The sequence below is a fragment of the Mesorhizobium sp. M00.F.Ca.ET.216.01.1.1 genome (assembly GCF_004010325.2).
Lineage (GTDB): Bacteria > Pseudomonadota > Alphaproteobacteria > Rhizobiales > Rhizobiaceae > Mesorhizobium.
Map to the genome: position 1 here is coordinate 162,149 of NZ_SADR02000002.1, position 115,343 is coordinate 277,491.

At 62.8% G+C, this 115,343-nt stretch carries 101 protein-coding genes and 2 tRNA genes (2 of these 103 running past the window's edge); 47 read left to right on the plus strand and 56 right to left on the minus strand.

The window, feature by feature from the left end; translation table 11 throughout:
• Positions 1-1,431: the 5' portion of a bifunctional (p)ppGpp synthetase/guanosine-3',5'-bis(diphosphate) 3'-pyrophosphohydrolase gene (locus tag EN859_RS03650; protein WP_127851570.1), read on the minus strand. It extends 798 nt beyond the left edge of the window; only the first 1,431 of its 2,229 coding nucleotides appear in the window; its start codon is at positions 1,429-1,431; the stop codon falls past the left edge of the window.
• Positions 1,432-1,542: 111 nt separating this feature from the next.
• Positions 1,543-1,944, minus strand: coding sequence for a DNA-directed RNA polymerase subunit omega (rpoZ, locus tag EN859_RS03655; RefSeq protein WP_127851571.1), 402 nt, complete (start codon positions 1,942-1,944; stop codon positions 1,543-1,545).
• Positions 1,945-2,265: 321 nt separating this feature from the next.
• Between rpoZ and EN859_RS03660 the strand changes: the two genes are divergently transcribed.
• Both EN859_RS03660 and EN859_RS03665 read left to right on the plus strand, forming a co-directional pair.
• The gene (locus EN859_RS03660; protein WP_127851572.1) at positions 2,266-2,847 is read left to right on the plus strand and encodes an NYN domain-containing protein; all 582 of its coding nucleotides are present in this window, start codon (positions 2,266-2,268) and stop codon (positions 2,845-2,847) included.
• Between the two features lie 11 nt (positions 2,848-2,858).
• Positions 2,859-3,521: a uracil-DNA glycosylase gene (locus EN859_RS03665; RefSeq protein ID WP_245525460.1), complete on the plus strand. Its 663-nt coding sequence runs from the start codon at positions 2,859-2,861 to the stop codon at positions 3,519-3,521.
• On the opposite strand, the gene EN859_RS03670 is transcribed toward EN859_RS03665, so the two are convergent.
• The 4 genes from EN859_RS03670 to dapA form a co-directional block, all read right to left on the minus strand.
• The gene (locus EN859_RS03670; protein ID WP_245525461.1) at positions 3,440-3,997 is read right to left on the minus strand and encodes a hypothetical protein; all 558 of its coding nucleotides are present in this window, start codon (positions 3,995-3,997) and stop codon (positions 3,440-3,442) included. The two genes, EN859_RS03665 and EN859_RS03670, sit on opposite strands and share 82 nt — an antisense overlap.
• Before the next feature lie 287 nt (positions 3,998-4,284).
• On the minus strand, positions 4,285-5,010 hold the full coding sequence (locus tag EN859_RS03675) for a GH25 family lysozyme (protein ID WP_127851573.1): 726 nt from the start codon (positions 5,008-5,010) through the stop codon (positions 4,285-4,287).
• 90 nt (positions 5,011-5,100) lie between these two features.
• Entirely contained in the window at positions 5,101-5,580 is a 480-nt protein-coding gene (smpB, locus tag EN859_RS03680; protein WP_127851574.1) for an SsrA-binding protein SmpB, read from the minus strand.
• 25 nt (positions 5,581-5,605) lie between these two features.
• On the minus strand, positions 5,606-6,487 hold the full coding sequence (gene dapA, locus EN859_RS03685) for a 4-hydroxy-tetrahydrodipicolinate synthase (protein WP_127851575.1): 882 nt from the start codon (positions 6,485-6,487) through the stop codon (positions 5,606-5,608).
• Positions 6,488-6,723: 236 nt separating this feature from the next.
• Between dapA and EN859_RS03690 the strand changes: the two genes are divergently transcribed.
• Both EN859_RS03690 and EN859_RS03695 read left to right on the plus strand, forming a co-directional pair.
• Positions 6,724-8,817: a lytic transglycosylase domain-containing protein gene (locus EN859_RS03690; RefSeq protein ID WP_127851576.1), complete on the plus strand. Its 2,094-nt coding sequence runs from the start codon at positions 6,724-6,726 to the stop codon at positions 8,815-8,817.
• A gap of 155 nt (positions 8,818-8,972) precedes the next feature.
• The gene (locus tag EN859_RS03695) at positions 8,973-9,866 is read left to right on the plus strand and encodes an alpha/beta hydrolase (RefSeq protein WP_127851577.1); all 894 of its coding nucleotides are present in this window, start codon (positions 8,973-8,975) and stop codon (positions 9,864-9,866) included.
• 197 nt (positions 9,867-10,063) lie between these two features.
• Here EN859_RS03695 and EN859_RS03700 read toward each other — a convergent pair whose 3' ends face one another.
• The 3 genes from EN859_RS03700 to EN859_RS03710 all read right to left on the minus strand — a co-directional run bounded on the left by EN859_RS03700 (position 10,064) and on the right by EN859_RS03710 (position 12,989).
• Positions 10,064-11,122, minus strand: a complete 1,059-nt coding sequence (locus EN859_RS03700; protein WP_127851578.1) for a site-specific integrase — start codon at positions 11,120-11,122, stop codon at positions 10,064-10,066.
• Between the two features lie 252 nt (positions 11,123-11,374).
• A complete protein-coding gene (locus EN859_RS03705; protein ID WP_127851579.1) occupies positions 11,375-12,508 on the minus strand; it encodes a porin in 1,134 nt (377 codons plus the stop codon).
• A gap of 390 nt (positions 12,509-12,898) precedes the next feature.
• Positions 12,899-12,989: transfer RNA gene (locus tag EN859_RS03710), tRNA-Ser, on the minus strand.
• 454 nt (positions 12,990-13,443) lie between these two features.
• Between EN859_RS03710 and EN859_RS03715 the strand changes: the two genes are divergently transcribed.
• Positions 13,444-14,613: a porin gene (locus EN859_RS03715; protein ID WP_127851580.1), complete on the plus strand. Its 1,170-nt coding sequence runs from the start codon at positions 13,444-13,446 to the stop codon at positions 14,611-14,613.
• A 229-nt stretch (positions 14,614-14,842) separates the two neighbouring features.
• On the opposite strand, the gene EN859_RS03720 is transcribed toward EN859_RS03715, so the two are convergent.
• Positions 14,843-16,516, minus strand: coding sequence for a sulfotransferase (locus EN859_RS03720; RefSeq protein ID WP_127851581.1), 1,674 nt, complete (start codon positions 16,514-16,516; stop codon positions 14,843-14,845).
• 119 nt (positions 16,517-16,635) lie between these two features.
• Here EN859_RS03720 and EN859_RS03725 point away from each other — a divergent pair, with 119 nt between their 5' ends.
• On the plus strand, positions 16,636-17,748 hold the full coding sequence (locus tag EN859_RS03725) for a pyridoxal phosphate-dependent aminotransferase (RefSeq protein WP_127851582.1): 1,113 nt from the start codon (positions 16,636-16,638) through the stop codon (positions 17,746-17,748).
• 290 nt (positions 17,749-18,038) lie between these two features.
• Here the strand turns inward: EN859_RS03725 and EN859_RS03730 are convergent, their stop codons facing one another.
• Positions 18,039-18,470 carry a MarR family winged helix-turn-helix transcriptional regulator gene (locus EN859_RS03730; RefSeq protein WP_245525462.1) on the minus strand — a complete coding sequence of 144 codons (432 nt, stop codon included), beginning with the start codon at positions 18,468-18,470 and terminating at the stop codon, positions 18,039-18,041.
• A 247-nt stretch (positions 18,471-18,717) separates the two neighbouring features.
• On the opposite strand from EN859_RS03730, the gene EN859_RS03735 reads away from it, so the two are divergent.
• The gene (locus tag EN859_RS03735; RefSeq protein ID WP_127851583.1) at positions 18,718-19,365 is read left to right on the plus strand and encodes a TetR/AcrR family transcriptional regulator; all 648 of its coding nucleotides are present in this window, start codon (positions 18,718-18,720) and stop codon (positions 19,363-19,365) included.
• 65 nt (positions 19,366-19,430) lie between these two features.
• Positions 19,431-20,594, plus strand: coding sequence for an isovaleryl-CoA dehydrogenase (locus EN859_RS03740; protein ID WP_127851584.1), 1,164 nt, complete (start codon positions 19,431-19,433; stop codon positions 20,592-20,594).
• A 17-nt stretch (positions 20,595-20,611) separates the two neighbouring features.
• Here the strand turns inward: EN859_RS03740 and EN859_RS03745 are convergent, their stop codons facing one another.
• Positions 20,612-21,031, minus strand: coding sequence for a hypothetical protein (locus EN859_RS03745; RefSeq protein ID WP_245525463.1), 420 nt, complete (start codon positions 21,029-21,031; stop codon positions 20,612-20,614).
• 231 nt (positions 21,032-21,262) lie between these two features.
• Here EN859_RS03745 and EN859_RS03750 point away from each other — a divergent pair, with 231 nt between their 5' ends.
• The 3 genes from EN859_RS03750 (at position 21,263) to EN859_RS03760 (ending at position 25,633) form a co-directional block, all read left to right on the plus strand.
• On the plus strand, positions 21,263-22,870 hold the full coding sequence (locus EN859_RS03750) for a carboxyl transferase domain-containing protein (protein ID WP_127851585.1): 1,608 nt from the start codon (positions 21,263-21,265) through the stop codon (positions 22,868-22,870).
• Between the two features lies 1 nt (position 22,871).
• A complete protein-coding gene (locus EN859_RS03755) occupies positions 22,872-23,402 on the plus strand; it encodes an O-acetyl-ADP-ribose deacetylase (protein WP_127851586.1) in 531 nt (176 codons plus the stop codon).
• Between the two features lie 89 nt (positions 23,403-23,491).
• The gene (locus tag EN859_RS03760) at positions 23,492-25,633 is read left to right on the plus strand and encodes an acetyl/propionyl/methylcrotonyl-CoA carboxylase subunit alpha (RefSeq protein WP_127851587.1); all 2,142 of its coding nucleotides are present in this window, start codon (positions 23,492-23,494) and stop codon (positions 25,631-25,633) included.
• Between the two features lie 115 nt (positions 25,634-25,748).
• Here EN859_RS03760 and EN859_RS03765 read toward each other — a convergent pair whose 3' ends face one another.
• Entirely contained in the window at positions 25,749-26,870 is a 1,122-nt protein-coding gene (locus EN859_RS03765; RefSeq protein WP_127851588.1) for a branched-chain amino acid ABC transporter substrate-binding protein, read from the minus strand.
• A 393-nt stretch (positions 26,871-27,263) separates the two neighbouring features.
• On the minus strand, positions 27,264-27,530 hold the full coding sequence (locus EN859_RS03770; RefSeq protein WP_006331108.1) for a sel1 repeat family protein: 267 nt from the start codon (positions 27,528-27,530) through the stop codon (positions 27,264-27,266).
• Positions 27,531-27,984: 454 nt separating this feature from the next.
• Here EN859_RS03770 and EN859_RS03775 point away from each other — a divergent pair, with 454 nt between their 5' ends.
• The 5 genes from EN859_RS03775 (at position 27,985) to EN859_RS03790 (ending at position 31,721) form a co-directional block, all read left to right on the plus strand.
• Positions 27,985-28,329 (plus strand): DUF2147 domain-containing protein, encoded by a 345-nt coding sequence (locus tag EN859_RS03775; protein ID WP_127851589.1) that lies wholly within the window; start codon positions 27,985-27,987, stop codon positions 28,327-28,329.
• Between the two features lie 246 nt (positions 28,330-28,575).
• Positions 28,576-28,728, plus strand: a complete 153-nt coding sequence (locus tag EN859_RS37980; RefSeq protein WP_189501672.1) for a hypothetical protein — start codon at positions 28,576-28,578, stop codon at positions 28,726-28,728.
• 34 nt (positions 28,729-28,762) lie between these two features.
• The gene (locus EN859_RS03780; RefSeq protein ID WP_127851590.1) at positions 28,763-28,957 is read left to right on the plus strand and encodes a hypothetical protein; all 195 of its coding nucleotides are present in this window, start codon (positions 28,763-28,765) and stop codon (positions 28,955-28,957) included.
• Between the two features lie 148 nt (positions 28,958-29,105).
• Positions 29,106-30,560, plus strand: coding sequence for an AMP nucleosidase (locus EN859_RS03785; protein ID WP_245525464.1), 1,455 nt, complete (start codon positions 29,106-29,108; stop codon positions 30,558-30,560).
• Between the two features lie 141 nt (positions 30,561-30,701).
• Positions 30,702-31,721, plus strand: a complete 1,020-nt coding sequence (locus EN859_RS03790; RefSeq protein WP_245525465.1) for an endonuclease/exonuclease/phosphatase family protein — start codon at positions 30,702-30,704, stop codon at positions 31,719-31,721.
• Here the strand turns inward: EN859_RS03790 and EN859_RS03795 are convergent.
• Complete coding sequence (locus EN859_RS03795; RefSeq protein ID WP_127851593.1) at positions 31,718-32,320, minus strand: DUF922 domain-containing protein; 603 nt, start codon at positions 32,318-32,320, stop codon at positions 31,718-31,720. The two genes, EN859_RS03790 and EN859_RS03795, sit on opposite strands and share 4 nt — an antisense overlap.
• A gap of 135 nt (positions 32,321-32,455) precedes the next feature.
• Positions 32,456-34,135 (minus strand): electron transfer flavoprotein-ubiquinone oxidoreductase, encoded by a 1,680-nt coding sequence (locus EN859_RS03800; protein ID WP_127851594.1) that lies wholly within the window; start codon positions 34,133-34,135, stop codon positions 32,456-32,458.
• 250 nt (positions 34,136-34,385) lie between these two features.
• Here EN859_RS03800 and EN859_RS03805 point away from each other — a divergent pair, with 250 nt between their 5' ends.
• From EN859_RS03805 to EN859_RS03815, 3 genes are all read left to right on the plus strand, one after another.
• A complete protein-coding gene (locus EN859_RS03805) occupies positions 34,386-35,030 on the plus strand; it encodes a hypothetical protein (RefSeq protein WP_127851595.1) in 645 nt (214 codons plus the stop codon).
• Positions 35,031-35,136: 106 nt separating this feature from the next.
• Entirely contained in the window at positions 35,137-36,012 is an 876-nt protein-coding gene (locus tag EN859_RS03810; protein WP_127851596.1) for a uracil-DNA glycosylase, read from the plus strand.
• Positions 36,013-36,107: 95 nt separating this feature from the next.
• Positions 36,108-36,932 carry a helix-turn-helix transcriptional regulator gene (locus tag EN859_RS03815; protein WP_127851597.1) on the plus strand — a complete coding sequence of 275 codons (825 nt, stop codon included), beginning with the start codon at positions 36,108-36,110 and terminating at the stop codon, positions 36,930-36,932.
• On the opposite strand, the gene EN859_RS03820 is transcribed toward EN859_RS03815, so the two are convergent.
• Positions 36,933-37,835, minus strand: a complete 903-nt coding sequence (locus EN859_RS03820) for a DMT family transporter (RefSeq protein WP_127851815.1) — start codon at positions 37,833-37,835, stop codon at positions 36,933-36,935.
• A gap of 71 nt (positions 37,836-37,906) precedes the next feature.
• Positions 37,907-40,213, minus strand: coding sequence for a xanthine dehydrogenase family protein molybdopterin-binding subunit (locus tag EN859_RS03825; protein ID WP_127851598.1), 2,307 nt, complete (start codon positions 40,211-40,213; stop codon positions 37,907-37,909).
• A 156-nt stretch (positions 40,214-40,369) separates the two neighbouring features.
• Between EN859_RS03825 and pepN the strand changes: the two genes are divergently transcribed.
• Complete coding sequence (gene pepN / locus EN859_RS03830; protein WP_127851599.1) at positions 40,370-43,015, plus strand: aminopeptidase N; 2,646 nt, start codon at positions 40,370-40,372, stop codon at positions 43,013-43,015.
• Between the two features lie 190 nt (positions 43,016-43,205).
• A complete protein-coding gene (locus EN859_RS03835; protein ID WP_127851600.1) occupies positions 43,206-45,527 on the plus strand; it encodes a PAS domain-containing sensor histidine kinase in 2,322 nt (773 codons plus the stop codon).
• 37 nt (positions 45,528-45,564) lie between these two features.
• On the opposite strand, the gene EN859_RS03840 is transcribed toward EN859_RS03835, so the two are convergent.
• The 18 genes from EN859_RS03840 to EN859_RS03925 form a co-directional block, all read right to left on the minus strand.
• Positions 45,565-45,951: an ester cyclase gene (locus tag EN859_RS03840; protein WP_127851601.1), complete on the minus strand. Its 387-nt coding sequence runs from the start codon at positions 45,949-45,951 to the stop codon at positions 45,565-45,567.
• A gap of 63 nt (positions 45,952-46,014) precedes the next feature.
• On the minus strand, positions 46,015-46,500 hold the full coding sequence (locus EN859_RS03845; protein WP_127851602.1) for a hypothetical protein: 486 nt from the start codon (positions 46,498-46,500) through the stop codon (positions 46,015-46,017).
• A 154-nt stretch (positions 46,501-46,654) separates the two neighbouring features.
• Entirely contained in the window at positions 46,655-49,615 is a 2,961-nt protein-coding gene (locus tag EN859_RS03850; RefSeq protein ID WP_189501710.1) for a bifunctional [glutamine synthetase] adenylyltransferase/[glutamine synthetase]-adenylyl-L-tyrosine phosphorylase, read from the minus strand.
• A 5-nt stretch (positions 49,616-49,620) separates the two neighbouring features.
• The gene (locus EN859_RS03855) at positions 49,621-51,096 is read right to left on the minus strand and encodes an ATP-binding protein (protein WP_127851604.1); all 1,476 of its coding nucleotides are present in this window, start codon (positions 51,094-51,096) and stop codon (positions 49,621-49,623) included.
• A gap of 6 nt (positions 51,097-51,102) precedes the next feature.
• Positions 51,103-51,777, minus strand: a complete 675-nt coding sequence (locus tag EN859_RS03860) for a response regulator transcription factor (protein ID WP_189501674.1) — start codon at positions 51,775-51,777, stop codon at positions 51,103-51,105.
• 261 nt (positions 51,778-52,038) lie between these two features.
• Complete coding sequence (locus EN859_RS03865) at positions 52,039-53,580, minus strand: Do family serine endopeptidase (protein ID WP_127851606.1); 1,542 nt, start codon at positions 53,578-53,580, stop codon at positions 52,039-52,041.
• Positions 53,581-53,714: 134 nt separating this feature from the next.
• Entirely contained in the window at positions 53,715-54,179 is a 465-nt protein-coding gene (locus EN859_RS03870; RefSeq protein WP_127851607.1) for a cytochrome c-type biogenesis protein, read from the minus strand.
• Positions 54,176-56,164 carry a heme lyase CcmF/NrfE family subunit gene (locus EN859_RS03875; RefSeq protein WP_127851608.1) on the minus strand — a complete coding sequence of 663 codons (1,989 nt, stop codon included), beginning with the start codon at positions 56,162-56,164 and terminating at the stop codon, positions 54,176-54,178. The genes EN859_RS03870 and EN859_RS03875 overlap by 4 nt, the downstream gene beginning before the upstream one ends.
• 62 nt (positions 56,165-56,226) lie before the next feature.
• Positions 56,227-56,670, minus strand: a complete 444-nt coding sequence (ccmE, locus tag EN859_RS03880) for a cytochrome c maturation protein CcmE (protein WP_127851816.1) — start codon at positions 56,668-56,670, stop codon at positions 56,227-56,229.
• 9 nt (positions 56,671-56,679) lie between these two features.
• Entirely contained in the window at positions 56,680-57,813 is a 1,134-nt protein-coding gene (gene ccmI / locus EN859_RS03885) for a c-type cytochrome biogenesis protein CcmI (protein WP_127851609.1), read from the minus strand.
• Positions 57,814-58,011: 198 nt separating this feature from the next.
• Positions 58,012-58,452: a hypothetical protein gene (locus EN859_RS03890; RefSeq protein WP_127851610.1), complete on the minus strand. Its 441-nt coding sequence runs from the start codon at positions 58,450-58,452 to the stop codon at positions 58,012-58,014.
• Positions 58,453-58,561: 109 nt separating this feature from the next.
• Complete coding sequence (locus EN859_RS03895; RefSeq protein ID WP_189501712.1) at positions 58,562-59,956, minus strand: ATP-binding protein; 1,395 nt, start codon at positions 59,954-59,956, stop codon at positions 58,562-58,564.
• A gap of 28 nt (positions 59,957-59,984) precedes the next feature.
• Complete coding sequence (locus tag EN859_RS03900) at positions 59,985-60,650, minus strand: response regulator transcription factor (RefSeq protein WP_023800820.1); 666 nt, start codon at positions 60,648-60,650, stop codon at positions 59,985-59,987.
• A gap of 116 nt (positions 60,651-60,766) precedes the next feature.
• Positions 60,767-61,066, minus strand: a complete 300-nt coding sequence (locus EN859_RS03905; RefSeq protein WP_127851612.1) for a hypothetical protein — start codon at positions 61,064-61,066, stop codon at positions 60,767-60,769.
• A 249-nt stretch (positions 61,067-61,315) separates the two neighbouring features.
• A complete protein-coding gene (locus EN859_RS03910) occupies positions 61,316-61,723 on the minus strand; it encodes a DUF3168 domain-containing protein (protein WP_127851613.1) in 408 nt (135 codons plus the stop codon).
• A 116-nt stretch (positions 61,724-61,839) separates the two neighbouring features.
• Positions 61,840-62,106 carry a DUF1488 domain-containing protein gene (locus EN859_RS03915; protein ID WP_127851614.1) on the minus strand — a complete coding sequence of 89 codons (267 nt, stop codon included), beginning with the start codon at positions 62,104-62,106 and terminating at the stop codon, positions 61,840-61,842.
• Complete coding sequence (locus EN859_RS03920) at positions 62,106-62,366, minus strand: hypothetical protein (protein ID WP_127851615.1); 261 nt, start codon at positions 62,364-62,366, stop codon at positions 62,106-62,108. The genes EN859_RS03915 and EN859_RS03920 overlap by 1 nt, the downstream gene beginning before the upstream one ends.
• A gap of 200 nt (positions 62,367-62,566) precedes the next feature.
• Entirely contained in the window at positions 62,567-63,463 is an 897-nt protein-coding gene (locus tag EN859_RS03925; RefSeq protein ID WP_189501676.1) for a LysR family transcriptional regulator, read from the minus strand.
• Positions 63,464-63,590: 127 nt separating this feature from the next.
• Here EN859_RS03925 and EN859_RS03935 point away from each other — a divergent pair, with 127 nt between their 5' ends.
• From EN859_RS03935 to EN859_RS03965, 6 genes are all read left to right on the plus strand, one after another.
• The gene (locus tag EN859_RS03935; protein ID WP_189501678.1) at positions 63,591-64,484 is read left to right on the plus strand and encodes a class I SAM-dependent methyltransferase; all 894 of its coding nucleotides are present in this window, start codon (positions 63,591-63,593) and stop codon (positions 64,482-64,484) included.
• A 26-nt stretch (positions 64,485-64,510) separates the two neighbouring features.
• Entirely contained in the window at positions 64,511-65,143 is a 633-nt protein-coding gene (locus tag EN859_RS03940; RefSeq protein WP_210237677.1) for an NAD(P)H-binding protein, read from the plus strand.
• A gap of 363 nt (positions 65,144-65,506) precedes the next feature.
• A complete protein-coding gene (locus EN859_RS03945) occupies positions 65,507-67,660 on the plus strand; it encodes a penicillin-binding protein 1A (protein ID WP_127851618.1) in 2,154 nt (717 codons plus the stop codon).
• A gap of 84 nt (positions 67,661-67,744) precedes the next feature.
• Positions 67,745-68,329, plus strand: a complete 585-nt coding sequence (locus EN859_RS03950; RefSeq protein WP_127851619.1) for a DUF1214 domain-containing protein — start codon at positions 67,745-67,747, stop codon at positions 68,327-68,329.
• Positions 68,322-68,870, plus strand: coding sequence for a DUF1254 domain-containing protein (locus EN859_RS03955; RefSeq protein WP_127851620.1), 549 nt, complete (start codon positions 68,322-68,324; stop codon positions 68,868-68,870). The genes EN859_RS03950 and EN859_RS03955 overlap by 8 nt, the downstream gene beginning before the upstream one ends.
• A gap of 484 nt (positions 68,871-69,354) precedes the next feature.
• Positions 69,355-70,377, plus strand: coding sequence for a hypothetical protein (locus EN859_RS03965; protein WP_127851622.1), 1,023 nt, complete (start codon positions 69,355-69,357; stop codon positions 70,375-70,377).
• Here EN859_RS03965 and EN859_RS03970 read toward each other — a convergent pair.
• The 3 genes from EN859_RS03970 to EN859_RS03980 all read right to left on the minus strand — a co-directional run bounded on the left by EN859_RS03970 (position 70,364) and on the right by EN859_RS03980 (position 73,278).
• Positions 70,364-70,711, minus strand: coding sequence for a DUF1491 family protein (locus tag EN859_RS03970; protein ID WP_127851623.1), 348 nt, complete (start codon positions 70,709-70,711; stop codon positions 70,364-70,366). The genes EN859_RS03965 and EN859_RS03970 overlap by 14 nt on opposite strands.
• Before the next feature lie 73 nt (positions 70,712-70,784).
• Positions 70,785-71,561, minus strand: a complete 777-nt coding sequence (locus tag EN859_RS03975; protein WP_127851624.1) for a peptidoglycan-binding protein — start codon at positions 71,559-71,561, stop codon at positions 70,785-70,787.
• Positions 71,536-73,278 carry a HAMP domain-containing sensor histidine kinase gene (locus EN859_RS03980; protein ID WP_127851625.1) on the minus strand — a complete coding sequence of 581 codons (1,743 nt, stop codon included), beginning with the start codon at positions 73,276-73,278 and terminating at the stop codon, positions 71,536-71,538. The genes EN859_RS03975 and EN859_RS03980 overlap by 26 nt, the downstream gene beginning before the upstream one ends.
• A gap of 529 nt (positions 73,279-73,807) precedes the next feature.
• Between EN859_RS03980 and EN859_RS03985 the strand changes: the two genes are divergently transcribed.
• Together EN859_RS03985 and EN859_RS03990 are read left to right on the plus strand one after the other, a co-directional pair.
• A complete protein-coding gene (locus EN859_RS03985) occupies positions 73,808-74,161 on the plus strand; it encodes a DUF5330 domain-containing protein (RefSeq protein WP_127851626.1) in 354 nt (117 codons plus the stop codon).
• Positions 74,162-74,288: 127 nt separating this feature from the next.
• On the plus strand, positions 74,289-74,717 hold the full coding sequence (locus EN859_RS03990; protein ID WP_127851818.1) for a SufE family protein: 429 nt from the start codon (positions 74,289-74,291) through the stop codon (positions 74,715-74,717).
• 81 nt (positions 74,718-74,798) lie between these two features.
• Here the strand turns inward: EN859_RS03990 and EN859_RS03995 are convergent, their stop codons facing one another.
• The gene (locus EN859_RS03995; RefSeq protein WP_127851627.1) at positions 74,799-75,224 is read right to left on the minus strand and encodes a MucR family transcriptional regulator; all 426 of its coding nucleotides are present in this window, start codon (positions 75,222-75,224) and stop codon (positions 74,799-74,801) included.
• A gap of 529 nt (positions 75,225-75,753) precedes the next feature.
• Between EN859_RS03995 and EN859_RS04000 the strand changes: the two genes are divergently transcribed.
• Positions 75,754-77,874, plus strand: a complete 2,121-nt coding sequence (locus EN859_RS04000; RefSeq protein ID WP_127851628.1) for a S9 family peptidase — start codon at positions 75,754-75,756, stop codon at positions 77,872-77,874.
• Positions 77,875-77,977: 103 nt separating this feature from the next.
• Complete coding sequence (locus tag EN859_RS04005; protein WP_127851629.1) at positions 77,978-78,361, plus strand: SET domain-containing protein-lysine N-methyltransferase; 384 nt, start codon at positions 77,978-77,980, stop codon at positions 78,359-78,361.
• 21 nt (positions 78,362-78,382) lie between these two features.
• Here EN859_RS04005 and EN859_RS04010 read toward each other — a convergent pair whose 3' ends face one another.
• The 4 genes from EN859_RS04010 to EN859_RS04025 all read right to left on the minus strand — a co-directional run bounded on the left by EN859_RS04010 (position 78,383) and on the right by EN859_RS04025 (position 81,638).
• On the minus strand, positions 78,383-79,333 hold the full coding sequence (locus EN859_RS04010; RefSeq protein ID WP_127851630.1) for a cytochrome c: 951 nt from the start codon (positions 79,331-79,333) through the stop codon (positions 78,383-78,385).
• A 9-nt stretch (positions 79,334-79,342) separates the two neighbouring features.
• Positions 79,343-79,780, minus strand: a complete 438-nt coding sequence (locus EN859_RS04015) for a cytochrome c (RefSeq protein WP_127851631.1) — start codon at positions 79,778-79,780, stop codon at positions 79,343-79,345.
• 175 nt (positions 79,781-79,955) lie between these two features.
• A complete protein-coding gene (locus EN859_RS04020) occupies positions 79,956-80,552 on the minus strand; it encodes a superoxide dismutase (protein WP_127851632.1) in 597 nt (198 codons plus the stop codon).
• Between the two features lie 207 nt (positions 80,553-80,759).
• Positions 80,760-81,638: a branched-chain amino acid aminotransferase gene (locus EN859_RS04025; protein WP_127851633.1), complete on the minus strand. Its 879-nt coding sequence runs from the start codon at positions 81,636-81,638 to the stop codon at positions 80,760-80,762.
• A gap of 150 nt (positions 81,639-81,788) precedes the next feature.
• Here EN859_RS04025 and EN859_RS04030 point away from each other — a divergent pair, with 150 nt between their 5' ends.
• The 3 genes from EN859_RS04030 to EN859_RS04040 all read left to right on the plus strand — a co-directional run bounded on the left by EN859_RS04030 (position 81,789) and on the right by EN859_RS04040 (position 84,701).
• Positions 81,789-82,451, plus strand: coding sequence for a haloacid dehalogenase type II (locus tag EN859_RS04030; protein WP_127851634.1), 663 nt, complete (start codon positions 81,789-81,791; stop codon positions 82,449-82,451).
• Between the two features lie 171 nt (positions 82,452-82,622).
• Positions 82,623-83,450, plus strand: coding sequence for a L,D-transpeptidase (locus tag EN859_RS04035; protein ID WP_127851635.1), 828 nt, complete (start codon positions 82,623-82,625; stop codon positions 83,448-83,450).
• Between the two features lie 246 nt (positions 83,451-83,696).
• On the plus strand, positions 83,697-84,701 hold the full coding sequence (locus EN859_RS04040; RefSeq protein ID WP_127851636.1) for a L,D-transpeptidase: 1,005 nt from the start codon (positions 83,697-83,699) through the stop codon (positions 84,699-84,701).
• 37 nt (positions 84,702-84,738) lie between these two features.
• Here the strand turns inward: EN859_RS04040 and EN859_RS04045 are convergent, their stop codons facing one another.
• The gene (locus EN859_RS04045; protein ID WP_127851637.1) at positions 84,739-86,280 is read right to left on the minus strand and encodes a helicase HerA-like C-terminal domain-containing protein; all 1,542 of its coding nucleotides are present in this window, start codon (positions 86,278-86,280) and stop codon (positions 84,739-84,741) included.
• Positions 86,281-86,579: 299 nt separating this feature from the next.
• Here EN859_RS04045 and EN859_RS04050 point away from each other — a divergent pair, with 299 nt between their 5' ends.
• The 4 genes from EN859_RS04050 (at position 86,580) to EN859_RS04065 (ending at position 90,827) form a co-directional block, all read left to right on the plus strand.
• Positions 86,580-88,022, plus strand: coding sequence for a methylmalonyl-CoA mutase subunit beta (locus EN859_RS04050; protein WP_127851638.1), 1,443 nt, complete (start codon positions 86,580-86,582; stop codon positions 88,020-88,022).
• Positions 88,019-90,142 (plus strand): methylmalonyl-CoA mutase, encoded by a 2,124-nt coding sequence (gene scpA / locus EN859_RS04055; RefSeq protein WP_127851639.1) that lies wholly within the window; start codon positions 88,019-88,021, stop codon positions 90,140-90,142. Before EN859_RS04050 ends, scpA begins: the two co-directional genes overlap by 4 nt.
• A 71-nt stretch (positions 90,143-90,213) precedes the next feature.
• Positions 90,214-90,444: an AbrB/MazE/SpoVT family DNA-binding domain-containing protein gene (locus EN859_RS04060; RefSeq protein WP_127851640.1), complete on the plus strand. Its 231-nt coding sequence runs from the start codon at positions 90,214-90,216 to the stop codon at positions 90,442-90,444.
• The gene (locus EN859_RS04065; RefSeq protein ID WP_127851641.1) at positions 90,441-90,827 is read left to right on the plus strand and encodes a type II toxin-antitoxin system death-on-curing family toxin; all 387 of its coding nucleotides are present in this window, start codon (positions 90,441-90,443) and stop codon (positions 90,825-90,827) included. The genes EN859_RS04060 and EN859_RS04065 overlap by 4 nt, the downstream gene beginning before the upstream one ends.
• Here the strand turns inward: EN859_RS04065 and greA are convergent.
• A complete protein-coding gene (gene greA / locus EN859_RS04070) occupies positions 90,824-91,297 on the minus strand; it encodes a transcription elongation factor GreA (RefSeq protein ID WP_127851642.1) in 474 nt (157 codons plus the stop codon). The two genes, EN859_RS04065 and greA, sit on opposite strands and share 4 nt — an antisense overlap.
• 142 nt (positions 91,298-91,439) lie before the next feature.
• Entirely contained in the window at positions 91,440-92,315 is an 876-nt protein-coding gene (locus EN859_RS04075) for a class I SAM-dependent methyltransferase (RefSeq protein ID WP_127851643.1), read from the minus strand.
• 65 nt (positions 92,316-92,380) lie between these two features.
• Between EN859_RS04075 and EN859_RS04080 the strand changes: the two genes are divergently transcribed.
• Together EN859_RS04080 and EN859_RS04085 are read left to right on the plus strand one after the other, a co-directional pair.
• Positions 92,381-93,061, plus strand: a complete 681-nt coding sequence (locus EN859_RS04080; protein WP_127851644.1) for a TetR/AcrR family transcriptional regulator — start codon at positions 92,381-92,383, stop codon at positions 93,059-93,061.
• A gap of 151 nt (positions 93,062-93,212) precedes the next feature.
• Positions 93,213-94,589, plus strand: a complete 1,377-nt coding sequence (locus tag EN859_RS04085) for a TIGR03808 family TAT-translocated repetitive protein (protein ID WP_127851645.1) — start codon at positions 93,213-93,215, stop codon at positions 94,587-94,589.
• On the opposite strand, the gene EN859_RS04090 is transcribed toward EN859_RS04085, so the two are convergent.
• Together EN859_RS04090 and EN859_RS04095 are read right to left on the minus strand one after the other, a co-directional pair.
• Positions 94,582-95,586, minus strand: a complete 1,005-nt coding sequence (locus EN859_RS04090) for an asparaginase (RefSeq protein WP_127851646.1) — start codon at positions 95,584-95,586, stop codon at positions 94,582-94,584. The two genes, EN859_RS04085 and EN859_RS04090, sit on opposite strands and share 8 nt — an antisense overlap.
• A 27-nt stretch (positions 95,587-95,613) precedes the next feature.
• Positions 95,614-96,780, minus strand: a complete 1,167-nt coding sequence (locus tag EN859_RS04095) for an acetyl-CoA acetyltransferase (RefSeq protein WP_127851647.1) — start codon at positions 96,778-96,780, stop codon at positions 95,614-95,616.
• A gap of 223 nt (positions 96,781-97,003) precedes the next feature.
• Between EN859_RS04095 and betI the strand changes: the two genes are divergently transcribed.
• Genes betI through betB form a run of 5 tightly spaced genes read left to right on the plus strand, consistent with a single transcriptional unit; the run spans position 97,004 to position 103,282 of the window.
• Positions 97,004-97,594 (plus strand): transcriptional regulator BetI, encoded by a 591-nt coding sequence (gene betI / locus EN859_RS04100; RefSeq protein ID WP_127851648.1) that lies wholly within the window; start codon positions 97,004-97,006, stop codon positions 97,592-97,594.
• A complete protein-coding gene (gene betC / locus EN859_RS04105; protein ID WP_127851649.1) occupies positions 97,591-99,120 on the plus strand; it encodes a choline-sulfatase in 1,530 nt (509 codons plus the stop codon). The genes betI and betC overlap by 4 nt, the downstream gene beginning before the upstream one ends.
• Positions 99,117-100,121 (plus strand): threonine/serine dehydratase, encoded by a 1,005-nt coding sequence (locus EN859_RS04110; RefSeq protein WP_189501682.1) that lies wholly within the window; start codon positions 99,117-99,119, stop codon positions 100,119-100,121. Before betC ends, EN859_RS04110 begins: the two co-directional genes overlap by 4 nt.
• Positions 100,114-101,766 carry a choline dehydrogenase gene (gene betA, locus EN859_RS04115; RefSeq protein ID WP_127851651.1) on the plus strand — a complete coding sequence of 551 codons (1,653 nt, stop codon included), beginning with the start codon at positions 100,114-100,116 and terminating at the stop codon, positions 101,764-101,766. Before EN859_RS04110 ends, betA begins: the two co-directional genes overlap by 8 nt.
• A 52-nt stretch (positions 101,767-101,818) precedes the next feature.
• On the plus strand, positions 101,819-103,282 hold the full coding sequence (gene betB, locus EN859_RS04120) for a betaine-aldehyde dehydrogenase (RefSeq protein ID WP_127851652.1): 1,464 nt from the start codon (positions 101,819-101,821) through the stop codon (positions 103,280-103,282).
• 92 nt (positions 103,283-103,374) lie between these two features.
• Here betB and EN859_RS04125 read toward each other — a convergent pair whose 3' ends face one another.
• From EN859_RS04125 to EN859_RS04145, 5 genes are all read right to left on the minus strand, one after another.
• Positions 103,375-105,615 carry a mannose-1-phosphate guanylyltransferase/mannose-6-phosphate isomerase gene (locus EN859_RS04125; protein ID WP_127851653.1) on the minus strand — a complete coding sequence of 747 codons (2,241 nt, stop codon included), beginning with the start codon at positions 105,613-105,615 and terminating at the stop codon, positions 103,375-103,377.
• 11 nt (positions 105,616-105,626) lie between these two features.
• On the minus strand, positions 105,627-107,147 hold the full coding sequence (locus tag EN859_RS04130) for a phosphomannomutase/phosphoglucomutase (RefSeq protein ID WP_127851654.1): 1,521 nt from the start codon (positions 107,145-107,147) through the stop codon (positions 105,627-105,629).
• A gap of 84 nt (positions 107,148-107,231) precedes the next feature.
• Complete coding sequence (locus EN859_RS04135; RefSeq protein WP_127851655.1) at positions 107,232-108,053, minus strand: galactosyl transferase; 822 nt, start codon at positions 108,051-108,053, stop codon at positions 107,232-107,234.
• Positions 108,054-108,096: 43 nt separating this feature from the next.
• Positions 108,097-109,101, minus strand: coding sequence for a polysaccharide pyruvyl transferase family protein (locus EN859_RS04140; RefSeq protein ID WP_127851656.1), 1,005 nt, complete (start codon positions 109,099-109,101; stop codon positions 108,097-108,099).
• A 53-nt stretch (positions 109,102-109,154) separates the two neighbouring features.
• Positions 109,155-110,639, minus strand: coding sequence for a lipopolysaccharide biosynthesis protein (locus EN859_RS04145; RefSeq protein WP_127851657.1), 1,485 nt, complete (start codon positions 110,637-110,639; stop codon positions 109,155-109,157).
• A 403-nt stretch (positions 110,640-111,042) separates the two neighbouring features.
• On the opposite strand from EN859_RS04145, the gene EN859_RS04150 reads away from it, so the two are divergent.
• A complete protein-coding gene (locus EN859_RS04150) occupies positions 111,043-111,876 on the plus strand; it encodes a polysaccharide pyruvyl transferase family protein (protein WP_189501684.1) in 834 nt (277 codons plus the stop codon).
• A 185-nt stretch (positions 111,877-112,061) separates the two neighbouring features.
• On the opposite strand, the gene EN859_RS04155 is transcribed toward EN859_RS04150, so the two are convergent.
• Positions 112,062-113,090: a glycosyltransferase gene (locus EN859_RS04155; RefSeq protein ID WP_127851659.1), complete on the minus strand. Its 1,029-nt coding sequence runs from the start codon at positions 113,088-113,090 to the stop codon at positions 112,062-112,064.
• 501 nt (positions 113,091-113,591) lie between these two features.
• On the opposite strand from EN859_RS04155, the gene EN859_RS04160 reads away from it, so the two are divergent.
• Positions 113,592-113,668: transfer RNA gene (locus EN859_RS04160), tRNA-Pro, on the plus strand.
• 215 nt (positions 113,669-113,883) lie between these two features.
• On the opposite strand, the gene EN859_RS04165 is transcribed toward EN859_RS04160, so the two are convergent.
• Positions 113,884-115,343: the 3' portion of an ABC transporter ATP-binding protein gene (locus EN859_RS04165; protein WP_127851660.1), read on the minus strand. Its footprint extends 160 nt past the window's final position; the window shows 1,460 of its 1,620 coding nt (coding positions 161-1,620); its start codon lies off the right edge, out of view — the gene reads right to left on this strand; its stop codon occupies positions 113,884-113,886.

Consider the following 115,343-nt stretch of genomic DNA (forward strand, 5'->3'; position numbering starts at 1 on the left):
GCGGATGGCCGAGCGCGCCTTGCCGGTGACGACGACCGATTCCCAGGCCGCCGGCGGCACCTGCGCCTTGGAGCGGATGATCTCGACCTCGTCGCCGTTTTTCAGTTCCGTCATCAGCGGCATGATGCGGCCGTTGACCTTGGCGCCGACGCAGGTGTCGCCGACATCGGTGTGCACCGCATAGGCGAAGTCGATCGGCGTGGCGCCGCGCGGCAGTGCGATCAGCATGCCCTTCGGCGTGAAGCAGAACACCTGATCCTGGAACAGTTCCAGCTTGGTGTTCTCGAGGAAATCCTCGGGATTGTCGCCTTCGGCCAACTGCTCGATGGTGCGCCGCAGCCAGGCATAGGCATTGGTCTCCTTCGAGATCGCGTGGGCAGTGCCGTTCACCTTGCCGCCGCTATCCTTGTAGATCGAATGCGCGGCAACGCCGTATTCGGCGATCTTGTTCATCTGGCGGGTGCGGATCTGCAATTCGACGCGCTGGCGCGACGGCCCGACTATGGTGGTGTGGATCGACCGGTAGTCGTTCTGTTTCGGCGTCGAGATGTAGTCCTTGAAGCGGCCGGGCACCATCGACCAGGTGGTGTGGATTGCGCCGAGCGCGCGGTAGCAGTCCTCGACCGTCTCGACCACGACGCGGAAGCCGAAAATGTCGGACAGCTGCTCGAAGGACAGCGCCTTGGCTTCCATCTTGCGGAACACCGACCACGGCTTCTTCTGGCGGCTCTTGACCTCGGCCTTGATGGCATATTTGTCGAACAGCGTGGACAGCGCCTCTTCGATCTCCGACAGCACGCCCTTGTTGCGCTCGAAGATTTCGGCAAGCCTGGCGGTGACGGCGCGATAGGCTTCCGGATTGATGAAGCGGAAGGCGATCTCCTCCAGCTCCTCGCGCATGCCCTGCATGCCCATGCGCCCGGCCAGCGGCGCATAGATATCCATCGTCTCTTCGGCGATGCGCAGGCGCTTGGCTTCCGGCACATGGTTGAGGGTGCGCATGTTGTGCAGCCGATCCGCGAGCTTGACCAGAAGCACGCGAACGTCTTCGGAGATCGCCAGCAGGAGCTTGCGCAGGTTCTCCGCCTGCTCGGCCTTCTTGGAGACGAGGTCGAGCTTCTTCAGCTTGGTCAGGCCTTCGACCAGCTTGCCCATTTCGGGACCGAACAGCTCGTCGATCTCGGCCCGCGTCGCCGTGGTGTCCTCGATCGTGTCATGCAGCAAGGCAACCGCGATCGTCGCCTCATCCATGTGCATTTCGGTGAGGATGGCGGCGACTTCGAGCGGATGCGAGAAGTAGGGGTCGCCGGAGGCACGTTTCTGGTGGCCATGCTTCTGCATGGCATAGACATAGGCCTTGTTCAGCAACGCCTCGTTGACGTCAGGCTTGTAGCGCTGGACGCGCTCGACAAGCTCATACTGACGCATCATGGGCAGGATCTCGCAGCGCTGAAATGAATCATGCGCCGCACTGGTGTACGGCGCATGTCATAGATAACCACGAAACTGCCGACGCGAAAGTGTCGGCAGTCGCGGCAAAGATCAATAGTCGTCGCTTTTTTCCGGGGGCACCAGACCTTCGATGCCGGCCAGGAGGTCTTCCTCGGTCATGCGGTCGAAGGTGATGTTGTCCTCGGTGTCGTCGGCATCAGCTGCCGCGACAGCGCCGCCTGTCTGGTCGGCGATCGCCTCGCCGTCAGCCTCCGGCTCGTCGACCTCGACATGCTTCTGCAGCGAGTGGATCAGATCTTCCTTGAGGTCGTCGGGCGACAGCGTTTCTTCGGCGATCTCGCGCAATGCGATGACCGGGTTCTTGTCGTTGTCGCGAGGAACGGTGATCTGCGCACCCTGGCTGATCTGGCGGGCACGGTGGCCGGCTAGAAGCACGAGCTCGAAGCGGTTATCGACCTTGTCGATGCAATCTTCAACGGTTACGCGGGCCATGAGCTGCCCCTTTCATGCCTGGATTTGATGGAAAACAGGCGCGGTCCATAACCTGAACGCCGCCAAAATACAAGCTTTTTGGCAATGCCGGTTCCAGGGCCAAGTCCGGGGCCGGGCCAAGGCCGGGCCAAGGCGAGGTCCAGGCGCGCCGCCCGCGACGATACGGCACCGATCACAATTGCTTGCTGTGCAGCATCATACCCTTGGATTGCCGTAAAACCGGCGTTATCTCGAATGACGAAGGTCAGCCGGTCTATTTGAAGCCGACCGATAGTCACGCGCATTTACACGACCGCTTATTTTCGAAAAGGAATATTTTCCATGTTCGACCCTCGTGAAAAAATCGCCCTTTTTATCGACGGTGCCAATCTTTACGCCACGTCGCGCGCGCTCGGCTTCGACATCGACTATCGCAAGCTGCTGGCGAGCTTCCAGAAACGCGGCTACCTGCTGCGCGCCTATTACTACACCGCGCTGGTCGAGGATCAGGAATATTCCTCGATCCGGCCGCTGATCGACTGGCTCGACTATAACGGCTTCAAGGTGGTGACCAAGCCGGCCAAGGAATTCACCGACTCGACCGGCCGCCGCAAGATCAAGGGCAATATGGACATCGAGCTGACCGTCGATGCGTTGGAAATTGCCGATGTCGTCGACCACTATGTCATCTTCTCCGGGGACGGAGATTTCCGCACGCTGGTCGAGGCGCTGCAGCGGCGCGGGCGCAAGGTCTCGATCGTCTCCACCATGGCCTCGCAGCCGCCGATGATCTCGGATGACCTGCGCCGCCAGGCCGACCATTTCATCGACCTGATGACGCTGAAGAACGAAGTCGGCCGCGATCCGTCCGAGCGGCCGGTGCGCCGGCCCGAGCCGGCCGAAGTCGACGAGGAAGACTATTGACGGCGGCGGCGTTGACCGCGCCCTTGGCAGCCTCCCCCGAGCCCGACCGCGACTGCCCGCTCTGCCCGCGGCTGCACGACTTCATCGCCGGATGGCGGCAGCGCGAACCGTCATGGTTCAACGCGCCGGTGCCGACCTTTTTGCCACCGGAGGGCGAGGAAGCCGTCAGGCTGCTGATCGTCGGGCTGGCGCCGGGCCTGCGCGGGGCGAACCGGACTGGACGTCCGTTCACTGGCGACTTCGCCGGCGACCTGCTCTACAACACACTGATCGCGCACGGCATGGCACGCGGCGAGTTCAAGGCACGGCCGGATGACGGGCTGGAACTTGTCGGCACGGCGATCACCAACGCGGTGCGCTGTGTGCCGCCGGACAACAAGCCGGCGGGCGCCGAGATTGCTACCTGCCGCTGGTTCCTGGTGCCGACAGTCGCGCGGTTCAAAAACCTGCGCGCCGTGCTGGCGCTGGGCTCGATCGCCCACCAGTCGACCGTGCGGGCGCTCGGCCAGCGCGTCGCCGCCTACCCGTTCCGGCATGGCGGGCAGCAGCAGACCGACGGCATCACGCTGTTCTCCAGCTACCACTGCTCGCGCTACAACACCAACACGGGCCGCTTGACGGAAGCGATGTTCGTCAATGTCTTCAATGAGATAGAAGCTTTTCTGAAGAAATAGAGGCGGACGCGCCCCATTCGGCCAGAAGTATCAGAGGCGATCGCGAACAACCAGGCCAAAATATCCAGCGACAATAGAAACAGCGCCAGCTGCAGCGCGATGCGCAGGCGCTGAATGATCCGCCAATTGCCGGCCATGTCGGATTTGATACGGAGCGCAAGCGCCCGGTGCATCCCATCCATGGTTGCAGGAGGATCCTGGTCGACGAAGTCCTGGAGCAACTGCTCCGGGTCGAAGCGGAACGTATAGTTGTAGTACGGCCACAACATGAACACGACCAGCAACCCGATAAGAAAAAGCAATGCCAGCGCCAGCCAGTCCCACGGCCCCACTCCATCGGCGAGCGCCCTGCCTCCAAGAAGAGAACCTGCGAACGCGGTTGCGAAGATCAGATTTCCTGCGCGGGTATTGAGATTTTCAACCACGCCCTGCTGGTGTTCGAGACCACGCACCGCCTCTGCGTAAACAAAAGCCAAGCGAGAATCGCCGCCTTCTGTCGCAGTAGGCGGGACATTGCTGTTTTTTCACTGATGAAGGACGCTCGGGCATTTACCGTTTCACCTGCGATTTAGAATACGATGTGAACAGCCGCATTTGCGAAGGCTTAATGCCTTCAGATCGAGAGGCAAGCGTTTCCTTGCAGCGCTGAGATGAATTACTGCACCAAGCAAGTCCCATGAACTTCGGCGCGGCCCCACCGAAACAGGTTGCGCAAGAGTGGTGCTGTCCCTCCAGCAAGGCGTGCCGGCGGGAGTGACGTTCGCTAATTCGAAGACATCGATTCAGGCGGCGCGAATAGTGCGGCCAGCGTCCCCTGCCCGCCCTTGAGAACGTTCAGATCGACATCACCGCTGATGCCGTCGACACGGCCCCTGTTGTGGTACTGCCAGTAAATCCAGTCGTCCTGGCTTGGCCGCAGCGCCAGCGAGCGAAGCCAGTGCGGGCGGCCGACGATCTGTTTGCCGTAGGCATCTGCGGCCTCGTCCGTCACATAGACGATCGCCGTCTTGCCGAACGCTGCCTCGACCGGGCCGAGGAACGCCTGGAGTTCGGCATTCAGCTGTTCAGGCGACGGCCGCTGCGGGCAATTGCCGCCGAATTCGATGTCGACGACCGGCGGCAGCAGCGGCTGGTCGCGAGGCACCGTGGAGAGGAAATTGCGCGCCTGGTCGGCGCCCGGCCTGCAGAAGGTGAAGAAATGATAGGCGCCGACCGCGATACCGGCGGCGCGGGCCTCGCGCAGGTTGGCGGCGAAAGCATCGTCGACATGGTCGCCGCCTTCGGTCGCCTTGATGACGGCGAAGGCGACATCATCGGCAGCAACGCGCCGCCAGTCGATCCGGCCCTGATGATGGGAAACGTCAATGCCTCGGACCGGATAGCTGCTGCGGTCCGGAGAAAAGGTCTGGAAATAGAGAAAGCCGCCCACAGCGACGAGGCACGCCAGGACCAGAATTGCAGCCCCCCAGAGGATGATCCGGTTCTTCAAGACTACCCCCTGTCGTATCCTGCCTTTTGTCAGCGCTCCCTGCCAAAGAGGCAGATCGGACCTTCGCCGTCAGCTAGCGCCGGACATCTCTCATCCACGCTCCTTCAGCAGCCGGCCCTTCTCGCGCGACCAGTCACGCTGCTTCTCGGTCTCGCGCTTGTCGTGCAGTTTCTTGCCACGGCCGACGGCAAGCAAGAGCTTGGCGCGGCCCTTGTCGTTGAAATAGATTTTTAGCGGCACCAGCGTCATGCCTTCGCGGTCGACGCTCTGCGCCAGCTTGGCCATCTCGCGCTTGTTGAGCAGCAGCTTGCGGCGCCGGCGCGGCTCGTGGTTGAAGCGGTTGGCCTGCAGATATTCCGGCAGATAGGAATTGATCAGCCAGATCTCACCGCCCTCGACCGAGGCGTAGCTGTCCTGGATGTTGGCCTGGCCCTGGCGCAGCGACTTGACCTCGGTGCCGGTCAGCACCAGGCCGGCCTCTATGGTGTCGAGCACCTCGTAGGAAAACCGCGCCTTGCGGTTTTCCGCAACGGTCTTGTTGTTGGGATCGGCTTTTCTGACTTGATTCATGATGCGGAGAGGTGGCGCCTCAGCACTAATTAATCAAGCCGGCATGTTTCATGGCCGCATCGATCTTCTCGGCCGTCGATGGCTCGACCGTCATCAGCGGCGAACGCAGCACATTCTCGACCTTACCCAGCTTCGACAGCGCATATTTTGCGCCGGAAACGCCGGGCTCCAGGAAGATCGCCTTGTGCAGCGGCAACAGGCGGTCCTGCAGATCCAGTGCCTTGGCGCTGTCGCCGGAAAGCGTTGCCTCCTGGAATTCGGCGCATAGCCGCGGCGCGACATTCGACGTCACCGAAATGCAGCCGACGCCGCCATGCGCGTTGAAGCCGAGCGCAGAGGCATCCTCGCCGGACAGCTGGATGAAATCCTTGCCGCAGGTGGCGCGCTGCTCGGAAACCCGCTCGACCTTGCCGGTGGCGTCCTTGACGCCGACGATGTTCCTGAAGTCGTGCACCAGCTGGCCCATCGTCTCCGGCGTCATGTCGATGACCGAGCGCGGCGGAATGTTGTAGATGATGATCGGCAGACTGGTCGCCTTGGCGACCGCGGCGAAATGCGCGTAGAGACCGCGCTGCGTCGGCTTGTTGTAATAGGGCGTGACGACGAGGGCTGCGTCGGCGCCCGCCTTCTCGGCATACTGGACCAGCCCAACCGCTTCTTCGGTGTTGTTGGAGCCGGCGCCGGCGACGACCGGAACGCGGCCCTTGGCCACCTCGATGCAGACCTTGACGACATGGCGGTGCTCATCATGCGACAGCGTCGGCGACTCGCCGGTGGTGCCGACCGGGACCAGGCCCGTGGTGCCTTCGGCGATCTGCCAGTCGACAAGTGCGCGAAAGGCTTTCTCGTCGAAACGGCCGCTCTTTTCGAACGGTGTGACGAGCGCGGTCAGCGAGCCTCTCAGCATGTCGTCCAACTCCTTGGGACTTATAGGTTCTTGGTATTTTGGTGTTTTGTCGTGCGCGCCTTCTAGCCGAAAGCGAAGCCGCGCACCATAGTCTCGACATTGTTGCGCGGCAAGCATTGCCTTGGTGCCAGCAAGTGCAATTCCAACGACCTCTATAATCTTTTGTTTACGGGCTCTTCACCACAGCCGACTAGGCTCAGTCCATCTGTGCCTGTGGGTCATGTGCAAGGACAGGGATGACGCAAACCGCCAGACGGAATCGGCTTTTCGCGCTGGTTGGCGCGATCGTTGCGTTGATGCCGGGCGCGGCGATCGGCGGCAGCGTCGACGTGCAGCTGACGTCGGCCATCCCGATACCTGTGCCGAGCCCTCAGGACCTGCGGCGCGATAGCCTGCAAGACAACAGCCTGCAGGACAACAGCCTGCAAGACGGGCAGCCGTCCCCATCCACCAGCGTCGTCATGCTGAAGAGCGGCCTCGACGCGCTGGCGGCCAACGACATTGCCGCTGCGCGCAAGGTGCGCGAGGCGTTGCCGGCCAATTCGCTCGACCGCCACATCCTTGCCTGGGCGATCGCGCTCTATGGCGGCGACAAGGTGCCGAGCGGCGACATTGCGGACGCAGCGAAGATGCTGCCCAATTGGCCGGGCACAATCGCCCTGCGCAAGAACAGCGAGCGCGCGCTCTACCGCGAGAACCCCTCGCCCGAAATCGTGGTGAAGGCGTTCGACGGCAGCCAGCCGCAGACATTCGAGGGTGTGGTGATCCTCGCCCGCTCCTATATGTCGTTGGGCAACGCCAAGGCAGCGCGCTCGGTGCTGTCGCCGTTCTGGCGCACAGAAAAGCTCGAAGCCAAGGACGAGGCGGCGATCATCCGCGAGTTCGGCACGCTGATCCCGGCCGCCGACCACCGTTTGCGCATGGAGCGCATGTTCTATGCCGACCGGGTCAATTCGGCGCTGCGCGTCGCCGGCCTCGCAGGCGCCCAGCAACTGGCCGATGCCTGGGCAGCGGCGGACAGGGGCGACAACAACGCGGCCAAGCTGCTGAAGGCGGTGCCGGCCGAGCAGCGTTCGGCCGGCTATTTCTTCGCCGAGGCCGAATATCTGCGCAAACAACAGAAGTTTTCCGACGCCGCCGCGGTGGTGATGAAGGCGCCGAGCGACCGCGACGCGCTGGTCGACCCCGACGCCTGGTGGGTCGAGCGCCGGGTGCTGTCGCGCGAACTGGTCGACCGGGGCGACATGAAGACCGCCTACCAGATAGTAGCCGCGCACGCCGCCGAAAGTGCCGCCAATGCCGCCGAGGCGGAGTTCCATGCCGGCTGGTACGCGCTGCGCGGCCTCAACGATCCAAACACCGCCGCAAAACATTTCGCGCGGATCGCCGACCTCGCCCAGGGGCCGATGGCGCTGTCGCGCGCCTATTACTGGCTCGGCCGCGCCGCCGAAGTCGGCGGCCCCGGCAACGCCAAGGACTATTTCACCCGTGCCGCCGCCTACGGCACCACCTACTACGGCCAGCTCGCCGGCGAGCGCGTCGGCCGGACCAACCTCAACATCGTCTACCCGCAGCCGAGTGCCGCCGACCGCCGGAATTTTGCCGCCCGCGAGGCCGTCAGCGCTATCAAGCGGCTGCAGGAGGCGGGCTACGACCGCTATGCCGAGACGCTCTATCGCGACCTTGCCGGGCAGCTGACCAGCCCCGGCGAACTGGCGCTGCTTGCCGTACTGGCGGAAAAACAGGGCAACCACTTCATGGCGCTGAAGGTCGGCAAGATCGCCGGCGCGCGCGGCATCGATGTCGGCGCGCTGTCGCATCCGCTGGGCGTCATTCCCGACACCGCCAACATTTCCGGCTCGGGCAAGGCGCTGGCCTATGCGATCGCCCGCCAGGAAAGCGAGTTCAACATCGGCGCCATCTCCAGCGCCGGCGCGCGCGGGCTGCTGCAACTGATGCCGGGCACCGCCAAACAATTGGCCAAGAAGGCCGGATTGAGCTTCTCGCAGGCGCGGCTGACCACCGATGCCGGCTACAACGCGACGCTGGGCGCGGCATTCCTCGGCGAGCAGCTCGGCCGCTTCGACGGCTCCTACGTGCTGACCTTTGCCGGCTACAATGCCGGCCCCAACCGCGCCGCCCTGTGGGTGGCCAAGTATGGCGACCCACGCGGCAAGGACATCGACGCCGTCGTCGACTGGATCGAGCGGATTCCCTACACGGAAACAAGAAGCTACGTGCAGCGCGTGATGGAGAATTACGAGGTCTACAAGATGCGCATTTCCGGCAGATACGACATTGTCGGAGACCTGGTGAACGGACGGGGTTAAGCGAGGGGCGACAGTTTAAGCCAAGGGCTGGCGATCCTTCGCGCCCCCCTGTCTCGCCAACATCTTAAGGATTTTTCAGCGCCGGCGCTTCGATTTGACCGCCCCTGCCCTCACCTGTAGCAGTCGAAAACGATCCGACGGGGCGAGGAGTCCACATGCCGAACGACCATGATTTCTCCGATTTCTTCTATGCCGCGCCGGACGGGCTTGAACTGCACGCCCGCATCTATGGCGAAGCGAATTCCGCACTCTGGCCAGTCGTCTGCCTGCCGGGCCTGACCCGCAATTGCCGCGATTTTCATGAGCTGGCGCTGCATCTGTCGATGCGGACGAAGCGAAAAATCGTTGTCTTCGACTATCGCGGGCGCGGGCAGTCCGCCTACGATCCCGATATCAGCCACTATAATGTCGGCGTCGAGGCTAGCGACATCCTCGCCGGGCTGGCAACGTTGGGCATCGACAACGCGGCCTTCATCGGCACGTCGCGCGGCGGGCTGATCATCCATATGCTCGGCGCGATACGGCCGGCTGCGCTGAAAGCCATTGTTTTCAACGACATCGGCCCGGTGATCGAATCAACCGGGCTTGCCCATATCCGCTCCTATCTTGACCCTTCGCCCCAGCCGAAAACCTGTACCGAGGCGGTCAGCGCCCAACGCCGCGCGCATGGCGATGACTTTCCCGCGCTGACAGAGACGGATTGGCAACGGATGGTATGGGCTCTTTATCGCGAGACGGCTGCAGGACTGATGCCGGATTTCGACCCGAAGCTGGTCGACACGCTGGCCGGCCTCGACCCCGCCAAGCCGCTACCTGATCTATGGCCGCAGTTCGAGGCGCTGGCTGCCATACCGATGCTTGCGATACGCGGCGCCAATTCGAAACTTCTGTCCATCGAAACGCTGGAGCAGATGCGAAAGCGTCATCCCGGCATGGAGGCGATCACGGTCGAGGGCCAGGGCCATGCACCTTTCCTCGAGACCGGCAGCCTGTCCGGCAGCATCGCGGCGTTTCTCGACCGGGCCGAGCGGCAGTCCAAGTTAAAGTAAAACTCAAGACCACAATCGGTCTTGGAGTTGTCACTTTAGTATAAGCAAGCTCGGCAGGGCAATCGCTGCCGACAAATGACACTCGTGTCGGCGACAACCAGCTGCCGAAGTCGGCGCCGCCAACGCTCGGAACGAGCTGAGGGCAGATCCAAAACCTGAGCGATCTGCCCTGGTAGCCTTACGCCAGATCGGCAGAATTACTGGGCTTTAGCGCTTTTCCCGGCCGGTCTCGTCGCTGCGGTCGGCTCGATTTTGATCTCCTGCGCTGCTGCGCAGGGTGAAGCCTGAGGGATTGCCGCGCTGCTCTCCGATCCATTGCACCTTGGCGTTTCCAGCACGATGACGCAGCCGTCGAGGTCGTTCGTGGCCAGGTGCGCGTAACGCATGGTCATCGAAAGCGTCTGGTGACCGAGCCACATCTGCACGCGCCTGATGTCGATGCCGCCCTGGACAAGACGCGAGGCGCAGGTATGGCGCAAGATGTGCGGCACCACCTGGTCGTCGCCGCCTAGCCCGACCTCGGCCTTGGCGTCATTCCAGATGGCGCGGAACTGCGCCTGGCTGAGCTTGGTGAAAGGACCCTTGGGCCGGCGGCTCTCGGTGACCGGCAGCTTGATCACTTCCTTGGTGCGGGCGGTCATCGGGATGGTGCGGCTGCGGCCAGACTTGGTGATCCAGAAACTGACGCAATGTTCCTGGATATCGTTCCAGATCAGGCCGAGCGCCTCGCCGAGACGGCAGCCGGTGTCGACGAGAAAGACAGAGAGCCGATAGGCATCCTCGCTGCGGCTCTTTATCGCGGCGAACAGCCGGGCCTCTTCGTCCTTCTCGAGGAAACGAATCCGTCCCGCCCGCTCCTTCTGGCGGCGGAACTCGGGCAGGCTGTGGATATCCCCCATCTTGTGAGCCTTGCGCAGCAGTTTGCTGAGAGCAGCCATCTTTCGATTGATGGTTGCGTTGCTGTTGCCGCGCTGACGCAAGGTGCCGATAAGATTGTCCAGGGTGCTCTGGTCAAAGGCGCTGAAACGCTTCCCGAGGAGGATCTCGTCTATTTCGCCGATGAAGGAGCTGACATTGTATTTGTGCCGCCCGTCATCCCAGAGTATATCTCGGTATGCTGAAAACAGCTCTCCGACCCTATACGACTTTACTTCTCTGATCTTGTTATAACTGTATTTTATCTTGGCATTCTGAGAAGAAAACATCGCAAAGTGGTCAGAGGGCGCGCCCTCTTGAATCGCTTCGTTTGTCATTATTTACCACACCCCCGAGTGGATAGGCGACACCTATCTGCTTGGAAACGTCCTTTCAAGAGTTTAAGTCAGACAAATCGATTTCATCCGCCAGATGGCGGATCCCACGAAACCGTTGCGCAGACTTAGTTCAGCTGCCGATCCCCCTTTTCCTTCTGTTGCCCTGACCGCCCAGTCGCGAAAAACAATGTCACGAAAACAAAACAGCCCGGGCGTTGAAGCGCCCGGGCTGGATTTCACATGTAAGCCCGGCCCTTAGAACGAGCGCTGGAAGCGAAGGATACCGCCGATGGCGCTATCGTCACCGGCCGGAATACCAGTCCAGTTGGAGTCGCCTTCGTCGATGTAATCGACTTCGGCCGTGATCGTCAGACCAGGAACGATGTCGTAGGCAATGTTCGCCGCAACACCGAAGTTCTTGTCCTCGTCATAGGAGAGCTGGGCATTGAACGAGGTCTTCTCGTTGATGGTGTAGGTGCCACCACCCCAGATCGCCCAGTTGCCGCCCCACTGCTTATAGAAGCCGCGGCCGCCGGCAGGGATTGCATAGGTCGGATCCGAGAGGTTGTCGTCCGTGCCGTAGCCGGCCATGACCCACAGTGCCAGATTCTGCACTGGGGTCACGTCCAAGCGAACCTTGCTGGCCCACTCTTCATAGTTGCTATCGTAAGCGATGACGCCGGTGATGGCGCCCCAGCCCTGCGTGTACTTCACGCCGCCGACGACATGCGGAACGTAGCTGTCGATAGTGCCAATGACGCCTGCGCCTTCTTCCAACGAAACCACGGCCGAGAAGCCGTTGCCGGCGTCGAAGTAGTACTGGACGACGTTGGTATCGAAATCGCCGTAAGGAACCAGCGTATCCTGGATGACGTTGCCGGCGTAGCCGATGAACGTGTTGAAGGCCGATTCGTCCTTACCGACACGCAGGCCACCAAGCTGAATCCAAGCAAAATTCAGCGAAACAGCGGTGTTGTCGCCGCCGTTGAGGTTACTGGCGACGCCGCCACCACCATTGCCGAAGTTGAAGCGGGTTTCGGTGAAGGTCTTCAAGGTGCCAAGTTCGGTTTCCTGGCCGGTCCAGGTCTTCAGCGTGAAGCGGGCTTGCTTGTGCCAAGTGTCGTTTGTGTCGCCGTCCTCGTGGTCGGTAGCCCTCGCACCATCGAACGAACCTTCTTCGCCAGCGCTGATGTCGTAACGGACAAAGCCGCCGATGCGCAGACAGGTTTCGGTGCCGGGGATGTAGAAGTAGCCAGCGCCGTAGACGTCGCAGATCTTGACGTATTCAGCGGGTTCCGGCTCGGCGACGACGACGGCGTCGGCGGCGCGCGCACCGGAAACTGCGATCAGGGCCGCAGCGGAGCCGAGAAGAAGGCTCTTGATGTTCATTTTCTGACCTCCAGTCAGAATCGAACAAAATGGCGGAACTGGCGAAGTGCGTTTCTGCGATAAGCAAATGTAATTACAGCGATTTTCCGGAAAATCGCTGGATCCCTGCGTGGGGTGCCGACATTCACCACAGACGTCTTTGGCGAAAGCATGCCCGGAATGGATTTGAGATAACGCTCGAATCGGGCGTGAAAAACCGGAAGAGGGGGCGCCAGCGTCACGGCCAGTCCCTTCTGCCGTCACTATAGGGAGAAGATGCCGGCAGGCAGATGAGGGGCAGCGCCGCCATCGACAGGAGCTGGAACTATCAATCCGAGAAGGCGGTATGGCCCTGCTTTTGCAAGGGTTTTCACAAAACTTATCCTGCGAAGCGCGCAGCGCGAAGCAGGATGGCGGAGAGGATGGGATTCGAACCCACGAGAAGCTTTTGACCTCTACTCCCTTAGCAGGGGAGCGCCTTCGACCACTCGGCCACCTCTCCGTAGCGCCGCTGGATAAAGAAAAGCGCCGGCACAATCAACAAGCCGCCGCCATTATCCTTGAAAAATCAGGCTTTCGCCGAAACGCCGCTTTCGCCATGCGGCGATTCTGCGGCGATTCCCTGGCTGGCGAGTCGGGAGCTCGGCCGCAATTTCGGCACCGCCATCGCCGGATTCGGCCGGATTGCAAGGGCCGCAAGGGCCTCGATAGTTAACGAGAGCTTTCCGACTGAGGCCAAATCGTGTCATTTGTGCAACAACGCATAGGGATAGCGCCCGGATAGCGCTTTCGCCGGTACGATCGTGGTTGAACGCCATCGCCTCATGGGTAATGTCGAATTCGAAGGAGCGGCGCGGTGCGCATCTTTTTCGGTTAGTGGGGATGGGGCAGGGAACGCTGTCCTTCAGCAAAGAATACCCAGACCCGTTTTTTAACTTTTGACTGGAGGTCAGAAAATGAACATCAAGAGCCTTCTTCTCGGCTCCGCTGCGGCCCTGATCGCAGTTTCCGGTGCGCGCGCCGCCGACGCCGTCGTCGTCGCCGAGCCGGAACCCGCTGAATACGTCAAGATCTGCGACGTCTACGGCGCTGGCTACTTCTACATCCCCGGCACCGAAACCTGCCTGCGCATCGGCGGCTATGTCCGTTACGACATCGGCATCGGCGACGTCGGCTCGTTCGACGGTGCGGAGAACGTCGACCACGAGGACGGCGACGTGAACGACACCTACCGCAAGAACGCCCGCTTCACGCTGAAGACCTGGACCGGCCAGGAAACCGAGCTCGGCACGTTGAAGACCTACACCGAGACCCGCTTCAACTTCGGCAATGAAAACGCCTACGCCACCCCGGACGATCCAACAACAACGTTGATAGATGAGCACGTCTCTAACCCCGCTCACAACAGGGGCGTCTCGCTGAACTTCGCCTGGATCCAGCTCGGTGGTCTCCGCGTCGGTAAGGACGAATCGGCCTTCGATACGTTCATCGGCTACGCCGGCAACGTCATCCAGGATACGCTGGTTCCCTATGGCGATTTCGACACCAACGTCGTCCAGTACTACTTCGACGCCGGCAACGGCTTCTCGGCCGTGGTCTCGTTGGAAGAAGGCTCGGGCGAAATCGGCACGATCGACAGCTATGTTCCGCATGTCGTCGGCGGCTTGAAGTGGACGCAAGGCTGGGGTGCGATCACCGGCGTCATCGCTTATGACAGCAACTACGAAGAAGTGGCCGGCAAGGTCCGTTTGGACATCACGCCGATCCAGAACCTCGCGCTGTTCGTCATGGTCGGCTACGGCACGGACGACAACCTCACCGACGACACCTATGCAATCCCCGCCGGCGGCCGCGGCTTCTACAAGCAGTGGGATGAAAACTGGGCAATCTGGGGTGGTGGCACCTACACCATCAACGAGAAGACCTCGTTCAACGCCCAGGTATCCTATGACGAAGGCGAGAATCTCGGCGTTGCGGCGAATATCGCCTACGACGTCGTTCCCGGCCTGACGGTCACGGCCGAAGTCGACTACGTCCATGCAGGTAATTTCCCCGACTCCAACTGGACCAATGCTGACGATGAGGACAGCCTCGGCGGCCTCCTCCGCTTCCAGCGCTCGTTCTAATCAGCAGCGTCTGACCGAAATCGAACCCGGCGGGCAACCGCCGGGTTTTTCGTTTCGAGGCATCCGACAGTCGTTTGTGATCGGTGCCGTTCGGGTTTTCAAAGTCGAAGCTGACGGTCGATTCGAACCCGTGACGGTTTCTTTTTGGGAACTGCGGTCGACGGGCCGGCTCCAGGCATTCGCAGTCCTTACAGATCGGATGGCAATCCGGGATAAGTTAGCCTGGCGTTCAAAGTTCAGCCAAGTCGCCCAATGCATCGATCAACGGCTGGATCTTACCTTCATAGTTTTTCCAGCGTTTAACAGAGGACGCATAGATCGGTTGCCGGACTTGCCACCGGCTGGCAGTTCGAACGGACCCATCCTTATCGAAGAAGCGGAGACAGGCGTCATCCCAAGTCAAGCCAAGGTGATCGATCAGACGGCGAGACTGCCCTTCTTGATCTGAAATAAGGTCTTCATAGCGGCTTTCAAAGATTCGTCCCGGAAAAATGGTCTTCCAGTAGCGCATAAGGCGATCATACTCCCGATAATACAGACCAAGGCTTCTGAGATCGGAAGTGTAACGGTGCTCTTTGTTCAGGTTTAAAATGAAGCATGACAAACAATTGTCAATTGCGTCACGTCTGCAGTGAACGATGCGCGCGTTGGGGAAGAGAATTCCGATGAGGCCGATGAGCTCGAAATTGTGAGGTCTCTTGTCGACAATGCGGAGCGCGGCGGGAGTCCGCTGCCGCAGGTGGGACAGGTGTTCTTCGGCCAGCGCCTTCGCCAGATCCGCGGTTATCGGCGTAATCGATTCTTGTGACGCTCCCGCTTCGCGTCTCGTGAACCCGATGCCGTTCGCGACTCGCCGCAACTTGGTTAGCTCCCCAGCGCCATAAACATCCGGATGGCTCGCGCAGATTTGCTCAGTCAGTGTCGTCCCCGAACGGGGCATGCCGACAACAAATACAGGGATCTCAGACGGGTTGCCGAAACCGGTCTTGGCCGCCAACATCTCCGGGCTGAAGAAGTCGATTATGGAATCGATCCGGCGTCGGTAGGATTCAATGTCGAAGTCATTGCGGGCGACACTTTTCGCTTTCTGGAAGTGCTCCATTGCCTCGTCATAGCGCTGAAGGTCGTCCAGCACTTTGCCTGCGGCGTGATGCAGTCGCTGCGCGGAGACAGGCTCGAGAATAGGTTCTGAGAGTTCGCGCAGAATCGATCCGAGTTCGGGCGGTTCTTCGGTGAACTTGCGCGTGGTTACGAAGGCGCTGTATGCGCTCGGCAGATCGAACCGACGTTCGATTGATTCTTTGAGATAGGCTGCGGCTTCATCCATGCGGCCGAGGCTGATCAAAGCGCTGGCAAGGCCTGTTCGGACAAAGGGATAATCGTTGTTGGTTTTGAGCACTTTCTCGTAAAGTGAAAGAGCAATGCCTGCCTCATCGAACTCCAGGTGGGCGCGGCCGAGCGCGCAAAGTGCTTCCACCATGTCGGGCCTCAATTCGCAGGCGCGTTGCAGATGCCTGATGGCAAGCGTGTGCTCTCCAACGTTCAGATAAGCATCGCCCAGACTGAAGTGGAAATAGGGATTTTGTGGCGCCTGGCTGACCGCTCGAGCAAAGTATTTGATGGACAATTCATCATCGAAACCGAGCCCCAGAGTACCGAGTATGTAGAGCGCTAGCGGGTGTTCGCGCGTTTTTGCCAGAACACGGTGACAGAGCTCTTCGGCCTCGGGCAACCTATTCGCCTGCTGCAGTTCGAGCGCCTGCCGCAGCATTGCGTCGTTAGCCTCAGCCAGCGACGGCGTCGGCTGCTTGGCCTTCGGCAGTCGAGCCTTCGGCAATTGAGCTTTCTGCGCAGGTTGAGTCTTTAGATGCTTGGACCAGGCGGGCGGCAATCGAGAGCTCATCGTCTGTCGCTAGCAAAAACAGCTAACGGAATCCAGCGTGACCGTTCAAGCCAGCCTGGAACTTGCACCATCCAAGCGGGCAGGCTAGCAAGAAGGCCCTTTTCATACGAGCCTTTGCCATGCGCCAGCGCCCTTCCCTCACGCCGCTCATCAGTGCGCTTCCCTCGACGGTGCCGTTTGTCGGCCCGGAGGCGCAGGAGCGCGATCGCGGCCGCGCCTTTCGAGCCCGCATCGGCGCCAATGAGAGCAGCTTTGGCCCCTCGCCGCGCGTCATCGCCCGCATGGCCGATGTCGCCCGCGACATGTGGATGTATTGCGATCCCGATAATCATGACCTGAAAGTTGCCGTTGCCGGACATCTTGGCGTCGGCGCCGAAAACGTCGTTGTCGGCGAAGGCATAGACGGCCTGCTCAGCCTGGTGGCGCGCATGTATGTGGCCTCAGGCGACGCGGTGGTGACCTCGCTTGGCGCCTATCCGACCTTCAATTTCCATATTGCCGGCGTCGGCGGCCGGCTGGTCGCGGTGCCTTACGAGAGCGACCGGGAAAACCTGGACGGACTGCTTGCGGCGGTCATCCGGGACAAGGCACCGCTGGTCTATCTGTCCAACCCGGACAATCCGATGGGCAGTTGGTGGGAGGCGGCCGATCTCATCCGCTTCATCGAAGCCTTGCCGGAAACCACCATGCTGGTGCTCGACGAAGCCTATGGCGAGCTGGGGCCGGCCTCGGCGATACCGCCGATCGATATCTCCAGGCCGAACGTCATCCGCATGCGCACCTTCTCGAAGGCCTACGGGCTGGCTGGCATACGCTGCGGCTATGCGGTGGCCGAGCCCCAGGTGATCCGCGATTTCGAGAAGATCCGCAACCATTACGGCGTCAACCGCATGGCGCAGATCGCCGGCGTCGAAGCGCTTGCCGATCAGGGCTATCTGCAAACCGTGGTGGCGCGGGTCGCGGCCGGGCGCCAGCGCATCGCCGGGATAGCCGAGGCGAACGGGCTGAAGCCGCTGGCTTCGGCAACCAATTTCGTCACCATCGACTGCGGCCGCGACGGCGCCTTCGCGCTGAAGGTGCTGCAGGCGCTGCTGTCGCGCGACGTGTTCATCCGCAAACCGATGGCACCAGTGCTCGACCGCTGCATCCGGGTCAGCGTCGGCCTCGACCACGAGCTCGACATTTTTGCCGAGGAATTGCCGGGCGCGCTGGCGGCTGCAAGGGGGAACTAGGCGGGCGTTCGTTGCAGCGGGGAAAACCTGGCATCGCTGGCGGGACAGCGCCCCCTCTGTCCTGCCGGATATCTCCCACTTGGGGGAGATCGGCAGCCCCGGCGCTCTGCTTAGTCCCTAGGACGATGGAGGCTGGCGAAAGCCGAAGTGACGTCCGATCTCCCCCCAAGTGGGGGAGATGTCCGGCAGGACAGAGGGGGCGCGAAGGAACGCGACGGCTTTCATTCTGCGCCGCTGCGTTCATCGGCAATGGTGACGCATGGATCCCAGGGGGCTGCGCTCCGCTTCGCTCACGCTCTGCCAGAGGATGACGAACCGCCAAGCAGGCGCAGCACCTGGTTCAACGCGCGAGAAAGCTCTGCGGTTTCGTCGCCAGCAAGGCCTGCCGTCAGGCGGGCGAGATCGCGGTCCGCCGCCGCCTGCAGCTTGGTCAGCTCGGCATTTCCGCGGGCGGTCAGAGACAGCATGCGTCGACGCTGGTCGCCCGGGTCGGCACGCAATTCGGTCAGGCCCATGGCGGCGAATTTTTTGAGGATTCGCGTGAGATAGGCGGGATCAAGCCGGAGTTCACCGGCAATTTCGGACGCCGCCGGTGCGACATCGAGATGGAACGCTTGCGCCAGAACCGCTTCGCCGCCAGGGCCGGCAGCGACGGTGTTTGACCGGTGGCCCAGTTCAAACAGCACCCGCGCTTCGGTCAGCGTATAGGCGCTCTGCGTCAAGGTCTCGTCGAGCAGCCCGACCAGGCTAGTGTAAAACCTGTTGAAAGCGGCGGATCTCGGCGATCAGGGCGTTCCGCTCGACCGGCATTTCAGGCTCCTTCCCGCGGGATGTAGGCTCCATCATCATCCTCATATTATTTGACTTGGTCAACTATTTAACAGATCAAGTCACCCATCTTACGGTGCGCGATTCATATCTTGAATTAATTGAACGTTCGTTTTATTATTATTCCGCGAGGAGACGATCATGGGGCGCACGACCGGTTCCGATGGGGAAAAGACCGAAGCTGCTGTCCGCGAGGCGGCAGTCAGCCTGATCGCGCGCCTTGGATATGAGGCGATGTCGATGCGCCAGCTGGCCGCCGAGGTCGGCGTGCAGGCGGCGGCGCTCTATCGCTATTTCCCGACCAAGGAAGACCTGTTGTTCACGCTGATGCGCGAGCACATGCAGGCGCTGATCGCGGAGTGGGAGGCAGCGCGGCCTGCGACGGCCGATCCGGCGACGCGGCTTGCCGCCTATGTTGAGAACCACATCGCCTTCCATATCGGGCGCCGCCATTCCACCCATGTCTCGAACATGGAACTGCGCAGCCTGTCGCATGACCGCCTGACGCAGATCCTGCGTATGCGCACGGCCTATGAGAAGGAGTTGCGCGCCATCCTGCGTGACGGCGCCGAGACGGGCGTCTTCAACGTCGACGATACTGGGCTCACCGCCATGGCACTGATCCAGATGATGACCGGCGTCATCGTCTGGTTCCGGCCGGGCGAGCGGCTGTCGGTCGCCGAAGTGACCGCTACATATCTTGCAATGACAATGCGCCTGGTTGGCGCGACAATGAGCTACAGCACCGCGCATCCCTTCGGACACGCAAAGGACGCTGCAGCTCGCTGATTTCGCGCATGATCCCCAGCGAAGATCGAATTCGATTTCGGGGGTCATGTGCCGGGAGGAACGGCATGTACACGCACACGCTCAACTTCGGGCTTGACGAAGACATCGAAGCGCTGCGTGACCTGGTGCGGCGCTTCGCCCAGGACAAGATCGCACCGATCGCCGCCGAGATCGACCGTTCGAACGAATTCCCGGCGCATCTGTGGCGCGAGCTTGGCGCACTTGGCCTGCTCGGCATCACCGCCGATCCGGAGTTCGGCGGCACCGGCATGGGCTATCTCGCCCATGTCGTCGCAGTGGAGGAGATTTCCCGCGCATCGGCCTCGGTCGGCCTTTCCTACGGCGCCCATTCCAACCTTTGCGTCAACCAGATCAACCGCTGGGCAACGCCGGCGCAAAAGGAGAAATATCTGCCGGCGCTGTGCACCGGCGAAAAGGTCGGCGCGCTGGCAATGTCGGAATCTGGCGCCGGCTCCGACGTGGTGTCGCTTCGGCTGCGCGCCGAAAAGCGCAACGGCCGCTATGTGCTGAACGGCACCAAAATGTGGATCACCAACGGCCCGGACGCCGAGACGCTGGTCGTCTACGCCAAGACCGATCCGGAGCGCAATTCGCGCGGCATCACCGCCTTCATCGTCGAAAAGGCCTTCGCCGGCTTTTCGGTGGCGCAAAAGCTCGACAAGCTCGGCATGCGCGGCTCGAACACAGGCGAATTGGTGTTCGACAATGTCGAGGTGCCGTTCGACAATGTGCTGCACGAGGAAGGGCGCGGCGTCGAGGTGCTGATGTCGGGCCTCGACTACGAGCGCGCGGTGCTCGCCGGCGGTCCGATCGGCCTGATGGCGGCCTGCCTCGACGTAGCGATCCCCTATGTGCACGAGCGCAAGCAGTTCGGCCAGCCGATCGGCGAGTTCCAGCTGGTGCAAGGCAAGCTTGCCGACATGTATGCGACGATGAACGCGGCACGCGCCTACGTCTATGCTGTCGCCGCCGCCTGCGACCGCGGCGAGACGACCCGAAAGGACGCCGCCGGCTGCGTGCTGTTCGCCGCCGAGAAGGCGACGCAGATGGCGCTCGACGCCATCCAGCTTCTGGGCGGCAATGGCTACATCAACGGGTACCCGACCGGCCGGCTTTTGCGCGACGCCAAGCTGTACGAGATCGGCGCCGGCACCAGCGAAATCCGCCGCTGGCTGATCGGACGGGAAATCATGGCGGAGGGGGTGTGATGCCCCCCTCCACCGCTTCAGCCGAACGCCTTCGGCAAGTCGTCGGTGGGCTTGGCGACGATCTGGTGCGCATCGCGCCACAGAATCTCGCGCTGGCGCGCCGAAATGATCGACCGCACTGGCAAGCCACCCTCCTCGATCAGCCAGGCGCAATAGCGCGCGCGGCTGATCGCCTCCTTGGCGTCCGGATGGAACCAGCAGATGCCCCAGATCGAATTCCGGCGCTTGAAATGCCGGCCAACCCGGCCAGGAATAGGCAAATGCTGGTTGAACCAGTTGAACTGGTCCCCCAATTCGCCGTGAATCCAGTCCGGGCAGCCGATGCGGTTCAGGTACCACCACGCATGGAAGAATCCAGTCTCCACACGGCTATCGGGATGGATCAGCGGCGTCACAAACCGCACATACATGATGACACCCGCGGTGCGCGCACGCACCGCGTTCCTCTTGCTCAAATTCGGGATGTGGAAAGCCGCCCTTCGGCGGCGTCAGCCCATGGCCAAAGGGAGACGTCTTGCGAAACGCATATCCATGCCTTTCATCTTCGCCTCCAGAGAGTGTCATCCATGCAAGAACGCAGAATGCCAAGCTTGACACGCAACGTTCGGGGGCGGGCTGATACACTGGTTCCCTTGCGGCATCAAGAGGTGTGAGGAAACGACGAGAAAATGGCCGCGCTTCAGACCCAGATCTCGCCCGCCTCCGACGCGTTCCGCGCCAACGCCGAGCGCATGCGGGCGCTGGTCGCCGACATCGCGGATAAGGCGGCAACCATCGAGCGCGGCGGCTCGGAAGAGGCGCGTGAACGCCACGTTTCTAGGGGCAAACTTCTGCCGCGCGAGCGCCTCGCCCAGTTGCTCGACACCGGCTCGCCCTTCCTCGAAATCGGACAGTTCGCGGCTTGGTCGATGTATGGCGACGAGATATCTTCGGCCGGCATCATCGCCGGCATCGGCCGCGTCGAAGGCACCGAGGTGATGGTCATCGTCAACGACGCCACAGTGAAGGGCGGCACCTATTATCCGCTGACGGTGAAGAAGCATCTGCGCGCGCAGGAGATCGCGCTGCAGAACAATCTGCCCTGCGTCTACCTGGTCGACAGCGGCGGCGCCAACCTGCCCAACCAGGACGAGGTGTTTCCCGACCGCGACCATTTCGGCCGCATCTTCTACAACCAGGCCAACATGTCGGCGGCCGGCATTCCGCAGATCGCCTGCGTCATGGGTTCGTGCACGGCGGGCGGCGCCTATGTGCCGGCGATGTCGGACGAGACGATCATGGTGCGCAACCAGGCGACCATCTTCCTCGGCGGCCCGCCGCTGGTGAAGGCTGCCACCGGCGAAGACGTCAGCGCCGAGGAACTCGGCGGCGCCGACGTGCACACACGGCTTTCCGGCGTCGCCGATCACTATGCGCTGGACGACGAACACGCGCTGGCGATCGTGCGCCGCATCGTTAAAAATCTGAATCGGAACAAGACTGTAAGCTTGGCCTTACAGAAATCGATTCCGCCGCTTCATGATCCACATGAACTCTACGGCATCGTGCCGACGGACCTGCGTCAGCCCTATGATGTGCGCGAAGTGATCGCGCGCATCATCGACGGCTCCGAGTTGGACGAGTTCAAGCAGAATTACGGCGTCACGCTGGTCACCGGCTTTGCCCATCTCAACGGCATGCCGGTCGGCATCATTGCCAACAACGGCGTGCTGTTTTCGGAGAGCGCGCTGAAGGGTGCGCATTTCATCGAGCTGTGCTGCCAGCGCAAGATCCCGCTGGTCTTTCTGCAGAACATCACCGGCTTCATGGTCGGGCGAAAATACGAGGCCGGCGGCATCGCCAAGGACGGCGCCAAGCTGGTGATGGCGGTTGCTACCGCCAGGGTGCCGAAGCTGACCGTCATCATCGGCGGCTCGTTCGGCGCCGGCAATTACGGCATGTGCGGACGCGCCTATTCGCCACGCTTCCTGTGGATGTGGCCGAACGCCCGCATTTCGGTGATGGGCGGCGAGCAGGCGGCGACCGTGCTCGCCGTAGTCAAGCGCGAAGGCATAGAGCGCAAGGGCGGCGAGTGGAGCGCTGAAGAGGAAGCAAAATTCAAGAAGCCGATCCTGATGAAATACGAGCATGAGGGGCATCCGCTGTATTCGTCGGCGCGTCTCTGGGACGACGGTATCATCGACCCGGCCAAGACGCGCGAGGTGCTGGCGCTCAGCCTTTCTGCCGCGCTCAATGCCGAGATAGAAGAGACACGCTTCGGCGTGTTCAGGATGTGAGATGAGCGACACCGGCGACAGGATCCGCGTTCACACCGGCGACATCACGAGGCTTGATGTCGATGCGATCGTCAACGCCGCCAACTCGTCGCTGCTCGGCGGTGGCGGTGTCGATGGTGCCATTCACCGCGCGGCCGGTCCCGAACTTCTGGCTGAATGCCGGAAACTCAATGACTGCAAGGTCGGCGACGCCAAGCTCACCAAAGGATACGAGCTGCCGGCACGCTATGTCATCCACACGGTCGGACCGGTCTGGCAAGGCGGCGGCAAAGGCGAAGCCGACCTTCTCGCCTCCTGCTATCGCCGCTCGCTCGAGCTCGCCGCCGCCAACGATTGCCGGACGGTGGCGTTCCCGGCGATCTCGACGGGCGTCTACCGCTATCCGAAGGACCAGGCGACGCGGATAGCCGTCGCTACCGTGAGTGCCTTCATCGGAGAGAACGCGCTACCCGAAACTGTCACCTTCTGCTGCTTCGACCAGCAAACGGCCGAACTATACCAGGACGTCATTTCTACGCTTGGCGGAGCATGATGTGATATGGCGACGAGAACGCTCGCACCGTCACGCTGGCGGGGGGAACGCCAACGCCGCCGGTTGCAATTCCTGGCCGAGGAGCATCCATGTTCGCCAAGATCCTGATCGCCAATCGCGGTGAGATCGCCTGCCGGGTGATCCGCACGGCGCGCAAGCTGGGCGTGCGCACGGTCGCCGTCTATTCCGACGCCGACGCTCATGCCATGCATGTCGAGTTGGCCGACGAGGCGATGCATATCGGCGCCTCGCCGGCCGGCGAAAGCTATCTGCGCGGCGACAAGATCATCGCGGTGGCGAGAGCCACGGGCGCCGAGGCCATCCATCCCGGCTACGGCTTTCTCTCGGAAAATCCTGACTTCGTCGACCAGGTGGTGGCGTCGAGGCTGATTTTCATCGGCCCCTCGGCGGCCTCGATCCGCGCCATGGGGCTGAAGGATGCGGCCAAGCATCTGATGGAGAAGGCCGGCGTGCCGGTTGTGCCGGGTTACCATGGCGAGGCGCAGGAGATCGTGCTGCTCGCCTCCAAGGCGCGCGAGATCGGTTATCCCGTCCTGATCAAGGCGCGCGCCGGCGGCGGCGGCAAGGGCATGCGGCGCGTCGAACATCCCGACGATTTTTCGGAAGCGCTGTCGGGCGCGCGGCGCGAGGCCAAGGCTGCCTTCGGCGACGACCATGTGCTGGTCGAGAAATATATCGAAAAGCCGCGCCATATCGAATGCCAAGTCTTCGGCGACAATTTCGGCAACGCCGTGCATCTTTTCGAACGCGACTGCTCGGCGCAGCGCCGCCACCAGAAGGTGATCGAGGAGGCGCCCGCCCCCGGCATGACGCCGGAACTGCGCGAGGCGATGACGGAAGCGGCGGTGAAGGCCGCCAAGGCGATCGCCTATTCCGGCGCCGGCACAATCGAGTTCATCGTCGATGCCTCTCAGGGGCTGCAGGCCGACCGCTTCTGGTTCATGGAAATGAACACCCGCCTGCAGGTCGAGCATCCGGTGACCGAAATGGTCACCGGCATCGACCTGGTCGAGTGGCAGCTCAGGGTGGCGGCCGGCGAAAGGCTGCCGAAGACGCAGAACGAGATCGAGCTTTCTGGCCACGCCTTCGAGGCGCGCATCTACGCCGAGGATGCGGCAAGAGGCTTCCTGCCGGCGACCGGAACGCTGCACCATCTGAAATTTCCCAAAGCCGCGCCCGAAGGCGCCACCATGCGCATCGAAACCGGCGTGCGGGCCGGGGATGCGATCTCGCCCTGCTACGATCCGATGATCGCCAAGTTGGTGGTCCACGGCAAGGACAGGCAGGCAGCGCTGGATGCGCTCGGCGCGGCACTTTCGCAAACCGAGATCGCCGGCTCGACCGTCAACACTGCCTTTCTCGCCGCCCTTGCCGCTGACGCGGATTTTGCGGCCGGCGATATTGATACCGGGCTGATCGGCAGGCATCAGCAGGCGCTGACCGCTGTTCCGCCGCCGAGCCGAGAAATCATTGCCACAGCCGCACTTGCGGCGTCGGGCGCCGACCACTTGCCGCCGTCGGAGGACCCGTGGTCATCGCTCGCCGGCTATGCGCACTTCCACCCCATGGCGCGACGCACGCGGCTGCGTCACGACGAGGAGGAGATCGTCGCGCGGGTTTTGGTAGGACCGGACCGGCGGTTCGAAGTGACGCTGGACGAGCCGGCGGACGCGGCTCAATCACGTGAGCCAGACGCTGCCCTCGACCCTGACGTGTTCCTAGGCGAGCCACTTGTCCCACCCGTCCTTCGGCCCCCCATGACAGACTGGGAGTGGGGGACGCCAGCGTCCCCGCAGTCTCCCCTCGCCCCGTCCTTTACGGGGAGAAGGTTCCGGCAGGGTGACGAGGGGCAGCGCCCTCGCACTGCCCGCTGGCCCGGCCACGTCACCGTGTTCGAAGGCGCCATCGGCTATATCTTCGCCGTGCCCGACCCACTGGTGCGAGCCGACGAGGCCGCTGCCGCTTTCGACAGCCTGCGGGCGCCGATGCCGGGCCTGGTCAAGCTGGTGCGCGTGGCAACGGGCGATGTGGTGACCAAGGGCCAGCCGCTGCTGGTCCTGGAAGCGATGAAGATGGAACATACGATTTCCGCTACCCATGACGGAGTGATCGCCGAGATCGCTGCGGAAGGCGCGCAAGTCACCGACGGGACGGTGCTGGTGCGCTTTGCCGAGGAAGCTCACACCGCTATGCCGGTGTCCGCCGGGTGAAGGCGCGCCACGAGAATGCATGACCCGAAATGAAAATGGCCGGGGACATTACGGCCATCGTAGTGTTAGGGAGCGCCGCGTCCAATTGGGCACGCGGCGCTGGCGACGGCAGCCATTACGGCTTGATCGGCGCGTATTTGCCGTCGTGCCACTGGTTGATGTCGTAGCTGGCGTTCTTGAGGTCGCCCTTCTCGTCGAAGACGACATCGCCGACGACGGTGCTGAATGACTGGCCGTTCTTCAGCGCTTCGGCGACCTTGGCCGGATCGTCGCTTCCGGCGCGCTTGATGCCTTCGGCGAAAGCCTGGATCACGGCATAGGAGAACAGCGTGAAGCCCTCGGGCACGAAGCCGCCTGCTTTGATCTTGGCGACAGCTTCCTTGGCTTCGGGCTTCGCCTGCGGATCCGACGGGAAGACGAACATGGTGCCCTCGCCGGCCGGGCCGGCAACCTGCCAGAATTCTGGCGAGGCGATCGAGTCCGGCATGATCAGTTGGAACTTGACGCTCTGCTCCGCCGACTGGCGCAGGATGAGGCCGGCTTCGGGGTGATAGCCGCCGAAATAGACCACATCGGCCTTCAGGTCCTTCAGCTTGGTGACGAGAGCTGAATAGTCCTTTTCGCCGGCATTGATGCCTTCATAATCCACCTCTTTGAGGCCGCCGGCGTTCATCGTTGCCTTGACGGCATCGGCGGCGCCCTGGCCGTAAGCGCTCTTGTCATGCAGGATGACGATATTCTTGCCGGCATATTTCTTGGCAATCCACGGACCGATGAAGGCGCCCTGCGCATCGTCGCGCGTATAGAGGCGCATGATTGTCGGCCAGCCGGCCTTCGCGGCTGCGTCGGTCAGCGCCGGGTTGGAGGATGCCGGGCTCATCATCAGCGCGCCGGCTTCGGCATAAACGGCCGAGGCCGGAATGCTCGAGCCCGAGCAGGCATGGCCATCGATGAACATGACGCCATTGGCGACGATGCGATTGGCAACCGAAACCGCTTGCTTCGGATCGCACTGGTCGTCCTCGATGTCGAGCTTGATCTGGCGGCCTTCGACGCCGCCGGCTGCGTTGATCGCGTCGGCTGCAGCCTGGGCTCCTTGCTTGAACTGGTCGCCGATATTGGCAAGCTGTCCGGTCATCGGTCCGACCACCGAAAAGGTGATGTCGTCGGCGAAGGCAACCGGCGCGCTCATCATCAGGCCCAGTGCGGCCGCGCCCAAAATACCTGATTTTTTCATCGTGATATTACTCCTCCACTCACGCGCGGCCGCTCCGGCCGCGCTTCTTCCAGAGAGGCCGGACAATTTCATCGTTCACCTGACATGTCTTGGCGCATCGCCGGCACTCGATTGGGCCTGCAATGTATCATCAGCCAGCCACGGCCTGAAAGCCAAAAGCCGCGCCGGCCTTGTCCCGGCCAGTCGCGGCTTTTGCCAATCGAGCTTCCCTGAACGCCCCGCGCCCGAAACCCGCTCGCTTCCCTGTCCGTCGCGCGGCTTAGCCCATTTTCAGCCAGCTGCGTTCTTGGTCTTGGTCGTCCAGCCGTCTTGTCGCGGCCTTGTCCTTGCCGGGCCGACCGTCTTCCCGCGGCCTTGACCCGAAGCGTTCCTACCCCACGGAGCTCGATGAACTCAGTGCATCGTCATCCATTCGCGTGCTTCGCGCAGCGCCCTGGCGATCTCGACCTTAGACATGGCGGCCGACAGTTCCGAGCGCAGTTCCGCGGCGCGGACCGAGCCCTTGATGGCAGCGATGTTGAACCATTTGTGGGCGGCGACGACGTCGGTCTCGCAATCGCGGCCGGTCGCATACATCATGCCCAGTTCGAAAAGAATGTCGGCCTGGGCAGTTGCCCCCATGGCGCCGAAGCCGGCCTCAAGCATTTCAAAACGTGCCATTTCAATCCCCTGTTCTGGCCCTGTCTGGCTCCCGAGAGCTGCCTCTGTCCCTCGGTATTCCTTTGGGGGAGCCGCTCTTTCGATGCTTTCGAGAATGCCGTGCAGCCTTGAATCCGTCGTTAAATGGCGTGCTTAATTTGAGGAAAACAAAGCTAAAACAAGAGGTAAACGCGGAAATTCATTAAGGATACAAAGCCAGCAATTGCGCCGGTTTGCGCCAAATTTGACGAAAATTTGCGAGCCGCGGATCAAGACTCCGCTAACCACAGAAACCAATGGCCTTGTCGCGATCGTTTCATTTCCTCGCTGCCATGCGGGCTCAGGGCAGCCGGAAAATCCTGAAAGCTTCCGTGGCGGCACCGCTTTTGTTTTGCGGGGAGCTGGATTAGCTTACGTTTGCGTAAGGGGCAGACAGGCGGGACGAACCCGGAGACCCGCAGGGAGGAGGACAGACATGTTTCGAAAGATGAGCTTGGCCCTCGCGGCCACATTGATCATGGCCGGCGCGGCATGGGCCGATCCAATCGAAGGCGACTGGAAGACGCAGGCCGGCTCGACCGCTGCGATCGCGGGCGGCGGCGGTGCATTTTCCATCACGCTCAAATCTGGCAAATATACTGGCAAGCGCATCGGCTCGTTCAAGGTGGCCGGTGACAACAAATACACCGGCACCATAACCGACCCGGACACCGATAAGACCTATTCAGGCAAGGCCTCGGTCTCAGGCGCCTCGCTCAAGATGAGCGGCTGCGTGTTCGGCGGGCTGATCTGCAAGAGCCAGACCTGGCACAAGCTCTGACCGCCCGCGTCCTGAGCAAGTAAAAACGGGGCCATTTGGCTCCGTTTTCTTTTTCACCGACGACCTCGCGGCAAACGCCATGGCGCTTGCGTCGCTTGCGGCATCGAAACTCAAACGATGCGTTCCAGACACCGCCAATAAGCTGCAAACACCGTCAATCATTTTGAACCGCAGATGAACGCCGGCATCAGAGCCGGTTCAGTTGCGCTCAGGCATTCTCATGCGTGTTGAAGGAGACACCACGCAATGCTCGCTCGCCGCTTCACCATCTTCTGCCTGCTGATGAGCCTGTTCGGCATGTTGTTTGCCGCCCTCGTCGCAGAAGCCGGCCGTCCGGCCCGCTCCTGGGACGTCGCCAATTCCTGCTGGTTCGGTTGCCCGAGCCATCTTCGCCACTGAACCCGATAGAGACCTTTAGAGAAAAGCAAGAGTCATGAACCGCATCGCCGACAACGCGCTCAAGATCCTTCGGCTTCTGCCGCGGGCGGCGCTCATCCTGATGCTTCTCGCCGCCCCGGTCCTGGCCGTGCCGGCGATGCGCGCCGATGCCGGCTCAACGATCGAAGCGCCGGCGCTGAAAAAGTCCGGCGTCGGCTTCGTGCTGCTGGTCAGCCTGCGGCGCGGCTAAGCCAAGTTAACGCGGCAAAGACAGGCATAAGAAAAAACGACGCTTTGGCCGCATTCAAAACGGGCCTCCCCCTCCCATACGCACTTCCAAATCTATATATTGGGGCATGGAAAAACGAATCTACCCTCAAGCTATCGAATCGGTCGTCATGCCGGAGCCCTTTGGCCGGCAGAGCTTCGATGACGCAAAAAAGGCCGTCGCTGCATTGCAGGTGCTTTACGACCGCAACACCAAGTTCCTGCGCGACTCGTTTACGGCACTGGCCGCCGGCGGCGACAACAGCAAGCGCTACCGGGCCTTCTATCCGGAGATCGGCGTCACCACGAGCTCGTTCACCCAGATCGACTCGCGGCAGGCCTATGGCCACATGCCGACGCCGGGGCATTTTTCAACCACCATCACCCAGCCCGCCCTTTTCGAAAATTATCTCACCCAACAGCTTCGCCTGATCATGCGCAATCACGGTGTGCCGGTCACGGTTTCGGAATCGACCACGCCGATCCCGCTGCATTTTGCCTTCCTCGAAGGCACCCATGTCGACGGCTCCGCGGCCGAGCGCATCAAGCGGCCGATCCGCGACCTGTTCGATGTGCCGGACCTCGACGGCACCGATGACCAGATCGCCAACGGCACGTTCGAGGTTGGATTCGGCGAGCCAAGGCCGCTGGCGCCGTTCACGGCACAGCGCATCGACTATTCGCTGCACCGCCTGTCGCACTACACGGCGACCACGCCGCAGCATTTCCAGAACTTCGTGCTGTTTACCAACTACCAGTTCTATATCGATGAGTTCGTCGCCCGCGCGCGCGAGCTGATGGCGAATGGCGGCGGCGGATATTTCGAATTCGTCGAGCCGGGAAACATCACCACCAGGCCCGGGGAAGGCATGCCTGGCGAGACCGCGCCGCGCCTGCCACAGATGCCGGCCTATCATTTGAAGAAGCCCAACCATGGCGGCATCACCATGGTCAACATCGGTATTGGTCCCTCCAACGCCAAGACGATCACCGACCATGTTGCCGTGCTCAGGCCGCACGCCTGGGTGATGCTCGGCCATTGCGCCGGCCTGCGCAACACCCAGGCGCTGGGCGACTATGTGCTGGCGCATGCCTATGTCCGGGAAGACCATGTTCTCGACGACGACCTACCGGTCTGGGTGCCGGTCCCGCCATTGGCCGAGATCCAGGTGGCGCTGCAGGAAGCGGTCGCCGAAGTCACCGGGCTTTCCGGCTACGACCTCAAGCGCATCATGCGCACCGGCACCGTCGCCACCATCGACAACCGCAACTGGGAACTGCGCGACCAGCGCGGGCCGGTGCAGCGGCTGTCGCAGTCGCGGGCGATCGCGCTCGACATGGAATCGGCGACGATCGCAGCCAATGGCTTTCGCTTCCGCGTGCCCTACGGCACGCTGCTCTGCGTCTCCGACAAGCCCTTGCATGGCGAATTGAAACTGCCCGGCATGGCGACCGAGTTCTACAAGCGGCAGGTTGCGCAGCACCTGACCATCGGCATCAGGGCGATGGAAAAGTTGGCCGAGATGCCGATGGAGCGGCTGCATTCGCGCAAGCTCAGAAGTTTCTCGGAGACGGCATTCCAGTAGGACGGACAGGATCCACCAGTTTCGGCGAGGCATTTCGTCATCTTGATTGGGCCGCATTTCTGCCGATAAACATGCTTGAGACATCTTCGGCGGAATGATGCAAACCAAACCGATCATGGTCCAATGGCACGTGCTCGAAGCATGACGGTTTCGGTGGCATTCTTCGCGATGATGGCGATTTCGGCCGCGCTGGTGGCCGGGTTTTTCGGAGCACTGCATCCGGCCTTCGATTCCTTCGCCCACTTCCGCGCCCATTTCGCCGTACTAATGGCGCTTTGCGCGTTGCCGCTGCTTGCCACCTCGTTTCGCCTGCAGGCAGCCGCGGCGCTTTTATTCGCGGTGGCTGCCTTTGCTACCACGTCGAACGAACTGCCATTTCCACGCCTGTGGCCGGTGCAGGCTGCCTATGAAGCCAAGCTCGGCGACCAGGCGGTCTACCGCCTGCTGCAGATGAATCTCAGGTTCAACAATCCGACGCCTGAAAAGGTGCTGTCGCTGATCGGCCGGACCCAGCCTGACGTGATCACCCTCGATGAGGTGTCCGGGATGTGGACGGAAAAGCTTGGTCTTCTGTCCAGCGCTTATCCCTACCGCATCCTCTGCCCTTACCCCAATGGCGTATTCGGCGTCGCACTGCTCTCCAGGCGGCCGTTTGCCGCCGGCACCGAGCCGCGCTGCGATCCGCGCGGTGCGATGGCGATCGCGACCGTCGATTTTGGCGGAACCGGCGTCGATGTCGCCGCCATCCACCTCAGCTGGCCATGGCCGTTCGAGCAGTCGTGGCAGATCGGCGAATTGGCAGAGCCGCTGACCTCGCTCGGCGAGACGGCGATCATGGCGGGCGATTGCAATGCGGTGCCTTGGAGTGCCGCCATCCGGCGCGTTGCATCCCTCGGTGGGCTGACGGTGATGCCGTCGGCCGGGCCGACCTGGCTCCATCTCAAGCTGCCGGATTTCCTGCGCTTCGCGGGGCTGCCGATCGATCAGGTCTTCAGCAAGGGCGCGATCCTCATCCATTCCGCGTCAAAGCTGGAGAGCACCGGCTCGGACCATTTGCCAGTGATGGTGGAATTCTCGCTGAGGCCAGAGGCGCCAAAGCCAGTCGACGAGCGCGAAACCGCGACCGCCTCTGTCGTCCAGCCCGGCAAGGCGCGAAGCTAGTTTCTGCCCACCAAGGCCGCGATAAGGTGCTCGACATGGCCGCCGGCACTGTGCTGGCGCGCGTCGAAAGCGTTCTGCTTAGCCTCGTATGCGGCATAGGTAGCCCCGATACGCCGCCACGCCTCGCGACGTGTCTTATTGCATCGCGGGTCGTCGGCAAATTGCAGGCCCCGAACCGATCTCTCGCTGGCCCGCATCATCTCCCTGGCGATGCGGCCATGGGTCTCTTCATGGGCGCGGACGCCGGCAAAAAACCGCTTCCAGCGCTTCTGCAGCGCCGGCGTGGTGGCCGAAGTAGCATGGGGATATATGTAGAAGAGGTTGATCGTGCCATTGGCCCGCCGCAAGCGGCAGACGCCGTTGTCCTGGCTGGTGTCAAAGTCCCAATCCGAGGTGTAGCCTGTCTGCGCAATGGCGTGCGTCATGAAGCCATGCTTCGGCCCCTTGCGGTCCATGGCCTCGATCAGGGCTGCGCCCGTGGTTCCGGTGATATCGTAAGTCCGCGTCTTGACCAGCACCTTGGTGCCGGCAGAGGCCGCCGAAGCGACGCCGCACAAGGCGCCTATCGCCACAAGGCTCGTCAGAACTGCAAGGCGCATGGTTGTGTCTCCATATCGCTTGAGCAAGGAAACATAAGCGCGCGGCAGTTTCAACAGTTCTATCTTCACATGTTCTAACGGACCGGACTTCGGCATTCGTTTGAGCTGCGGTAGAGGCGACCCGTGCGTGAGGCTTTACAAGTTCTGGTAAACCGGGCCTTCGCCGCCTTGCGGCGGCACCCAGGTTATATTCTGGTTTGGATCCTTGATGTCGCAGGTCTTGCAGTGGACGCAGTTCTGCGCGTTGATGACGAAGCGCACATCCTTGGCTGTAGGATCGGCGGCAGCGTTACCGTCCTTGTCGACCCATTCGTAGACCGCGGCCGGGCAATAGCGCGTCGAGGGCCCGGCAAAGACATCGTGCTCGGAGCGCTTCTGCAGGTTCATGTCCGCGACCAGCAGGTGCACCGGCTCGTTTTCCTCATGGTTGGTATTGGACAGGAATACCGAAGACAGGCGGTCGAAGGTCAGCACGCCGTCCGGCTTCGGATAGGCGATCTTCTCGTGCTTTGAGGCCGGCTCCAGCGTGGCGTAGTCGGCCTTGCGGTGCTTCAGCGTGCCGAAGGGCGAGAAGCCGAACAGCGTGTTCAGCCACATGTCGAGGCCGCCGAGGGCGACGCCTACGATGGTGCCGAAGCGCGACCACAGCGGCTTGACGTTACGCACCTTCTTCAAATCCTTGCCGATGTCGGTCGAACGCCATGCCGCCTCGTAGGAGACCAGCTCGTCATTGGCGCGGCCGGCGCCGATCGCCGCGGCGACATGCTCAGCCGCCAGCATTCCGGAAAGCACGGCGTTGTGCGAACCCTTGATGCGCGGAACGTTGACGAAGCCGGCCGCGCAGCCCACCAGCGCGCCGCCGGGAAAGGACAGTTTCGGCACCGACTGCCAGCCGCCCTCGGTGATGGCGCGCGCGCCGTAGCCCAGCCGCTTGGCGCCGTCGAAGGTGCCTCTGATCGCCGGATGGGTCTTGAAGCGCTGGAATTCGTCGAAAGGCGACAGATAGGGGTTCTTGTAATTGAGGTGGACGACGAAACCGACCGCAACCTGGTTGTCCTCCAAATGGTAGAGGAACGAGCCGCCGCCGGTCTTCATGTCGAGCGGCCAGCCGAAGGAGTGCTGCACCAGGCCCGGCCGGTGGTTCTCGGGCTTGACCTGCCAGAGTTCCTTGAGGCCGATGCCGTATTTGCCAGGCTCGCGGCCGTCGGAAAGCTTGTATCTGGCGATCAGCTGCTTGGCCAGCGAGCCGCGCGCGCCCTCGCCGATCAGCACATATTTGCCCATCAGCGCCATGCCCGGTGCAAAGGCGGGGCCGTGCGTGCCGTCCTTCTCGACGCCCATGTCGCCGGTGACGACGCCGGTGACCGCGCCCTGGTCATTGTAGAGGAGGCCGACCGCGGCGAAGCCGGGATAGACCTCGACGCCCAGCGCCTCGGCCTTGGTTGCCAGCCAGCGGCAGACATTGCCGAGCGAGACGATGTAGTTGCCGTGATTGTTCATCAGCGGCGGCATCAATATGTTGGGCAAGCGGAACGAACCGGCGGGACCGAGAACCAGGAAATGATCCGCCGTGACCGGCGTCTTGAAGGGATGTCCCTCCTCCTCGCGCCAGCCCGGCAACAGCCGGTCGATGCCGATCGGATCGACGACGGCGCCGGACAGGATATGGGCGCCGACCTCGCCGCCTTTTTCCAGCACGACGACGGAAAGCTCGGGATTGAGCTGCTTGAGACGGATCGCGGCGGCGAGGCCGGCCGGGCCGGCGCCGACGATGACCACGTCGAATTCCATGCTTTCGCGTTCGATATCGCTCATCAATCCCTCACTGGCTTGCCGTTTTCCGGCATCTTGCTGGCTCACGCGCTGCATAGCGTATCAAATAGCGACGCGAAACCGGCGCGGACGTGACAATGCCGATTTCGACAAAAAGTCGCGCATTCTACTATAGGATCGCTGTCTGGCCTGCACAGAAACATTAATCCGGACCGTATCCACCCCCCAAGGAAAGCCGTCGCCCTCACGTTTTAGTTGTTCGACAGCTTGCTTATCGGCCATACTTCGAGCCATGCGCATTCCCGGGCCGCCTGGCTTTTCATCGACGCGCCTTTTTTCCACGCCCGGCCGGATTTGCCGCGCGGCCCTTTTGGCCCTTACGCCGTTGGCGCCGGTCTACGCCCATGCCGATCCGCAAAAGGTCTGGGCGGCCGGTGCCTATTCCTTTTCCGATGAGCTCGGCGGCTTCCGCATCACCGGCGCCTCAGGCATCGGGACAAAGGAGAATCCGCTTGTCATCACCGAAGAGCTGAATTCGGCAACGCCGGTGACGATGACCATACGCACGACGAAGCCGATCCAGCCCTTCGGCTCCGCGGGAGAATTCGCCAACGGCCTCATGTATATGCGCATCGACGTGCTCAACAATAGCGGCCAGGCCTGGGTCGAGTTCCAGTTCGAGCTGCAGGAGGTTCTCGACCAGCCGAGCGTGTTCGGCGACGGCCTGTCGTTCGACCAGCGCAACAAGACCCCGGACAATATCTGGTCGAGCGGTTTTTCCGATTTCGATCGCGAGTTCGAGCCCTATGACCGGCTGCTGTTCAGGAACGGCAAGATCGATGCGCTGAAGACGGCGAACTTCGATTTCCTGATCACCGACTACACGCCACGCTGGACGTTCTATCTGGTGCAGGACCCGCGCATACCGACAGGCTGAGAGTCTTTGTCTTTATCTTTATGCATGTCGTTGTCCCAAACCGCTGCGCACTTTTGGGCGACATGCATTACTTGCAAATTTCTGCCGCTCGGCCGAATGTGGCGCCATGACTGCCGTCTCCCGAAACAACCGACCGGACCTGCGCGATCTGCTGGCCTTCTACGCCAGCGCCGGCGTCGACGAAGCGCTCGAAGACGAGCCGGTGAACAGGTTTGCCGAGGCTCCGTCAAAGCCGCCGGAGCGGGCCGCGCCGCCAATTGCTGAAAGCGCCGCGCCGCAGCGCTCGACCAGCGTGTCGCGCGCCGAGATAAGCGACCGGCTCAACGCGGCACCGGCGGTGCGCGCGCCCACTGCCCCTGCGACGGTGCCCGACGAAGCGCAGGCTGCACTAGCGCGGCAATTGGCGACGACGGCGGCAAGCCTGGACGAGCTTCGCCAGCTGATGGCGACATTCGACGGCTGCAACCTCAAATTCACCGCCAAGAACCTGGTGTTCGCCGACGGCAATCCGAATGCCGCGGTTATGCTGGTGGGCGAGGCTCCCGGCCGCGACGAGGACATCGAGGGACTGCCGTTCGTCGGTCGCTCCGGCCGCCTGCTCGACCGCATGCTGGCGGCGATCGGCCTCGACCGGAATTCGGCCTATATCGCCAACGTCATCCCGTGGCGGCCGCCGGGCAACCGCACGCCGACACCGCATGAGACCGAGATCTGCCGGCCGTTCATCGAACGGCAGATCGAGCTGGTCAATCCCAAGGTTCTGGTCAATTTGGGCGGTCCCTCGGCAAAGACCTTGCTCAACGCCACCGAAGGCATATTGCGGCTGCGCGGCAACTGGCGCGTCCACACCACGGCGGCCGGCATCGTCATTCCCGCCATGCCGACCCTGCATCCGGCCTATCTTCTGAGGACGCCGGCGCACAAGAAACTGGCGTGGCGGGATTTCCTCGAAGTGAAGGCAAAGCTGCGGGCGCTTGGTTGAGAGTGCAAGCGCACCTTCCTTCTTGTGGGAGAAGGAGAGGGCCATAATCTCCCAGGTAATTGAAATGCATCAGTTACCGGCCTAACCCTGCGGCCATGACAACAGCATCAGCACAGATTTCCGCCGGCAGCCTCATTCGCGAATGGCGCACGCGCCGGCGCATGAGTCAACTCGACCTCGCCATGGAAGCCGAGATTTCGCAGCGGCATCTGAGCTTTGTGGAAAGCGGCCGCGCAGCACCCTCGCGCGACATGGTGTTGCATCTGGCCGAGCAGCTCTCGATCCCGCTTCGGCAGCGCAACCAGCTCCTGTTGGCGGCGGGCTTTGCCCCGAGCTTCAGCGAGCGGCCACTGACCGACGCCTCGCTGGCGCCGGCGACGGCGGCCGTGGAGATCGTGCTCAAGGGGCACGAGCCATTCCCAGCGCTCGCCGTCGACCGCCACTGGAACCTGGTTTCGGCCAATGCCGCCATCGGGCCGTTCATGGCCGATGTCGCCGAGGCTTCGCTGCTGACGCCACCGGTCAATGTGCTGCGTCTCAGCCTGCACCCCGACGGCATCGCGCCGCGCATCGTCAACCTTGCGGAATGGCGGGCGCATCTTCTCGACCGGCTGAAACAGCAGAACGATGCCACTGGCGACCCGGTCCTGCTCGAACTGGAGCGCGAGTTGCGGACCTATCCGTCCGGCCTCAAGGGCGGACGGCCGGCGCCAGTCGAGCCGAACGCCATCGTGCATCCGCTGCGGCTTGCGCATAGCGATGCAGTGTTGTCGTTCATCAGCACCATCACAGTGTTCGGCACGCCGCTCGATGTGACGCTGTCTGAACTGGCGATCGAATCTTTTTTCCCCGCCGACGAGCAGACGCGGGCAGTGCTCGAACGATTGGCGAAGGAGCGGGGCGGGACGCCGAAGCCGTGATCACCCCTGCGGCGGGGTTACCTTGCGGGTGCGGCTGCGTTCGAGGCCAAGCTGACGCTCGCGCCAGATGATGAAGATGCCGGCGGCGACGACGATCAGGCCGCCGACAAGCATGTTGAGCGTCGGCAGATCACCGAAGGCGAGGTAGCCGACGACGATGCCGAGCAGCATCGAGGTGTATTCGAAGGGTGCCACGACCGAGGCCTCGGCATGGCGATAGGCCGAGGTCATCAGGATCTGGCCGAGCCCGCCGCAAAAGCCCGATACAACAAGAAGTGACGCCTGCCGCGGCGCCAGCGCCTGCCAGCCGAACGGCAGCGACAGCAGCGCGATGATGCTGGCCGTTGCCGAAAACCAGAGAACGATGGTCGCGGTCCGCTCGCTCTGGACGAGGTTGCGCACCAAGAGCATGGCGATGGCCGAGATCGCCGCCGCGACAAGGGCGGCGATGACGCCGAGCACCTCTTGATCGCCGAGGGCGGCGCCCGAGCTCAGCAGCGTCAGTTCCGGCCAAGAGATAATCAGCACGCCGACCAGGCCGACGGCGACCGCGCTCCAGCGATAGACGCGGATGGCCTCGCCGAGGAAGATAGAACTGAACACCACCACCAGCAGCGGCTGCGCGTAGTTCAGCGTGATCGCCTCGGGCAGCGGCAGCCGCGTCAGTGCGAAGAAGCCAAGCCCCATGGCGCCGACGCCGACAACGCCGCGCGCGATGTGGTTGAGCGGGCGCCTGGTCGAGAACGCGGTGCCGAGTTTCCCCTGCACGGCGAGGAAGGCGATGATCGGAAAGATGGCGAAGAAGGAGCGGAAGAAGACGATCTGGCCTGCCGGCACGGTGCCCGCCGCCTTGATGCAGGACGACATGCCGACAAAGACCGCCACCGACACGATCTTGAGCATGATACCGGTTAGCGTGCTGTGCCCAGCGGCGTGGCCGCTGATTGCAGCCGCTTGGAATCCTGGCTTGGCTGTCACGTTGCCGTTGCTTCCCGGATCGCTACCCAGATGCGCGCCGGTGTCGCCGGCATGTCGAGGTGCCTGATGCCGTAGGCGCGGTAGAGCGCGTCGGTCACCGCATTGAGCGCGGCCGGCGTTGCCCCGATCGTGCCGGCCTCGCCGGCGCCCTTGATGCCGAGCGCATTGGTGGTCGAGGGCACGTTGCGGGTCTCGAAATGGAAGAACGGCAAATCGTCGGCGCGCGGCATGGCATAGTCCATGAAGCTCGCCGTCAAAAGCTGCCCGTCCTCGCCATAGACCGTGTTTTCGGTCAGCGCCTGGCCGATGCCCTGGACGACGCCGCCATGCACCTGGCCTGCCAGCAGCATCGGGTTCACGGTGACGCCGAAGTCGTCGACGATGGTGTAGCGGACGACCTCGGTTGCACCGGTGTCGGGATCGATCTCGACCTCGCAGATGTGAGTGCCGTTCGGATAGGTGCACTCGTCCTGCACGAATTCGCCAAAGCCTTTCAGATCGTCTGGGTTCTTCGCGGCCTTGGCGATGCTCGAAAAATCGATGGTGCGGTCGGTGCCGACGATGCGGGCAACGCCGTTCGACAATTCGATGTCGCCGGTCGAGGCTTCCAGCTCATCTGCCGCAATGCGCTTGATCTTGTCGGCAAGGTCCTCGCCGGCACGCGATGCCGAAACGCCGCCGAGCGGGATCGAGCGCGAGCCGCCGGTGCCGCCGCCGGCCTTCAGCTCGTCGGTGTCGCCTTGGCGGACATGGATCTTGTCTACATCCAGATGGAGCTTTTCCGACAGGAACTGTGCATAGGCGGTGGCATGCCCCTGCCCGTTGGTCTGGGTGCCGATCTTCAGCGTCACCGTGCCGTCGCCATTCAGTTCGACGAAAGCCGGTTCGGAGCCGGGAAAGGCACAGGCCTCGATATAGGTCGCCATGCCGATGCCGCGGATCTTGCCAGCCGCATTCGACTGCGCCAGCCGTTGCGGGAATGCCTGCCACTCCGCCTGCTCGATGGCGCGGTTCATGTGTCCTTCGAACTCACCGGTATCGTAAAGGCGACCGGTCTGCGTGCGGTAGGGGAGTTGCTCGGGCTTGATGAAATTGCGCCGGCGGATCTCCTCGACAGGAAGGCCGAGATCGTGGGCGCAGGCGTCGACCAGCTTTTCCAGCAGGAACGCCGCTTCCGGCCGGCCGGCGCCGCGATAGGCATCGACCGGGCAGGTATTGGTGTAGAGGCCGGTCACCGAGACGTCGAGCGCCCTTATGTCGTAGACGCCGGTCGACATGGTGACGCCGATATAGGGGATGAACGGGCCGTATTGCGAGACGTAAGCGCCGATATTGGCGAGCAGGTCGACCTTCATGCCGAGGAAGCGGCCGTCCTTGTCCAATGCCATCTCTGCGGTCACGACATTGTCGCGGCCTTGCGCATCGGTAAGGAAATGCTCGGTGCGGTCGCCCGCCCACTTGACCGGCCGGCCAAGGAGCCTGGCGGCTTCCAACACCAGCGGATGCTCGCGATAGACGAAGCTCTTCGGCCCGAAGCCGCCGCCGACATCCGGCGTGATGACGCGCAGCTGGTCCTTCTTGATCTTGAACACATCGGCCAGGATGTACTGCATGGAATGCACACCCTGCGAGCCCGTTGTCAGCACGAAGCGGTTCTCGTCGGCTCTCCACTCGCCGATCGCCGAGCGCGGCTCCATGTAGTTGCAGACCAGCCGGTTGTTGACGAATTCGATACGGGTGACGTGAGCGGCCTTGGCGAAAGCCGCCGCGGTCTTGGCCTTGTCGCCCATGTGGTAGCTGAAGGCACGGTTGGAGCCGATCTCCGGCCAGACCAGCGGCGTGCCTTCGGCAAGGGCTGTCGCCGTGCCTGACGCGGCGTCCTCGGAATCGTAGTCGACCTCGATCAGTTCGGCGGCGTCCTGCGCCAGCGCACGGCTGTCGGCAACGACGAAGGCGACGGCGTCGCCGACGTAATTGACCCGGTCGCGGCACAGCACCGGAATGTCGCGGGTCGGCGCCTTGGTGCCGTCCGGCTGCCTCTGCATGACGTCGCATTTGAGGTCGCCGAGATGGGCAAGGTCCTTGCCGGTCAGCACCAGATGGACGCCGGGCGCCGCGTTGGCCGCGTCGGTCGAACCGATCGTAAAGCTTGCCTTGGCCACCGGCGAGCGCAAGACATAGCCGTGCAGGAGGCCGGCCGGCTGGATGTCGTCGGTATAGCGGCCCTCGCCCTTGAGGAAGGACTGATCCTCTCGACGCAGCACGGAAGCGCCCATCCCGAATTTCGGCGTGACGACGGTCATGAATGCCTCGCGACGGTGATTGGAAAATGAACGCCTGAAATAGGCGTTGCTGCAGTTTTGTCGAGGGACCGTTTCGTGTAAAGAGCGCGGACTTCAAATTTTTTGGACCAGCGGACCCGTCCACCGCCCTCGGGAATCGACAGGAAACCCCACGGAATGCGCACTGATACCGGCCAGGTCTTCAAGCTCGAAGACTATCGCCCCAACGATTATCTCATTCCGGAAACCAGCCTGACTTTCCGCCTTTCGCCAGACGCAACCCGTGTCACCGCGGTGCTGACGGTCGAACGCCGCGACGGCATAGCGGCGTCAGCGCCGCTGGTGCTGGACGGCGACGGACTTACGCTCTTGCGCGTCGCGATCGATGGCTGCGACCTCGCGCCGGCGGATTTTCTCGTCACGCCGGATCAACTGACCATTTCAACGCCGCCGGCAACAAGCCGCTTCCAACTCCTCCTCGAGACCGAGCTGGCGCCGGCACGCAACGAAGCGCTGATGGGCCTTTACCGCTCCAGCAACGTCTATTGCACGCAATGCGAGGCCGAGGGCTTTCGCCGTATCACCTATTTCCTCGACCGCCCCGATATCCTGTCCGTCTACACGGTGCGCATCGAGGCGCCGCGCGAACAGGCGCCGCTGCTGCTCTCCAACGGCAACCCGGCGGGCAGCGGCGCGCTTGCCGACGGCTGGCACTATGCGATCTGGCACGATCCCTTCCCCAAGCCGTCCTATCTGTTCGCACTGGTGGCGGGCGCGCTTGGCAAGGTTGCCGACAGCTTCGTCACCATGTCAGGCCGCAAGGTCGAGCTCGGCATCTATGTCGAGCCCGGCAAGGAAAGGCTCGCCGGCTATGCCATGGACGCCCTGAAGCGGTCGATGAAATGGGACGAGGAGGCGTTCGGCCGCGAATACGACCTCGACGTCTTCAATATCGTTGCTGTGTCCGATTTCAACATGGGCGCGATGGAGAACAAGGGCCTCAACATCTTCAACGACAAATATGTGCTGGCCGACCAGGAGACCGCGACGGACGCCGATTTCGCCAATATCGAGGCGATCATCGCGCATGAGTATTTCCACAATTGGACCGGCAACAGGATCACCTGCCGCGACTGGTTCCAGCTTTGCCTGAAGGAAGGGCTGACGGTTTTTCGCGATCACGAGTTCTCCGCCGACCAGCGCTCGCGGGCGGTGAAGCGCATTGCCGAGGTGCGCACGCTGCGCGCGCACCAGTTTCCCGAGGACCAGGGGCCGCTGGCGCATCCGGTGCGGCCGCGCCGCTACCGCGAGATCAACAATTTCTACACGGCGACGGTCTACGAAAAGGGCTCGGAGGTGGTGCGCATGATCCGCACCATCCTTGGTGCCGAAGCGTTCCGCGCCGGCATGGACCTCTATTTCGAGCGCCATGACGGCCAGGCGGCGACGATCGAGGACTTCATCAAGGTGTTCGAGGACGTCTCCGGCCGCGACCTGTCGCAGTTTTCGCTCTGGTACCATCAGGCCGGCACGCCAAACCTGACCGTCAGTTCGACACACAATGCGGCAGCGCAGGAATTCACGCTCGAAATCGAGCAGTCGGTGCCGCCGACGCCATCGGAAAGCCGCAAGCGGCTGATGCACATACCGCTTGCCTTCGGCCTAGTCGGCGCCGGCGGTAAGCCCGTTGCCTATCGCGACGTCGAAGGCGCCAGCGTCGAGGACGGCGTCATCCATATCCGCAAGCGTCGCCACATGGTGCGCTTCTCGGGCGTTGCCGAGCGCCCGGCGATGTCGCTCAACCGCGGCTTTTCGGCGCCGATAACGCTCTCGGTCGAGCAGAAGGCCGTCGACCAGTTCTTCCTGGCGGACCATGACAGCGACGCCTTCTCGCGCTGGCAGGCGTTCAACACGCTGTTGACCGATGCGCTGATATCAGCCTTCCGCCAGGTCCTGGACGGCAAGCAGCCGGGTTTCGCCGCCCGCCTGACCGAGCTTGCCGGCAAGATCGCCAGCGACGAGACGTTGGAGCCGGCCTATCGGGCGCTGGCGCTAGCACTTCCCGGCGAGGCCGACATCGCCCGCGACATCGGCAAGAACATCGACCCCGACGCCATCTTCGTGGGCCGCGAGGCGCTGGCGCTTGCGATCGCCGAGGCGAACCGGGAGACATTCTCCAGCCTCTACGACCGGCTTGCCGACAATGGCCCGTTCAGCCCTGACGCGGCGAGCGCCGGACGGCGGGCGCTGCGCAACATCCTCCTGGATTATCTCTCGCTGCTGCCAGAAGGTGCCAGGCTTGCCGCCCGGCATTTCCAGACGGCGACCAACATGACCGACCGCGCCGCCGCACTCACCGTGCTTGCGCACCGCCATCATGGTTCGCCCGAAGCCATCAAGGCGCTGGCCGACTTCGAGGCCAAATATGGATCCGATGCACTGGTCATGGACAAGTGGTTCCAGATCCAGGCCGGCGTGCCCGGTCCGCAAACCATCGACGTGGTGCGCGCCCTGACCAGCCATCCGGCCTTCTCGATGGCCAATCCCAACCGGGTGCGCTCGCTGATCGGCACGTTCTCCAGCGCCAACCAGACCGGCTTTCACCGCGCCGACGGCGAGGGCTACCGGTTCTTTTCACGGACCGTGCTCGAGGTCGAAAAGCGCAACCCGCAGGTGGCCGCAAGGCTGGCGACGGCGCTCAGGTCATGGCGCTCGCTCGAACCCGTACGCCAGGCCAAGGCGAGGGAAGCGCTGCTTTCGATCGCCAATGCCGAAAACCTGTCGGCCGATTTGCGCGACATCGTCGAGCGCACGCTGGCGTGAGGTGCAATCTCCCCTTGTGGGGAGATTGGCAGTTTCGGCGTTATTTTTAGTCGATTTTTAATGTTTTTTCGCCGCGCCTCTGGACAAGGCGAATCACCTTTGATTCTTTACAGACGATTCGGAAGTGCGGTGTTGCCGGATCGCAAGCCTGTAACAGTTCGGGCATACCGGAATTCGGGGAGTGCCATTTATGGCCAAGACGGACGCGTGGGGCGCGCCCGGCGGGACGGCTTTTGAGCGGCGCAGGACACGAGGCGACAGCCTCGCCGGCAACACGCGGCTCATCGCCGAACCCGCCTACCGACGGCTGCTGGCAGCCGAGCCCCTCCTGCGCCGATCGATACCGGCCCTCATCATCGTCTTCCTGATCGTCATCGCGGCGCTGCGCTTGCTCTCGCTGATGAACGAGCGCGACGTGGTGGAGCGTGACGCCAAGGCGATCCTGGCACTGGCAGCGGGTCAACTGGCCAGCGCGATCGCCGCCGACACGAATGTGGCGTCCGAGGCCACGCAGAACCTTTTGCAGAGCACCGGACGCCAGGGCGCGATGGGCCGAAGCCATGTGCTGGCGATCACCGACGGCGCCTTCAAGATCGTTGCCTTGACGCCGCTGTCGACGGGCTGGCAGGGGCGATCGCTCGACGGCCTCGTCCAGGGCGGCCAGCCGCTGTTCATGTTCGGCGACCGCGCCGGCGTCATGGATGTCAGCATCGGCGGGCAGGACTGGTATGCGGCGGTGAACCTGACAAGCGACAGGAAGAATGCCGCGGCAGTGCTTGTGCCGCAGGAAGCGGTCTTCGACAGCTGGCGCAAGACCGTCTCGCTCAACGTTACGCTGTTCGTGCTGACGGCCGGCGTGCTGATCGTCATCCTCTACGCCTATTTTGGCCAGGCGGCGCGCGCGCAGGCTGCCGACCGCATCTATCTCGAGGCGCACCAGCGCATCGACATGGCGCTGGTGCGCGGCCGCTGCGGCCTGTGGGACTGGGACATGGTGCGCGGCAGGATGTACTGGTCGCGCTCTATGTACGACATGCTGGGCTATGAGCCCTGCGACACCATGCTGTCGTTCGGCGAGGTCGCCGAGATCATCCACCCCGATGACGGCGACCTGTTCAAGCTCGCCAACAGGATCGTCGAACGCGAGATCGATCACATCGACCAGGTGTTCCGCATGCGGCACGCCGAGGGACAGTGGGTGTGGATGCGCGCCAGAGCCCAGGTGATCGATCCGGAAGCGCCGGAGATCCAACTGATCGGCATTGCCGTCGACGTCACCGAGCAACGGCATCTGGCGCTGCGTTCGGAAGCGGCGGACATGCGGCTGAGGACGGCGATCGAGAACATCAATGAATCCTTCGTGCTGTGGGATGCTTCCGAACGCCTGATCATGTGCAATTCCAAGTACCAGCAGGACAATGGCCTGTCGGACCGCGACGTGGTGCCCGGTGCCTCGCGCGCCGCGCTGGAAGAGCGCATGCTGGCCTTCGCCTCGGAACGGCGGCTTGCCAACACCAACGGGCCGCAAGGCGGCGTCACCTTCGAGCGGCAGCTTGCCGACGGCCGTTGGCTGCAGGTCAACGAGTTGCGGACCCGCGACGGCGGCATCGTCTCGGTCGGTTCCGACATCACTCAGATCAAGCTGCACCAGGAGAAGCTGGTCGACAGCGAGCGCCGGCTGATGGCGACGATCCATGACCTCAGCCTTGCCCGCCGGGCGGAGGAAGAGCGCTCGCGCGAACTCGTCGAGCTCAACCGCAAATACATGAAGGAGACCGAGCGTGCCGAGGCGGCGAACCGGGCCAAATCCGAGTTCCTGGCCAACATGTCGCATGAATTGCGCACGCCGCTCAACGCCATCATCGGTTTTTCCGAATTGATGGAACAAGGCCTGTTCGGCCCGCTCGGTTCGCCGCGCTACGAGGAATATGCCGCCGACATCAACGGCAGCGGCAAATATCTGCTCGGCGTCATCAACGACATCCTCGACATGTCAAAGATCGAGGCCGGCCAGTTCTCGGTGGATCGAGAGGAGATCGATCTCTGTCCGCTGATCCGCGAAACGGTGCGCGTCGTTTCACTGCAAGCAGCGGAAAAATCGATCACCGTGGAAACCCGCATCGCCGATTCGATGCGGCTCTATGCCGATCGCCGGGCGATCAAGCAGATCGTCATCAACCTTTTGTCGAATGCGGTGAAATTCACCGGCCAGGGCGGCCACATATCGGTCAGGGCGCGCAACACATCCGGGGCGCTGGTGCTGACCATCGAGGACAATGGCTGCGGCATCCCGAAGGAGGCGCTGAGCAAGCTCGGCCGGCCGTTCGAACAGGTGCAGAACCAGTTCTCCAAGAGCCATGCCGGATCCGGCCTCGGCCTCGCCATCTCGCGCTCGCTGGCCGAACTCCAGGGCGGCGCGTTGAAAATCCGCTCGACCGAAGGCGTCGGCACGATCGTGTCGGTGCGCATTCCGGTCAAGAAGGCGACGCCATTGGTGAAGGCGGCGGCCTAGATCTAGGCTCAGCCCCATTATTCCTGCGGTTTTCGAGCTAAAGCTGAGCCTCGATGGCTGCCTTGTCTATAACAGACCATACTTGCAAGATCTTTTCGTCGCGAAATTCATAGATCACATTCTCGGCAAAGGAGACTCTCCTGCCGTTCACATGAAGACCAAGGAAATTTCCCGTTGGCGTACAATTGAAGCCTATGCGACTCGCTATGTAAGGTGGATCGGAAATCAGCATCTGGACATTGAAGTAAAGGTCCGGAATCTGATCAAAATCTCTCTCCAGCATTTTGAGATAACCTGACAACCCGAACCGCCTGCCGTTATGGATCACTTCGTCATGAACGAACTGTCCCAGCTTCGACCAGCCCTGCTTGTTCAGGCAGGCAATGTAGTCTCTATAGACGTCGGAAAGGTCGGTTTTATTCACGGCCATTGCCCCTGGCTCAGTACAAGGCCCGGCGGCTTGCGCCGCCGGGCCTTGTATTAGGTATCACTGCATACTGTCGTCGCCTTCGCTACCGCCGCCATCCCATTGGCGGTGACGGCCAAAGCCGCCGCGCTTGGGCAGTTCTTTCTTCTCGATCTTGCCGTCATTGTTCTTGTCGAGCATGGCAAAGACCTTCTTCTGACGACTGGTGATGTCGTCGGTGGTCAGCGTGCCGTCGCCCCTGGTGTCATAGCGATCGATGATGCGCTTGGCCATCTGCTCGAAGCGCGCCTTCTCCAGAGCGTCGGCAAGCTGTGCCACGGTAAGCTTGCCGCCATTGTCGGCGACCATCTTCTTCAGCCGTGCGTTCATGGTGTCGGAGAACTGGTCGAACGTGATGGTACCGTCATTATCGTTCAAGGCCTTGTCCAGGCGCATCATCATGCCCTGACGTGGTCCACCGCCGGAATGCTCGTCGGCATAGGCTGCGCTGCCGACGGCGCCGGCCAGGGCTACGAAAGCGAGTGCAAGTTTGGTTGACTTTCTCATGGTCTTCTCCTGTTGCATCGTCACCCCCGATGCTAGAGCCGCGAATTTTCAAGCGCCGCTCTATCTCTTTGTTTGAGCATCGGAATTTCCAAAAACCGGTCATCACTTTTGGGTCCGACGCTCTCGCCGAAACAGCCGTTTGGCCTCGCAGCCCTCACGGTCGTTTCGCACGAAGCAAAAGGTCGAAATCCTTTCTGACCTTTTGCGACGTCTCCTTCAGGTGTGCTTCCAGCACACCGAAATCTGGCAGGTCGGTGACCGCCAGAAGCATATCTGAAAGCCCCGGCGGAACGTCGTCCCGTTCGAAAACGCCGGTCAGGCAGAGCCGCGTCATCTGGGTCAGCGCCAGATAGAGCGCATAGGCGTCGCAAAGCTCCTGCCTGACCTGTGCTGTGGCGAAATCCGGCGTCAGGCGCGAAAGGACCTCGGCCGTCCCGGTGACCCGGCGGCCGGCTTCGACCTTTCCGGTGATCACCGCCACCTGCGCGATGAATTCGAGATCGATGAGGCCGCCCGGGATCAGCTTGATGTCCCAGAGATCGCGCGGCGGCTTCTCCTTGTCGACCATGGTGCGCATTTCGGACGCCTCGGCCTCTACCTTGGCGCTGTCGCGCGGCAGGGCGAGCACCGCCGCCACCTCGGCCTCGACCTCGGCGCACAGCGCCCGGTCGCCGCCGATCGCACGGGCCCGCGACAACGCCATGTGCTCCCACGTCCAGGCGTCCTTGCGCTGGTATTTCTTGAAGGCATCGATATGGGTGGCCACCGGCCCTTTGTTGCCGGACGGCCGCAAGCGAAGATCGAGCTCGTAGAGGACGCCTTCGGCCGTCGGCGCTGAAACGGCGGCGATCAGCCGCTGCGTCATCCGTGCGTAATAGTGGGATGGGGCGAGCGGCTTGTCGCCGTCGGACTCGTCGGCATCTGCATCATGGTCGTAGAGCAGGATGAGGTCGACGTCCGAACCTGCCGTCAGTTCGCGGCTGCCGAGCTTGCCCATGCCGAGCAGCGCAACCGTGCCGCCGGCGATGCGGCCGTGGCGCAGCGCGAACTCGGCGATGACCGCCTGCAGCGCCGCGTCGATGGTGAGATCAGCAAGGTCGGAAAAGGCGCGGCCGGCGCGGGCCGGATCGATCGAGCCGGCGAGCAGCCTGACGCCGATCAGGAACTTCTGCTCGGAGGCAAAGATGCGCAAGCGGTCGAGCACGTCCTCATAGGCTCTGTCGCCTTCGAGGAAGGCAGCGAGGCGCGCGGACAGATAGGCGCGGTCCGGCAGCTCGGTCAAAAGCGCCGGATCGAGCAGGCCGTCGAAGACATGCGGCCGGCGCGTGATGATCGCGGCGAGCCGCGGGGCGGCGCCCATGATCGTCGCCACCAACTTGAGCAGGGCCGGATTGGACTGCAGCAGCGAGAACAGCTGGATGCCGGCGGGCAGGCCGGCGAGGAACTCGTCGAAGCGTATCACCGCCGCGTCCGCCCGGCGCGTCCGGCCGAATGCTTGCAGCAGCGCCGGCGTCAGTTCTGTCAGCCGCTCGCGCGCCTCGGCCGACCGCGTGACGCGATAGCGGCCGAAATGCCAGCCGCGGATGACGCGGCAGATGTCGCTCGGCCGCTGGAAGCCGAGGCCCTGCAGGGTCCGCAATGTGTCAGGGTCATCGACATCGCCGGTAAAGACCAGATTGCCGACGCCGGCAGAAAGCTCTGGCGCGGTTTCGAACAGCGCCGCGTAATGGCTCTCGACCTGCTGCAGTGCGGCGCGTAAGGCTTCGGCGAACGCTGCCGCATCGGCAAAACCCAGCATGCCGGCGATGCGCCGCAGCCCCTCATCGTCTTCCGGCAGCATATGCGTCTGCTCGTCGGCGACCATCTGGACGGCGTGCTCGACGCGGCGCAGGAACCAGTACTGCCGGGTGAGCGCATCGCGGGCGTCGGCCGTGATCCAGCCGCGCGCCGCAAGCTCACCCAGCATCGGCACGGTCTCACGACCGCGCAGTTCGGGAAAGCGGCCGCCGGCGATCAGCTGCTGGGTCTGGACGAAGAACTCGATCTCGCGAATGCCGCCACGGCCGAGCTTGACGTTGTGGCCTTTGACAGCGATCTGGCCGTGGCCCTTGTGGGCGTGGATCTGGCGCTTGATCGAATGGACGTCGGCAATCGCCGCGTAGTCCATGTATTTGCGCCAGATATAGGGTTGCAGGTCCTTCAGGAACGCAGCGCCCGCAGCCATATCGCCCGCCACCGGACGCGCCTTGATCATGGCGGCGCGCTCCCAGTTCTGGCCGCGCGCCTCATAGTAGCGGAGTGCGGCCTCGACCGGAATCGCCAGCGGCGTCGAACCGGGGTCGGGACGAAGCCTAAGATCGGTGCGGAAAACATAGCCGTGTTCGGTGCGGTCCTGCAGGATGCGCACCAGCCGCCGGGTCAGCCGCGAAAACAGCTCCGTCGCATCGAGCGGATCGATGACGGCAGGCGCTTCCGGGTCGAAGAACACGACGAGGTCGATATCGGAGGAGAAATTCAGCTCATGCGCGCCAAGCTTGCCCATGCCTAGCAGGATCCAGCCCGACTTTAGCGCCGGTCGGTCAGGGTCGGGCAGTCTGAGCTTGCCTTGCTCGTGCGCGTCGCGAAGCAGGAAATCGACGGCGGCGCGGGTGCAGGCATCGGCGAGATCGCTCAGCCGCCGCACCGTCAGCGAGGTGTCGGCCTCGCCGGCCAGATCAGCCAGGGCGATCAGCAAATGCGCTTCCGCTTTCAGCCGGCGCAGTTCCATCATCAGGCTGGTCTCCGAGACGGCCTCGGTGCGCGGCGCCTTGTCGATCGCCGCACCGATCGCTACCAGCCTGGCCTCGACCGTCTCGTCGAACAGCGTGTCGAGAATCTGCGGCCGACGGCGGGCAACGTCGCGCAGGAACGGCGACAGGTCGAAGACGGCAGCAAGGAAATCCTGGACGGTGCCCTTGCCGGCCAGGAATTTCGCCAGCCGGGGCAGTTTGTCTTCCCGTGCGGCGGAGGCGATCTCCGACAATTCCCGCCGGGCGCGGTGTTCGTCCAGCGGGACAAGCCTTGCCGCCGGCCTTAAAAGCCATTCCGTTTCGGCCCGTTTCGCAGCCGCCCTCATGGCCATCAGTGGTCCTCCCGTGCGGGAAAGCTCATGACGACTGACAATCCGGGACTACCGGGCAGAAGATCAAGCCGTCCGTTGTGGAAAGTCATGATCGCCTTGGCGAGGCTCAAGCCCAGGCCGGAACCCGGCTGCGAGCGGCTTTTTTCCAGCCGCACGAAACGCTCGGTCACCCTGGCGCGGTCGACATCGTCGGGAATGCCCTGGCCATTGTCGGAGACGGAAAGCCTGATCTCCTTGTCGGCGCGATCAAGTGTCACGCGAACGGTTGGCTTGCTCGTGGCATCGGTCGAATATTTGATCGCGTTGTCGACGATGTTCGACAACGCCTGGCCGATCAGCTCGCGATTGCCATTGACGGCAAAAGCGCCTTGCACGGTGGTCTCGATCGTCACACCCGCCTCCTCCGCCACTGGCTCGTAGAGCTCGACGACATCGCGCACGGCGGCTGCCAGATCGACCCGGCTGGTGGTCTCGGACGAATAGCCCGCCTCCAGTCGCGAGATCATCAGGATGGCGTTGAAGGTCTTGATCAGCTGGTCGGACTCGGCGATCGTCCCTTCCAGCGCCTGCCGGTAGTCGGTGGTGTTGTGCTTACCGGAAAGCGTCGCCTCGGCGCGATTGCGCAGCCTGGTCAGCGGCGTCTTCAGATCGTGGGCGATGTTGTCGGAGACCTGCTTCAGCCCCTCGTTGAGCGTGGCGATCCTGGCCAGCATCGAATTGAGATTTTCCGACAATCGGTCGAACTCGTCGCCGGCGCCGGTGACCGGCAGCCGGCCGGAGAGGTCGCCGCCCATGATGCGGCGGCTGGCCTCCGACACGCTGTCGATGCGCTTCAGCGCCGCGCGTCCGACAAAGAACCATATGAGAAGCCCACCAAGCCCCATCATGCCCAGCGCCAGCATCAAGGCACGGCGGATGATGGCGCGGAACCGCTCCGGCTCGCCGAGGTCGCGGCCAACGAGCATGATCATCTGGTTCGGCAGCCGCAGCACTAGGGCAATGGCGTTGTGGCCCTTTTCGCCTTCCGCCTGCACTTCATTCTGGCCGGATTGCGTATCGTTGGGGGCCGAGGCCGGGTTGCGCTGCCGCTCGAGCTCGCCCTCGCCGAAGCGCCGGTAGGAGAACGGCTGGGTTGTCCAGCCTTCGGTCTCGATGACGCCTGGCTCCAGGCTTTGCACGTTCCCGGTCAGGATCTGGCCGTTGGTGTCGGCGATCAAATAAAGATTGGCACCGGGCTGGCGGGAGCGCTGCTCGACCACGCGCACCAGCAACGGCAGGCCGCCGCGCTGATAGGCCCGGGCAAGGCCGAGCACCTCATCGTTGATCGTCTCCTGGGTCTGGCCGGTCAGCATGCGCGCCGACAGTGAGGTCATGTAGAAGACGAGCAGCACGGCGCACAGGGCGAAAAGCAGCAGATAAAGCGCCGAAAGCCGCGCTGCCGTCGTCTTCATGAGGGCTGGCACGGAAAGAGCCATAGCGCCCTACCCGCTCTTGAGCATGTAGCCGGCGCCTCGAATGGTGTGCAGGATCGGCTTGTCGAAGCCCTTCCCGATCTTGCCCCGCAGCCGCGAGACATGGACGTCGATGACGTTGGTCTGCGGATCGAAGTGATAGTCCCAGACATTTTCCAGCAGCATGGTGCGCGTCACCACCTGGCCGGCATGCCGCATCAGATATTCGAGCAGGCGGAACTCGCGCGGCTGCAACGTGATCTCGCGACCCGCCCGTCGTACCGAATGAGACAGCCTGTCGAGTTCGAGATCGCCGACCCGGTAGACGGTCTCGGCTTCCCTGGCGCTGGCGCGACGGTTCAGCACCTCGACGCGGGCCAGCAGTTCGGAGAAGGCATAGGGCTTGGTCAGATAATCGTCGCCGCCGGCGCGCAGGCCGGTGACGCGATCGTCGACCTCGCCAAGCGCAGACAGGATCAGCACCGGTGTCGTGTTGCCCCTGGATCTCAGGGCGGCAATGACCGACAGACCGTCGCGGCGCGGCATCATGCGGTCGACGACCATCACGTCGTAGTCGCCGGCATCGGCGAGAGCGAAGCCGGTTTCGCCGTCGCCGGCGACATGGGCGGTGTGCCCGGCCTCGGTGAAGGCCTTCTGTAGGTAATCGGCCGCCTCGCGATCGTCCTCTATGACGAGAATCTTCATAGAGCCGTTATACGCTATTTCGATGGAAGAATGAGTGGCCGGCATGTGCATCGAGGCTTTCCATGAAGCGCATGTCGTCACCCCAAAACCGCTTCACACTTTTGGGCGACATGCTCCATTTGAGCGGCAACGGGCGATGGGAAGCCCGCTGCCGCTGGGGCGGAACACGATGACTGACTAACGTATTCAGGCCCCGTGCTTTCCCGTGCGGCGGCTCGGAGGTGTTTGAAAACCGCCGCGCCGGAAAAGTCGAACCGGTCGTCAGCCCTTGTTGACGGGCAGAGCGACGAAGCGGTTATTGTCGTCGCGGGTGATCTGCATCAGCACCGCCTTGCGGCCCGACTTCACCGCGTCGGCCATTGCCTTGTCGACGTCGCCGGTGCCGTTCACCTCCGTCGAATTGACCGAGGTGATGACGTCGCCGGGCTGGATGCCGCGATCGGCGGCATCGCTGTCGGGATCGATATCGGTGACCACAAGCCCCTTGCCATTGTCCGACTTGGTGACGGTGAGGCCGAGATCGGCCAGCGTGTCGGCCTTTGGCGTAGGTGCCGGCTCGTCGGCCGAAGCCTGCTTGTCGCTCGAGGGCAGCTTGCCGAGGTCGACCTTGACCGTCTGGTTCTTGCCGTCACGCCACACTGTGACGTCGACCGACTTGCCGGGCTGGTAGGCGCCGATCAGGCGGGCCAGTTCCTTCGGCGAAGCAACGTCCTTGCCGTCGACCTGGGTGATGACGTCACCGGCGGTGATGCCGGCCTTCTTGCCGGGGCCATCGTCCTGGGCACTGGAAACGAGCGCACCCTTGTCAGACTTCAGGCCGAGCGATTCGGCGATGTCGGAATTGACGGGCTGGATCTCGACGCCGAGCCAGCCGCGCTGGACGGCACCGCTCTTCATCAGGTCCTGCACGACCTGCTTTGCGGTCGAGGCAGGTATGTCGAAGGCAATGCCGACGCTGCCGCCGGACGGCGAGAAGATCGCGGTATTGATGCCGACGACCTGGCCATTGAGGTTGAAGGTCGGGCCACCCGAATTGCCGCGGTTGACCGAGGCGTCGATCTGGATGAAGTCGTCATAGGGGCCGGCACCGATATCGCGGCCGCGGGCCGAGACGATACCAGCGGTGACCGTGCCGCCGAGGCCGAACGGATTGCCGACGGCCACGACCCAGTCGCCGACGCGAACCTTGGAATCGTCGGCGAAGTCGACATAGGTGAACTTGTCGCCGCCGTCGACCTTGAGCACGGCAAGGTCGGTGCGCGGATCGGTGCCGATCAGCTTGGCGTCGAGTTCCTTGCCGTCATTGGTCACCACTGTGAAGGACGAGCCCTCTTCGACGACATGGTTGTTGGTGACGAGATAGCCGTCGTCGGAGATGAAGAAGCCGGAGCCTTGCGCCACCGGCCGCGGCTGGCCGTTATTGTGGCCACGGGGTCCGAAACGGCGCATTCCGTTCGGGCCTTGGTCGCCAAAGCCGCGGAATTCCCTAAAGAAGCGCCGCAGTTGCGGATTGTCCGGAAGGTTGCCGAAAGCGTCCGGATCGTCCGACTGGTCGGAGCCGTCGTCGGCCGCCGGCTCGATCTTGGACTTGACGCGGACACTGACGACCGCCGGCGAAACGCGCTCGACGACATCGGCGAAGCTCGGGACCTGCGGCGCCTCGACGCGCACGGCGTCGGCAAGGACGGGGGCTGTCCCGGTGGCCACGGCGCCGAAGCCGATAGCGCCGGCTATGGCCAGTGAAGCGGCAGCAGCCATCAAACGCTTGCGGGTACGGGAATATGAATTGGGGGCAACATTCATGGGTGTCTTATCCTCTTTTCAACGGACGCGCTTCGATTGGCATCCTCAGGGCAAGAGAAATAGATAGGCGCACATTACGGCGCCATTTCCGGTGCATGAAACTTTCGTAATGTTGGCGAAGACCAGTCCGGCTGTCAGTCCCGGTGCAGTATGGCGTCCAGCGCCGCCTGCTCCTCGGCGGTCAGCGCATCGCTTGCCGTCGACCGGCGCGAGCGGGCATTCAGCACGATGAAAATCCCGCCGGCGAAAAGCAGAAGCACCGGCGTGCCCCACAGCAAGGCATTGCGCAGGCTGAAGCGCGGCTTCAAGAGCACGAATTCGCCGTAACGGGAAACAATATAGTCCATCACCTGCTGATCGGTGTCGCCGGCGACGAGGCGCTGGCGCACGACGATGCGCAGGTCGCGGGCAAGGTCGGCATCGGATTCGTCGATCGACTGGTTCTGGCAGACCATGCAGCGCAAGCCCTCCGACAGGGCGCGAGCCCTCGCCTCGAGCGCCGGATCGACCAGCACCTCGTCGGGCCTGACCGCGAACGCGGCGCCGGCAAACACCAACGTCAGCAACAGGACCAGCGAGGCCAGCGAGAACCTTGTCATGGTAGGCTCGCGGAAGGCACAGTGCCCGCCGGCTTACGCCGGGAGGGCGCACCGACGCGCAGGCGGCGGTCCAAGAGCGACATCGCGGCGCCCGCCATCATCACCAGGCCGCCACCCCAGATCAGCGTCACCAGCGGCTTCCACCACAGGCGTACGACGACGGAGCCGTCGGTCCCCTCGTCGCCAAGCGAGAGGTAGAGTTGGCTGAAGCCGATCGTCTTGATACCGGATTCGGTCGTCGTCATCTGGCGCACCGGGTAGGAGCGCTTGGCCGAGGTGATTTCACCTGTTGTGCTGCCGTCGGCGCCAAGCAATGCGAAGCGGCCGCGAGCCTCGGCGTAGTTGGGGCCCTGGGCCGGGTAGAGCCCTTCGAAGCGCAGCGTATGGCCGGACAGTTCGACGGTCTCGCCGGCACGCATCGACAGGATCTTCTCGGTGCCGAAGCAAAGCGTGCCGACGATGCCGAGCGTCGTCAGCCCAAGGCCAAGATGAGCAAGCGCGGTGCCGAGGACCGAGCGCGGCAGGCCGGCGAAGCGCCTGATCACGACGCCTGGCGCTGCGGTGCCAAGGCCGGACTTGATGGCAAGATCGGTGAGTGCGCCGCAGATCAGCCAGAAGGCGAGGCCGACGCCAAGGGCGGCGAAGACAGATGCGCCGTTGATGAACAAAGCCGTCACCAGCACGGCCAACAGCGCTGCGGCAAAGGCCGCCATCAGACGCTGCGCGACCGCGAGGAGATCGCCGCGCTTCCAGGCGAGCAGCGGGCCGAACGGAACCACGACCAGCAGCGGCACCATCAGCGGGCCGAACGTCAGGTTGAAGAACGGGGCGCCGACCGAAATCTTATCGGCCGAAAAGGCTTCGACAACCAGCGGATAGAGCGTGCCGATCAGCACCGTCGCTGCCGCTGTGGTCAGGAACAGATTGTTGAGGACCAGCGCCCCTTCGCGCGAGACCGGATGGAACAGGCCGCCGGGCGTCAGCCGCGAGGCGCGCAAGGCAAACAGCGCCAGCGATCCGCCGATGAACAGCGTCAATATGCACAGGATGAACACACCGCGCGTCGGATCGGTGGCGAAGGCGTGGACGGAGGTCAGCACGCCGGAGCGCACCAGGAACGTACCGAGCAGCGACAGCGAGAAGGTGAGGATCGCCAGAAGCAACGTCCAGATCTTCAGCGCCGAGCGCTTTTCCATGACGATCGCCGAATGGAGCAGCGCCGTGCCGGCCAGCCACGGCATGAAGGAGGCGTTCTCGACCGGATCCCAGAACCAGAAACCGCCCCAGCCAAGTTCGTAATAGGCCCAATACGAACCCATGGCGATGCCGCCGGTGAGGAACATCCAGGCGACCAGGGTCCACGGCCGCACCCAGCGCGCCCAAGACGCATCGATGCGGCCTTCGATGAGGGCGGCGACCGAGAAGGAAAAGCAGATCGAGAAGCCGACATAGCCGAGATAGAGCAGCGGCGGATGGATGGCGAGGCCGAGATCCTGCAGGATCGGGTTGAGATCGCGGCCTTCGATGGGCGCCGGATTGAGCCTGGTAAACGGATTGGACGTGGTCAGGATGAACAGGAAGAAGGTGGCGCCGATCGCGCCCTGCACGGCCAGAACGTTGGCCCTGAGCGTGGCGGGAAGATTGCTGCCGAAGGCGGCGACGAGCGCGCCGAAGAAGGTCAGGATCAGCACCCAGAGCAGCATCGAGCCTTCGTGATTGCCCCAGGTACCGGTGATCTTGTAGATCAGCGGCTGCAGCGAATGCGAGTTCTCCCAAACGCTCGCCACCGAAAAATCGGAGCTTGCATAGGCCGTTGCCAGTGCGGCGAAGGACAGCGCGGTCAGGGCAAAGCCGGTCACCGCGACCGGGCTGCCGACAGCCATCATCTTTTGATTGCCGGTGCGCGCACCGAACAGCGGCACCAGCATCTGCACCAGCGCCAGTGCAAACGCCAGGACCAAGGCGAAATGTCCGGTTTCAATCATTACGGCCTATCCCACCAGGCTTTTGTTTTGCCGCAGATTCTCCTCGCAAAACCGGAACCTGCTTAGTCACTCTTGCTCTCCTGCCATACGCCCTTGGCCTTGAGGCCGTCGGCCACTTCCTTGGGCATGTAGTTCTCGTCATGCTTGGCCAGCACGCTATCGGCGACAAAAACGCCGTCGGGGTCGAAGACACCCTCGGTGATGACGCCCTGCCCTTCGCGGAAAAGGTCGGGCAGGATGCCGGTGTAGGTGACCTTGACCTGCTTCTGGCTATCGGTCACCGAAAAGGCGACGGTGGCGCCCTGGCCGCGCACGATGGTGCCCTTTTCGACGAGGCCGCCGAGCCTGATGCGCTGGCCGGGCTGGACGCTGGCGGTGGTCAGGTCGGCCGGCATATAGAAATAGGAAGCCTTCTGGCCAAGCGCGTAGAAGGTCAGCCCGGTGGCAGCGCCAAGGAAGGCCAGCCCTCCAGCGATCACCGACAGTCTTTTCTGCTTGCGCGTCATCTTCAATCTCTACTCCGTCGCCGTCAGGCCAAGCGAGGCGGCAAAGGCGGTGAATTTCTTCGCTTCCTCACTATCGGCGCCAAAAACGGCAATGCTGCGATTGAGCGCGTCGCGCGCCTGATCGGTCTTGCCCAGCACGACATAGGAACGAACGAGCTGCATCCATCCTTCCGCGTCGCGCGGGTTTTGGCGGAGCTTTTCGTCAAGGCCGACAACCATGGTGTTGATCATGGCTTCCCTGTCCTGCGGCGACATCGATGACGCGGCATCGACATCCGCGGCACCTGGACCATTCGCAGGCTCTCCCGAAGCGACGCTGCGCTTGGCGGATTCGGTCAGCGCCTGCTCGACGGCCCCGCGCCACGGCGAGTCCTGCGGCAAGGCGGCCAGCATTTTCTGCCAGGCCGCTTTTGCCTCATCGAGGCGGCCTTCCTGCGCCATGCCCATGGCAAGATAGAAAGTGGCTTTCGGATTTGCCGGATCGAGCTTCAACGCTGCTTCGAAGGCCGCCTGGGCATCGGCCGAGACGATGCCGCCAGCAGCATTGGCGATCGCCTCGCCAAGACCGGCCTGGCGGGTGGCGCTGTCGCCGTCGAGGCGAATGGCGTTGCGATAGGCGGTCACCGCGTCGGAGAACCGCTGCATGCGCAGATAGACCGGCGCCAAGACGTCCCAGCCCCTGCCGTCGGTCGGGTTGGCGGCAAGATGGGCTTCGGCGCGCGCCACCAGTTCATCGACCGAGCTGTCGGCGGGATTCTTGGCCAGCCGTTCGCTGAGCGGTTGTGACGGCAGGTCGGGCGAACCGAGCTTGACATAGAGACCCCAGCTGACCAGCGGAACCACCAGGACCGCGACCGTCGCCACCAACCTTGTCGCCATCGAGGCTTGCCTGGCCGCTGCCGCCGGCCCGGGATTGTCCAGGCGAAGGATGCGGCGGGCGATTTCAGCGCGCGCCTCTTCGGCCTCCGCCGGCTGGATCAGGCCGCGCGCCACGTCGCGGTCAAGCTCGGACAGCTGGTCGCGGTAGACTTCAAGGTCGTGATCGCTGCTCGCCGAAACACCCTTCGCGCCGCCGGTAAGCGGCAGCAGCACCGCCAGGCTTGCACCCAGCGTCAGGATTGCGGCTATGACCCAGAACAGCATGGTTCTTCCAATAACGGCAGAGTCCTGCCCTGCCAACACAGGCGTCATGCGACGCTTTGACGGCAGGTGCGTCGTATGTCTTTGATCGGCATCAACTGATCCGAGCCGATATCCGGTCTTTGAGGCGCGTCACACCGGATTGATATGGCGCGCCATGAAGCCTTTGCTATACCCAAAACCGCTGCACAGTTTTCGGGGTCAGGTCAGCGGCGTCCAGCTGCCGTCGGCGTTGCGGCAGGCAGTTCCGCGCGCCGTGGCGCCGGCGGCGCCGGTAAACACCGTATGGGTGTATTGCCGGCAGTCCTGCGAGCCGACGCGGTAGGGTTGCGCGGCGACGACTTCGCCGTAATGGGCCGAACCGTCGCTCTTCCAAGTCACCTTCTGGCCGCTGGCTGTGTATTCAAGCGCCTTGTATTCTGCCTCCAGCGCCTTTCGCTTCTCGGCATTGCTCAGGCCGGTGCCGATCGATCCGCCGACGAGGCCGCCGGCCATGGCGGAAATGATCGTCGCCGCGACCTTGCCGCTGCCTGGCGGCGTGGCGGCGGGCTGTGGCGCCACCGTGACGCCCGGGCTCTTGTCCAGTGTCGTGCAACCGGAAACGGCAAGCAGTGCGGAAACGAGCGCGACGCGAATCTTCATGCCAACCACCGGTTTTCCTGAGCTGTGGACCGCGCCATCGGGAAGTCGGCGTGGCCGTAATGTTGGTATTTGTCGGAAATTTGGTCGCCGCCGGCCACCTGGAAAAGCATCACTGAAGGCTCCGCAATCGAACCACCGCCTTCAACCCGCCCATGCCGGACCGTTCGAGCGCCAGAACGCCTCCATACTCGTTGACGAGGTCGGCGACAATGGCAAGCCCGAGCCCGCTCCCTGGCTTTGTCTCGTCGAGGCGCCGTCCGCGCTTCAGCGCCTCGCGCGCTCTGTCTTCGGGAATGCCTGGACCGTTATCGTCGATGCTGATTTCGAACAGATTGGCAGCAGCTTCCTTGCCGACGACAGGGGTGACCGAGACAGCGACCGCGCTTTTTGCCCATTTCATCGCGTTGTCGAGAAGATTGCCGAGCAATTCCTCCAGGTCCTCACGTTCGCCGGCAAAGATGATGTCGGCCGCCGGCAGCGAGAGCGACAGGCTTGTCTGCGGGTTGAGCTTCTGCAGCACGCGCACCATACGCTGGACCAGCGGCGCCACCGGCGTGCGATAAACCACGCTGTTGCGCTGGGCGGCGACGCGCGCGCGCTGCAGATAGTGGTCGACCTGCTTCTGCATGGAGGCGGCCTGCTCGGCGATGAGCCGGCCCTTGGCGCCGCCGAGCGCCCGCCCCTCATTGATGAGCACGGCGAGCGGCGTCTTCAGCGAATGCGCGAGGTTACCGACCTGCGTGCGCGACCGCTCGACGATACGCCTATTGTTCTCGATCAGCGCATTGGTCTCGTTGGCGAGCGGTTCGATCTCGGCCGGGAAACGACCGTCGAGCCGTTGCGCGGTTCCCTCACGCACCATGGCGAGAGCGTTCCTGACCCGTCGCAACGGCTGCAGGCCGAACAGGATGGCCATGGCATTTATGGCGATCATGCCGACGCCAAACAGCGAGAGATAGGTCAACAGGCGGCGCTGGAAGGTGCCGATCTCCTGCTCCAGTTCGGTCTGGTTGCCCATGACGCGGAAGCGCGCGGCGCGGTTTTTCGCGTCAAGGACGAATTCGCTCTCGAACACCTCCAGTTGCTCGCCATTGATGCCCTCAGTCATATAGCTGCGCTGGAAGCTGGCATTGAAAGGCACTTCGGCCACACTTGGCGACGGGATCGACTTCGTCATCGAGGATGAATGAAGATCACCGTGTACGCCTTCCGAGGCCGGCTCCACCGACCAGTACCAGCCCGAATTCGGCTCCGAGAACCGCAGATCGCCAAGGTCGGGCGCGCCGGTGAGCGAGCCTCCTTCGGAAACGCCGACCGAGCCGATCAGGTTGAACAGGTGCGCCGAAAGCAGGCTGTCGAAACCGCGTTCGCTGGCCTGGCGGTAGAGCGTGGTGATGAGGGTGAAGATGACGACAAGGGTGACGATCGCCCAGACGGTTGAAAAGGCGACGACCCGGAACGCCAGCGAGCGCGGCCAGAACCGCAGCGAAAGCGGCGTTCTTATGGTTTGGTTGGTAGGCAGCGGTTCCGACCTAAGCCTCCGGCTCACGCATGCGATAGCCCATCCCGCGAACAGTCTCGATCATGTCGATGCCCATCTTCTTGCGAAGCCTGCCGACAAAGACCTCGATTGTATTGGAATCGCGATCGAAATCCTGATCGTAGAGATGCTCGACCAGCTCGGTGCGGGACACGACCTCGCCCATGTGGTGCATCAGATAGGCAAGCAGGCGGAATTCGTGTGATGTGAGTTTCAACGGCACGCCGTCGACGTCGGCCTTGGAGGCCTTGGTGTCGAGGCGCAGCGGGCCGCAGGTCAGTTCCGACGAGGCATGGCCGGCGGCGCGCCGGATCAAGGCCCGGACCCTGGCCAGGACCTCCTCGATGTGGAATGGCTTGGTGACATAGTCGTCGGCGCCGGCGTCGATGCCGGACACCTTGTCGCTCCAGCGATCGCGCGCCGTCAGGATCAGCACCGGCATCTTGCGGCCGCCGCGGCGCCAGCGCTCGACCACGCTGATGCCGTCCATCTGCGGCAGGCCGATGTCGAGCACGACAGCGTCGTAGGGCTCGGTGTCACCGAGGAAATGTCCCTCTTCGCCATCGAAAGCCCGGTCGACGACATAGCCGGCATCGACCAGCGCGTCGGATATTTGCCGGTTGAGATCCTTGTCATCTTCGACGACGAGTACGCGCATGGATCGATGCCTGTTGAAGGACTGGGCCTGTTGAAGAGCTGGGCCTGTTGAGAACCTGGGCTGTTAAAGCGTTGGGTCAGGTATAGGCCGATTCCGATGGACTGGGAACGGATGGGTCAGTTCAGCGGAACGACGATTTCGGAGCGCCGCGGACGCTGCCCGTCCTTGCCCGGGACAAGAATGACGATGACGCAGACCGGCTGGCCGCCGCGCGTCGATTGCGAGGCCTTGGCCAAGGTGCCGCCATTCTGCTCGGCAACCTGCTGGCCGATCGCGTAGCAATCGGACGCGGCCAGCACGACCGGCTGAACCTGATCGGGCACGACGACCGGCATCGCCGTCGCCTGCAACGCAAACAGGCCGGCTGCTGAGAGCGCCAGTGTCGCGGTTCGGAAATGGGAGAGAAGCGTTTTCATGGCCAGCGTTGTAACGCATCGGTGCTGAACGTGAAATGAACGGTGATCGCCCGAAAATACATGCCCGCCACACCCCTGAAGCGCGAGACAACCGAATGGCGATTTCGCCGCCTCGGCAAGACCCCTCAAAGCAACCTAACCTTCCGATGCTTCGTCGACAACCGGGCCAAGGTGGCGATTGATCCCGCGGCAGTGCCAGCGCGGGTTCGCCCAACACCTGTCGCTTGGCAACTGTCGGTCGGCAAGGCGTCAGGCGTCCTCGATCACGGCGCGAAAGCGCAGCAGCCCGTGATGGGCCGAAAGATCCTCGTCGTAACGGGACTCGGTGAATTCGAGCCTGAGACGGGCGCGGTGATGCTCATCCAATGCAAGTACGGCGTCCTGGAGGCGGGCGCTGACCAGTTCCATGATATCGAGCGTCTCCTGCTTGGCCTCGGACTTCGACCAGACATGCAGCGTGACAAGCTGCTCGGCGTCATTCTCCGCGCCTGTCACCCAATCGTAGACGCTGGTCCGGCCGAAGGTCATATAGGGAAATTTGGCATTCGCCGGGACATGGTCGAACAATCTTGCGCCGCCCAGCGCCGCCGATAAGGACGCATCGCTATTCAGCGCTTCGAACAAGGCTCGCTGCAATTCGGCGGCCGGCGTGGTCATCCGTCTTCTCCCCTCGCCGTCGCAATTCAACATGCTCTCCCACGCAGCGTAGCCGCGTTCCAGATATTCCGCCAGATCGCGGCATCCGTCGTGGGACGCGGCCTCGAGGCCAAAGTTCAGCGAAAGTCAGCCGCCGTCAGCACATACATGCTCTTGTGGCTGCGGGAGTAGGCGTTCCTGGCGACGTCATGGATGGAACCGGCAGCCGCGTCGAAGGCCGCGAGATAGGTGGCTTCGGCCGTCACTGTCCCCGGCAGTGCCTCCGAGATGGCGTCTGCATCGACAAGGAAAGAAATCTGCGACATGCCGTCATAGCCGGCGAAACGGATCCGCTTGCTCGCCTCGTCGTAGCTGCGGCTTCGATTGGGAAACGTCAGGCTCATCACTTGCCTCCCTTAGCGGCTCCGGCTTTTTTGACTACCGCCCGCTTTTTCCTGGGGGCTACGGGATTCAGGGCTTCCGCCGCGCGGTCGGCCGCTTCCTTGGCCAGCCGCAATTCCCGCAGCCTTGCCGTCTTGGCGATCCTGGCCTTGGCCTCGGACAGGTATTCGGCTGTTGCCTTGTTTCGCTCCGCCGTTTTCTTCTGCTGGTCGATGAAGCGTGCTTCGGCTTTTTGCATGATATTTTGATTGCTTTCGGCCATCGTGGAAAATCTCCTTGCGGCTGAGGTCGTTAAAATGAGTTTCCCTGTTTAAATAGGTATTTGGCTAAGAAAATCAATGTTTTTCGGTATTTCGTCAATGATCAAGCGGCTTGGAACTAATAATCAGAATAATACTTATGGATATTTAATTTTGCCCATGAACAAGCTTCAGCATTCCTATCCGCCGAGTGACGCCCCCCTCACCGCGCCTCACCGCTGATCAATACGGCATGGTCCTTGATGACCGAAGCAACGAAGCGGATGACGGCACGCACGGGCGCCTCCGCCCCGATTTCGCGGCGATAGACGAGCGAAACGGGATGGCTGCCGAGGATGTCAGGGGCAAGGCGCAACATCCGCGGCTCGGACTCGGCCAACATGCAAGGCATCACGGCAAGACCGGCGCCGCTCAGAGCCGCCGCCAGCATTTCCGTCATTTCGGCAACGCGAAACACTGTCGTCGCGCCGGCGCCATGCGCCTCTATCCATTTGGCGCCGGGTACGCCGGCAAGGCTGGCGTGAAATCCAATGATCTCGTGTCCGGCCAGTTGGCGAGGATCGATGGGCATCGGGTGGCGGTCGAGATAGCGCTGGGAGGCGTAAATCGACCAGCCCGCGACACAGAGCTTCTGCGCTATCAAACTGTCGTCGCCCACAACGCCAACCCTGACCGCAAGGTCCGCCTCGCCACGCTGCAGATCGACGGGCCGACTGCCACTCGTCAATTCGAGATTGATATTGGCATGGGTTTTATGGAAAGCGGCCATGGACTGGCCAAAGAGAGAGCTGAACCCGGACGGGAGCGCCAGCCGAACGCGGTTCTTGCCGGAGCGCACAAGGGCCGTCAATGCCTGCATGGCACGCTCGAGATCGTCGCCGAGCGGCAGCAATTTCCGGCCGAGCGGCGTGATCTCGATGCCATGCGGCCTTCGCACGACAAGCGAGACGCCGAGCGCACCTTCGAGGGCAGTCAGGCGCCGGCTGATCGTCGTGTGCCGCACACCAAGCGCGCGCGCCGCGCCCGACAACGTCCCCGCGCGCGCAGCAGCGAGGAAATAGCGCAAGTCGTTCCAGTCCGGTTCGCCGGTTTTGATCACGATCCATTCTAGAACAATTCGCTGCAAGGCGCCTGTGCGGTTTTGCACAGGCATGCACGAAAATCGCAAATCGCCTGAGCATGCCGGCCGCGCGAGGATGGGCCTGATCCAATTCAGGGAGCAAACGATGGACATAGAAGGCCTGCGAACGATAGTGGCCCGGCACGCAGCGTCGGCCAATGCACTTGTGGCACTCGGCCTGGCGATGGATGCGCGCGTGCGCGGCACGACGCTCGACGGCGATGCAGCCCGGCGCACCGAAGCGGTGCTTGGCGAACTCGGCGTCTCCGGCATCGTGGCAAGTGCGAACGCGGTCGAACTTGCCCCGGTGCTGGCCAGCATCCAGGTCGACCTGCTGTCAGGCGGCAAGCTGCTGTCGGAACGATCCGCAAGTGCGCAAGCCCTGGAAGCCAGCTTGCGGCAAGCCTTCGGCGATGTCTCGGCCGGCTTCCCGGCTCTGTTCAAGCGGCTGATCGCGCCACAACTCGCCGACTTGCCGGAGCGGCTCGACGCGCCGGGCGCGGCCTTCCTGGATATCGGCGTCGGTGTCGGCGCCCTGTCGGTGTCGATGCTTCGGCAATGGCCAGGCCTCAGGGCGGTCGGCGTCGATCCCCTGCCTGAGGCTATCGCGCAGGCGCAGTCCAATGTCAGGGCGGCCGGGCTCGAACATCGCATCGAACTGCGCACCGGCCTCGGCCAGGATATCACCGACAAGGACGCGTTCGACCTTGTCTTCGTGCCAAGCGCGTTCATTCCCGAGCCACATGTCAGGGCCATCGTCCAGCGCAGCCAGACCGCGTTGCGGCCGGGCGGCTGGCTGCTGCTGGCGATGGTCAATCCAGGACCGGACACCCTGGGAGACGCCCTCACCCGCTTCCGCACCACTGTCTGGGGCGGCACGGTGTTCGAGAAAGGCGCGGCCCAGGCCCTTGCCGAACAGTGCGGCTACACAGACAGCCGGTTGCTGCCCGGCCCGACCGGGGCGCCCGTCGCCTTCGTCGCCGGACGCAAGCCGGGCTGACCACTCTCCTCTCAGGGAGGCGGATGATGAAACTGCTGGTCTTTGGTGCCTCCGGCGCGACGGGACGCGCCCTTGTCTCGACGGCACTGGCAGACGGCCACACAGTGACCGCCTTCGTCCGCACGCCGGGCAAGCTTGCCATCAGCCATGAAAACCTGAGGGTGATCGTCGGCAATGTCGCCGATCAACAGGCGGTTGAGCGCGCTGTTGCCGGGCATGACGCGGTTTTCAGTTGTCTCGGCGTCGGTGTGCCGCTGAAACACGACCCGGCGGTGGTTGCCGGCATCGGCTTCATCATCGCAGCCATGCAAAAAGCTGGCCCTGCGCGGTTCATCTACCTTTCATTCCTTGGCGTCTGCGACAGCCGGCGGCAATTGGGGCCGTTGCTCGGCGGCGTCATCGTGCCGCTTGTGCTGCGGCATGAGGTGGCCGACCATGAGGCCAAGGAAAGGCTTATCGTCGAATCCAGCCTCGACTGGACGATCGTGCGGCCACCCAGGCTGAGCAATGGAGCGGCAACCGGTGAATTCCGCCATGGAATTGGCGTCCGCGCGGCGTCCCTGCTGCCGACACTGGCGCGTGCCGACGTGGCGGCCTTCATGCTCGGCCTGATCAGCGATGCCACCTATTCGCGCCGGGCGGTGGCCCTCCTGCGCTGATCCTCAAGAGACCGAGGCTGCGCCGCCCCGTTTGAATTCGTCGAGAATGCCGGCATTGGCGGCGGCCGGGGCCGGCGGCCGGAAATCGGCAAGCAGCCGTTTCCAGATGCCGGTGGCACGTTCAGTCGCGGTTCTTGAGCCGGCCGACGTAGCGCATTTCCTGCGTTTTATCGCGGCGCGGTGACAGCGGACGCGGATGCATCCCGCAGAGTGCTGCCTTTCCCGTCAACAAACCTCACGGCATGAGCCCCTTGCCCTTGTGAGCGGCACCAAAATGGACGAATAGTCTTCACCGGTGCGCCGTCCTGAAATTGCCAGCATGCAGCCTTCAGGTCGCGGCGTCGCCTAGCCGGATTCCTGGAAATGGCTTTGAAACCACGCAAGAGAAGAGGTCCAATCGCCGCAACGCTGCTGGCGGTGGACGCATGGCTCGATTCCTCGCTCTACGAAATCGGCTTCAGGGCGCGCCAGTTCTGGGAGGCGGCCACCATCTTCTTTCGACGCTTCCGCGTCACCGGCTGGCGCCGTGGCCTCGTCGAACTGTTGAGCGAAAGCTTCACGCTCGGCGCCGGCGGCATCGTCGTCCTGCTGGCGCTGGCCTTGCCGGCTTTCCAGATAACCGACGGAGACTGGCGTACCCAGGGCGACTTCGCCGTCACCTTCCTCGATCGCTACGGCAACGAGATCGGTCAGCGCGGCATCATCCAGCGCGATTCGGTGCCGGTAGACGAGATGCCCGACCACGTCATCAAGGCGGTGCTGGCCACAGAGGACCGGCGTTTCTTCGACCATTACGGCATCGATGTGCTCGGTCTTTCGCGCGCGATCTTCGAGAATGTGCGGGCCAATTCCGTCGTGCAGGGTGGCTCGAGCATCACCCAGCAGCTGGCCAAGAACCTGTTCCTGACCAATGAACGGACCTTAGAGCGCAAGATCAAGGAGGCCTTCCTGTCGCTCTGGCTCGAGGCCAATCTGTCGAAGAAGGAGATCCTGCAACTCTATCTCGACCGCGCCTATATGGGCGGCGGCACCTTCGGCATCGAAGCGGCGGCCGATTTCTATTTCGGCAAGAGCGTCAAGGATTTGAACCTTGCCGAGGCGGCGATGCTGGCCGGCCTGTTCAAGGCGCCGACCAAATACGCGCCGCACATAAACCTGCCCGCCGCTCGCGCCCGCGCCAATGTGGTGCTGTCCAACCTGGTCGACTCGGGCTTCATGACCGAGGGCCAGGTGCTGCAGGCCAGACTGCATCCGGCCGACGTCGTCGACCGCGGTGAGCAGAAGAGCCCGGACTATTTCCTCGACTGGGCCTTCGACGAGGTCAAGAAGGTCGCCGCCAGGTCCGGCCAGCACTCGCTGGTCGCCCACACCACCTTCGACGCCAATATCCAGAAGGCGGCCGAAGAATCGATGGAGTTCCATCTCCGCCAGTTCGGCAAGGAATACAACGTCACCGAAGGCGCGGTGGTGGTCATCGAGACCAACGGTGCGGTCAGGGCGATCGTCGGCGGCCGCGACTATGGCGCCAGTCAGTTCAACCGCGCCACCAAGGCGCTTCGCCAGACCGGCTCCTCGTTCAAACCCTATGTCTATGCGACGGCGATGGAACACGGCTTCACGCCGGATTCGGTTGTTTCCGGCGGTCCGATCAGCTGGGGCGGCTGGTCGCCCCACAATTACAATGGCGGATCGGCCGGCAAGGTGACGCTGATCACGGCGATCGCCAAATCGATCAACACCGTGCCGGTGCGGCTGGCCAAGGATCATCTCGGCATCAAGCCGATCAAGGCGATGGCCGAGGCGATGGGCGTCGAATCGCCGCTCGAATCGCACAAGACGATGGTGCTCGGCACATCGGGCATGACAGTGATGGACCAGGCGACAGGCTACAGCGTGTTCGCGCAGAACGGCTTTGTCGGCTCCCGCCACGGCATCACCCAGCTCGTTACCCGCACCGGCGAGGTGGTCTACGACTTCGCCAAGGATGCGCCGCCGCCGCACCGGGTGCTGTCTGAGCAGGCGCTGAAATACATGAACACCATGCTGGCGGCGGTGCCGGTGATCGGCACCGCCCGCCGCGCCGCCCTTCCAAACATCGTCATCGCCGGCAAGACCGGCACCACCCAGTCCTATCGCGATGCCTGGTTTGTCGGCTTTACCGGCAACTACACGGCCGCCGTCTGGCTCGGCAATGACGACTTCGCCCCGACCAACAAGATGACCGGCGGCACGCTGCCGGCAATGGTGTGGCAGCGGCTGATGGTCTACGCGCACCAGAACATCGACCTCAAGCCGATCCCCGGCCTCGATCATCCCTTCGTCGATGCCGACGTAGCGGCCAAGGCCGAGGAGGCGGAGAAGAAAAATGCCGAGCAGACCGCCGCCGATGCTGTCGCCGAGCGGCCACCGGTGCTGTCCAGCCGGACCACGCAGACGCTGCGGGAAATGACGAAACTGTTCCAATCGGCGCCCGTCCTCCCACCGCCGGCGGAGCCGGAGACCCTGTCGGCGCTTTGACGGCCAATTCCACTGGGGTCGGCTTGCTCTATCCCCTGCCCCGCGATATCCCCGAACGGCAATCCTTCTCGTTCTCGGTTCTTCATGCTCAAGAACGCCTTCCTGACGCTGCTTTCGCTTGCCATAGCCATCGGCGGCGGTGGCGGCAGCGTCAGGTACGCGCTGGAAGCGCAGGACGGCGTCGGCGCGATCAGGATCGGCCAGTGGACCGCCTTTCCAGACATCGGCACCCAGGCAGCGGACCCCTATTCGAAGGCGCGTGTGGCGCGCGAGGGCGTGCTGGCGCTCGGGCAAGCCGAAGGGCTGTCCTTCATCGCCGAGCGCGATGCCGGCGGCCAACAGCTGAAGCGGCAATGCGCCTATAAGATCGAAGGCGGATTTCCCACTGCCCGGTTCTGGACCCTCTACGCCGCCGACCAGTCGCTCGGTGTTGTCAACACGGGCAAGTCGAGGCTTGCGGCGCTGCAATCCTACCAGGTGCTGCGCCAGCCCGACGATTCGGTGAGCATTTCCGTCGGCAACCGGCCGGCGCCCGGCAACTGGCTGCTGACCGACGGCTTCGGCAGGATGTATTTTGTACTCACCTTCTACGATACGCCGATCGCCAGCAGCACCGGTCTCTCCGACGTGACGCTGCCCAGGATCGTGAAGGTCGGCTGCAATGCGTAGGCTGCTGCACGCCATCCTGCTCGGCCTGCTTGGCGCCGGCATCGTCCACATCGTCGTGCTGCTTTTGGTCCCGGAGTTTTCCGAACGCGACGCCTGGTCGCGGCTGGCCATGGCCTCGGACCTCTACAGGATGACCAGGCTCGACGCCGAGGCCGGCGGTGCGCCGGTGGTGAAGTCTGTCGATCCGTTGTTCTACGCGGCGGCCTGCCGCTTCGACCTGCGCGAGGGGATGGTGCGGATCAAGGCGCCGGGCAACGTGCCGTTCTGGTCAGTCTCCGTCTATGACCGCAGCGGTCACAACATCTACTCCTTCAACGATCACAGCGCGACCGGACGCGTGCTCGACACCGTCGTGCTTACGCCGGCGCAGATGATCGAGGTGCGCAAGGAGCTTCCCGAGGAGCTGCAGGGGGCGATCTTCGTCGAGGCGCCAATAGAGGAGGGCATATTCGTCATCCGCTCCTTCGTGCCCGACGACAGCTGGAAGCCGATCGTATCGCGGTTTCTCGAGCAGAGCTCCTGCGAGCTGCAAGACTACTGATCGGCTCGCGAAAGCCGGCCTTCGGCTGGCCGGTTTACGGCCCTGCAGCGATTCACGGTGTCAGAGCGTGCTTTGTGCGGCGCTCTAATGATGCGGCATAGGCAGCGTCCCTGGCGAGCCCGGCTTGTCTGGACCGCGCGGCAGTGCTGCTCCTGCCGGCCCTTGTTCGTAGCGGACGCCGGGGAAGATGATCACCGCCGCCGGTGTGCCGGTGTTTTGACTTGCTCGATTGGTTGCCGCCACTCGCGGCACGAAAGACAGTACCATGCCCATGGTTCGCGTATTCCTCTCGGTTGCCCCGGAGCACAACGCAACGCCTCCAAATGTGATTAAGGCCGGCAGAGGGTTAACGGAGCGCTAACGGATCGCCGCTAACTTGATCTTTGTTCTAAGGTCAGGACGTCCTGACCCGAGACAGACGGTTGACCGGCACAGTCCGGGTCGAGCGTGGTCGAGATCGTGTCGAGTGTCGGGCGTATCCTTCGTGTCAGCTTCGGATTTCAGGCAAATCGCTATACGGGCCGAATCGGGAAAGGCCGAAAGGCTTTTCCGCGCCGCGGTGTCGGCGTTCTGTTCGCTGACCCGCCCATCGCGCCGCGAGATCGCCCAGCTCGAGGACCTCACGCTGCCGCTGTTCGACAATGTGTCGGTCGAATCGCGCCGTTACGTCGCCGCCGCGCTTTCCGAATGTGAATATGCGCCAGCCGCACTGGTGCGGCGGCTTTGTGGGGAACCGGTCGAGATCGCCGCGCCATTGCTCATCCGCTCGCGTGCGTTGAGCGACATCGATCTCATTGCGCTGATCGGGCGTCACGGCCTGCCGCACGCGCGCACCATTGCCCGCCGCAAGGATTTGAACCCGACCATATCAGACCTGATCAGGGCGCTTGAAAAGCCAACCCTGGTGCGGGTGCGACGGCCGGAGGAGGTCGCCAAGGCAGCGCTTGAAATCGTCGAACCTGCTTTGATCGACACTGGCAGGCAACAGGCAGCCGGCATTGCGGCCGAGAATGCACGCCGCCGGCTGCAGTCGATGATGCGGCCCGACGCAACGAGCGCGGGCTCGAGCGTCAATCCGTTCGTCGGCCTGGCAACCTTCGCCAAGCTGCGCGAGACCGCGCTTACCGGCAACGCTGCCTTCTTCCAGACAGCACTCGCCGACGCGCTCGACATCGATTTTTCGACCGCGCGGTCGCTGACCGAAGCCTCGAGCTATGCCTCGCTGCTTGCCGCCTTGCGGGCACTCGACCTCAGCGAGGACAGGGCCTTCCTGATCACGGTCGCCGTCTATCCGACCGAGTTTCCACACCCGCAGGCGATCCGCCTCTTTCTCGACCGCTACCGCCTGCTGCATCGCGACGCGGCACTCGACAAGGTCCGCGCCTGGAAGGCCGAGACATTGTCCAGGGCAGTTCGCGGCAACGGCCACAGCGCTGCAAATGCTGGCAAACACCAGGCATCGAACAGCGACAATGTTGCCGGAGATGCCAATCTCAAGGCGTCTTGACGGAAATAAGCTCCTCGACTGGAACGGCGCCGGCCTCGATTTCGACCACCCAGATGTCGGGATCGAATTTCTTCTCCCGTTCCAGCCTGGCGTCGAGCACAGCAGCATCGTCGCCGGCAGCGAGCAGGCTGAAAAACCGGTCGTCGGGCCTGGCCGAATCGTAGCTCGTCTGCGGCGCCGGTCCAAACAGGGAGATCTCGCCCAGCCTGCCACGCGCCAGCACGAAGACGGCACCGGCCTCGGCTGCGCCGCGCTTGACCACGGCGGCAAAGCCGCCGGCACCGAAAACCCGGCGCAACAGGACCGACACCCACAGATCGGTGGTTATGCGCATGGCAGCACCCTGGACAACATCCAGACGGTACTTAATGAGATTTCTGCCCGTGTGCGAGCGGTCGTTTCGATCGTCAGTTGGTCAGGCCAATCTCGCGCATCTTGACGTAGACGACCTCGTCGGGCTCGCCGGTCTCGGGCAAACCGAACAGCGACTGGAATTCCTTGATCGCGGCCTTGGTGCGGGCGCCGACGACGCCGTCGAGCTGCATGTCGTCATTGCCGAAAGCCTTCAACCCGGCCTGGATCTTGACGATGCGGGCGTCGGGCGCCTGGGTCGGCGCATTTGCCGGCACAGACGCGGGTATGACAGCCGGAACAGCGACCGGCTCAGCCGGCCGCGGCACGGGATGCGGCACCGCCGCCGTGGTCGGCGTGGCGCCAAGCTGGTCAAGCAGCACGCTGTCGATCTCGCCTGAAGCGTTGAGCCCGACCTTCTGCTGATAGGTCTGGATGGCCTTGCGCGTGTTGGGGCCGGTAATCCCGTCGACCGTACCGGAATAGAAATCGAGGTCCTTCAATATGCCCTGGACCTGCTCGACGACAGGATCGCTCTTGACCGGCGCCGGGGCCTGGCCCGGCCGCACGATGTTGATAGTGGTTTCGGGCTCGTCGGTATCCGCCCGGGGAAAGCCCTCGATGCTCCGGGTGGCGAAGAAGGCGCCAGCGTGCGGAAAGGGCTGATACCACAGAGCATTGGCCGAAACGTAGAACAGCGTGACCAGGAAGGCGGTCGAGCCGCCGACCAGCACCGGATTGCGCGAGATCAGGCTGCCGAGAGCCATCGCTCCGTCCTCGAAGGCATTGCTGCGGCGCTTGACCGCCTTAGGCTGTTTTGCGGAGCGAGCCATTCCTGTCCCCTTTCGCGTCCCCCCTCGTCCTGGCCGCAGGCATCGGCAGCACGCCGGCCTTTTCCGTTGAACGTTTCTTCGGTCCGTTCACCGGAAAGCTGATCGTTACCGTGGTGCCCTCGCCCGGCATGCTCTCGATCGACATCGTGCCCTCGTGCAACGCCACCAGGCCCTTGACCAGCGACAGGCCGAGCCCGGTTCCCTCGAATCGGCGCGTATAGTCGTTCTGGATCTGCATGAACGGCTTGCCGAGATTGGCGAAATCTTCCTCGGCAATACCGATGCCGGTGTCCCTGACCCAAAAATGCAGGTGCGAACCGATGCGCTTGGCGCCGACGACGACGTTGCCGCCATCGGGCGTGAACTTGATCGCGTTGGAGACGAGGTTGATGAGGATCTGCTGCACGGCACGGCGATCGGCATTGATTTCGCCGGCGTCCGGCGCAATCTGCGTCTGCAGAACGATGTCCTTGGCCTCGGCCTGCAGCCGCATCATCGACCGGCACATTTCGACCGCTTCCTCGAAACGGAACGGTTCCGGCTCGGTCGCGTAGGCGCCGGCCTCGATCCGCGACACGTCGAGTATCGAGGTGACGACGGCAAGCAGATGCTGGCCGGAGTCCTTGACCAGGCCGACATACTCCTTCTGACGCGGGTCCTTGAAGGCGCCGAACATCTCATGCAGCAGCATGTCGGAAAAACCGATGATGGCGTTGAGCGGCGTGCGAAGCTCGTGGCTAACCACCGCCAGGAACCGCCCTTTCGCCACCTCGGCGGAGGTGGCCGCCTCGTTGGCAGTGGCCAGCTCTTGGCGCAGTGCGGCGACCTCGTCGTTTTCGCGCAGCACGAGCGTGAATACATCCTGCTGCTCGCCCCGCATCAGCTCGAGGCAGAATGGCCGATAATTGTCGGCCGTCGAGCCGGCACCGTTCTGCGGCAGCCGGACGCGAAGATCGAGCCGGCGCGCCAGCGCGCCGTCCCGCATGTCGGCCAGCGCGCTGAGATAGGCGACGCGATCGGACAGGTGGACACGATCGAACAGGCCGGTGCCGAAAAGCAGCTCCGGCGGAAGCTTCAGGATGGTGCGCGCCTTTGCCGACGCATCCAGAACCTCGCCATGCCTGGCGACGCGCAGGACAACTGCATCGATCATGTCTTCGAGCCGGTCGCCGGCGAGCGGAGCAGGCTGTGCGTCCGCCGGGCCGCCAAGTGCCGTGACACGTGGAATCACTGTAGACGCCCAGGCCAGCGGCAGCAGCCAGTGCCACGCGGCGATTTCCGCCGGGCCGAGTGGCAAGACAGAGCCGGCAAAGGGTTGCAACAGGATCGCCGCGAGTGCGGATACGGCACCCCACAGTGCCGCGCGCCGGGATGCGCCGATCCACCAGGCTTCGAATGGCAATGCCGCGGCAAGCAAGGCAACCGGCGAGGCCAGGCCTCCGGCCGCCGCAATGACGCCGGCAAGGGCGAGGCCACCCATCGCCAGGGCGACCTGGGCGGCCAGCGTCATCCTGCCCGATGCCGCTACCAGCAGGGCGGCAAACCAGCAAAGGCCAAAGGCGGCGAAGATGGTCGCGACCGTGACGGCAGCACCCAGACCTGACGTGACCAGCGTCACAGCAGCGCCGGCAGCGAAGAACGGAGCCGCCAGCATGACGCCGATGAACCGGCGCTGGCGCGAGCGGGCGTCCTGCCCGGTGATGGCTGGATGAACCATACGTTCGCAGCCGGCAGCCATCGCGCCAGGCAATTCAACGTATCTGGCCGTAATTGAACTCAACGCACTCGCACCCGGTCGTGACTGCCCTGCTTTGCAGGTCGCTTTTATTGATTTGAAATTCGCATCCAGCGTTTAAGGAATGGATAAGGCCCGGCCGGCCAGCGCCGGACCTGCGGCAAATATCGGAGCGCCGGCGCAGGAAAGCTCCGGCATTTGCAGCCATAGTAAACGGAGCGTTATCCGCGTGGGGCGCCATTGCGCTTGCGAGCAAGAAGGCCGGCGTGCCATGATTTTCTGGAATAGCATTGAAAACCAACCAGATAGATGGTTACCGAGTGCTTAAGCAAATCAAAGGCATTCGAAGCAAATCGATTGCAAAACGGTTCGTTTCGAATTTGCCTAAAATTTGAGGAAAATTCTCACTTACCGGGCAAGCCGTCCTTTGCGCGTCTGTGCCACTATCGTGCCCATAAAAGAGGTCATGCCGATGGATGCATGATCCGGTCACGGACGAGAGGGCATTGAGATGAGCTTTCTTATAAGAGCAGCGTTCTGGTTTTCGCTGGTGCTTCTGGCGCTGCCGCTGAATGTCGGCCCCGACGAGGCAGGCCACCAGAGCGTCGGGCCGATCCAGGCCTTGTTTGCGGCGCGCGAAGCGGTCGGCGACATCGCCGGCATTTGCGAGCGCAAGCCCGATGTCTGCGAGACCGGTAAGTCGGCAATGCACACGATCACCGCCCGGGCCAAGGAGACCGCCAAGATCGCGGCCGCCATGCTTGACGACAAGACAGCGGCTGAGCCCGACGTCTCGGTTTCCACCGGCAGCGTGCCCAAGGAAATCGTCCTGCCTGCGAAAGTCGACGTGCCGGCGCAAAACTGAGATAGCGTATTGAGACCCTTCAGCCGTATTATTGGCTACACCGCAGGTCCGTCCGACCTCTCGACGCCTGCGGTGTTTTTCCTCTTTTTCCGTGACGTGGGAGCCTCTGGTGACTATATCCGGGGTTATGAGCACGACGATCCAGACGATCCGCGATGATTTCTCGCTCCTCGACGAGTGGGAAGACCGCTATCGCTATGTGATTGAGCTGGGCGAGGGCCTGCCGCCGTTTCCCGACGAAGGACGCAACCCCGCCAACAAGGTGGCCGGCTGCGTCAGCCAGGTCTGGCTGATAACCGAATATGGACCGGGCGCGGACCCGGTCGTCACCTTCCAGGGCGATTCGGACGCCCATATCGTGCGCGGCCTCGTCGCCATCATGTTGGCGCTGTTTTCGGGACGGCCGGCCAGCGCGATCCAGGAAACCGACGCTGAAGCCACGCTGAAGGTGCTCGGCCTCGACGAACACCTTTCGCCGCAACGCGCCAATGGTCTTCGCTCGATGGTCAAGCGTATCAAGCGCGACGCCGAAGTTGCGCTGAAGCAGACCGCCTGAGCGGGCAGTCGAACCCCACCTGCAAGGCAAAACGGCGCCCGCAGGCGCCGTCGAATGTCGAACCCGGGAGTTAAGCCGGTATCAGCGGCCCTTGCGCTTGCGGCCGAGACCCATCTTCTTGGCAAGCTGAGAACGGGCAGCTGCGTAGTTGGGAGCCACCATCGGATAGCTTGCGTCCAGGTTCCATTTTTCACGGTATTCGTCCGGCGTCAGACCATAGTGGGTCATCAAATGACGCTTGAGCGACTTGAACTTCTTGCCGTCCTCAAGACAGACGATGTAGTCGTCATGGACAGAGCGTTTCGGGTTTACCGCTGGCTTCTGCTTGTCGGCAGGAGGTTGTTCGGCGGCCCCGCCCACGCGCCCGAGAGCGGCATGGACGTCGGCGATAAGGTTCGGCAGTTCGCCGACCGGAACCGGATTGTTGCTGACATAGGCGGCCACCACATCGGCGGTCAACTCGATTAGTGCATCACTATTTCTGGAAGGTGTTTCGACGATATCCATGGTGTTCAGGCCCCAACGAGAGTTGTTTGTGTCTGCGCCCTTTTTGCTAGGTCGGGCATCGCGCAAATTCATACAGGAAAGCACCTCTGAGATTCGCGTCGCGATATCTTAATGGGCCCGACAGCCAAGTAAGTCAATTCGCTTCTTGCGCTATATTAAACGATATTAATCAAAGATTCCGCTTTCAGCTTCACTCTTTCGTGCGTTGTGTAACTTAACGATATTTTCTGGTCAGACCAGGAGCGGCTGACGCCAGGCGAGGCAGCCATTACATCGGTGATGATCGGCAAGATAGATTTCAATGCTTGGATATGATGGCGTCGTTACAGGCTAGCCGATTGCCACATCCAGCAAAATCACAAGTTGTGAAACGTTACTATTGCTCGTGAGCAGACGGACCACAGCAGCGGCATTTGGACCATTCAATATGGAGTGATGTATTTTCCGCAGACCCAGCCGACGTCCGCCTTGAACCCGCACCGATCGGCGTGTTCATTCACCATTCCAGATTCTTCCACAGCGAGACGCAATGACCAGATCTCCAGCATTTCCGACCGTCAGCCCGCCGCAGCCAGAGAAGCAGCCCGTCTTCGACACGCATCACGGCGTCACCCGTACCGACGACTATGCCTGGCTGAGAGCCGAAAACTGGCAGGCGATGTTCAGGGATCCATCCCTGCTCGACAGCCGGATCCGCGCTCATCTCGAAGCTGAGAACGCCTATCAGGCGGCGCTGATGGCCGACACCGCCCAGTTGCGGAAGCAGCTTTTCACGGAGATGAAGGGCCGCATCAAGGAAGACGACTCGACCGTGCCGATGAAGGATGGACCCTACGCCTATGGCTCATCCTTCAAGCTTGGTGGCGAGCAGCCGCGCTATTTCCGCACGCCGCGCGATGGCGGCGACAAGCAGATCCTGCTGGACGGCGACGCGGAGGCCGAGGGCAAGCCCTATTTCCGGCTTGGCGGCGTCGATCATTCGACCGATCACCGCAAGCTTCTGTGGGCATTCGACGACAAGGGCTCCGAATTCTTCAAGCTTCGCGTGCGTGACCTCGCCAGCGGCAAGGAGCTGACGGACCTGATTCCGGACACCGGCGGCTCCGGTGTGTGGGATGCCGGCAATGACGGATTTTTCTACACTCGCCTCGATTCCAACCATCGCCCCTCCAAGGTGCTGTTCCACACCCTTGGCGACAACCCTGAATACGATCGGCTGATCTATGAGGAACCCGATCCCGGTTTCTTCATGAATGTGGGCGGCACGCGTTCCAACGAGTGGATCATGATCGGCATCAACGATCACGAGACATCTGAATACCGCCTGATGAGCGCCGGCGATCCGTTTGCCGCACCGAAACTGGTTTCGCCGCGCGAGACCGGCTTGCAATACGACCTCGAGGAAGGCGGCGATATCTTCTTCATCCTCACCAATGCCGACGGCGCCAAGGACTTCAAGATCATGACCGCGCCGGCCAACGACCCGGTGCGCGCCAACTGGCAGGAACTGGTGCCGCACGAGCCGGGCCGGCTGATCCTCTCGGTGATCGGCTTCAAGGACCACTTGGTCCGGCTCGAGCGCAAGGAAGGCCTGCCGCGGATCGTCGTGCGCGACCGCAAGAGCGGCGAAGAGCACCTCATCTCGCTCGACGAGGAAGCTTTCTCGCTCGGTCTGTCGGGGTCGTACGAATACGACACCGAGATCATGCGCTTTTCCTATTCGTCGATGACGACACCGGCGCAGGTCTTCGACTATAACATGCGCACCCGCGAGCGCGTACTGCTGAAGACGCAGGAAGTCCCGTCCGGCCACGACCCGGACCACTACGTCACACGGCGGCTGATGGCGCCCGCCGCTGATGGCGAACTGGTGCCGATCTCGCTCTTCCATCACCGCGAAACACCGCTCGACGGATCGGCGCCTTGCCTGCTCTACGGCTACGGCTCCTATGGCATCGCGGTGCCGGCCTCGTTCAACACCAACTGCCTGTCGCTGGTCGACCGCGGCTTCGTCTATGCGATCGCCCATGTCCGTGGCGGCAAGGACAAGGGTTATGGCTGGTACGACGACGGCAAGCGGGCGCACAAGATGAACACGTTCACGGATTTCATCGCCGTTGCGCGCCATCTCGTCGCCGAGCGCTACACGGCCCATGACCGCATCATCGCGCAAGGCGGCTCGGCCGGCGGCATGCTGATGGGTGGGGTTGCCAATATGGCGCCGGAATGCTTCGGCGGCATCGTCGCCGAGGTTCCGTTCGTCGACGTGCTCAGCACCATGCTCGACGCGAGCCTGCCGCTGACGCCGCCGGAATGGCCGGAATGGGGCAACCCGATCGCCTCGGCGGAGGATTACCGGACGATTGCCGCCTATTCGCCATACGACAGTGTCGCCGCGCTCGACTATCCGCCGATCCTGGCGCAGGCCGGCCTCACCGACCCGCGCGTCACCTATTGGGAGCCGGCCAAATGGGTGGCGCGGCTGCGCGAGCGCAAGAGCGGCGACAATCCGGTGCTGTTCAAGATCAACATGGATTCCGGTCATGCCGGCGCATCCGGCCGGTTTTCCAGGCTGCAGGAAATCGCCTTCACCTATGCCTTTGCGCTCAAGGTGACGGGCAAGGCTGGCCTTGCCGCAGATGAGGTTTGAGGCTGATTTTTCCGCTCGCAATTGCGATGGCCGCGCGCTACGCAGTGCGCGGCTTTCCGCGGCCGCGCACAAACCCAATCACCCGATCTCGCAAGGTCCTGTCATGTTGCTCGTCGACGTCTATCTCGACAAATCGCCCATCCAGGGCATTGGTGTCTTTGCCAAGAACCACATCCCCCGCGGCACATTGATCTGGAAGCTCGATCCCAAATACGACCGGCGCATCCCTGTCCGGACCTACGAGCGCGAAACCGGGCCGGTCAAGGCCTACCTCGACCGCTACTCCTACCCCGACCGCCACGACCCGAACTACATCGTCTTCGAAGCCGACGATGCGCGCTACATGAACCACGCTGATGACCCGAATTGCGATGTCTCGTCACCGGAGGAGACATATGCGTTGCGCGACATCGCTCCCGGCGAGGAAATGACCTGCAACTACAATCATTTCTTCGAAACCGGCTTCGATTTCCTGGGCGACCGGTAACCTGTCCATGGCGTCCCGGAATCAGCTCGCCGGCTTCTCGCGCGCCGGATAGCCATTGGGATGCGGCGGTATGGCCTTCAGATAGGCCGCGATCGCCGCCCGGTCGTCGGCCGCCAGCTCGGCCATGTTCCTTTGCACATCGACCATTGCGCCGCCGACGGTATCGAAGTCCGGCGTGAAGCCGGTTTCGAGATAGTTGGCGATGTCGGCCTGCGACCAGTCACTGAGCCCACCCTCGCCCGGGGTAATGTTCGGCACGATGCCTTTGCCTTCGGTGGCCGCAGCACCCGCCAGCCACTCGCTCTTTTTGGTGCCGCCGGTGAAGGCCCGCGGCGTATGGCATTCGCCGCAATGGCCCGGGCCTTCGACCAGATAGCGGCCGGCCGTCACGGGATCGGGTGTGCCATCGGGGAAAGCAATCACCGGCTCGCTGCTCAGATAGAGCCGTTTCCACAGCCCAATGCCGCGACGGATGTTGAAGGGAAAACCGAGCTTGTGGCCGGGCGCCTTGCCGGCGACCGCTGGAAGCGTCTTCAGGAAGGCATAGAGGTCGGCAATGTCGGCTGGCTTCATGTGTGCGTAGGACGTATAGGGAAAGGCCGGGTAGAAATGCTCGCCGGCCGGCGACACCCCCTTCAGCATGGCGTTGGCAAGGTCCTCGACCGTCCATGCGCCGATGCCGTCCTTGGCGTCTTGCGAAATATTCGGCGGCACGAAGGTGCCGAATGGCGTCTTGAGCTCGAGGCCGCCGGCCAGCTCAAGGCGGGCATCGCCTTTCGAGCCCGGCTTCGCATGACAGGACGTGCAGCCGCCGGCGGAGAAAATGCGCTTGCCCCTGGCGGCGTCGCCGGGGCCGAGCTGCGCCAGGGTTTCAGCGTCGAGCCCGACCGGCGCCGACAGAAACCAACCGGCAACCGCGCCCACACCGCCCAGAACGAGGGCGGCGCCGACGAGTTTCTTCAGCAGGCGCATCGCCTGCTATCAGCCCTTCTTTATCCTGTAGGTCTGATGGCAGGTGCCGCAATCTTTGCCGATGGTGCCGAACTGCGTCTTCAAGGCATCGACATCGGCAGGGGCCGCGGCGACGGCGGCCTTGACGTCGGTGAGATAGTTGTCGTGAGTCTCCTTGAAGCCGGCCATGTCTTGCCAGATCTTGGGAGCGGCCGTTGTGTCGCCTTTGTCGCTGCCCGCCGGGAAAAGAGCCTCGGCGTCGAATTTCTCGGCGTTCGCCTGCAGCGCCTGCAACGCCGTCAGCACGGAAGCGGCTTCGTAAGGGGTCTCGCCCTTGACCACTTTCGACAGTCCGGCGGCGATCTTTCCACGTTCCTTCATCAGCGCCTGCCGGTCTTGGAGCGGATCGGCCGATGCCGCCGAACCGGCGAAGGCGAGCATCGAGATAGCGAGGACAAGCTTTCTCATTCAACTGGCTCCATGGTGAAGACGTTTCGGGTGAAGGCACCCCGCGACGGAACGATAACGACAAGGATGGCCTGAAAATTCCCGGAATTCGCCTCACGGTTGAGTGATTTTTTTCGTCGTGCGCTGAAAAAGAAAAGCCCCGGTTGTACCGGGGCTTTCCTGCAATCGATCAGGCCTACGCCGCTTCGTAAAGTTCGAGGACATAGTCCCAGTTGATGAGGCTGTCGACGAAGGCTTCGAGATATTTCGGCCGCGCATTGCGATAGTCGATGTAGTAGGAATGCTCCCAGACATCGACGCCCAGGATCGGCGTCGCGCCATGGACGAGCGGGTTCTCGCCGTTCGGCGTCTTCGAGATTGCCAGCTTGCCGTCCTTGACCGAAACCCAGGCCCAGCCCGAGCCGAACTGGGTAGTGCCGGCAGCGATGAAGTCCGCCTTGAACTTGTCGTAGCCGCCAAGGTCGCTGTCGACCGCCTTCTGCAGCACACCTGGCAGTTTGTTACCGCCGCCGCCCTTCTTCATCCACTTCCAGAAATGGATGTGGTTGTAGTGCTGGGCGGCATTGTTGAAGAGCCCGGCGTTCTTGCCGAAGGACTGCTTCACGGCCTCCTCGACCGACAGATCGCCGAGGCCGGCTTCGGCGGCGAGCTTGTTGCCGTTATCGACATAGGCCTTGTGATGCTTGTCGTGGTGATACTCCAGCGTCTCCTTCGACATGTAAGGCTGCAAGGCCTCGTAGTCATAGGGCAAGGCGGGCAATTCAAAAGCCATCGGTCATACTCCTCGTGGAAAGCTCGGTGTCGATACCGGACTAAGATAGGACTGGATTGAGCTGGAACAACTCCGGAATGAAGCGCCGGTTCCCCTTTCTAAGCAGGTTCCGGAAAAGTGTCACACGGTTTTCCGACAAGAACCTGCACAAGACAAAAGGCCAGGCAGACGAAGCGTTGGCATGCCTGCGCAAGCCTGCCTGGCGGGTCAGCCGGCGGAAGTCGAATGCGCCCAATCCCAGTAGAGTTCGCGCGCCTTTTTGGCCACCGGCCCAGGCTGGAGGTTGCGGTCCTCGATGCGGGTGATCGGCACGACTTTCGAATGGTTTCCGGTGGAGAAGATCTCGTCCGCTTCGAGGAAGTCACGCACCGACAGGGTCTTTTCGATGGTCTTGAAGCCATACTCGCCAAGCAGCGTCATCGTCCGCGAGCGGGTGATGCCGGACAGGAACGTGCCGTTCGGCGCCGGCGTCAGGACATGGCCGTCCTTGACCAGGAAGATGTTCGAGGTTCCGGTCTCGGCGACATTGCCCAGCATGTCGAGCACCAGGGCGTTGTCGAAGCCGCGCATCTTGGCTTCGAGGATGGCACGGCCGTTGTTGGGATAGAGACAGCCGGCCTTGGCGTTGGTCGGCATGGTTTCGATGGTCGGCCGCCGAAACGGCGACACGGTGACGGAAAAACCAGCCGGCGAGATCATCGGCGATTCGTAGAGGCAAAGGCAGAAGCGGGTCGAGGACGGATCGGCCGGCACACCCATGTAGCCGCCATGCTCGGCCCAGTACATCGGCCTGATATAGACCGCCGTCTTGCCGTCGAACTTCTTCAGCCCGTCCCAGGTCAGCCCGACGATCTTTTCGGTGCTCATGGTCGGCTTGAGACCGAGCGCGATCGCCGATGCGTTCACCCTCGCGGCATGGCGGTCGAGATCGGGGGCAACACCCTCGAACCAGCGGCCACCGTCGAACACGCTGGTGCCGAGCCACATGGCATGGCTGCGCGGCCCCAGAATGGCGACATTGCCTTCGTACCAGTCGCCATCCACGAAGGTCCATGTTGCGGATTGGGCCGCAGTCGCCAATGTCATTGCCTGGTTCCGTCCGGTGCTGTGTGGTTGGCTATTGGAAGATGCTTTGGCGGCAGTCGTCAACGGGCATCGATGAGATTTGTTGAGACCAGCGGCCTTTGGGCTGCAATCAGTGCTTGCGCCCAGTCCTGCCCGGTCGCAAACTGACACATGCATTACGCGGCTTACGTTTTCGACGCCTACGGCACATTGTTCGACGTGCACGCTGCCGTGCGTCGTCATGCCGACCAGGTCGGGCCGGACGGCCAGCTTCTGTCGGAGATCTGGCGCGCCAAGCAGCTCGAGTATTCCTGGGTCAGGACAATGATGGGCGCCTATGCCAATTTCTGGCAGCTCACCGAACAGGCGCTCGATTTCGCCTTCCTCAGGGTTCCCTCGGCGGACAAGGGGCTGAAGGCCAAGCTGCTGGACGCCTATTGGCGGCTCGACTGCTACCCGGAGGTGCCGGCCGTGCTCAAGGCGCTCAAGGCAGCAGGTGCGAAACTGGCGATCCTCTCCAACGGTTCGCCTGAAATGCTGGAGGCGGCGGTCAAATCTGCCGCGCTGGACCAGGTTTTGGACAATGTCTATTCCGTCGACAGCGTCAAACGCTTCAAGACCGATCCGTCGGTTTACGACATGGTGACCACCGGCTGGCGGCTGTATCCGGATGCCGTGTCGTTCCAGTCCTCGAACCGCTGGGATGTCGCAGGCGCCACCAAATTCGGCTTCCGCACGGTGTGGATCAACCGCTCCGACCAGCCTGAGGAATATCGGGATTTTCCGCCGGCCCTGATCCTGCCGTCACTCGAAGGTCTGCTGACCGAAGGCTGACAGGCTGTTGCCTCGGCGCAACAGGGACAGTGCAGTCACAGCTTTGCCTTTGTTTGTCCACCGTCAGGCCAGAATCGGAACCGCCTATCGCGCGGGGCATTGATGGGACAAACGTCGCACCAATCTGCGAGTTCACGCTTTGTTGCGATTTGAGACTTAAAAAAGGCAACCATGTCCACAATCGAATCGTCTTCTCTTCGCCTCAGCCGTCGCGGCTTTCTCAACGCTGCTGCGCTCGGCGCCGCCTCGATTGCGGTGTCCGGCTGCACCACCACGATGGCGCAGCAGCCGATCGAGCCATTGCCGCCGGCCTATGACGAACCGCCGCTCGGCGACTATGCGATGATGTATGCCCCGATGTCCGACGGCAATTTCGAACTGCCGGCCATACCGTTCGAGAAGATCGATCCGCGCTACCTGCGCCAGATCGTTCCCGATCCTACCGGCCAGAAGCCGGGCACCATCGTCGTCGATACCACCAATCACTTCCTCTATCTGGTGCGTGAGGGCGGCCAGGCGATCCGCTACGGCGTCGGGCTCGGTCGTGCCGGCTTCGAATGGTCGGGAGACGCCGTCGTCCAGTGGAAGCAGAAATGGCCGAAATGGACGCCGCCGGGGGATATGATCTCGCGGCAGCCGGAACTGGCGAAGTACAGCGCCGATAATGGCGGCATGCCCGGCGGGCTCGATAACCCGCTTGGCGCGCGGGCGCTCTATCTGTTCCAGGGCAACCAGGACACGCTCTACCGCCTGCACGGCTCGCCGGAATGGAGATCGATCGGCAAGTCGGTGTCATCGGGCTGCGTGCGGCTGATCAACCAGGACATCATCGATCTTTATGACCGCGCGCCGAACAAGACCCCGGTCGTGGTGACGGCGGATGTCGGCGAGCCCGTGGTGGCGGCGGCGGACCGCAAGGCCATCCCGATCGACGCCGGCGTGCCGGACGGGTCGATCCTGCTCGGTCCGGTAAAATCGATCACCGACTCGATCTTCTGACCTGGCTAAGGCACAGGCGACGGAAGAGGCCGCCCCCTCCGGCTGATCTTTGCTGGAGCATCGGATTGTCCCAAAACCGGTTCCACTTTGGGTCCAATGCTTGTACCTATCCACGCCGACGGCAGAACGGATACCGGATCTGCGGCTACCGCATCTGCGGGTGATGCAGCTGTCGGCGAAGGGAACCAGATGGGCCGTACCGCGTCATAGAAGCAGGTTCCTGTTGCAGTCCAGAGAGTGACCTCGATGATCAGGCTCCTTCTTGTCGTCGCCGCGGTGCTCGCCCTCGCGTGCGGCGGTGCGGAGGCAGCCAAGCCGGACCTCACCGCCGTCAATCAGGCTCAATTCGCCGCCGGCGAACCAAAGGGCGTCGATCTGACCGTTCTGAAGGCGCAGATTCTTTTGGATCGCGCCCGCTTCTCGCCGGGCCTGATCGACGGGCGCCTTTCAGAGAACTTCACCAAGGCGGTCAGCGCATTTCAGACGGCGAACGGATTGCCGTCCGATGGCAAGCTCACTCGGGAGACCTGGGACAGACTGATGACGACCTCCGCCGGTCCAGTCCTGGTGACCTATGAGGTGACGCGCAAGGATGTGCGCGGACCCTTCACCAAGCGCATTCCGGCTCGCATGGAGAGGATGGCCCGTCTGCGGCGGCTCGGCTATCGCAACGCGGTGGAGAAGCTGGCGGAGCGCTTCCATATCAGCGAACAATTGCTCAGAAGGCTCAATCCGGGCACCAGCTTCAGGAGAGCCGGCACGACCTTGGTGGTGCCTGATGTTGGCCGCGGCGATCCTGCCGTCGCCACTGCCGGCGTCGAGGTGGACAAGGGCGCTCGCGTGGTGCGCGTGCTCGATCCTGCCGGCAAATGGCTCGCGGTCTACCCCGCGTCGATCGGGAGCGACGAGAAGCCGGCGCCGAGCGGCATGGCGGAGGTCAAACGCGTGGTGCACAACCCTACCTATCACTATGATCCGGACTTCGCTTTCAAGGGAGTCAGGACCAAGCGGCCCTTCACCATCGCTGCCGGGCCGAACAATCCCGTGGGAACGGTCTGGATCGACCTCTCTATCGAAAGCTACGGCATCCACGGCACGCCCGAACCCCGCAAGATCGGCACGACCTTCTCGCACGGCTGCATCCGGCTGACCAACTGGGATGCCGAAGACCTCGCCTCTATGGTGCAGAAGGGTGCGAAAGTTAACTTCAAGGACGAGATGGCCGACACTGGCGACGAGCGGTCCCAGTAGCGCAATTCCGGGTGCCCACCTTTGGGCCCGATGCTCTTCACCGCCCCCTGGCGAGGCTTCCCAGGATGCCGCGAACGATCGCCCGCCCCACCGACGAGCCGACCGAGCGCACCACCGATTTGATCGCCGCCTCGGCCACCGTCTGGCGATTGGACGGCCGCGGTGCCGGCGCGCGCCTGCCGGTGGACTGAGGCTCCGGATCGTCGTTGCCGAAGCCGGGTATGGTCCAGCGCGAGCGGCCGCTCTCCTGCTGCTGCGCTTCCGCCTCCTGGGCGTCCTTGGCCTTCTTCTGCAGCATCTCGAAGGCCGAGTCGCGATCGACGGTCTGGTCGTACTGGCCGGCGACCGGGCTCTCCGCGATCAGCTTGCGGCGCTCGTCGGGTGTGATCGGGCCAAGTCGTGACGATGGCGGCCGGATCAGTGTCCTCTGCACCATGGACGGCACACCCTTGGCCTCCAGTGTCGAGACCAGGGCCTCGCCTGTGCCGAGCTGGGTGATCGCGGTGGCGCAGTCGAAGTCGGGATTGGGCCGGAACGTATCGGCGGCCGTCTTGACCGCCTTCTGCTCGCGCGGCGTGTAGGCGCGCAAGGCATGCTGGACCCGGTTGCCGAGTTGGGCCAGCACGGTTTCCGGAATATCCAGCGGATTTTGGGTGACGAAATAGACGCCAACACCCTTCGAGCGGATCAGGCGGACGACCTGTTCGACCCGGTCGACCAGCACCTTCGGCGCATCCTCGAACAGAAGGTGCGCCTCGTCGAAGAAGAAGACCAGCTTCGGCTTGTCGGGATCGCCGACTTCGGGCAGTTCCTCAAACAGTTCCGACATCAGCCAAAGCAGGAACGTCGCATAGAGCCGGGGATTCATCATCAGCTTGTCGGCGGCGAGCACGCTGATGGCGCCGCGCCCGTCGCGGGTGGTGCGCATGATGTCTGATATCCGCAACGCCGGCTCGCCGAAGAAATGCGCCGCTCCCTGCTGCTCCAGGACCAGCAGCGTGCGCTGGATCGCGCCGACGGAAGGCTTCGTCACATTGCCATAGCGGGCGCCGATTTCCTCGGCGCGGTCGGCGACGTTGGCGAGCAGCGCCTGAAGGTCCTTCATGTCGAGCAACAGCAGGCCTTCCTCGTCGGCGATGCGGAAGACGATGTTCATGATGCCTTCCTGCGCCTCGGAAAGGTTCATCAGCCGCGACAAAAGCAGCGGCCCCATTTCAGACACTGTGGCGCGAATCGGATGGCCCTGCTCGCCGAACAGGTCCCAGAAGATGACCGGGAATTCCTGGAAATCATAGGGATCGAGCTTGACCTGGTCGGCCCGCTTGACCAGGAAATCCTGTGCCGTGCCCATCATGGCGATGCCGGACAGATCGCCCTTGATGTCGGCGCAGAAGACGGGAACGCCGGCATTGGAGAAGCCTTCCGCCAGTATCTGCAAGGTCACTGTCTTGCCGGTGCCGGTAGCGCCGGTGACAAGGCCGTGGCGATTGCCATATTGCAGCAAAAGCTGTTCGGCGCGCTGGTAGCTGTCGTCGGGCTTGCGGCTGGCACCGATGAAAATACTCAAGTCATCCGCCATACGTCCGGTCTCCGCAAAACTTGATCAGTCGAAAGCCCTGATCCATTGAAGAAAAGGAGCCTTGCAGCAGGTATAGTCAGGCCTTTGTGCAGCGACAATGGCCATCGCCGAAAATGAGCTTTTGGAGCTTGCGGATTTTGCGCATGTTTGGCAATCGGTTGATGGTTCAGGTCGCGGCTGGACGCGGATGCCGACGATGTGGACCAGAGTCCGAAATGCACATTGCATTGTGATATCGGGACGGGAACCGTAGACTGACATATTCCAGGCTGGTGCGGCCGATAGAACGAGGAAAGCGGATGGGCGCCGGTGCCTTGACCCAGGATGCTGAACTTGCGAATGCTGACCGGCAGCGGTGGCTGGCGCTTGCGGAAAAGGCGTTGGCCGGCGGATCCTTCGAGGAAAAGCTCGTATCCCACACCGACGATGGCATCCGCATCGAACCGCTCTACGATCGGTCGGCGACGGCAGAGCCCCTGGTGCGGGCAAACCCAAGATCGCCATGGATCGTCAGCCAGCGTGTCGACGACCCGGACGTCGACCGCGCCAAAGCCCAGGCGCTCGAAGACGTGGCCCAAGGCGCGACCGGATTGTCGCTTGTCTTCGAAGGCGCGCCGAATGCGTTCGGTTACGGCCTGCCGAGGACGGCCGAGGCGCTGGAAACGGTTCTCGACGGCGTGCCGCTCAACCGCGTCCAGGTTCGAATCGACGCTCACCCCTGGAGCCGTGCCGTGGCCGACTGGCTGGTGGCGTTCCTGACCAGACGCCGGTCCGACCCGGCAAAGCTCAACCTCTCCTTCGGCATCGATCCGGCAGCGATATTTGCCGGAACCGGCCGGTTGCGCATGTCGATTGAGGCGCTGCAGGCATCGATGCCGCAATCTCTGGCGCATTTCTTCTCGATGGGCGTGCCCGGCGTGCTGCTCGAGGCGGACGGGCGGGTGTTCCACAATGCCGGCGCCACCGAGGCGCAAGAGCTTGGCACCATGCTGGCTTCGGCGGTCTCCTATCTCAGGATGTTCGAGCAGGCGCGCCAGCCGCTCGTCTATGCGGCACCACATATCGGCTTTGCGCTCAGCGTCGACCAGGACCAGCTCGTATCGATGGCCAAGGTCAGGGCATTGCGCAGGCTGTGGGCGCGGATCCAGGAGGCCTGCTCGATCCCGGCCTCTGCGGCCAACATCCATGCCGAAACGTCGTTCCGCATGATGACGACGATGGATCCGGAGACAAACATCCTGCGCACCGCGATCGCCGGTTTCGCGGCTGCGGCCGGCGGCGCGGATTCGATCTCCATCCTGCCGCATACCATCGCGCATGGCTTGCCGGCGGGCTTTGCCCGCCGCGTCGCCCGCAACGCGCAACTGATCATGGCCAGCGAAAGCCATATCGATCATGTCGCCGATCCTGCGTGCGGCTCGGGCGCCGTCGAGGCGCTGACAGCGGAATTCTGCGCGGCCGCCTGGGAAGAGTTCCAGCGGATCGAGGCGGAAGGCGGCGTGCTGTCGAGCCTGCAGCAAGGCCATATCCAGAAACGGGTGCAGGCGGCTTCCGCCCGCCGCAACGCCGCCTATCAGGCGGGCGAACGGGCCATAGTCGGCACGACGCTTCATCCGTCGAAGACCGAGCGTCCGGTCGAGACGCTGGCGGCGGAGCGGCGGCCCGCCTTCACCGAAGGCGTGGCGGTCTGCGAGCCGCTGTTTCCGATCCGCATCGATCAGTCGATCGGAGCCACGTCATGATCCCGGATTTCAGCCAGATCGGCTGGTCGGCGCCACGCCGTGCGCCGGTCGAGGTCAGGGGCCAGCGGATGACGCCGGAAGGCATCGCCGTCAAGCACCTCTACACCCAAGGCGACCTCAAGGGGCTGCCGCATCTCGACACCTTTCCGGGCCTGCCGCCCTTCGTGCGTGGTCCCTACCCGACCATGTATGTCCAGCAGCCGTGGACGATCCGGCAATATGCGGGCTTCTCGACCGCGGAAGAATCCAACGCCTTCTACCAGCGCAACCTCGCAGCCGGCCAGAAAGGCCTGTCGGTCGCCTTCGATCTCGCCACGCATCGCGGCTATGACAGCGACCATCCGCGCGTTGCCGGCGATGTCGGCATGGCCGGCGTCGCAATCGATTCCATCCTCGACATGCGCCAGCTGTTCGACGGCATCCCGCTCGGCGATATGACGGTGTCGATGACCATGAACGGCGCCGTGCTGCCGATCCTGGCGCTGTACATCGTGGCGGCGGAGGAACAGGGCGTTGCGCAGAAGGATCTCGCCGGGACCATTCAGAACGACATTCTGAAAGAGTTCATGGTGCGCAACACCTACATCTATCCGCCAAAACCTTCGATGCGGATCGTGTCGGACATTTTTTCCTACACCTCGCGCAACATGCCGAAGTTTAATTCAATCTCGATCTCCGGCTATCACATGCAGGAGGCGGGTGCGACGGCGGACCTCGAGCTCGCCTATACCATCGCCGACGGCATCGAATATGCTCGCGCCGGCGTCGCGGCTGGCCTCGACATCGACCGCTTTGCGCCGCGCCTCTCGTTCTTCTGGGCGATCGGCATGAACCTCTTCATGGAAGTTGCCAAGCTGAGGGCAGCGCGCCTGCTGTGGTCGAGCCTGATGCAGAAGAATTTTTCGCCGAAGGACGAACGCTCGCTGTCGCTGCGCACCCACTGCCAGACCTCGGGCTGGTCGCTGACGGCGCAGGACCCCTACAACAACATCATTCGCACCATGATCGAGGCGATGGCGGCGACGCAAGGGCATACGCAGTCATTGCACACCAACTCGTTCGACGAAGCGATGGCGCTGCCGACCGACCACTCGGCCCGCATCGCCCGCAATACGCAGCTCATCCTGCAGAAGGAAGCCGGCACCACGCGCATCATCGACCCGTGGGGCGGCTCCGCCTATCTCGAACGGCTCACGCATGATCTCGCGGCACGCGCGCTTGCCCACATCGAGGAGGTCGAAAGCCTCGGCGGCATGGCCGCGGCAATCGAAAAAGGCGTACCGAAGCTGCGCATCGAGGAGGCCGCCGCACGGACGCAGGCGCGCATCGATTCAGGCGAGCAGATCGTGGTCGGCGTCAACGCCCATCGTCCCGGCACGGATATCGAAGTCGACGTGCTGAAGATCGACAATGCCGAGGTCAGGGCCCGGCAATTGTCGAAGCTGCAGCGGCTGAAAGGCACGCGCGATGTCGGGGCGGTCGAAAGCGCGCTCGATGCGCTGACCCGCGCCGCGCAGAGCGGCGAGAATCTGCTGGAATTCGCCATCCGCGCCGCGCGCGCCAATGCGACGGTCGGCGAGATCTCCCTCGCCCTGGAAAAGGTCTTCGGCCGCCATCTCGCCTCGGTGCAGACGCTTTCCGGCGTCTATCGCAATGCGCTGGGCGATAATCCAGTGGTCGACCGGCTGCAGGACAAGATCGCAGCATTCGAGGAGAAGTCCGGCGGCAAGCCGCGCATTCTTGTGGCCAAGATGGGACAGGATGGCCATGACCGTGGGCAGAAGGTCATCGCCACGGCCTTTACCGATCTCGGCTTCGACGTCACTGTCGGGCCGATGTTCCAGACGCCGGAAGAGATCGCGAAACTTGCCGTCGAGCATGACGTGCATATCATCGGCGCCTCGTCGCTGGCGGCGGGACATCTGACGCTCATTCCCGAGCTCAGGGACGCGCTGAAGAAGCTCGGCCGCGACGAGATGCTGATCGTGGCCGGCGGCGTCATCCCACCGCAGGATTATGACGCAGTGCGGCAGGCCGGCGCGGCGGAAATCTTCCCGCCAGGCACGGTTATTCCCGAAGCGGCCGACCGGTTGATGGACCGGCTGCTGCAGGCCGGCTGAGCCTGTTATAATCCCTGTTGCAACGACCGACAGCTCGAGTTATAATCGACGTTGCAACGAGGACTGAACTCATGAACACGACCATTCGCAAGATCGGCAATTCCGAAGGCGTCATCCTGCCCAAGGAAATCCTCGACCGATTGAACCTGAAGGCGGGCGACAGCATCGTCATCGTCCAGGAGGGTGATGAGCTTCGCCTGCGCCGTACTGAGGATACGGCGGAGGAGTTCGAGCGCAAGATGAAGGTCGCGCGCGAGCGGATGAAGAAGTACGAGGTTGCCTACCGCGCGCTCGCAAAATGACCGAGTATCATTCGAGGGAATTCGTGGAGGCGCTTCACGCCGAGCAGCTGCGCCTTCACGGCGGAGCAGCGGGTGTCCGCGACGAAGGAATGCTGGAGTCGGCGCTTTATCGACCGCAACAGCGGGAGATCTATGGCGAGCCTGATCTCTGCCAACTGGCGTCCGCCTATCTTTTCGGCATCGCCAAGAACCATCCATTTGTCGACGGCAACGAGCGTACCGCTTTTGCCGCAGCCGATCTGTTTCTTTATTTCAACGGGCTCAGTGTCGAGGCCGAGCAGGCGGATATCATTCAACTGGTCATGATGGTCGCCGCCGGCGAGATCGACGAAGTGGGTGCTGCGGCATTCTTCCGCGACCATGTCGTCAAGATCGAGGATTAGCCGGTAGCGAGCTTGACGATTTCCCACTCCTTGCCATTGACCACGGCAATCTCGCCGACCTTCTTGCCAAACAGGGCCATGGCCATCGGCGAGACGTGGGAAATCGTTCCCTTGGCCGGATTGGCTTCATCCTCGCCGACGATCTTCCAGTGCACCTTCCTGCCATCATCGCTTTCCAGCGTGACGCCCATGCCGAAGCGAACCATTTCGCTGCCGGGTTCCGGCACGGAAAGCTCAGCACTTTCACGCCGCGCGGTCCAGTAGCGCAGATCGCGCGAGATGAGCGCGATGCGCTCGCGGTCGGCTCGCCTCTCCGCTCTGGCCAGTTCATCGCGCAGAGCGGCCAATTCCGCCTCGATCATCGCCAAGCCGCGCTCGGTCACCAGATTACGGTGCGGGCTGGTCGGCCGCTCGCCGATACCGGCGATGGCGTTTTCGCTGTCTTCTTCGCGGGTGAAGGCCCTGCTCATTTATCGAACTTAGGCTTGGAATGACGACTCCACAAGCCATTGCTGAAGAAGCTGGCGGTGAAAATCTGATGCTCAGTAACCCGAGGTTAGACAGCCGCTTGGGGTGGGTGGAAAGCGACCCCTTGGGAATGCCTTGGCGTACCTATCGCGCTTCGAGGGCCGTAAGGCTAAGGTCCGGTTGCGCAACCAGGTAGCGGAGCCCCTTGGTTCCGACGTCCCCTCGCTCAACGATATTGAAGCCACGCCGGCGGAGATCCGCTGCAACTCTGTCCAAATCGACGTGACCATGCCGGTGGAACCGGAAGGTGCTCTTCTGGCGCGGCGGTTTTGCAAAATCGACGATAAGCACGCGACCGCCCGGCTTCAGCACGCGTAAGGCTTCTCTGCCGAATTCCTCGCGGCCCTTCTTTGGGAGATGGTGGAACATCAGCGTGCTGAGGATGACATCAAATTCCCCATCCTTGAAAGGCAGTTCCTGTGCGGTGGCGGTCGAGAACCCGACTTGTAACCCGGCTCGCCGGGCCTTTGCCGTCGCGCGCTTAACCATTTCGGCGGAGGCGTCGACGCCATCCACGCGCCCCTCCGGCCCCACCTTTCGTCTGGCGAGGAGCGCGGTGGTGCCGGTGCCGCACCCGACATCCAGGACCACTTCCCCCGGTTTCAGCTTCGCGAAGCTTAATATCGTTTCGCGAAAAGCACGTTCGCGACCGAAGGTCAGAAGCCAGACCAGCGTATCGTACAGGGCGGCGGAATGAAGCGTTATGCCGACATGCGGCGCCTTCTCCCTGGCGGCCGGTCTGTGGGTCTTGGCGGACAACCGCCCGTGAGCGCTTTGCCATATCAATAGGCTTACGATTACGACGAGTGCGCCGGCATGAAACAGAAAGACGGGAATCCCCAAGGAAAAGAGCGCATTTACCTGCCCCAGCGACAGAAATGCCACAAGCACCACGGCCACTTTGACGACCGCGACTAGCGCATGCCCTCCAAGTATTGTTCCGAAAAGGCGTTGGTGCATTGCTTCATCTCCTGCCAGCGGTCTCGCGCTGAGCCTTCCCGCAGGAGCATACGATACTGGACAGTGTGTCCAGTATCGGTTTTACTGGCCACATCTCACCAGCGTGCCCGATACTGGACGGTTTGGTGTCCTATGACCGAAAAAGGATGTTGCTGATGCCAGCCGGACCGATCGACCGTCGGGTCGCCAGGACCCGCAGCCGACTGCAGCAGGCGCTTTTCAGACTGACCGCAGAGAAAGGGTATACGGCGATCACGGTCGAGGACATCTGCAGGGAAGCCGATGTCGGCCGCTCGACTTTCTACACGCACTATTCCGACAAGGACTGCTTGAGGAAGGCAACGATCGACGAGCATATGAAGAGCTTGCAGGCGCGCAGTGCCGAACGCCATTCGCAGAGAAATGCCAAGGGCTTTTCCTTCAGCGGTCCGATGTTCGAGCACGCGCATGCCATGCGGGAGATGCACCGTGTGCTGATGGGCGGGAAAAAGCGCGAAATGCCAGAAGAGATCCGCAGCTGGATAAGCGGGCAGGTTCGCCATGAATTGACGAATATCCAGGGTGATGAAGGCGGAGCCAGACTTGAGATCGCCACACGCTTCATCGTTGGTGCGTTCTTTGAAGTGACGCACTGGTGGCTTGAGAAGGATACGAAGCTTTCCCCCGCGGAGATCGACCGGATGTTCCTGCAACTTGCCTTCAACGGGGTGAATGCGGTGCTCGCCGGCCCGACGAGGATCGAATAGAAGCCAAAAAGGCTTCGTTTGATCGTCCACAGAGGGTCGCAAGGCGTATTCCGTGTTGGGGCACCAAGCGTCAGATTTTCACCACCAGCTTGACCGGGCCGGTCTGGCACGATTCCTGCGACTTGGCGGCTGAACGCCAGGACCTGTGCCGATGTTGAACAGACGAAAGCTGCTTGCCCAGACCGCCGGCTTTGCCGTCATGGGCCTTTCGCTCGGCAAGGCAGCAGCGAAAAGCCTGCCCGGCATCGAGAATGCCTCGATGCGCGGCTCGATCAATGCGACCGAGCTCGGCGTACAGCCTGGCGCGCTCGACGACCAGAGCAAGGCCTTCGCCAGGCTGCTGCGCGATGCGAGCGATCGCGACATGCCGGTATTCCTGCCGCCGGGCACCTATGTCGTGTCCAACCTGTCGCTGCCCGGCCGTATCAGACTTTCCGGAGTGCCGGGCGCGTCGCGGATCGTCTATGGTGGCAATGGTCACTTGCTCATGGCGGAACAGGCCGAGCACATCGAATTCACCGGGCTGGTGTTCGACGGCAGCAACCGCTGGATGGCCGATTACGCACAAGGCCTGCTCGACCTGCGCCGCGTCGGCCACCTTGTCGTCGACAATTGCCAGATCACCGGCAGCGGCAAGAACGGGCTGGCGCTCGAACATGCCTCAGGCCGTGTCGAGCGCTCGGAGATTTCGGGCGCCGCCGATGCCGGCATCTATTCGGTCGAGGCCGGAGGCCTGGCGATATCAGGCAACACCGTGTCAGACTGCGCCAATGGCGGCATCCTCGTGCATCGCTGGCAAGCGGACGAAGACGGCACCATCGTGAGCGGCAACCGCGTCGAGCGCATCCAGGCACGCAGCGGCGGAACCGGCCAGAACGGCAACGGCATCAATGCGTTCCGCGCCGGCAACGTCGTCATCTCGGGCAATATCGTCTCGGATTGCGCGTTTTCGGCGATCCGCGCCAACAGCGCCAGCAATCTGCAGGTCACCGGCAACACCTGCTCGCGCTCGGGCGAAACGGCGCTCTATTCCGAATTCTCCTTCGAAGGCGCGATCATCAGTAACAATATCGTTGAGGGCGCCGCCAACGGCATCTCGATCGTCAATTTCAACGAGGGCGGCCGCATGGGGGTGTGCTCCGGCAACATCGTGCGCAACCTGTCGACCAGCGGCCCCTACCCGGCCGATGCGCCCGGCTTCGGCGTCGGCATCAGCGTCGAGGCTGACACCACCGTTTCCGGCAATGTTGTCGAGAATGCGCCGCTCTACGGCATGCAGATCGGCTGGGGCCCCTATATGCGCAATGTGATCGCGACCGCGAACATCATCCGCAAGGCCGGGACCGGCATCGTCGTCACCGTGGTCGAAGGGGCCGGAACGGCGGTCATTTCCGACAACGTCATCGACGGGGCGCAAAACGGCGCGATCATCGGCCAGCGCTGGGCCGAGCCGATAACCGGCGACCTTGCTGCATCAGGCAATGCCGGTTATGCGCATCTGACCGTCGAACGCAATCACGTCAGCTGAAGGCGGCTGTCGGCCGGAGGGCGCCGACCTTGGCGCCGATCCGGCTTTCGATGGCAGGGTTTGTTTGTTCGATCAGTTTCGCCGCCAGTGCGGTGTCCGATCGCAGAAGCTTGGCCAGTACGGCGGCAATCATGACCTCGGCGGCGCGGCCAGCGCCGTCATCGCACTTGAGCGCAATGCCGAGGCCAAGCTCCGGCAATGCCGCGCAATAGACGCCTTCGGCCCCGGTCTTGACGAAAATCCGGCCGGGTGCGGCTTGCATCAGCGCAACATCCGCCCTGCCCGTGCCGGCGACCAGGAAAGGCTCGGCCATGCAGGCAGCGAGCAGTCGTCTTGCCGCCTTGGTGCGTACCGGTTCGAAGCCGACGCCGGTCGCCATGCGGGCAAAGCCGAGCGCAAAACTGCGCAGCGGCACGGCATAGGTCGGGATCGAGCAGCCATCGGTGCCGCAACGGTCGACGTCATGAGCGGCGCCGGTAACCGCCTGCATGGCGTCGCGCACCATCTCCTGCAAGGCATGGCTGGCCTTGACGTAGCCGCGATGCGCGATTCCGGCGTGGACGCAGGTGCAGAGGAAACCCGAATGCTTGCCCGAACAATTGTTGTGCAGCGCATTCGGCGCGCCGCCGGCGCGAGCGAGTGCGATCGTCGCTTCATGGCTCGACGGCCAATGCGCGCCGCACTCCAGCGCGGTCTTGTCGAGGCCGGCCTTTGCCAGCATCGCCTGCGCCAGTTCGACATGCGCCAGTTCGCCGGAATGCGAGGCGCAGGCAAGCGCCAGTTCCCGGTCGCCGAAGCCAAACGCTTCGCCAGCACCGCTTTCGACCAGCGGCAGCGCCTGTATCGCCTTGACCGCGGAGCGCGGGAACACCGGCCGTGCCGTATCGCCGAGCTCCCAGAGCGCCTTGCCGTCGGCGTCGAAGACCGCGACGGCGCCGCGATGAGCGCTCTCGACGACCGCGCCGCGCAAAACCTCGACCAGAACCGGATTTGTCATCAAATCACCCGCAAATGCGGGGTGCTTTTATCTGATCCGGTCGAGAATGGAAACGTAGTTGGCGACCGCGGCACCGCCCATGTTGAAGATGCCGCCGAGCCTGGCGCCAGGCACCTGGATGCCGCCGGCTTCGCCGACAAGCTGCATGGCGGTCAATACATGCATGGAGACGCCTGTAGCGCCGATCGGATGGCCCTTGGCCTTCAGCCCGCCGGAGGGATTAACCGGCAGCCGTCCGTCCTTCGCGGTCTCACCGTCGAGCGCCAGTCTTGCGCCCTCGCCCGGCTTCGCCAGACCCATGGCCTCATATTCGATCAGCTCGGCGATGGTGAAACAGTCATGCGTTTCGACGAAGGACAGGTCGTCGAGCGACACGCCGGCCTTCTTCAGCGCCTGGTTCCAGGCCTGCTCGCAGCCTTCGAAGGCCAGGATGTCGCGCTTCGACATCGGCAGGAAATCCTGCACATGCTCGTTGGCGCGGAAAGCGACGGCGCGGCGCATCTTCAGCGCCGTCGCCGTGTCGGCCAGGACAAGGGCAGCGGCGCCGTCCGAAACCAGCGAACAGTCGGTGCGCTTCAACGGACCGGCAACGAAGGGGTTCTTCTCGCTCTCGTGGCGGCAGAACTCATAGCCGAAATCCTTGCGCATCTGCGCATAGGGATTGTCGACGCCGTTCTTGTGGTTCTTGGCGGCGATCATCGCCAGTGCATCCGACTGGTCGCCGTAGCGCTGGAAATAGGCTTGCGCGATCTTGCCGAAGACGCCGGCAAAGCCCGCCGGCGTGTCGCCCTCTTCGGGCAAATACGAAGCCTTGAGCAGGTTCTTGCCGATCTCGGGGCCGGGTGTCGTCGTCATCTGCTCGGCGCCGACCACCAGCACGATACGGGCGGCGTTGGCGTCGATGGCGCGGATGCCTTGCCTGACTGCCGCTGAACCGGTGGCGCAGGCATTCTCGACGCGGGTCGCCGGCTTGAAACGCAGCCGGTCGTCGGCCTGCAGGACCAGGCTTGCGGTGAAATCCTGCGGGGAAAAGCCGGCGTTGAAATGGCCGAGCACGATCTCGTCGACCTCGTCCGGACCGATGCCGGCATGATCGAGCGCCTCGCTGGCCACCTTGGTGATCAGGCTCTCCAGCGTCTCGCCTTCGAGCTTGCCGAAGCGTGAATGCGCCCAGCCGACGATGCATGCTGTCATGGCTATCTCCATCCTGCGGGCCGGGCTACGTGATGTCGCGGCACGCTGTCACATTGTTCAAGTATGAACCGTTCCGCCGACTTCGTGAAGGGGGCCAGAGCCACACAATCGCTTGATCTTGATATCTGGTCACTGCGCCTGAGCATTGCCACCAAATCGGGCTGGATTTTTGTTGATTGATCCGTCAATAAAAAATAACCTTGCCGCAAAGGCCGGAGCAAGAATGCCGAAAGTCGGAATGGAACCGTTGCGCCGCAGGGCGCTGATCGACGCGACGATCTCGGCGATCGGCGAGCGCGGCTCCCTGGATGTGACCATGTCGGAAATCGCCGGGCGCGCCGGCGTGTCCTCGGCACTTGCCCATCACTATTTCGGCGCCAAGGACGAGCTGCTGCTGGCGACGATGCGACACATACTGGCCGAGCTGACCGCCGACACGCGCCGCGCCCTTCGCTCGTCCAGCACGGCGCGCCAACGCGTCTCGGCGGTGGTCGCCGTCAACTTCTCCGACGCCCAGTTCCAACCGGAGACGATCGCCGCCTGGCTCGCCTTCTATGTCGAGGCGCAGAAATCGTCGGCGCTGCGCCGGCTGCTCAAGGTCTATGCGCGACGCCTGCATTCCAATCTGTTGAGCGGGCTGACCGGCATCCTGCCAAGAGTCGATGCCGACCGCGTCGCCGAAGCGACGGCGGCGCTGATCGACGGGCTCTATATCCGACGCGCACTGAAGGAAGGCGTGCCCGACGCCGCGACCGCGATCGCACTGATCGAGGACTATCTCGAAACGAAACTCAGCGGGCGGAGCGTGCCGTGACGTCCAAACGACCCAACTTCCTGATCGTCATGGTCGATCAACTCAACGGCACCTTGTTTCCGGACGGGCCGGCGGACTTCCTGCACGCGCCGCATCTGAAGGTGCTGGCCGCGCACGCAGCGCGCTTCAAAAACAACTACACCGCCTCGCCGCTCTGCGCGCCGGGCCGTGCCGCGTTCATGAGCGGCCAGTTGCCGTCGCGGACCGAGGTCTATGACAACGCCGCCGAATTCGTCTCGTCGATCCCGACCTACGCGCATCATCTGCGTGCCGCCGGCTACCACACTTGCCTCTCCGGCAAGATGCATTTCGTCGGGCCCGACCAGCTGCATGGTTTCGAGGAGCGACTGACCACCGATATCTATCCGGCCGATTTCGGCTGGACGCCGGACTATCGCAAGCCCGGGGAGCGGATCGACTGGTGGTACCATAATCTCGGCTCGGTGAGCGGTGCCGGCGTCGCCGAGATTACCAACCAGATGGAGTATGACGACGAGGTCGCTTTCCATGCGGTGCAGAAGCTTTATGATTTCGCCCGCGTCTCCGATGATGCTTCGCGCCGGCCTTGGTGCCTGACCGTTTCCTTCACCCATCCGCACGACCCTTATGTCGCCCGGCGACGCTATTGGGATCTCTACGAAAACTGCCCGGCGCTCGAGCCCGAGGTTGGTTTCATTCCCCGCGACAAGCAGGACCCGCATTCGCAGCGGCTCTACCGGGCCAGCGACTATGACAGCTTCGACGTCACGCCGGATGAGATCCGCCGCGCGCGGCGCGGCTATTTCGCCAACATCTCCTATCTCGACGACAAGGTCGGCGAATTGCTGTCTGTGCTGGAACGCACGCGGATGCTCGACGACACGATCATCCTGTTCTGCTCCGACCACGGCGACATGCTCGGCGAGCGCGGCCTGTGGTTCAAGATGTGCTTCTTCGAAGGCTCGGCGCGGGTGCCGCTGATGATCGCCGGCAAGGGCATTCCATCAAGTCTCATCGACGCGCCGGTCTCCAATCTCGATGTCACGCCGACGCTTTGCGACCTGGCCGGCATAGATATGAGCGCCATTGCGCCATGGACCGACGGCCAGTCGCTGCTGCCGCTGCTCGAAGGCAAGACGCGCTCGGCGCCGGTGCTGATGGAATATGCAGCCGAAGGCTCCAACGCGCCGATGGTGGCGATGCGCGAGGGCCGCTATAAATTCGTCCATTGCGAGATCGATCCGCCGCTGCTCTTCGATCTTGAAGCCGACCCGCAGGAATTGACCAATCTCGCTGCCGACCCGGCACATGCGGATCTGGTGGCTGCGTTCACCGACAAGGTCCGGGCACGTTGGGACATGACTGCCTTCGACGCTGCCGTGCGTTCCAGCCAGGCGCGCCGCTGGGTGGTCTATCCGGCGCTGCGCAACGGCACCCACTACCCCTGGGAGTTCCAGCCGCTGCAGAAGGCCTCTGAGCGCTACATGCGCAATCACATGAATCTCGACGTGCTCGAAGAGCAGAAGCGCTTTCCGCGAGGCGAATGATGACAGACATCCTCGTTCCCTCGCTCGACCACCTCAAGCAGGCCTATGCCGTCACCTCCCGGGCGACGCAGGTCACGCCGCTGCTGGAATCTGCCGCGCTCGCCAGGGAGACCGGCGCCGCCCGGGTCTTCGTCAAGCCGGAGTCGCTGCAGTGGGCCGGGTCCTTCAAAGTGCGCGGCGCCTATTGGCGGCTGACCCGGCTTTCGCCTGACGAAGCCAAAAAGGGCGTCGTCGCCTACTCCTCCGGCAATTTCGCGCAAGGGCTGGCCGCCGCCGGCCAGGCGCTCGGCATTCCCGTCACCATCGTCATGCCGATCGATGCGCCGGCCGCCAAGCGTGAGGCCACATCAGGTTACGGCGCGCGCGTCGTGCTGACCGACCATGGCGAGCGGGCGCGAGAGGAAGTCGCCGCCGCAAAGGCGCGCGAGATCGCCCAGAGCGAAGGCCTGGCGCTGCTGCACCCGTTCGACGACCCGGAAATCGTCGCCGGCCAGGCCGGCGCCGGCCTTGAGGCGCTCGACCAGCTCGCGGCCAAGGATGCCGAAGTCGACCTGCTGTTCTGCTCGGTCGGCGGTGGCGGACTGATCGGCGGCGTTTCGCTCGCCTTCCACTATCTGTCGCCCGCTACCCAGATCATCGGCGTCGAGCCGGAAGGATTTGACGGTATGGGCTCGTCGCTGGCGCATGGCGCAATCGAAACCATGCCGATCGGTCCGAAGTCGATCTGCGACGGGCTGATGTCGCGACGGCCGGGCGATGCGCCGTTCGCGGCGGTCAAGGCGGCCGGCGTTCGCGGCGTCACCGTCGACGATGCTTCAGTGCGCCGCGCCATGCGCATCGCCTTCGAGCGGATGAAGCTGGTGCTCGAACCGTCGGGCGCTGCATCGCTGGCGGCGCTGCTCGGCGGCACGGTGGATGTGGCTGATAAGACCGTGCTCGTGGTGGCAACCGGCGGCAATGTCTCGCTCGCCGATTTCATGGCGCATATGAACCATGCTTGAAGCGGATTTCATCATCATCGGCTCCGGCTCGGCCGGCTCGGCCATGGCCTACCGGCTGTCGGAGGACGGCAAGCATTCGGTGATCGTCATCGAATTTGGCGGCAGCGATATCGGGCCGCTGATCCAGATGCCGTCGGCGCTGTCGATCCCGCTCAACATGAGCCTCTACGACTGGGGCTTTGCCAGCGAGCCGGAGCCGCATCTCGGCGGCCGCGTGCTGGCGACGCCGCGCGGCAAGGTCATCGGCGGCTCGTCCTCGATCAACGGCATGGTCTATGTGCGCGGCCATGCCCGCGACTTCGACCACTGGGCCGAACAGGGAGCCGCCGGCTGGAGCTTTGCCGACGTGCTTCCCTATTTCAAGCGAATGGAAGACAGCAATGGCGGCGAGAATGGCTGGCGCGGGCATGGCGGCCCGCTGCATGTGCAGCGTGGCTCGCGAACCAATCCGCTCTACGGCGCCTTCGTCGAGGCAGGCCGCCAGGCCGGCTTCGAGCTGACCGACGATTATAACGGCGCGAAGCAGGAAGGCTTCGGACCGATGGAGCAGACCATCCGCGGCGGCCGTCGCTGGTCGGCTGCGAGCGCGTATCTCAGACCAGCGCTCAGGCGGAAAAACGTGAGTCTCGTCAAGGGTTTCGCCAGGCGGGTGATCATCGAGAATCAACGCGCTATCGGCGTCGAGATCGAAGCTAACAAACAGATTCAGGTCGTTAAGGCGCGACGCGAGGTGATCGTTGCCGCCTCCTCGATCAATTCACCGAAGATCCTGATGCTGTCCGGCATCGGCCCAGCCCAGCATCTCAGGGAGTTCGGCATTCCTGTGGTGGCCAACCGGCCTGGCGTCGGCGAGAACCTGCAGGACCATATGGAGCTCTACATCCAGCAGGAATCGACAAAACCGATCACGCTGAATTCGGTGCTGAACCCGTTCTCGAAAGCCATGATCGGGGCGCAGTGGCTGTTCTTCAAGTCGGGCCTTGGCGCGACCAACCATTTCGAGGCCGCCGCCTTCGTGCGCTCGCGCGCCGGCGTCGACTATCCAGACATTCAGTATCATTTCATCCCGGCAGCGGTTCGCTATGACGGTAAGGCGGCGGCGAAGGCGCATGGCTTCCAGGCGCATGTCGGACCGATGCGCTCGAAGTCGCGCGGCTCGGTGACGCTGCGTACGCCCGATCCCAAATCGAAGCCGGTGATCCGCTTCAACTACATGTCGCATCCGGACGACTGGACGGAGTTCCGCCACTGCATAAGGCTGACCCGCGAGATCTTCGGCCAGGCGGCATTTGATGCTTATCGCGGCAAGGAAATCTCGCCGGGCTCGCATGTCCAGTCGGACGAGGATCTCGACGCCTTCATCCGCGATCATGCCGAAAGCGCCTACCACCCTTGCGGTACCTGCAGGATCGGCCGCGCCGACGATCAAATGAGCGTCGTCGATCCGGAATGCCGTGTCATCGGCATCGAAGGATTGCGGGTCGCCGACTCCTCGATCTTCCCGCGCGTCACCAACGGCAACCTCAACGCGCCGTCGATCATGACCGGTGAAAAGGCCGCCGACCACATTCTCGGCCGCTCGCCGCTGGCGCCGTCCAACCAGGAACCATGGATCAATCCGCGCTGGCAGGTGTCGGACAGATAGGCCATGATCCGGCGGATTGCTCCGCCCCAGCGAAGACGATTGGAGAACAGCCATGCGCGCCCAGCCGACGGCATCGCACTATGTCAACGGACGCTACATCGACGACGAGCAGGGTGCTGCGCTGCCGGTCATCTATCCGGCAACCGGGGAGACCATCGCGATGCTGCGCTCAGCGACGCCGAACGTGCTGGAACTTGCAATCGAGGCGGCGCGCGCCGCACAACCCGCCTGGGCGCGGCTGAAGCCGGTCGAGCGCGGTCGCATTCTGCGCCGTGCCGCCGACATTCTTCGCGCGCGCAATGCCGATCTGGCACGCATCGAGACGCTGGATACCGGCAAGGCGATCCAGGAGACGCTAGTCGCGGATGCGCCGTCAGCAGCCGACTGCCTCGAATATTTCGGCGGCGCGGCCGCCGCCTATAATGGCGAGGCCGTCGATCTCGGCGGACCCTTCGCCTACACCAGACGCGAGGCATTGGGCGTCTGCGTCGGCATCGGCGCCTGGAATTATCCGATCCAGATTGCCGGCTGGAAGTCGGCACCGGCGCTCGCCATGGGCAACGCCATGGTGTTCAAGCCGTCGGAGAACACGCCGCTGTCGGCGCTGGCACTGGCCGAAATCTACACCGAGGCAGGCCTGCCCGATGGCCTGTTCAACGTTGTGCAGGGCTATGGCAATGTCGGCGCCGGCCTTGTCGGGCACGATGTCGTCGCCAAGGTCTCGGTGACCGGCTCGGTGCCGACCGGCCGCAAGGTGCTGTCGCTCGCCGGCTCGAAGATGAAGCACGCCACCATGGAGCTCGGCGGCAAATCGCCGCTGATCGTCTTCGACGATGCCGATCTCGAAAACGCCATTGGCGGCGCCATGCTCGGCAATTTCTATTCGACCGGCCAGATCTGCTCCAACGGCACGCGGGTCTTCGTGCAGAAGGGCATCCACGATCGCTTCGTCGAACGGCTGACCGAGCGGACGAAGAAGATCCGCATCGGCGATCCGCTCGATCCCGAAACGCAGATGGGACCGCTCATCTCAAAGGCGCAGCACGAAAAGGTCGTCGGCTACATCGAGGCCGGCAAGCAGGAGGGTGCTGTGCTCGCCTGCGGCGGCAACGTGCCATCGCTGCAGGGTTTCCAGGGCGGCTTCTTCGTCGAGCCGACGGTGTTCACCGGCGTCACCGACACCATGCGCATCGCGCGTGAGGAGATTTTCGGACCTGTCATGAGCGTGCTGAAATTCGACGGCGAGGACGAGGTGATCGAGCGCGCCAACGACACCGAATTCGGCCTTGCGGCAGGCGTGTTCACGCGCGACCTGCCACGCGCCCACCGCGTCATTGCCGAGCTGCAGGCGGGCACCTGTTGGATCAATGCCTACAATCTGACGCCGGTCGAGATCCCCTTCGGTGGCTTCAAGCAGTCCGGTATCGGCCGCGAGAATTCGCTGGCCGCATTGGCGCTCTATTCGCAGCTGAAATCGGTCTATGTCGAGACCGGGGATGTTGCCAGCCCATATTGATTTCTGCGAGCTGCGACTGATGTCCGGCAGGACAGAGGGGGCGCGAAGCAATGAGGTGCACACCTGCATGTCACGCCAGCGCACCTCGATGTTCAGCCTGCCATATCGGCAGTGCCATCCAGATACTGAGTCAGCGCGCAGACCAAATGATAAAAAATGCTGGCCGGCACGTCTGACGCCAGCGAGCGGCCGCGCTCGTCGATGCGGTCGATCCACAGGCCGAGCGGCGCAGGATCGATGTGCCAGCGGAACAGGCGGCCGACGCGTGCCTCGATCTCCGGCTTCAAATCAGGTCCGCCTGAACCATCAAGCGCAATCGCCGCCTTGATCGCTTCTGCTTGCGGCCAGCTGCGCGACACCCGGTCGAGCGGCAGGCCCTGCCGCGAGACGGCGCCGTAGGCAAGGCCGGTGGCGCGGTTGAGGCCATTGGCGATCGCCGAGGCATAGAGCTTCCGGGCAAAGCCGGTCAGCTCGGTCTGGCCGCTGCGTCCGGCAAAATCGACCAGCAGCGAGGCCCATTCGAAATGATGGCCGGGTTCGGTCCATGTGCCCTTCTCGCTGCTCGCCGGTTTCCACTCGGCGTCGAAATATTCGCCAAGCGTCCAGCTTTCCGGGTCGAAGAAATGGCTGCGGAACAGGTCGATGATGCGTGCAGCACGGCGCAGATAGGCGCGCTCGCCGGTCGCCTGATGCCAGGCCAGAAAGGCCTCGAGCAGATGCATATGCGGGTTGGAACGCCGTTCTCCCTCGCCGCTCGAGGTCTCGAGGAAACCGGTCATGCGCTCGTCCTCGAGATGCGCATCGAGAAACGAGAAGGTTTCCTCGCCCAGCCGCAAGGCATCGGGATTGCCTGACATATGCGCGTGCGCCAGCGCCAGCAGCACGCAGGAATGATCGTAGGCATCCTCGGCGGCGTCGGCGACGCTGCCGTCGATATTCAGCGTGCGCACCCAGCCGCCTCTGTCGGTGCGGCCATTCCTGGTCATGAACTCGATGCCGTGGCTGATCAGCCGGTCGGCCGGCCCGTCCCACCCGCGCGCCTTGGCGACAGCGAAGGCATAGACCTGCCTCGCCATCGTGCGCATGCGCTTGGGTTTCATCAGCGGCGTGGCGTCGAAGCCCACCGCCTCGTGGAAACCGCCGTGGCGTTCGTCGACGCCTGATGTCGACCACAGTGGCAGGGTCTCCTGGAACAGCCAGTGATGCACGCGCCGGCGCCAGGAGCCGCTTTCGATGATGCGGTCGGGCGCCGGCGTGAACCTGGTCTCCAGCCGGCCACTCTTTTCGAGTTGCTCGACAATCTTCTTGACGTGCTGACTGTGGCTGACCGGAGCGACGAAGGTGGCATCGGCGGTCGAGACGATGGCGACATCCTTGAGGCCAATGGCCGATAGCAGCCGGCCGTCGCCGCGGATGTAGGAGTTCTCGCAATCGATGGCGACGACATCGCCGACGATGACGTTGCCTTGGCTGTCGGAGGGGCCGACATCGAGCAGCGACTGCCAGGAGCCGAGATCGTTCCAGCGGAAGCCGACCGGCACCATGGCAATGTGCCCGGCGCGCTCCATGATCGCATAGTCGATCGAGGTCGAGGGAATGGCGGCGTAGAGTTCCAGCGGCATATAGAGGCCGGACAGATCGCTGGTCGCGGCCTTGTAGGCGGCTTCCGTGGCTTGCCAGATATCGGGCTGGAATGCGGCGAAGGCATCGCGCATGGCGCTGGCGCGAAACAGGAAGATGCCGGTGTTCCAGTAGAAATTTCCGGCCTCGAGATAGCTTTGCGCAGTGGCGAGATCGGGTTTTTCGACGAAACGCGACACGTCGAAGATACTGTTCTTTCCGCCGGCGACCTCGATATAGCCGTAGCCGGTCTCCGGCTGGCTGGGCTTGATGCCGAACACCACCAGCCGGCCCTCGCGAGCTGCCGCGGTGCCGGCCTCGACGCTCTGCCAGAATTGCCCGGCGGTGGCGATTTCATGGTCGGACGGCACCACCAGCACCAGACTGTCGCCGAATTCGGACAGGGTGCGCAGCGCCGCCAGCGCGACGGCAGCAGCGGTGTTGCGGCCGGTCGGTTCGAACAGAGGACCGCCGCCGGAAAGGTCGAGGCCGGCAAGGTCGGCATGGACGCGGTCTGCATGCCGCTCCGAGGCGATCAGGAAGATCGGCGTTTCGCCATCGGGCCTTGCCGTCAGCCGGCGCAACGTCTTGGCCAGCATCGAACCGTCGCCGGAAAAATCGTGGAACTGCTTGGGATTGTCCTCGCGCGACAGCGGCCAGAGCCGCGAACCGACACCGCCGCTCATGACAAAACTGACGATCCGCTCGATCATGAACTTCCTATTCAAAAAGTCTGGTTGTAGGCGCCGACTTCGGGGCTGCGGCGCAGCACGGCATCGACGCCTTCGAACATCTGCCGGCGGCGCTCGGACGATACCGGGCTCTCCACCACGACGACAAGCTCCGGCTTGTTCGACGACGCCCGCACCAGCCCCCAGGTGCCGTCCTCGGCAACGACGCGGACGCCGTTGACGGTGATCAGCTCGGCGATCTTCTGGCCGGCGAAGACCGCGCCATCCCGCTTCATCGCCTGAAAGTCCGCAACCACCCGCTCGACGACGCCATATTTCAAGTCGTCCGCACAATGCGGCGACATGGTCGGCGTGCCGAAGGTCAGCGGCAACGCGCGATAGAGATCGGCCATGCTGCTGGCCGGATTGCGATCCAGCATCTGGCATATGGCGATCGCCGTCACCAGTCCGTCGTCATAGCCGCGCCCAATCGGCGGATTGAAGAAGAAGTGGCCAGACTTCTCGAAGCCGGCGATGGCGCCAAGCTCGGCTACGCGGCGCTTAAGGTAGGAGTGGCCAGTCTTCCAGTAGTCGGTGACGGCGCCATTCTTCCGCAAGATGCTGTCTGTCTTGAACAGCCCGGTCGACTTGACGTCGACGACGAAGGTCGAGCCCGGATGCAGCCGCGAGATGTCACGCGCCAGCATAACGCCGACCTTGTCGGCGAAGATCTCGTTGCCTTCATTGTCGACCACGCCGCAACGGTCGCCGTCGCCGTCGAAGCCAAGTCCGACATCAGCCCCGGTTTCGAGCACCTTGTCGCGGATCGCATGCAGCATCTGCATGTCTTCCGGGTTGGGATTGTAGCGCGGGAAGGTGTGATCGAGTTCGACATCGAGCGGGATCACCTCGCAGCCGATCCGCGCTAGCGCTTCGGGCGCAAAGGCGCCGGCGGTGCCGTTGCCGCAGGCGACCACCACTTTAAGCCGTCTCGATATGCGCTTTCCCTTGGTCAGGTCGTCCAGATAAGTCTCGCGGAAGCCCGAAACGAAATCATAGGAGCCGCCTCCGACAAGGTCGAAGTCGCCGGCAAGCACGATTGTCTTCAGCGCGCTCATCTCTTCAGGACCGAAGGTCAGGGGACGCGCCGCGCCCATCTTGACGCCGGTCCAGCCATTCTCGTTGTGCGAGGCGGTGACCATGGCGGCCGACTGCGTGTCCAGCGCGAACTGGGCGAAATAGGCCATCGGCGACAGGGCCAGGCCGATATCCCTGACCCTGGCGCCGGCGGCCATCAATCCGGACACCAGAGCCAGCTTGATCGACAGCGAATAGCTGCGGAAATCGTGGCCGGTCACGATGTCGGGTCCGACGCCGAGGCGCCGGATCAGCGTGCCGAGCCCCATGCCGAGCGCTTGGACGCCGATCAGATTGAGCTCCGGCGGCTCCGCCGAGCCCGGATGGCCGAACCACCAGCGCGCATCATACTCGCGAAACCCGGACGCCTTGATCAGCGCCGAGGTTTCGAATTCGAAGGTGTTGGGCCGGGCTTCGCCAACGGGCTTGATCATCATGGGTCAGGAAGCTCCAGGCAAACACAATCGGATTTCGATAATAGGCGGTGACTTACTCTCTCAACAGCGAGCTACTCAGCGGAATCATGTACTTGCGCGACGCGCGCCGCCGAAAAACTCGTGCTTTGCCGTTCCGCCGACCAGCCGGAGCTTGGATGCATTACGCAGCAATCGCCTGGGCCGCTTGAGCGCCCCCCAGTTCAGAAAATATCTGACCAAAAGGCTGGGTGTCTTGCTGTGCGACCCTCCGTGGGCGACGCGGTAAACGGCGCCGCGGAATGGCAGCGCCGCCAGTGGCGTGCCACGCTCAGCAAGTATGTTGGTGATGCGATGATGACTGCCCAGCATCGATTTGATCCAATCGAGCGAGGCATCCTCGAACCGCTCCGGCAATCCATAAAGGTCCGATCGAATGATCAATGACGTTCCGCAGAGATGGTTGAAATCGTCATGCCCTAACAAGAGCTTGCCACCGTGGTCCCATATATAGCCGCGGTCGATCATCCATCCGTTCGCGTCGGGATTTTCCGATACATATTGGACGATCCGGGCACTTACGAAATCGTCGTCGTCGACGATCATGAAGAAGCGGCTGTCGCGCGCGCGCAGCATACCCATCAGCACACGGCGCCCCTTGTCGGCGCGGAAGGCGTCGCGGAAATCCTCAATGCTGGCCTTGCCGAGTTCGTGCATGTCGTTCGGAGGAAAAGTGACGCGCTCGACGCTGAAGCGCTCCGGCAGATCCGGCAGATCGGCACCCTCATTTGCCACGATGATGCCTCGCCAATTGCCATTGGTCTGGTTCGAGATCGAAGCGACGGTTTGGGCAAGGTTCGCTTTGAGAAGGTTCCAATCGCGGGCATTGTCCTGGTGGCGGACTGGGATGATAAAGGTGACGAGGGTCATCAAATTTCAACTCCGCAGACGCCTGTTTGCTTTACCCGCCGCATCATCCGGCGGCTCCTCGACTGGCCTCGTGGCGCGCCCAGGCGATCCCATCGTCGAGCGATGTCGCCTTATAGGACAGGTCGGTTCCGCCCGAGAATGCAGCCATGAATCGCCGTATCTTGCCATAGTTGTTGTCAAGGACGGCATGTGGCCGTCCGAGCAGCAACGAGCAAATGTGAACGTGCAGGCGATCGGTGACGATAGCGCGCCCGCGCGAGATCTGCCGGATGCCACGCCGGAAGCGGTTGTGCGCAGCCGCGTCCAGCTTGCGCAGCCGCATCTCAGCCGGCTTGAGCGCCAGGAGCGCCGACGCCGCACCGAGCGCCTTTGAGACACGAACGCGTCTGGCGGATTCGGTAATCCAGTCTTCCATTGGAACGTCGGGATGGGCCGAGCGATCGGGATCACCCGACTTTTCGAGGTCTGCCCTCAGCATCGCAAGCACAGGAAATTCGGACGCAGCCGGCTGGAGCTCGCCGATGCAGAAGGCCATGTCCGGGCAGAGGCGCACCTGGCAATCGAAGTGCTTCTCTGCGAACTGCTTCGACTCCTCATCGCGGACCAGCAGCACGAAATTCTTATGACGTCCGATGATCCGCGCACTTTCTTTCGCACGCTCCTGCGACTTGTAATGGATCGACTGGGGAAACTGGATGATTTGGCGCTCCGGAAAACGTTCCAGCACACGCTCGCGGAAATCCTGATGCGTAATCCAAAGATCGCCGAAATTGCCGCCGCCATGGACGAAGATCGGCCCCGTCGGCATGACGCGGTCAAGGTCCTCGGGCGAGAAATCATGCATTCGTGAAACATAGGCCGGCCGCTTGCCAAACCGATCCTTCAAATAGGCCATCTCGCCCAACCAGATCGCCGAATCGCCGCAGTTGCGGATGTCCGGAAAATCGAGAATCGCCACCGGCTCTTCGTCGGAAATATAGTCCTTCAGGCAATCATGGATCATGTCCTTCAATTTCGCGATCAGGACCAGATTTAAATCTGAAGTCATTCCTCGTTCTCCATCTGGCCGGCAAGGCGGGCGTATGCGGTGGCGCGCAATTTTCAAGCGGGGCGAACTTTCAACAGGATTTTTCCCAGGATCCTCTGGACCTCTGTTTCGGGGCCGGCTGGTCGCTTCATCAATATCCAGAATAGCAAGGTCGACCCGCAGTACAAAAAGGCACCTAGAGCAACTAGGGTTGCCAGTTGCAGCACGAGCGTGATCCTGTCGCTGGTATGCACAAGATAGCTGGAGGCGAGCGAAACACCTGCCGCCATCACCGCTATGCTTGCGAGCGCACGCGCGTTCGCCGAGAGTTGCTGCAGCACCGTGACGTGGATCAGGCGTCGCACGAGGATCATATTGACAAATGCGCTGAGCAGCCCGGTAAACACGCGGCCGAAAATGACCCCTTGAAGTCCGTACAGCATCAGGCCGGCGAAGATGATTGGAACCCGGATGAACAGCATCTGTGTGTGGCGGATGAACAGCAGCCGGGTCTCACCCTTTGCCATGCCGAGCGGGTCCACCAGCGAACCCAGTGTCTGGAGTGCGTAGACCGAGGCGAGCGACTGGATGATAAAGATGGCGGGCGCCCATTTCTCCCCCAGCGCGAGCCTGACCAGCGGATCGGCTACCACCGCGACCCCGACGCCTGCGGGAAGCGCGACTGCGGTGACCAGTGCCTGTACGCGCTGATAGGCGGCGGCTAGGCGCAAGGGATCGTCGCGGATGCTGGCAAAGCTGGGGTAGATCGTCTGGGTGAGCGGCGAGGTCGTTTCGGCCGTAGGTGTCCTAGCCAGATTGCTGCCGACTGTATAATAGCCGAGCGCCGTTCCGCCGAGCACCTTGCCGATCAGCAAATAATCAAAACGCCAGTTGAGTGTGGTGACGATCTGGCCGGCGGTGAGCCATGCGGAGAACGAAAAGAACTCCCGGATGTGCCGGAAGGTGATCCTGGGCCGGAACGGCAGCACGAGATAGGAGGTGATGACGTTTGTAGCCTGGCTCACCAGCGTCCCGATCACCAAGGCCCAATAGCTGTGAAAGATAACGGCGATTGCCACCGCGGCAACGAAACCTGTGAACTTCTGTGCGACGCTGAGGACGAATTCCTGCCAGAAGATCAGCGCGCGCTGAAGCATGATCAGGCGCGGGTTCCTCAGTCCTCCCATCAGGACGCTGAAGCCTAGCGCAAGCATGACACCGAACAGCCTCGGCTCTTTGTACAGCACCGATGCCGGGTAGGCGCAGGCCGCAAGGAAGAGGCAGAGGAGCAATCCGCGCGTGGCGTTGAGTGTCCAAGCGGCGCTGAAATGCGATTCTTCGGGCGCCTTGTGACGGATGAGTGCCTGAGTGAGCGAGAGCTCGGTGACGGTGCTGACGATCAACAGCATCGTCGTGGCCAGCGCGACGAGGCCAAAGTCGGAGGGCGCCAAGTACCGCGCCAGCACGAAAGTGCTTAACGTCGCCAGCGCGTTCACAATCGCCCGGGACAGGCTTAGCCACATGCTCCCCTTGATGAGTCGACCGGTGATGCTGCTCATATTGTACGCAAATTCCCGCTGTTCGTTGTACGCAAACCCCCACCGCTCGAAGACCCTGAAAGAAGGGCGCCATCGTTATACCCCGAGCGAGGACGGGTAACGACCGCCACCTTCTGCGCTTCGTTGACGCATGGGCCACGAGCTACCACACCACGCTCGCCGAAATCCGATACACAGAGAGAAGCGCAGTCACTGGGTCTTCGCTCAGATCGCGAGCCTCGGGCACGGCGCAATCGGGTTTTTGATTTGCTCAACCGAGCTCCCCTGCGAAATTGCCGCAGGGACTTGCGCGGTTGAGGCTCAATGGAGTTCGTCTGTGCCTGGCGTAGTGATATCCGTTCGGCAAAAATATCATTGGTGACGCGTGTTCAATTCGCGGGAAGATATCGTTATGAAGAAACGGATGAACAAAATCCTCCGCACAGTGCGCGACCTTGCGCGGCGGGACAGGCGTTTGGCACCTGCGTCTCCCGTCCCGTTTCAGGCAAAGACGATCGAACTGTTCTATTGGAAATCGCCTGTCGCGGTGAACTTCGGCGACTATCTGTCCTCTGTAATCGTGAACAAGATCGCCGCCGAAGCGGATTGCTTTCTCGACGAGGAGCGACCGACCCCGGCCAGGCTTCTCGCGGTCGGATCGATCCTGCATTTCGCTCGGGATGGTGACGTCGTTTGGGGCTCTGGGGTGAACGGCAAGGTGCCTGTCGAGAGGCATATTTTCAGGTGGCTTGACGTACGTGCTGTCCGGGGCCCACTGACGCGTGACTTCCTTAATCGGCGAGGTATTGATGTGCCCGAGGTCTTCGGTGACCCCGGGATCCTCGTCGCCGAACTTCTGGGCGCCCGTTTTCCGAAATCCGCCGAGCGCAAAACGCCGGTGGCCTTCGTTCCCAATCTGCACGATCTGCCAAAAATGGACGGATGGGAGAACGTCATCTCGCCGCTCGATCCCTGGGCGACGGTGGTACGGCGCATTTCCCAGGCAAGCCTTGTCATCTCGACTTCGCTGCACGGGTTGGTTGTCGCCGACGCCTTCGGCGTCCCCTGCACCTATCTTCGCCTGTCGGAAGAAGAGAACACGTTGAAATACGAGGACTATGTCCTCGGTGTCGGCCGCCGGCGGTTGGACGTTACACGATCGCGCGAGGAGGCCGTCCGAGCAAGCCCGATGGACCCGGTCAGCCCTGATCTTGCCAGACTGAAGGCGAGCTTTCCGTACGATCTCTGGGACCGCTGAGGCGCTATCGTTCGTGGCGCTGTTGACGCACTCTGCCATGTCGAAAAACAGGCGGGGCCTGCGTTCACAAGGCTTGCGTTCAAAAGGCTTGCGTTCACTGGGCTTGTGTTCAAATGCAGACCCGATGTCGCTTGTAGCGAAACAACGGCGAGAAGCGCGGTTTTGATCAGAACAGATCGGGCAGGTCATAGCGATTTCAGGAATCGCGTCACGTCCGATCCGATCCGCTCCCAGTCGAAGCGCGAGAGATCTGGACGAGGCGCCCTGCAGGTGTCGAGGGCGGCAAGGAAGGTTTCGAGACCGTTAGCTGAGATGTCGCCGTCGAATAGATGTACCCACTCGTTGCCGACCATTTCTTGAAGTTCCGGCAGACTGCCCATCCTAGGCGCAAGAACGGGTTTGTTCCGCGCAAGGGAATGCAAGGCGACGCCGCTGTTCAGAATGTTGCGATATGGCAGCACGACGGCGTCATGCGCATCGATAACGCGCTCCAACTCGTCGTCCGGCACAAAGTCGTGGCGGATATCGAGGCTGATTCGTGCGTCGTCGCCTGCGGCGGCGCGGATCTTGCGTTCCAGTTCCTCTTCCGGGCAGACACCGATTACGGTGAGCGAGAAAGGGTCCGTTGCCACCTTGTGAGCCTCTGTCACGAGCCTCTCGACATTCTTGTAGTCCCTGATCAGGCCAAAGAAGAGAAGCTTGTTTCGCCGTTCGGATGGGATGGAATCCCGAGGCGGACGGATGAACGAATCATAACGGCCATGAACTGTGACGAGCGTAGCGAGAGACTTGGTGAACGGATGAAGGCGGCACATCTCCTGGCGAGAATGTTCGGAGAGTAAGATTGCGCCATCCAGCAGTTTCAGGAACAGGTAGGCGGTCAGTTCCGAGTTCATAGCGCCGCCGTCATGGGGCTGGAGGTTGTGCACCACCCATACGAACTTCGTCCGGTGACGTAGCTTGTCCAAAAGCATGCGCCCGAGAAGCTTGAGTGTCGCCTTGCGGCTATCAGGACGAAAGAATTCGGTTGGCCAGTGGAAGACGATTATGTCGTAGCGGCCCCGGCCAAGATGTTCCCAATCGAACGGGACCCGCTCGAAACTCGCGCCGTCAATATGGCTGGAGAAGAGACCTGAAAAGCTATTGCCTGCCGCTTTGAGCGGTTTCAGCGCGAGTAAAGGCTTCTTGGTCGCGAGTTGGGTCCTGTCGGTCATCCGTGATGTTCAGCAGCCTCGCGTAAGAACGCCAGCGATGCCCAAGCCCCAAGTCGCGACTTTATCAGCATCCTTTTCGAAGGCAAGCGCGCCGCCGGATCTATATGCGTTGAGACGCGATGCGAAAGGGATGATTTCCGGCTGCGTGCGCGATCACTTGGACCAACTCGCAGAGCGCGGAGTTGGGAGAGTTCGACCTGCAGATTTCGGCCGCGCATCTCATCAATCCGAACGCGACGCCCTCTCTCGCCAGGATCTGCATGCAGTTCGTGGCAGACCCTTTCGTGGACGTCGGATCAGGAGCCAATCTAAAACAACTCAAACGAAACTGAAACGCATCAATGTCGCACACGTCTTTTAGACCGCGATGAGGTGATTATCCGATTGGAAATCCGGACACCCTCGGCCATGTCAGGCGAAAGCTGACGAAATGCGACAGAAGCGCTGCCATTGGCGCTTGCAGGAACGAAATACGGCGGCTATAAGCCCGCGGTCTGGTCACGGAGTGTAGCGCAGCCTGGTAGCGCACCTCGTTCGGGACGAGGGGGTCGCAGGTTCAAATCCTGCCACTCCGACCAGAAAAAACAGGGTACGGCCCGGAGACATAGGTCACTGTCACCCACCTGTCGGGTAGTGGCACCGCGGCTCCTCTCGCGTGCTGCCGCGCTGCGGCGCCACGGTGTCATAGAGGCCGTGTTGGCAATCCTGGCCCTTCTCTCAACCCCGTCCGCCTTTTCATCCAAGTGAGGCGCAACCTGTCCCAGCCTACCGATAGAAAGCCGCACCGGTGGCGCTACGCGCTCAGGCGAAACCGCGTGACATCGATTGCTGCGTTCATCAGCGTCTGCGTGTAGGCGGCCTGCGGATTGCTGAAGATCGCCTCGGCCGGCCCCTCCTCGACGATCTTGCCCTGCTTCATGACGATGATGTAGTCGGCCATGGCGCGCACGACGGCGAGATCATGGCTGATGAACAGATATGACAGTTCGTGGTCGGCCTGCAGCTTGCGCAGCAGCTCGACGATCTGCTTCTGCACCGAGCGGTCGAGCGCCGAGGTTGGCTCATCAAGCACCACCACCTTGGGCTTCAGGATCATGGCGCGGGCGATGGCGATGCGCTGGCGCTGGCCGCCGGAGAATTCGTGCGGGTAACGGTTGCGCGTGTTGGGATCGAGCCCGACCTCGCGCAAGGCTTCGACGGCGCGCTGGTCGCGTTGCTTGCCCGACAGCGCCGGCTCATGCACCAGAAGCCCTTCGGTGATGACCTGGCCAACGGTCATGCGCGGCGACAGCGAGCCGAACGGATCCTGGAAAACCAGCTGCAATTCGCGGCGCAGCGGCCGCATCGCATGGCGATCGGCGGTCGAGATATCGCGATCGCCGAGGCGGATGACGCCGTCGCTCGGCAATAGCCGCAGCAAGGCGCGGCCGAGCGTCGACTTTCCCGAGCCGGATTCGCCGACGATGCCGATGGTCTGGTTGCGTTTCAGCCGGATCGAAATGCGATCGACCGCGCGCAGCATCAGCGGCTCGCCGCCCAGGATTCCGCCGCCGATCTTGAAGGTCACTTCGACATTCCTGCCTTCGAGCAGCACGGGAGCATTTGGCGGCGGCGGCGCCTTGGTGCCGGTCGGCTCGGCGGCCAAGAGCATCCTGGTATAGGCATGCTGCGGGTTGACGAAGATGGCTTCCGCCTCGCCCTCCTCGACCACCTCGCCATAGCGCATGACGTAGACGCGGTCGGCAAAACGCCGGACGATGCCGAGATCGTGGGTGATGAAGACGATCGCCATGCCGAGCTTACGCTGCAGTTCGGCCAGCAGCATGAGAATCTGCGCCTGGATGGTGACGTCGAGCGCCGTCGTCGGCTCATCGGCGATCAGGATGTCGGGATCATTGGCCAGAGCCATGGCGATCATGACACGCTGGCGCTGGCCGCCAGACATCTCGTGCGGATAGGATTTCATCCGCCGCTCGGGATCGGGAATATGGACCAGCCGCAACAGCTTGAGCGCCTCTTCGCGCGCTTGCGCCGCGCCAAGACCCCGATGCCGGCGGATCGGCTCTATCAGCTGGTTGCCGATCGAATAAAGCGGATCGAGCGAGGTCATAGGCTCCTGGAAGATCATGCTGATCTTGCGGCCGCGAACCTGGTTGAGCTCGGACTTGCTCAACGCCAGAAGGTTGCGGCCGCGATAGTCGACGGTGCCGGTGGCCTCGCCGTTCGAGGCCAGCAGGCTCATCGCCGCCATCA

Excerpts from the sequence above, each read along its gene's own strand:
- rpoZ (WP_127851571.1), bottom strand. The coding sequence starts at position 1,944 with ATGGCCCGCGTAACCGTTGAAGATTGCATCGACAAGGTCGATAACCGC.
- EN859_RS03660 (WP_127851572.1), top strand. The coding sequence starts at position 2,266 with ATGTTCGACCCTCGTGAAAAAATCGCCCTTTTTATCGACGGTGCCAAT.
- smpB (WP_127851574.1), bottom strand. The coding sequence starts at position 5,580 with ATGAATCAAGTCAGAAAAGCCGATCCCAACAACAAGACCGTTGCGGAA.
- dapA (WP_127851575.1), bottom strand. The coding sequence starts at position 6,487 with ATGCTGAGAGGCTCGCTGACCGCGCTCGTCACACCGTTCGAAAAGAGC.
- EN859_RS03690 (WP_127851576.1), top strand. The coding sequence starts at position 6,724 with ATGACGCAAACCGCCAGACGGAATCGGCTTTTCGCGCTGGTTGGCGCG.
- EN859_RS03695 (WP_127851577.1), top strand. The coding sequence starts at position 8,973 with ATGCCGAACGACCATGATTTCTCCGATTTCTTCTATGCCGCGCCGGAC.
- EN859_RS03705 (WP_127851579.1), bottom strand. The coding sequence starts at position 12,508 with ATGAACATCAAGAGCCTTCTTCTCGGCTCCGCTGCGGCCCTGATCGCA.
- EN859_RS03715 (WP_127851580.1), top strand. The coding sequence starts at position 13,444 with ATGAACATCAAGAGCCTTCTTCTCGGCTCCGCTGCGGCCCTGATCGCA.
- EN859_RS03720 (WP_127851581.1), bottom strand. The coding sequence starts at position 16,516 with ATGAGCTCTCGATTGCCGCCCGCCTGGTCCAAGCATCTAAAGACTCAA.
- EN859_RS03725 (WP_127851582.1), top strand. The coding sequence starts at position 16,636 with ATGCGCCAGCGCCCTTCCCTCACGCCGCTCATCAGTGCGCTTCCCTCG.
- EN859_RS03735 (WP_127851583.1), top strand. The coding sequence starts at position 18,718 with ATGGGGCGCACGACCGGTTCCGATGGGGAAAAGACCGAAGCTGCTGTC.
- EN859_RS03740 (WP_127851584.1), top strand. The coding sequence starts at position 19,431 with ATGTACACGCACACGCTCAACTTCGGGCTTGACGAAGACATCGAAGCG.
- EN859_RS03750 (WP_127851585.1), top strand. The coding sequence starts at position 21,263 with ATGGCCGCGCTTCAGACCCAGATCTCGCCCGCCTCCGACGCGTTCCGC.
- EN859_RS03755 (WP_127851586.1), top strand. The coding sequence starts at position 22,872 with ATGAGCGACACCGGCGACAGGATCCGCGTTCACACCGGCGACATCACG.
- EN859_RS03760 (WP_127851587.1), top strand. The coding sequence starts at position 23,492 with ATGTTCGCCAAGATCCTGATCGCCAATCGCGGTGAGATCGCCTGCCGG.
- EN859_RS03765 (WP_127851588.1), bottom strand. The coding sequence starts at position 26,870 with ATGAAAAAATCAGGTATTTTGGGCGCGGCCGCACTGGGCCTGATGATG.
- EN859_RS03770 (WP_006331108.1), bottom strand. The coding sequence starts at position 27,530 with ATGGCACGTTTTGAAATGCTTGAGGCCGGCTTCGGCGCCATGGGGGCA.
- EN859_RS03775 (WP_127851589.1), top strand. The coding sequence starts at position 27,985 with ATGTTTCGAAAGATGAGCTTGGCCCTCGCGGCCACATTGATCATGGCC.
- EN859_RS37980 (WP_189501672.1), top strand. The coding sequence starts at position 28,576 with ATGCTCGCTCGCCGCTTCACCATCTTCTGCCTGCTGATGAGCCTGTTC.
- EN859_RS03780 (WP_127851590.1), top strand. The coding sequence starts at position 28,763 with ATGAACCGCATCGCCGACAACGCGCTCAAGATCCTTCGGCTTCTGCCG.
- EN859_RS03785 (WP_245525464.1), top strand. The coding sequence starts at position 29,106 with ATGCCGGAGCCCTTTGGCCGGCAGAGCTTCGATGACGCAAAAAAGGCC.
- EN859_RS03790 (WP_245525465.1), top strand. The coding sequence starts at position 30,702 with ATGACGGTTTCGGTGGCATTCTTCGCGATGATGGCGATTTCGGCCGCG.
- EN859_RS03795 (WP_127851593.1), bottom strand. The coding sequence starts at position 32,320 with ATGCGCCTTGCAGTTCTGACGAGCCTTGTGGCGATAGGCGCCTTGTGC.
- EN859_RS03800 (WP_127851594.1), bottom strand. The coding sequence starts at position 34,135 with ATGAGCGATATCGAACGCGAAAGCATGGAATTCGACGTGGTCATCGTC.
- EN859_RS03805 (WP_127851595.1), top strand. The coding sequence starts at position 34,386 with ATGCGCATTCCCGGGCCGCCTGGCTTTTCATCGACGCGCCTTTTTTCC.
- EN859_RS03810 (WP_127851596.1), top strand. The coding sequence starts at position 35,137 with ATGACTGCCGTCTCCCGAAACAACCGACCGGACCTGCGCGATCTGCTG.
- EN859_RS03815 (WP_127851597.1), top strand. The coding sequence starts at position 36,108 with ATGACAACAGCATCAGCACAGATTTCCGCCGGCAGCCTCATTCGCGAA.
- EN859_RS03820 (WP_127851815.1), bottom strand. The coding sequence starts at position 37,835 with ATGCTCAAGATCGTGTCGGTGGCGGTCTTTGTCGGCATGTCGTCCTGC.
- EN859_RS03825 (WP_127851598.1), bottom strand. The coding sequence starts at position 40,213 with ATGACCGTCGTCACGCCGAAATTCGGGATGGGCGCTTCCGTGCTGCGT.
- pepN (WP_127851599.1), top strand. The coding sequence starts at position 40,370 with ATGCGCACTGATACCGGCCAGGTCTTCAAGCTCGAAGACTATCGCCCC.
- EN859_RS03835 (WP_127851600.1), top strand. The coding sequence starts at position 43,206 with ATGGCCAAGACGGACGCGTGGGGCGCGCCCGGCGGGACGGCTTTTGAG.
- EN859_RS03845 (WP_127851602.1), bottom strand. The coding sequence starts at position 46,500 with ATGAGAAAGTCAACCAAACTTGCACTCGCTTTCGTAGCCCTGGCCGGC.
- EN859_RS03850 (WP_189501710.1), bottom strand. The coding sequence starts at position 49,615 with ATGAGGGCGGCTGCGAAACGGGCCGAAACGGAATGGCTTTTAAGGCCG.
- EN859_RS03855 (WP_127851604.1), bottom strand. The coding sequence starts at position 51,096 with ATGGCTCTTTCCGTGCCAGCCCTCATGAAGACGACGGCAGCGCGGCTT.
- EN859_RS03860 (WP_189501674.1), bottom strand. The coding sequence starts at position 51,777 with ATGAAGATTCTCGTCATAGAGGACGATCGCGAGGCGGCCGATTACCTA.
- EN859_RS03865 (WP_127851606.1), bottom strand. The coding sequence starts at position 53,580 with ATGAATGTTGCCCCCAATTCATATTCCCGTACCCGCAAGCGTTTGATG.
- EN859_RS03870 (WP_127851607.1), bottom strand. The coding sequence starts at position 54,179 with ATGACAAGGTTCTCGCTGGCCTCGCTGGTCCTGTTGCTGACGTTGGTG.
- EN859_RS03875 (WP_127851608.1), bottom strand. The coding sequence starts at position 56,164 with ATGATTGAAACCGGACATTTCGCCTTGGTCCTGGCGTTTGCACTGGCG.
- ccmE (WP_127851816.1), bottom strand. The coding sequence starts at position 56,670 with ATGACGCGCAAGCAGAAAAGACTGTCGGTGATCGCTGGAGGGCTGGCC.
- ccmI (WP_127851609.1), bottom strand. The coding sequence starts at position 57,813 with ATGCTGTTCTGGGTCATAGCCGCAATCCTGACGCTGGGTGCAAGCCTG.
- EN859_RS03890 (WP_127851610.1), bottom strand. The coding sequence starts at position 58,452 with ATGAAGATTCGCGTCGCGCTCGTTTCCGCACTGCTTGCCGTTTCCGGT.
- EN859_RS03900 (WP_023800820.1), bottom strand. The coding sequence starts at position 60,650 with ATGCGCGTACTCGTCGTCGAAGATGACAAGGATCTCAACCGGCAAATA.
- EN859_RS03905 (WP_127851612.1), bottom strand. The coding sequence starts at position 61,066 with ATGAAAACGCTTCTCTCCCATTTCCGAACCGCGACACTGGCGCTCTCA.
- EN859_RS03910 (WP_127851613.1), bottom strand. The coding sequence starts at position 61,723 with ATGACCACGCCGGCCGCCGAATTGCAGCGAGCCTTGTTCGAAGCGCTG.
- EN859_RS03915 (WP_127851614.1), bottom strand. The coding sequence starts at position 62,106 with ATGAGCCTGACGTTTCCCAATCGAAGCCGCAGCTACGACGAGGCGAGC.
- EN859_RS03920 (WP_127851615.1), bottom strand. The coding sequence starts at position 62,366 with ATGGCCGAAAGCAATCAAAATATCATGCAAAAAGCCGAAGCACGCTTC.
- EN859_RS03935 (WP_189501678.1), top strand. The coding sequence starts at position 63,591 with ATGGACATAGAAGGCCTGCGAACGATAGTGGCCCGGCACGCAGCGTCG.
- EN859_RS03940 (WP_210237677.1), top strand. The coding sequence starts at position 64,511 with ATGAAACTGCTGGTCTTTGGTGCCTCCGGCGCGACGGGACGCGCCCTT.
- EN859_RS03945 (WP_127851618.1), top strand. The coding sequence starts at position 65,507 with ATGGCTTTGAAACCACGCAAGAGAAGAGGTCCAATCGCCGCAACGCTG.
- EN859_RS03950 (WP_127851619.1), top strand. The coding sequence starts at position 67,745 with ATGCTCAAGAACGCCTTCCTGACGCTGCTTTCGCTTGCCATAGCCATC.
- EN859_RS03955 (WP_127851620.1), top strand. The coding sequence starts at position 68,322 with ATGCGTAGGCTGCTGCACGCCATCCTGCTCGGCCTGCTTGGCGCCGGC.
- EN859_RS03970 (WP_127851623.1), bottom strand. The coding sequence starts at position 70,711 with ATGCGCATAACCACCGATCTGTGGGTGTCGGTCCTGTTGCGCCGGGTT.
- EN859_RS03975 (WP_127851624.1), bottom strand. The coding sequence starts at position 71,561 with ATGGCTCGCTCCGCAAAACAGCCTAAGGCGGTCAAGCGCCGCAGCAAT.
- EN859_RS03980 (WP_127851625.1), bottom strand. The coding sequence starts at position 73,278 with ATGGTTCATCCAGCCATCACCGGGCAGGACGCCCGCTCGCGCCAGCGC.
- EN859_RS03985 (WP_127851626.1), top strand. The coding sequence starts at position 73,808 with ATGAGCTTTCTTATAAGAGCAGCGTTCTGGTTTTCGCTGGTGCTTCTG.
- EN859_RS03990 (WP_127851818.1), top strand. The coding sequence starts at position 74,289 with ATGAGCACGACGATCCAGACGATCCGCGATGATTTCTCGCTCCTCGAC.
- EN859_RS03995 (WP_127851627.1), bottom strand. The coding sequence starts at position 75,224 with ATGGATATCGTCGAAACACCTTCCAGAAATAGTGATGCACTAATCGAG.
- EN859_RS04000 (WP_127851628.1), top strand. The coding sequence starts at position 75,754 with ATGACCAGATCTCCAGCATTTCCGACCGTCAGCCCGCCGCAGCCAGAG.
- EN859_RS04005 (WP_127851629.1), top strand. The coding sequence starts at position 77,978 with ATGTTGCTCGTCGACGTCTATCTCGACAAATCGCCCATCCAGGGCATT.
- EN859_RS04010 (WP_127851630.1), bottom strand. The coding sequence starts at position 79,333 with ATGCGCCTGCTGAAGAAACTCGTCGGCGCCGCCCTCGTTCTGGGCGGT.
- EN859_RS04015 (WP_127851631.1), bottom strand. The coding sequence starts at position 79,780 with ATGAGAAAGCTTGTCCTCGCTATCTCGATGCTCGCCTTCGCCGGTTCG.
- EN859_RS04020 (WP_127851632.1), bottom strand. The coding sequence starts at position 80,552 with ATGGCTTTTGAATTGCCCGCCTTGCCCTATGACTACGAGGCCTTGCAG.
- EN859_RS04025 (WP_127851633.1), bottom strand. The coding sequence starts at position 81,638 with ATGACATTGGCGACTGCGGCCCAATCCGCAACATGGACCTTCGTGGAT.
- EN859_RS04030 (WP_127851634.1), top strand. The coding sequence starts at position 81,789 with ATGCATTACGCGGCTTACGTTTTCGACGCCTACGGCACATTGTTCGAC.
- EN859_RS04035 (WP_127851635.1), top strand. The coding sequence starts at position 82,623 with ATGTCCACAATCGAATCGTCTTCTCTTCGCCTCAGCCGTCGCGGCTTT.
- EN859_RS04040 (WP_127851636.1), top strand. The coding sequence starts at position 83,697 with ATGATCAGGCTCCTTCTTGTCGTCGCCGCGGTGCTCGCCCTCGCGTGC.
- EN859_RS04045 (WP_127851637.1), bottom strand. The coding sequence starts at position 86,280 with ATGGCGGATGACTTGAGTATTTTCATCGGTGCCAGCCGCAAGCCCGAC.
- EN859_RS04050 (WP_127851638.1), top strand. The coding sequence starts at position 86,580 with ATGGGCGCCGGTGCCTTGACCCAGGATGCTGAACTTGCGAATGCTGAC.
- scpA (WP_127851639.1), top strand. The coding sequence starts at position 88,019 with ATGATCCCGGATTTCAGCCAGATCGGCTGGTCGGCGCCACGCCGTGCG.
- EN859_RS04060 (WP_127851640.1), top strand. The coding sequence starts at position 90,214 with ATGAACACGACCATTCGCAAGATCGGCAATTCCGAAGGCGTCATCCTG.
- EN859_RS04065 (WP_127851641.1), top strand. The coding sequence starts at position 90,441 with ATGACCGAGTATCATTCGAGGGAATTCGTGGAGGCGCTTCACGCCGAG.
- greA (WP_127851642.1), bottom strand. The coding sequence starts at position 91,297 with ATGAGCAGGGCCTTCACCCGCGAAGAAGACAGCGAAAACGCCATCGCC.
- EN859_RS04075 (WP_127851643.1), bottom strand. The coding sequence starts at position 92,315 with ATGCACCAACGCCTTTTCGGAACAATACTTGGAGGGCATGCGCTAGTC.
- EN859_RS04085 (WP_127851645.1), top strand. The coding sequence starts at position 93,213 with ATGTTGAACAGACGAAAGCTGCTTGCCCAGACCGCCGGCTTTGCCGTC.
- EN859_RS04090 (WP_127851646.1), bottom strand. The coding sequence starts at position 95,586 with ATGACAAATCCGGTTCTGGTCGAGGTTTTGCGCGGCGCGGTCGTCGAG.
- EN859_RS04095 (WP_127851647.1), bottom strand. The coding sequence starts at position 96,780 with ATGACAGCATGCATCGTCGGCTGGGCGCATTCACGCTTCGGCAAGCTC.
- betI (WP_127851648.1), top strand. The coding sequence starts at position 97,004 with ATGCCGAAAGTCGGAATGGAACCGTTGCGCCGCAGGGCGCTGATCGAC.
- EN859_RS04110 (WP_189501682.1), top strand. The coding sequence starts at position 99,117 with ATGATGACAGACATCCTCGTTCCCTCGCTCGACCACCTCAAGCAGGCC.
- betA (WP_127851651.1), top strand. The coding sequence starts at position 100,114 with ATGCTTGAAGCGGATTTCATCATCATCGGCTCCGGCTCGGCCGGCTCG.
- betB (WP_127851652.1), top strand. The coding sequence starts at position 101,819 with ATGCGCGCCCAGCCGACGGCATCGCACTATGTCAACGGACGCTACATC.
- EN859_RS04125 (WP_127851653.1), bottom strand. The coding sequence starts at position 105,615 with ATGATCGAGCGGATCGTCAGTTTTGTCATGAGCGGCGGTGTCGGTTCG.
- EN859_RS04130 (WP_127851654.1), bottom strand. The coding sequence starts at position 107,147 with ATGATGATCAAGCCCGTTGGCGAAGCCCGGCCCAACACCTTCGAATTC.
- EN859_RS04135 (WP_127851655.1), bottom strand. The coding sequence starts at position 108,053 with ATGACCCTCGTCACCTTTATCATCCCAGTCCGCCACCAGGACAATGCC.
- EN859_RS04140 (WP_127851656.1), bottom strand. The coding sequence starts at position 109,101 with ATGACTTCAGATTTAAATCTGGTCCTGATCGCGAAATTGAAGGACATG.
- EN859_RS04145 (WP_127851657.1), bottom strand. The coding sequence starts at position 110,639 with ATGAGCAGCATCACCGGTCGACTCATCAAGGGGAGCATGTGGCTAAGC.
- EN859_RS04150 (WP_189501684.1), top strand. The coding sequence starts at position 111,043 with ATGAACAAAATCCTCCGCACAGTGCGCGACCTTGCGCGGCGGGACAGG.
- EN859_RS04155 (WP_127851659.1), bottom strand. The coding sequence starts at position 113,090 with ATGACCGACAGGACCCAACTCGCGACCAAGAAGCCTTTACTCGCGCTG.